General features: G+C 71.2%; 95 protein-coding genes and 5 pseudogenes (1 of these 100 running past the window's edge). 53 read left to right on the top strand and 47 right to left on the bottom strand.

Translation table 11 applies throughout. The features are described 5' to 3' along the window. From B9W62_RS40990 to B9W62_RS35740, 3 genes and pseudogenes are all read right to left on the bottom strand, one after another. Positions 1-124: pseudogene (locus B9W62_RS40990) on the bottom strand (HNH endonuclease); the annotation flags it as partial. Next, positions 114-227: pseudogene (locus B9W62_RS40985) on the bottom strand (IS5/IS1182 family transposase); the annotation flags it as partial. The pseudogenes B9W62_RS40990 and B9W62_RS40985, both read right to left, overlap by 11 nt. A gap of 433 nt (positions 228-660) precedes the next feature. Then, complete coding sequence (locus B9W62_RS35740; RefSeq protein ID WP_179236181.1) at positions 661-1,653, bottom strand: DNA polymerase Y family protein; 993 nt, start codon at positions 1,651-1,653, stop codon at positions 661-663. 120 nt (positions 1,654-1,773) lie between these two features. On the opposite strand from B9W62_RS35740, the gene B9W62_RS35735 reads away from it, so the two are divergent. The 6 genes from B9W62_RS35735 (at position 1,774) to B9W62_RS35710 (ending at position 8,129) form a co-directional block, all read left to right on the top strand. Then, the gene (locus B9W62_RS35735) at positions 1,774-2,070 is read left to right on the top strand and encodes a DUF6233 domain-containing protein (RefSeq protein WP_087811056.1); all 297 of its coding nucleotides are present in this window, start codon (positions 1,774-1,776) and stop codon (positions 2,068-2,070) included. Between the two features lie 174 nt (positions 2,071-2,244). Next, positions 2,245-3,003, top strand: coding sequence for a PIG-L family deacetylase (locus tag B9W62_RS35730; protein WP_087812247.1), 759 nt, complete (start codon positions 2,245-2,247; stop codon positions 3,001-3,003). Positions 3,004-3,885: 882 nt separating this feature from the next. After that, positions 3,886-4,203, top strand: a complete 318-nt coding sequence (locus B9W62_RS35725) for an ATP-dependent DNA ligase (protein ID WP_087812246.1) — start codon at positions 3,886-3,888, stop codon at positions 4,201-4,203. A 127-nt stretch (positions 4,204-4,330) separates the two neighbouring features. Further along, positions 4,331-5,494 (top strand): tyrosine-type recombinase/integrase, encoded by a 1,164-nt coding sequence (locus B9W62_RS35720; RefSeq protein WP_373433724.1) that lies wholly within the window; start codon positions 4,331-4,333, stop codon positions 5,492-5,494. Next, a complete protein-coding gene (locus tag B9W62_RS35715) occupies positions 5,491-5,832 on the top strand; it encodes a helix-turn-helix domain-containing protein (protein ID WP_087811054.1) in 342 nt (113 codons plus the stop codon). The genes B9W62_RS35720 and B9W62_RS35715 overlap by 4 nt, the downstream gene beginning before the upstream one ends. 347 nt (positions 5,833-6,179) lie before the next feature. After that, positions 6,180-8,129 (top strand): hypothetical protein, encoded by a 1,950-nt coding sequence (locus B9W62_RS35710; RefSeq protein WP_143665492.1) that lies wholly within the window; start codon positions 6,180-6,182, stop codon positions 8,127-8,129. Positions 8,130-8,386: 257 nt separating this feature from the next. Here B9W62_RS35710 and B9W62_RS35705 read toward each other — a convergent pair whose 3' ends face one another. Next, the gene (locus tag B9W62_RS35705) at positions 8,387-9,841 is read right to left on the bottom strand and encodes a DHA2 family efflux MFS transporter permease subunit (protein ID WP_087811052.1); all 1,455 of its coding nucleotides are present in this window, start codon (positions 9,839-9,841) and stop codon (positions 8,387-8,389) included. 124 nt (positions 9,842-9,965) lie between these two features. Here B9W62_RS35705 and B9W62_RS35700 point away from each other — a divergent pair, with 124 nt between their 5' ends. The 3 genes from B9W62_RS35700 to B9W62_RS35690 all read left to right on the top strand — a co-directional run bounded on the left by B9W62_RS35700 (position 9,966) and on the right by B9W62_RS35690 (position 12,524). After that, a complete protein-coding gene (locus tag B9W62_RS35700) occupies positions 9,966-10,442 on the top strand; it encodes a winged helix-turn-helix transcriptional regulator (RefSeq protein WP_087811051.1) in 477 nt (158 codons plus the stop codon). Positions 10,443-10,624: 182 nt separating this feature from the next. After that, entirely contained in the window at positions 10,625-11,566 is a 942-nt protein-coding gene (locus B9W62_RS35695) for a DMT family transporter (protein WP_373433723.1), read from the top strand. A gap of 10 nt (positions 11,567-11,576) precedes the next feature. Continuing rightward, positions 11,577-12,524 (top strand): LysR family transcriptional regulator, encoded by a 948-nt coding sequence (locus B9W62_RS35690; RefSeq protein ID WP_087811049.1) that lies wholly within the window; start codon positions 11,577-11,579, stop codon positions 12,522-12,524. A 289-nt stretch (positions 12,525-12,813) separates the two neighbouring features. On the opposite strand, the gene B9W62_RS35685 is transcribed toward B9W62_RS35690, so the two are convergent. From B9W62_RS35685 to B9W62_RS35675, 3 genes are all read right to left on the bottom strand, one after another. Further along, positions 12,814-13,617 (bottom strand): class I SAM-dependent methyltransferase, encoded by an 804-nt coding sequence (locus B9W62_RS35685; protein ID WP_087811048.1) that lies wholly within the window; start codon positions 13,615-13,617, stop codon positions 12,814-12,816. A 102-nt stretch (positions 13,618-13,719) separates the two neighbouring features. Next, a complete protein-coding gene (locus tag B9W62_RS35680; protein ID WP_143665491.1) occupies positions 13,720-14,643 on the bottom strand; it encodes a ketopantoate reductase family protein in 924 nt (307 codons plus the stop codon). 250 nt (positions 14,644-14,893) lie between these two features. Continuing rightward, positions 14,894-15,460: a TetR/AcrR family transcriptional regulator gene (locus B9W62_RS35675; RefSeq protein ID WP_087811046.1), complete on the bottom strand. Its 567-nt coding sequence runs from the start codon at positions 15,458-15,460 to the stop codon at positions 14,894-14,896. 415 nt (positions 15,461-15,875) lie between these two features. On the opposite strand from B9W62_RS35675, the gene B9W62_RS35670 reads away from it, so the two are divergent. The 4 genes from B9W62_RS35670 (at position 15,876) to B9W62_RS35655 (ending at position 19,976) form a co-directional block, all read left to right on the top strand. After that, on the top strand, positions 15,876-16,676 hold the full coding sequence (locus tag B9W62_RS35670) for an SDR family NAD(P)-dependent oxidoreductase (protein WP_087811045.1): 801 nt from the start codon (positions 15,876-15,878) through the stop codon (positions 16,674-16,676). Positions 16,677-17,239: 563 nt separating this feature from the next. Next, positions 17,240-17,884 carry a DUF998 domain-containing protein gene (locus B9W62_RS35665; RefSeq protein ID WP_179235830.1) on the top strand — a complete coding sequence of 215 codons (645 nt, stop codon included), beginning with the start codon at positions 17,240-17,242 and terminating at the stop codon, positions 17,882-17,884. Positions 17,885-18,015: 131 nt separating this feature from the next. Next, positions 18,016-19,287 (top strand): sensor histidine kinase, encoded by a 1,272-nt coding sequence (locus B9W62_RS35660; RefSeq protein ID WP_256976816.1) that lies wholly within the window; start codon positions 18,016-18,018, stop codon positions 19,285-19,287. Next, the gene (locus B9W62_RS35655; RefSeq protein ID WP_087811042.1) at positions 19,284-19,976 is read left to right on the top strand and encodes a response regulator; all 693 of its coding nucleotides are present in this window, start codon (positions 19,284-19,286) and stop codon (positions 19,974-19,976) included. Before B9W62_RS35660 ends, B9W62_RS35655 begins: the two co-directional genes overlap by 4 nt. Before the next feature lie 395 nt (positions 19,977-20,371). Here the strand turns inward: B9W62_RS35655 and B9W62_RS35650 are convergent, their stop codons facing one another. The 3 genes from B9W62_RS35650 to B9W62_RS35640 are packed head-to-tail and all read right to left on the bottom strand — an operon-like array spanning position 20,372 to position 23,352. Further along, positions 20,372-20,794 carry a cupin domain-containing protein gene (locus B9W62_RS35650; protein ID WP_256976693.1) on the bottom strand — a complete coding sequence of 141 codons (423 nt, stop codon included), beginning with the start codon at positions 20,792-20,794 and terminating at the stop codon, positions 20,372-20,374. Beyond that, positions 20,791-21,720: an NAD-dependent epimerase/dehydratase family protein gene (locus tag B9W62_RS35645; protein WP_087811041.1), complete on the bottom strand. Its 930-nt coding sequence runs from the start codon at positions 21,718-21,720 to the stop codon at positions 20,791-20,793. Before B9W62_RS35645 ends, B9W62_RS35650 begins: the two co-directional genes overlap by 4 nt. A 48-nt stretch (positions 21,721-21,768) precedes the next feature. Then, positions 21,769-23,352 carry a succinic semialdehyde dehydrogenase gene (locus B9W62_RS35640; protein WP_087811040.1) on the bottom strand — a complete coding sequence of 528 codons (1,584 nt, stop codon included), beginning with the start codon at positions 23,350-23,352 and terminating at the stop codon, positions 21,769-21,771. 238 nt (positions 23,353-23,590) lie between these two features. On the opposite strand from B9W62_RS35640, the gene B9W62_RS35635 reads away from it, so the two are divergent. From B9W62_RS35635 to B9W62_RS35615, 7 genes and pseudogenes are all read left to right on the top strand, one after another. Beyond that, the gene (locus tag B9W62_RS35635) at positions 23,591-24,262 is read left to right on the top strand and encodes a TetR/AcrR family transcriptional regulator (RefSeq protein WP_218781998.1); all 672 of its coding nucleotides are present in this window, start codon (positions 23,591-23,593) and stop codon (positions 24,260-24,262) included. A gap of 42 nt (positions 24,263-24,304) precedes the next feature. After that, positions 24,305-24,595 (top strand): annotated as a pseudogene (locus B9W62_RS41275) (hypothetical protein); the annotation flags it as partial. An 84-nt stretch (positions 24,596-24,679) separates the two neighbouring features. Continuing rightward, positions 24,680-25,036 carry a hypothetical protein gene (locus B9W62_RS40395; protein WP_179235829.1) on the top strand — a complete coding sequence of 119 codons (357 nt, stop codon included), beginning with the start codon at positions 24,680-24,682 and terminating at the stop codon, positions 25,034-25,036. Between the two features lie 46 nt (positions 25,037-25,082). Next, positions 25,083-25,487 carry a hypothetical protein gene (locus tag B9W62_RS35625; RefSeq protein ID WP_087811038.1) on the top strand — a complete coding sequence of 135 codons (405 nt, stop codon included), beginning with the start codon at positions 25,083-25,085 and terminating at the stop codon, positions 25,485-25,487. Next, complete coding sequence (locus B9W62_RS40390) at positions 25,484-25,624, top strand: hypothetical protein (protein ID WP_179235828.1); 141 nt, start codon at positions 25,484-25,486, stop codon at positions 25,622-25,624. The genes B9W62_RS35625 and B9W62_RS40390 overlap by 4 nt, the downstream gene beginning before the upstream one ends. After that, positions 25,606-25,800 carry a hypothetical protein gene (locus tag B9W62_RS35620; protein WP_087811037.1) on the top strand — a complete coding sequence of 65 codons (195 nt, stop codon included), beginning with the start codon at positions 25,606-25,608 and terminating at the stop codon, positions 25,798-25,800. The genes B9W62_RS40390 and B9W62_RS35620 overlap by 19 nt, the downstream gene beginning before the upstream one ends. 142 nt (positions 25,801-25,942) lie before the next feature. Then, positions 25,943-26,823, top strand: a protein-coding gene (locus B9W62_RS35615; RefSeq protein ID WP_107424233.1) for an IS5 family transposase whose coding sequence is annotated in 2 segments (ribosomal slippage) — positions 25,943-26,303 and positions 26,303-26,823 — 882 coding nt in all. Because the reading frame shifts where the segments join, the coding sequence is not laid out codon by codon here. Positions 26,824-26,838: 15 nt separating this feature from the next. Here the strand turns inward: B9W62_RS35615 and B9W62_RS35610 are convergent. The 6 genes and pseudogenes from B9W62_RS35610 to B9W62_RS40385 all read right to left on the bottom strand — a co-directional run bounded on the left by B9W62_RS35610 (position 26,839) and on the right by B9W62_RS40385 (position 29,481). Continuing rightward, complete coding sequence (locus B9W62_RS35610) at positions 26,839-27,198, bottom strand: Imm7 family immunity protein (protein WP_087811036.1); 360 nt, start codon at positions 27,196-27,198, stop codon at positions 26,839-26,841. A 6-nt stretch (positions 27,199-27,204) separates the two neighbouring features. Then, positions 27,205-27,959: pseudogene (locus B9W62_RS35605) on the bottom strand (transposase family protein). Positions 27,960-28,128: 169 nt separating this feature from the next. Continuing rightward, positions 28,129-28,305, bottom strand: coding sequence for a hypothetical protein (locus tag B9W62_RS35600; protein ID WP_087811035.1), 177 nt, complete (start codon positions 28,303-28,305; stop codon positions 28,129-28,131). Between the two features lie 71 nt (positions 28,306-28,376). Then, positions 28,377-28,946 carry an SSI family serine proteinase inhibitor gene (locus B9W62_RS35595; protein ID WP_087811034.1) on the bottom strand — a complete coding sequence of 190 codons (570 nt, stop codon included), beginning with the start codon at positions 28,944-28,946 and terminating at the stop codon, positions 28,377-28,379. Between the two features lie 112 nt (positions 28,947-29,058). Then, entirely contained in the window at positions 29,059-29,271 is a 213-nt protein-coding gene (locus B9W62_RS40980; RefSeq protein ID WP_087811033.1) for a hypothetical protein, read from the bottom strand. 42 nt (positions 29,272-29,313) lie between these two features. Next, entirely contained in the window at positions 29,314-29,481 is a 168-nt protein-coding gene (locus tag B9W62_RS40385) for a hypothetical protein (RefSeq protein WP_179235827.1), read from the bottom strand. A gap of 101 nt (positions 29,482-29,582) precedes the next feature. On the opposite strand from B9W62_RS40385, the gene B9W62_RS35585 reads away from it, so the two are divergent. Then, positions 29,583-30,260 (top strand): hypothetical protein, encoded by a 678-nt coding sequence (locus tag B9W62_RS35585; RefSeq protein ID WP_087811032.1) that lies wholly within the window; start codon positions 29,583-29,585, stop codon positions 30,258-30,260. A 21-nt stretch (positions 30,261-30,281) separates the two neighbouring features. Here B9W62_RS35585 and uppS read toward each other — a convergent pair whose 3' ends face one another. Beyond that, positions 30,282-31,880, bottom strand: a complete 1,599-nt coding sequence (uppS, locus tag B9W62_RS35580; protein WP_256976692.1) for a polyprenyl diphosphate synthase — start codon at positions 31,878-31,880, stop codon at positions 30,282-30,284. A gap of 506 nt (positions 31,881-32,386) precedes the next feature. On the opposite strand from uppS, the gene B9W62_RS40380 reads away from it, so the two are divergent. Further along, complete coding sequence (locus tag B9W62_RS40380; protein ID WP_179235826.1) at positions 32,387-32,737, top strand: SSI family serine proteinase inhibitor; 351 nt, start codon at positions 32,387-32,389, stop codon at positions 32,735-32,737. A gap of 196 nt (positions 32,738-32,933) precedes the next feature. Here B9W62_RS40380 and B9W62_RS35570 read toward each other — a convergent pair. Beyond that, positions 32,934-33,563, bottom strand: a pseudogene (locus tag B9W62_RS35570) (transposase family protein); the annotation flags it as partial. A gap of 533 nt (positions 33,564-34,096) precedes the next feature. Here B9W62_RS35570 and B9W62_RS35565 point away from each other — a divergent pair. After that, positions 34,097-34,990 carry an alpha/beta fold hydrolase gene (locus B9W62_RS35565; RefSeq protein ID WP_306426478.1) on the top strand — a complete coding sequence of 298 codons (894 nt, stop codon included), beginning with the start codon at positions 34,097-34,099 and terminating at the stop codon, positions 34,988-34,990. Positions 34,991-35,100: 110 nt separating this feature from the next. On the opposite strand, the gene B9W62_RS35560 is transcribed toward B9W62_RS35565, so the two are convergent. After that, positions 35,101-38,865, bottom strand: a complete 3,765-nt coding sequence (locus B9W62_RS35560) for a S8 family serine peptidase (RefSeq protein ID WP_143665490.1) — start codon at positions 38,863-38,865, stop codon at positions 35,101-35,103. Between the two features lie 129 nt (positions 38,866-38,994). Next, positions 38,995-39,978 (bottom strand): helix-turn-helix transcriptional regulator, encoded by a 984-nt coding sequence (locus B9W62_RS35555; protein ID WP_087811028.1) that lies wholly within the window; start codon positions 39,976-39,978, stop codon positions 38,995-38,997. 271 nt (positions 39,979-40,249) lie between these two features. Between B9W62_RS35555 and B9W62_RS35550 the strand changes: the two genes are divergently transcribed. The 7 genes from B9W62_RS35550 (at position 40,250) to B9W62_RS35520 (ending at position 50,197) form a co-directional block, all read left to right on the top strand. After that, positions 40,250-41,863 carry a S8 family serine peptidase gene (locus B9W62_RS35550; protein WP_179235824.1) on the top strand — a complete coding sequence of 538 codons (1,614 nt, stop codon included), beginning with the start codon at positions 40,250-40,252 and terminating at the stop codon, positions 41,861-41,863. A 12-nt stretch (positions 41,864-41,875) separates the two neighbouring features. Next, positions 41,876-43,600 (top strand): carboxypeptidase regulatory-like domain-containing protein, encoded by a 1,725-nt coding sequence (locus tag B9W62_RS35545; protein WP_306426477.1) that lies wholly within the window; start codon positions 41,876-41,878, stop codon positions 43,598-43,600. Positions 43,601-43,842: 242 nt separating this feature from the next. Then, positions 43,843-44,661, top strand: coding sequence for a tyrosine-type recombinase/integrase (locus B9W62_RS35540; protein ID WP_256976691.1), 819 nt, complete (start codon positions 43,843-43,845; stop codon positions 44,659-44,661). 108 nt (positions 44,662-44,769) lie between these two features. Continuing rightward, positions 44,770-47,316 carry a serine/threonine-protein kinase gene (locus tag B9W62_RS35535; protein ID WP_143665489.1) on the top strand — a complete coding sequence of 849 codons (2,547 nt, stop codon included), beginning with the start codon at positions 44,770-44,772 and terminating at the stop codon, positions 47,314-47,316. A gap of 836 nt (positions 47,317-48,152) precedes the next feature. Then, positions 48,153-49,145, top strand: a complete 993-nt coding sequence (gene dhaK / locus B9W62_RS35530; protein WP_087811023.1) for a dihydroxyacetone kinase subunit DhaK — start codon at positions 48,153-48,155, stop codon at positions 49,143-49,145. Between the two features lie 49 nt (positions 49,146-49,194). Further along, on the top strand, positions 49,195-49,794 hold the full coding sequence (gene dhaL, locus B9W62_RS35525; RefSeq protein WP_087811022.1) for a dihydroxyacetone kinase subunit DhaL: 600 nt from the start codon (positions 49,195-49,197) through the stop codon (positions 49,792-49,794). Beyond that, on the top strand, positions 49,787-50,197 hold the full coding sequence (locus B9W62_RS35520) for a PTS-dependent dihydroxyacetone kinase phosphotransferase subunit DhaM (protein ID WP_179235823.1): 411 nt from the start codon (positions 49,787-49,789) through the stop codon (positions 50,195-50,197). Before dhaL ends, B9W62_RS35520 begins: the two co-directional genes overlap by 8 nt. 162 nt (positions 50,198-50,359) lie before the next feature. Here B9W62_RS35520 and B9W62_RS35515 read toward each other — a convergent pair whose 3' ends face one another. Continuing rightward, positions 50,360-51,214: a glycoside hydrolase family 75 protein gene (locus tag B9W62_RS35515; RefSeq protein WP_179235822.1), complete on the bottom strand. Its 855-nt coding sequence runs from the start codon at positions 51,212-51,214 to the stop codon at positions 50,360-50,362. 384 nt (positions 51,215-51,598) lie between these two features. Here B9W62_RS35515 and B9W62_RS35510 point away from each other — a divergent pair, with 384 nt between their 5' ends. Further along, positions 51,599-52,588: a fibronectin type III domain-containing protein gene (locus tag B9W62_RS35510; RefSeq protein ID WP_087811020.1), complete on the top strand. Its 990-nt coding sequence runs from the start codon at positions 51,599-51,601 to the stop codon at positions 52,586-52,588. Positions 52,589-52,760: 172 nt separating this feature from the next. Further along, positions 52,761-53,318: a hypothetical protein gene (locus tag B9W62_RS35505; RefSeq protein ID WP_179235821.1), complete on the top strand. Its 558-nt coding sequence runs from the start codon at positions 52,761-52,763 to the stop codon at positions 53,316-53,318. 19 nt (positions 53,319-53,337) lie between these two features. Here the strand turns inward: B9W62_RS35505 and B9W62_RS35500 are convergent, their stop codons facing one another. From B9W62_RS35500 to B9W62_RS35485, 4 genes are all read right to left on the bottom strand, one after another. Then, positions 53,338-53,889, bottom strand: a complete 552-nt coding sequence (locus B9W62_RS35500) for a PadR family transcriptional regulator (RefSeq protein WP_087811018.1) — start codon at positions 53,887-53,889, stop codon at positions 53,338-53,340. Positions 53,890-54,020: 131 nt separating this feature from the next. After that, positions 54,021-56,036: an NADPH-dependent 2,4-dienoyl-CoA reductase gene (locus B9W62_RS35495; protein WP_087811017.1), complete on the bottom strand. Its 2,016-nt coding sequence runs from the start codon at positions 56,034-56,036 to the stop codon at positions 54,021-54,023. A 124-nt stretch (positions 56,037-56,160) separates the two neighbouring features. After that, positions 56,161-56,532: a hypothetical protein gene (locus B9W62_RS35490; RefSeq protein WP_087811016.1), complete on the bottom strand. Its 372-nt coding sequence runs from the start codon at positions 56,530-56,532 to the stop codon at positions 56,161-56,163. A 114-nt stretch (positions 56,533-56,646) separates the two neighbouring features. After that, entirely contained in the window at positions 56,647-57,543 is an 897-nt protein-coding gene (locus B9W62_RS35485; protein ID WP_087811015.1) for a hypothetical protein, read from the bottom strand. Positions 57,544-57,906: 363 nt separating this feature from the next. Between B9W62_RS35485 and B9W62_RS35480 the strand changes: the two genes are divergently transcribed. After that, complete coding sequence (locus tag B9W62_RS35480) at positions 57,907-59,991, top strand: SpoIIE family protein phosphatase (protein WP_087811014.1); 2,085 nt, start codon at positions 57,907-57,909, stop codon at positions 59,989-59,991. Positions 59,992-60,027: 36 nt separating this feature from the next. Here B9W62_RS35480 and B9W62_RS35475 read toward each other — a convergent pair whose 3' ends face one another. Then, positions 60,028-60,861 (bottom strand): putative protein N(5)-glutamine methyltransferase, encoded by an 834-nt coding sequence (locus B9W62_RS35475; protein WP_087811013.1) that lies wholly within the window; start codon positions 60,859-60,861, stop codon positions 60,028-60,030. A 261-nt stretch (positions 60,862-61,122) separates the two neighbouring features. Here B9W62_RS35475 and B9W62_RS35470 point away from each other — a divergent pair, with 261 nt between their 5' ends. The 6 genes from B9W62_RS35470 to B9W62_RS35445 all read left to right on the top strand — a co-directional run bounded on the left by B9W62_RS35470 (position 61,123) and on the right by B9W62_RS35445 (position 65,806). Further along, entirely contained in the window at positions 61,123-61,644 is a 522-nt protein-coding gene (locus tag B9W62_RS35470; protein WP_087811012.1) for a MarR family winged helix-turn-helix transcriptional regulator, read from the top strand. 77 nt (positions 61,645-61,721) lie between these two features. Beyond that, positions 61,722-62,327 carry a sulfite oxidase-like oxidoreductase gene (locus B9W62_RS35465; protein ID WP_087811011.1) on the top strand — a complete coding sequence of 202 codons (606 nt, stop codon included), beginning with the start codon at positions 61,722-61,724 and terminating at the stop codon, positions 62,325-62,327. A gap of 49 nt (positions 62,328-62,376) precedes the next feature. Continuing rightward, positions 62,377-63,096 carry a ferredoxin reductase gene (locus B9W62_RS35460; protein WP_107424254.1) on the top strand — a complete coding sequence of 240 codons (720 nt, stop codon included), beginning with the start codon at positions 62,377-62,379 and terminating at the stop codon, positions 63,094-63,096. A gap of 151 nt (positions 63,097-63,247) precedes the next feature. After that, the gene (locus B9W62_RS35455) at positions 63,248-63,832 is read left to right on the top strand and encodes an Rv1733c family protein (RefSeq protein WP_087811010.1); all 585 of its coding nucleotides are present in this window, start codon (positions 63,248-63,250) and stop codon (positions 63,830-63,832) included. Positions 63,833-63,951: 119 nt separating this feature from the next. Further along, positions 63,952-64,920: an acetylxylan esterase gene (locus B9W62_RS35450; protein WP_087812242.1), complete on the top strand. Its 969-nt coding sequence runs from the start codon at positions 63,952-63,954 to the stop codon at positions 64,918-64,920. A 124-nt stretch (positions 64,921-65,044) separates the two neighbouring features. Then, on the top strand, positions 65,045-65,806 hold the full coding sequence (locus B9W62_RS35445; protein ID WP_087811009.1) for a GntR family transcriptional regulator: 762 nt from the start codon (positions 65,045-65,047) through the stop codon (positions 65,804-65,806). A gap of 7 nt (positions 65,807-65,813) precedes the next feature. On the opposite strand, the gene B9W62_RS35440 is transcribed toward B9W62_RS35445, so the two are convergent. Both B9W62_RS35440 and B9W62_RS35435 read right to left on the bottom strand, forming a co-directional pair. Beyond that, positions 65,814-66,539 (bottom strand): class I SAM-dependent methyltransferase, encoded by a 726-nt coding sequence (locus B9W62_RS35440; protein ID WP_087811008.1) that lies wholly within the window; start codon positions 66,537-66,539, stop codon positions 65,814-65,816. 4 nt (positions 66,540-66,543) lie between these two features. Then, positions 66,544-67,131: a PadR family transcriptional regulator gene (locus B9W62_RS35435; protein ID WP_087811007.1), complete on the bottom strand. Its 588-nt coding sequence runs from the start codon at positions 67,129-67,131 to the stop codon at positions 66,544-66,546. A 91-nt stretch (positions 67,132-67,222) separates the two neighbouring features. On the opposite strand from B9W62_RS35435, the gene B9W62_RS35430 reads away from it, so the two are divergent. Next, a complete protein-coding gene (locus B9W62_RS35430) occupies positions 67,223-67,651 on the top strand; it encodes a nuclear transport factor 2 family protein (RefSeq protein ID WP_087811006.1) in 429 nt (142 codons plus the stop codon). 2 nt (positions 67,652-67,653) lie between these two features. Here the strand turns inward: B9W62_RS35430 and B9W62_RS35425 are convergent, their stop codons facing one another. Beyond that, a complete protein-coding gene (locus B9W62_RS35425) occupies positions 67,654-68,424 on the bottom strand; it encodes a methyltransferase domain-containing protein (protein WP_087811005.1) in 771 nt (256 codons plus the stop codon). 28 nt (positions 68,425-68,452) lie between these two features. Between B9W62_RS35425 and B9W62_RS35420 the strand changes: the two genes are divergently transcribed. The 3 genes from B9W62_RS35420 (at position 68,453) to B9W62_RS35410 (ending at position 71,638) form a co-directional block, all read left to right on the top strand. Next, positions 68,453-68,884, top strand: a complete 432-nt coding sequence (locus B9W62_RS35420) for a MerR family transcriptional regulator (RefSeq protein WP_087811004.1) — start codon at positions 68,453-68,455, stop codon at positions 68,882-68,884. Positions 68,885-69,191: 307 nt separating this feature from the next. Further along, positions 69,192-70,331: a transcription termination factor Rho gene (gene rho / locus B9W62_RS35415; protein ID WP_256976690.1), complete on the top strand. Its 1,140-nt coding sequence runs from the start codon at positions 69,192-69,194 to the stop codon at positions 70,329-70,331. A 122-nt stretch (positions 70,332-70,453) separates the two neighbouring features. Further along, positions 70,454-71,638, top strand: a complete 1,185-nt coding sequence (locus tag B9W62_RS35410; RefSeq protein WP_179235820.1) for a D-alanyl-D-alanine carboxypeptidase family protein — start codon at positions 70,454-70,456, stop codon at positions 71,636-71,638. A 25-nt stretch (positions 71,639-71,663) separates the two neighbouring features. Here B9W62_RS35410 and B9W62_RS35405 read toward each other — a convergent pair whose 3' ends face one another. Further along, entirely contained in the window at positions 71,664-72,596 is a 933-nt protein-coding gene (locus B9W62_RS35405; RefSeq protein WP_179235819.1) for a glutaminase, read from the bottom strand. 135 nt (positions 72,597-72,731) lie between these two features. On the opposite strand from B9W62_RS35405, the gene B9W62_RS35400 reads away from it, so the two are divergent. Continuing rightward, positions 72,732-73,790, top strand: coding sequence for a fatty acid desaturase family protein (locus tag B9W62_RS35400; RefSeq protein ID WP_179235818.1), 1,059 nt, complete (start codon positions 72,732-72,734; stop codon positions 73,788-73,790). 26 nt (positions 73,791-73,816) lie between these two features. Here the strand turns inward: B9W62_RS35400 and B9W62_RS35395 are convergent, their stop codons facing one another. The 5 genes from B9W62_RS35395 to B9W62_RS35375 form a co-directional block, all read right to left on the bottom strand. Further along, positions 73,817-74,653, bottom strand: a complete 837-nt coding sequence (locus B9W62_RS35395) for an undecaprenyl-diphosphate phosphatase (protein WP_087811002.1) — start codon at positions 74,651-74,653, stop codon at positions 73,817-73,819. Between the two features lie 39 nt (positions 74,654-74,692). After that, positions 74,693-75,067, bottom strand: a complete 375-nt coding sequence (crcB, locus tag B9W62_RS35390; protein WP_087811001.1) for a fluoride efflux transporter CrcB — start codon at positions 75,065-75,067, stop codon at positions 74,693-74,695. After that, on the bottom strand, positions 75,064-75,408 hold the full coding sequence (locus B9W62_RS35385) for a DUF190 domain-containing protein (RefSeq protein ID WP_087811000.1): 345 nt from the start codon (positions 75,406-75,408) through the stop codon (positions 75,064-75,066). Before B9W62_RS35385 ends, crcB (B9W62_RS35390) begins: the two co-directional genes overlap by 4 nt. Next, positions 75,405-75,869, bottom strand: coding sequence for a fluoride efflux transporter CrcB (gene crcB, locus B9W62_RS35380; protein ID WP_087810999.1), 465 nt, complete (start codon positions 75,867-75,869; stop codon positions 75,405-75,407). The genes B9W62_RS35385 and crcB (B9W62_RS35380) overlap by 4 nt, the downstream gene beginning before the upstream one ends. Before the next feature lie 187 nt (positions 75,870-76,056). After that, complete coding sequence (locus B9W62_RS35375; RefSeq protein WP_142198136.1) at positions 76,057-76,344, bottom strand: ArsR family transcriptional regulator; 288 nt, start codon at positions 76,342-76,344, stop codon at positions 76,057-76,059. A 129-nt stretch (positions 76,345-76,473) separates the two neighbouring features. On the opposite strand from B9W62_RS35375, the gene B9W62_RS35370 reads away from it, so the two are divergent. Then, on the top strand, positions 76,474-76,881 hold the full coding sequence (locus B9W62_RS35370; RefSeq protein ID WP_087810997.1) for a MarR family winged helix-turn-helix transcriptional regulator: 408 nt from the start codon (positions 76,474-76,476) through the stop codon (positions 76,879-76,881). Between the two features lie 34 nt (positions 76,882-76,915). On the opposite strand, the gene B9W62_RS35365 is transcribed toward B9W62_RS35370, so the two are convergent. Further along, complete coding sequence (locus tag B9W62_RS35365; protein ID WP_087810996.1) at positions 76,916-77,326, bottom strand: SseB family protein; 411 nt, start codon at positions 77,324-77,326, stop codon at positions 76,916-76,918. 212 nt (positions 77,327-77,538) lie between these two features. Here B9W62_RS35365 and B9W62_RS35360 point away from each other — a divergent pair, with 212 nt between their 5' ends. Then, complete coding sequence (locus B9W62_RS35360) at positions 77,539-78,993, top strand: glyceraldehyde-3-phosphate dehydrogenase (protein WP_087810995.1); 1,455 nt, start codon at positions 77,539-77,541, stop codon at positions 78,991-78,993. Positions 78,994-79,104: 111 nt separating this feature from the next. On the opposite strand, the gene B9W62_RS35355 is transcribed toward B9W62_RS35360, so the two are convergent. The 6 genes from B9W62_RS35355 to B9W62_RS35330 form a co-directional block, all read right to left on the bottom strand. Continuing rightward, entirely contained in the window at positions 79,105-79,860 is a 756-nt protein-coding gene (locus B9W62_RS35355) for an N-acetylmannosamine-6-phosphate 2-epimerase (RefSeq protein ID WP_373433722.1), read from the bottom strand. After that, positions 79,857-80,804, bottom strand: a complete 948-nt coding sequence (locus B9W62_RS35350) for an ROK family protein (protein ID WP_087810994.1) — start codon at positions 80,802-80,804, stop codon at positions 79,857-79,859. The genes B9W62_RS35355 and B9W62_RS35350 overlap by 4 nt, the downstream gene beginning before the upstream one ends. Beyond that, positions 80,801-81,760 carry a dihydrodipicolinate synthase family protein gene (locus B9W62_RS35345; RefSeq protein WP_087810993.1) on the bottom strand — a complete coding sequence of 320 codons (960 nt, stop codon included), beginning with the start codon at positions 81,758-81,760 and terminating at the stop codon, positions 80,801-80,803. Before B9W62_RS35345 ends, B9W62_RS35350 begins: the two co-directional genes overlap by 4 nt. Positions 81,761-81,882: 122 nt before the next feature. Further along, positions 81,883-83,367, bottom strand: a complete 1,485-nt coding sequence (locus tag B9W62_RS35340) for an exo-alpha-sialidase (protein WP_087810992.1) — start codon at positions 83,365-83,367, stop codon at positions 81,883-81,885. Between the two features lie 26 nt (positions 83,368-83,393). Beyond that, a complete protein-coding gene (locus B9W62_RS35335) occupies positions 83,394-84,419 on the bottom strand; it encodes an acetylxylan esterase (protein WP_087810991.1) in 1,026 nt (341 codons plus the stop codon). Between the two features lie 287 nt (positions 84,420-84,706). Next, complete coding sequence (locus tag B9W62_RS35330; protein WP_087810990.1) at positions 84,707-85,459, bottom strand: FadR/GntR family transcriptional regulator; 753 nt, start codon at positions 85,457-85,459, stop codon at positions 84,707-84,709. A 184-nt stretch (positions 85,460-85,643) separates the two neighbouring features. Here B9W62_RS35330 and B9W62_RS35325 point away from each other — a divergent pair, with 184 nt between their 5' ends. From B9W62_RS35325 to B9W62_RS35305, 5 genes are all read left to right on the top strand, one after another. After that, a complete protein-coding gene (locus tag B9W62_RS35325) occupies positions 85,644-87,197 on the top strand; it encodes an ABC transporter substrate-binding protein (RefSeq protein WP_087812237.1) in 1,554 nt (517 codons plus the stop codon). Positions 87,198-87,272: 75 nt separating this feature from the next. Continuing rightward, positions 87,273-88,223, top strand: coding sequence for an ABC transporter permease (locus tag B9W62_RS35320; RefSeq protein ID WP_087810989.1), 951 nt, complete (start codon positions 87,273-87,275; stop codon positions 88,221-88,223). After that, positions 88,223-90,217, top strand: a complete 1,995-nt coding sequence (locus B9W62_RS35315) for a dipeptide/oligopeptide/nickel ABC transporter permease/ATP-binding protein (protein WP_087810988.1) — start codon at positions 88,223-88,225, stop codon at positions 90,215-90,217. Before B9W62_RS35320 ends, B9W62_RS35315 begins: the two co-directional genes overlap by 1 nt. Beyond that, entirely contained in the window at positions 90,214-91,230 is a 1,017-nt protein-coding gene (locus B9W62_RS35310; RefSeq protein WP_087810987.1) for an oligopeptide/dipeptide ABC transporter ATP-binding protein, read from the top strand. The genes B9W62_RS35315 and B9W62_RS35310 overlap by 4 nt, the downstream gene beginning before the upstream one ends. A 96-nt stretch (positions 91,231-91,326) precedes the next feature. Further along, the gene (locus B9W62_RS35305) at positions 91,327-93,609 is read left to right on the top strand and encodes a PI-PLC domain-containing protein (RefSeq protein WP_087810986.1); all 2,283 of its coding nucleotides are present in this window, start codon (positions 91,327-91,329) and stop codon (positions 93,607-93,609) included. Between the two features lie 36 nt (positions 93,610-93,645). Here B9W62_RS35305 and B9W62_RS35300 read toward each other — a convergent pair whose 3' ends face one another. From B9W62_RS35300 to B9W62_RS35285, 4 genes are all read right to left on the bottom strand, one after another. Beyond that, positions 93,646-97,041 (bottom strand): CARDB domain-containing protein, encoded by a 3,396-nt coding sequence (locus B9W62_RS35300; protein ID WP_087810985.1) that lies wholly within the window; start codon positions 97,039-97,041, stop codon positions 93,646-93,648. Between the two features lie 381 nt (positions 97,042-97,422). Next, complete coding sequence (gene argG, locus B9W62_RS35295; RefSeq protein WP_003972108.1) at positions 97,423-98,868, bottom strand: argininosuccinate synthase; 1,446 nt, start codon at positions 98,866-98,868, stop codon at positions 97,423-97,425. Between the two features lie 58 nt (positions 98,869-98,926). Further along, a complete protein-coding gene (locus tag B9W62_RS35290; protein ID WP_087812236.1) occupies positions 98,927-100,366 on the bottom strand; it encodes an NAD-dependent succinate-semialdehyde dehydrogenase in 1,440 nt (479 codons plus the stop codon). 151 nt (positions 100,367-100,517) lie between these two features. Beyond that, positions 100,518-101,783 (bottom strand): aspartate aminotransferase family protein, encoded by a 1,266-nt coding sequence (locus tag B9W62_RS35285; protein WP_087810984.1) that lies wholly within the window; start codon positions 101,781-101,783, stop codon positions 100,518-100,520. Positions 101,784-101,934: 151 nt separating this feature from the next. On the opposite strand from B9W62_RS35285, the gene B9W62_RS35280 reads away from it, so the two are divergent. After that, complete coding sequence (locus B9W62_RS35280) at positions 101,935-103,611, top strand: PucR family transcriptional regulator (RefSeq protein ID WP_256976689.1); 1,677 nt, start codon at positions 101,935-101,937, stop codon at positions 103,609-103,611. Between the two features lie 39 nt (positions 103,612-103,650). After that, on the top strand, positions 103,651-104,223 hold the full coding sequence (locus tag B9W62_RS35275) for a dihydrofolate reductase family protein (protein ID WP_087810981.1): 573 nt from the start codon (positions 103,651-103,653) through the stop codon (positions 104,221-104,223). A 107-nt stretch (positions 104,224-104,330) separates the two neighbouring features. Here the strand turns inward: B9W62_RS35275 and B9W62_RS35270 are convergent, their stop codons facing one another. Beyond that, positions 104,331-105,976: the 3' portion of a beta-xylosidase/alpha-l-arabinosidase gene (locus B9W62_RS35270; protein ID WP_087810980.1), read on the bottom strand. 724 nt of this gene lie beyond the right edge of the window; 1,646 of the gene's 2,370 nt are visible here — the last part of the coding sequence; its start codon lies off the right edge, out of view — the gene reads right to left on this strand; it ends in the stop codon at positions 104,331-104,333.

Genomic DNA, 105,976 nt, shown 5'->3' with positions numbered 1-105,976 from the left:
CCGCTGGCGGCAGCCACTGGGCCGGGTCCTGGTCCGACTTGGACCGGTTCGAGCGGGCCGTGACCGCGACCAGACTGGTCGCGGCGCCGAGGTCGTTGGCGTACGCCTCGCGGCGCTGCGCCGACCGGCTTCCCAGTGATGTCAGCAGGACTGGCCTGCGGGGATGAGTCGGCTGTCGCATTCGGCTTCTTCGACCAGCCGGTGGGGCCCGTGCGGGTCAGACGCTTTTGAGGTCGCGACGCATGCACTCGTGGCGCTGGGCGATTCATCCTTCGGGGCTGTCGGGGCAGACCGGCCCCGGAGTGAACGCCAGCGTTGCTGCCTGGGGCAAATCCGCCTCCGCTGCTGCTGCCCGCAGGTCCGCGGCAATCTCCTCCAGCGTCGCGGGCACCCTTGACCGTCGGCGGACTGCCATCCCGTGCTCCCAGCACAGCCCTGTGTCGGGGAACGGGACGACACGGGCGGTGGCTGAATCCGTGCCGCAGGCGGAACACGGGTGCGGCGGCCAAGCGAGGATCCGGGCGACGACCTCGTGCAGTACCGGCGGTGCCGGCACGGGCTCCAGCCGGGCCGGGGACACGCCGCACCCGGCCAGCAGCTCTGTCGGCTCCACGACGCTCCCTTCATCCATGGCCTCGTACTTCAGCCGCACAGCGGTACTCAGGATGCCCGGCGGGCGACCGCAGCAGGACCGATGACACCGGGACCGAACCGGTCGCGCACCCGGTCCACGGTGGCTTCGGCGACGAGCCGGGCCTCGCGGGCTTGGTCCAGGCTAATCTGCTGGGCCACCCGGTCGGCGTCGACCAGGTCGTCGCCCTTGAGGACCAGCCCGGTGAGCCGGCCGCGCTGCAGCCTGGCGGCGTCGATCAGCCGGTAGGCCATAATCCGCAGGTCCTCGTCGTGCGCGGACGGCTCAGACAGGCGGCGCGACTTCTCCCAGCTGCCACCGCCAGCGAACTGCAGCGTGAGGGACACCGCGCGGGCCGCCTGGCCGCGGCGGCGCAGCAGCCTTCCCAGCTGCACGACCAGGTCCAGCAGGGCGGCGCGGACGTCGGCGCCGTCCAGGACGTGCCGGTCGAACCGCAGGCGGACGGTGGCGGCCGCGGGCAGCGCGCGGGGTACGACGGGGCGGGGGTCGCGGCCGCGGGCCCGGTCGGCGGCGAGCCGTCCGGCCTTCCCGCCCAGCAGGCGCTGGACCGTCTCGGGCGAGACCGCGGCCAGCAGGCCCACCGTGTGGATGCCGTACTCGTGCAGCGCGCCGGCCTGGCGGGGACCGATGCCGTGGAGGGCCTCGACCGGCAGCGGGGCCAGCCAATCGGTCACGTCGTCAGGGACGACGGTCAGGACACCGCCGGGCAGGGGAACCTGCGCAGAGGCCGTCGCCGCCACCGTGATCGAGGGGCCGATACCGACACGAACGTCGACACCGAGCCGGGACAGCGACCGCACGCGCAGCACCTCGCCCAGCCGGTGCGTCTCGGGCCCGTGGTAGCGCAGCGCCCCCTTCAGTTCCACCAGCGCCGCGGTCGGTGGCAGCGCCTGCACTACCGGCGACAGATCCGCCAGCAGCTCCAGCACCTGCCGGTAGACCCCCTCCCGAAGACGGTCGGGGCAGCGCACATGCATCACCGTCGGCACCCTGCCCGCCATCGCCTGGGCATCTCCCACGACCACCACCTCCACCCGCCACATTATCGAACAGAGATTCGAATGCCATGGGTCGAACATGCCGCAAGCGGTGAGGTGGGGGCGGGGGATAGAATCGGAAGCGTGTTCGATGACTTGCCCTCTGACCTGGATCAGCTCCGGACTCTGCGGATCTGGCACGCCCTGTGGGTGCAGCGCGTCGACGCCAAGGCCGCAGCCATCCGGCAGCGGCAGACCGAGGAAGAACACGGACGCCCCAACAGGCCGACGCCTCCCGAGTGGATCGTCGAACTGGGCATCGGTGCGGGGCGCCCGCCTCTCCAGGTCCCCGCCGGCGACTGCCACATGGCCGGCAAACGCCACCGCCCCGTCGACCGCGACGAAGCCCGACGCCTCCTCGCGGAGGGGCTCAAGCCCTGATCCCACTGCTCGCCCGACGTCCAGCTGCACATCCTCGACTTATCCCGCGGCGCGACCTCCGCACACGCGACGCGGAACCCGGTGCGAGTCCGGGAGCCACCCGCACTCCAACAGCAGCCCTCCCACTGCGTGCCGTACGATCAGGCCCTTTCCGCCCTGGAAGGTGGCTTGCTCATGCCCGTGCCGAGCCTGCTCGCCGTGTTCGCCCATCCCGACGACGAGTCCCTGGCAGCGGGTGGAGTGCTCGCCCGCCACGCGGCTGCGGGCGCACGGACCGCAGTGATCACGGCCACGTGGGCCCCGGACACCCTACGGGCTGCGGAGCTGGCCGAAGCACTGCGGATCCTCGGCGCCGGCAAGCCCCGGCTGCTCGGCTACACCGATGCGCGCGTACCGCAATCAGCCCCGGGCTGCCCGCGGTTCTGCGATGCGCCGCTCGACGAAGCCGTACAGCGATTGGTGGCACACATCCGTGAGCTCCGCCCGGACATCATGATCACCCATGACGCCTACGGCGGACTGCCCGGACACCCCGACCACGTCCACACCCACCGCGTGACCATGCTCGCCGCCCAAGCATCCGGGCTGGAACACCTCTACCCGGATGCCGGTCCCCCCTGGCAGCCACGCGCCGTGTACCTGGCCACCCATCCCCACTCGGCCGTACCCGCCCTGAGAGACGTCATCGGTGCACACAAAGCGGTGTACAGCGTTCCGGACGAACAGGTCACCGCAACGGTCGACGTCAGCCCTTGGATGGAGCAGAAGACCGCCGCGGTACCGGCCCACCGCTCCGAAGTGACACGGGGAGCCCTGCCGGGGGTGATCGCCGGCCTTCCACCGGATGCACGACAGCGGCTGTTCGCCACAGAGTGGTACATCCGCCACTCACCCACTACTGCAGCGCCGGCCCAGACGGAACTGACCGCCTGACCACACGGTCTCCTCCACGAGGAAGACACAGCCGCGCCGTTGTGAAACGCACCGAGCGTCGTGGAAGGCAACAAGGGTGACGTGGACCCTGCCCGAGCCAATGCTCACCGCCCCTGTGGCCAGCCCCGACCTGCCGCCCGGCCACGCGGCCGAACCGAAATGGGGCGGTTCTCCAGACGCCTCGGATGTGTCTCAGAAGGTGAAGGAACCCTATAACTCTTCAGTACTGCCGTACAGGAAGCGGCCAATACGGTGAGGCTTCCACCACCAGTGAGAGTCTCCGACCACCCAGCCAGTGCGCAGCATTGGTCAGAATTATGGCGAGTGAAGGTCGCAGAACGGTCAGGGCCGGAGGCTCAGCGCGAAGGACTCTGGAGACACAATGAAGGAATCGACCAGGACTGCTGCGTGTCGCCTGCGGCGCCGCACGTTGCTCAGCTCTCTCGGCGTGACGGCTGCTGCATTCACTCTGGCCGTAAGCACGGCTGGTTCGGCCCATGCAGCGACCTCCACCCTGTATCAAGGCTCCGACTGGGGCCGGGTCAGCACGAGTGGGGACATGAGAGTCTGCGACGAGGAGGCAGATGGTCGCGGGGTGTACATGGTGGTCAGCTGGGAGACTGGCACCGACGACGACCGAACGTTCAGGGACTCGAACGGCTCGGCTTCGGGATGCGCTGGCGGGTATACCACCAGAACGGACATTCTGAACTTCAAGGTGTGTGAAGTCAGGAACAATCTGCCGGACAGCTGTGCTTCCAAGTGGCTGTACTGGTGAGGCGCCGGCCCCTGTTGACGGGGCGGGTAGCTGAACGTCGCAACCACGAAGAAGAGCTGAGCCTTGTCTTCCTTGAGTACGGCAGCACCCGGCGGAAGTCGCCTATGTCTCATGAGACACCGCGCAGTCTGGAGAAGGACGGATTCCGCGCGCAGCTCGCCCGCTACGCCGACGGCCGGGTCCAGCTGCGCTCCCGCAAGGGCACTGACATGACCCCTTCGTTCCCAGGCATCCGGGACGCCGCGCTCGGCCACCTGCCCGACGACACCACGTTTCTCGACGGCGAACTGGTCGTGTGGGAGGCCGGACGCCTGGCCTTCGAGCGCCTCCAACAACGCCTCGCCCGCCGCGGTGCCAGCGCCACGGCGGGCGCCCAGACCTGGCCCGCTCACCTCGTAACTGGAGTACGCGCGGGTTCGTAGTCGATCTCTGCGTGCGATCTCTTACATGTCGACAGGTCCGGGACCCGTGTTCGACGTGTCCCTGAGTCGGAGGAGTTTCCGCAGAAACTCGCAGAATCTGCGAGCGTGGTTCGTAATCTGCGTGTTCGTGGATGAATACCGAACTCGTCGCACCGCGCTGGAGTCAAGGCCGGCGGAGGAGCTCAGCGGCGCCGGGCTGGCCGACGTCTTTCAGCTGCACCGTCGCCGCGGCGAGCGGGACGGCCTGTCGGAGCGTGACTACTTCTTCGACACCCTCGCTGAATACCAGTGGGCACGCGACGCGGCGGGTCTGATGCCGGAAACGGTCGACAAGCTCGTGAAGCCTGTGATCGAGATCTGTGAGTACCTGGATCTGGCCCCGTGGCGGCTACAGCCACGAGACCTCGACCGCTACTTCGCCGGACCGGGCAAGCGGGCCCGCTCCACCGTTCGCACCAAGATCAACCTTATTGACGGGTACTTCGCGTTCCTTGAGCAGCGGTACGCGGGTGAGATCAGCCGTCGTTTCGGTGTAGTCGTGGAGTCGCCGATCGATCCGTTCAACCGGCCGCGCCACCGGGGTGACTTCGGTCTGCGGGTGCCGCCGTCGCAGCAGGCCATGCGAGAGTTCTTCGCTGCGTGGCGGCGTGCTCTGCCACAGGCACGCAAGGAGGCGGTCGCGTGCCGCGACTACGTCATGGCGAAGATCGCCTACTTGTCGGGCGTGCGAGCGGCCGAACTGTGCGGCGTGTGTATGCGCGACGTGCACTGGGAGTCGGGCCAGTGGGGCCGCTTCCTCGTTCATGGCAAGGGGGCACGGGGGTCGGGGCCGCGGCAGCGCGAGGCGTTCCTGTTCGAGCAGGGGCGGGAGCTGCTGTGGTGGTACGTGGAGGAGGTGCGCGGATTGTTCCGGGACGATCCTGAGCATCCATCGGCGCCGCTATTTCCGTCCGAACGCTTGCCCGTGGCTGTCGCGGCTCTGAACATGCCAGTCGCGCCGAAGATGGTCCCCTCGACGTTCAGGCGGGCGCTGCGGACAGCGTCGGTGGCGCATCTCCCGGGCCCGGTGGAGGAGCTGTTCCCTCATCTCCTGCGTCATGCATGCGCGACGCACAACTACGAGCGGGGGATGTCCCTGTGGGAGGTGCAGCGATTGCTGGGGCACTGGTGGGGTACGACCACAGTCCGATACCTCCTGACCGCGCAGGGGGATCCGGAGCAGGCGGCGCGACGGGCTTCGGCCGAACGGGCCGGGCAGCGGCTGGTGGCGGACACGGGGAGCCTTCGGTGAAATGGAATCTGCGCTGGGTGGCGGCGCGGCAGGACATCTGGCGGCCGACGGACTTGCTGGCGGCGTTTCGGCGGGTGGGCTTCAATCCATCGTTGAGCAAGGTGTCCGCATTGTGGGGCGGCACCCCAGTGACCGTGCGGCTCGAGGACCTGGACCTGATCTGCCAGGCGCTGGGATGCACCGTGGCCGATCTCCTGGAAGCCGAGCCGGCCGCGACCGCGGCGGATGAAGGTGAGACCCGGGCGGTCGCAGGTGGTGAAAGGGACCCGGACTCGGTGCGGCCCGTGCGGCCGGTGCCGCGAGGCGATGGCCCGCGGAGCCTGCAGCCTCCGAACTGAGCCGCGCGTTGGAGCGGATGAGGCAGTGCGAGGACTGCCTGGCGGTGGCGCCGGGAAATCCCCGGCGCAGCTGGCGATGCAGAGGATGCCAGCAGTGGGATCACCAGTACTCCCAGCGCGGACTGTGCCCCCGGTGTCGGTACCAGCAGCACCTGGGCCGAGACGGGCTCTGCCGCGGGTGCCAGTTGGCGCAACACGCCGAACGGGCGGCAGGCACCGTGTCCGGCTTTCCGGCTCCGACGCAGCTTCGGCTGCTGATTCCCGGCGCGGCGGACGGAGCCTGGCGCCTTGGCAAGCCTCCCACAGCGCGGCCTGCAGTGCCCCGACGCTGTGTGCTGCCTGCGACGATGCCGGGCCAGCAGGTCCTGTTCCCAGTGCTACGCCGGCTCGGGGCGCCGGAACTGCTCGACCTTGCCGAGAGACACTGGCCGGAGGAGGAGGCGCTGAAGCAGTACACGTTGGTCCTGGCGCGGCAGCGCGGCCTGGGCCGGGCATGGTGCAGCCAGGTAGTGCGGCGGCTACGGCTGGCCCTGGCCGTGCGGGATGCCGAGGGCGAGAAACAGGTCTCCCGCGAGATCCTCGACCAAGGCCGCGGGATGCAGTTCGGCGCGGCTGCCGCACAGAAGGTCCTGGAGCAGGCAGGCCTGTGGCGGGGGCCGACGCAGATGACCGACCAGATGCGTCAGCACAGGATTCGAGTGCCCGTCGGCACCGTGACAGGCTGCGCGCACTGCGGCAGCTGGGGCATCACCACTCGCCTGTGCACCGCGTGCGCGAACTACCGTGCGAAACGGCCGGTAGGCCGGTGCACCCGATGCGGACGCGACGGCCTCCCCTTGCATGTGAAGACGAGCCTGTGCCGGGGCTGTCTGGCATTCGTGCGGAACGTGCCCCAGCCATCCGGTGCCTTCACTCAGCTCACCTTCGCCGGAGCACTTGCCCACCGGGTAATCGGCAAAGGAACACAGCCATACCCGGCACCCGCTCAGGAGTACGACCACGCCGCCTCGCTGTCCGCTTGCGTTCCGGTCGTCCCTGGGCAGACCGCCCTGCTGACGGCCCCGCGTGACTGGAGGGCTGTTCACGCTGTGCCTCACCGCCTTCTGCCCCCGCTCAGCACCGATGCACAGGCACTGGTGGAACAGTTCTCTGCCTGCCTTCCTGTCACAGCTGGCCGTCAGCCGAACCACGTCTACTCCATCCAATTGCTGCACCGCCTCCTGGCCTACACGGGTGTGGAGGAGCCCGTCCCTGAGCGGGACGTGTGCGCGCTCGCGAGGCTGGAGCCGAACGCTTCTCTGCACCGGATCGTGTTCTTCCTGCATGAGCACGGACTGCTCGAACCCGACCACGACCGCAATATGGCCACCAGCCCCTCACTGGCCCGGCTGGACGCCGCTCGCACAGACGCCGGGCATTGCCAGGCCATCGAAGTCAAGCTCCGACAACTTTCTGACGCCATGGCCAACCAGATGCGGACCTGGGTCGCTGTCCGCCGCGGGGAGGGTCGTCGCCCCCACCCACCCGCCGACTACACGCGTATCCGACGCGACCTCAACGTCGTTCTCCCCGTCCTGAATCTCTGGAGCCAGGACGGGCTGGATCTCCGGGAGATCACCACCGCGCACGTGACCTCCGCCCTCGGTGACCGGCAGGGACACCAGGCACGCGGCGTCCATCACGTCCTGCTCAGCGTCTTCCGCGCCCTCAAACAGGAACGCACCGTCTTCACTAACCCGCTCGCCGGGCTCTCCCTCACCACCCCCGTGCGCCTTCCTGAACCACTGCCCAGCGACCGGCTACGTGGCCTGCTGGATCGGGTGGACAGTGCGATGGGGCGACTGGCCGTCGGCCTGGTCGCTGTCCACGCCATCAAGGTCACCGACGTCGCTCAACTGCGCATGAACGCGCCCGACCTTGCCCGCGCAAGTCTCAGAGTCGACTTGCGCGGCCAGTTGCACACGGTCTATCTCGACACGCTGACCCTCCGCCTGCTGGACGAGTGGCTCCAGGAACGGCATGACCAGTGGCCCGCATCGCTCAACCCGCATCTGCTGGTGACAACGCACTCCGCGCACCACCCCGCCCTCCCGCCCGTCAGCTACTGCGCGCTGCGGCGCGCGTTCGACCAAGCCGGAATCACCCCGCGTCAGATGTGGAGCGACCGTGTACTGGACGAGGCCCGACAAACCGCCGACCCGGTACACCTGGTGCACCTATTCGGCATCCACCCCGGCACCGCCGTCCGCTACGTCCACACCGCGCACCCTGACAAGGCGCTGCCCCGCATCCGCTGAGCCGGATGGTGCTGTCCAGCCGTCTGCCGCCCCGCCCTACTTTAGGTGCGGATCTTGGAGAAGCTCGGCGCTTCGGGTCGCCAGCACCCGCCACAGAGCAGCCAAGTTGCGCCCACAACGCCGGCTGACCTTGATGAATTGGGGATGCGCTGGCAGACATCACCGGGCTCCCTTGGGCCTTCTCGTAGCGGCGCGTGGCAGACATTGCGAACCGTCGGCCTCGTGCCGCGTTCGTCGTTGAGGTGGCTGGCGCCGCGTCAGCGCGCGTCGATCGGCGCCGCCTGTGCACCGGCCGGGCCGGCTGCCTCCTGTGGCCTAGCCTGTTCGCGGGCGCTTCGGGTCAACCGCAATCCGATCAGGGTGCAGACCAGGCCGAGAGCGGCGGCCAACACCCAGGCGGCGCGGAAGTGCTGGCGCTGGGCTGGCCCGACCTGCGCGCCGAGGATGGCGACCAGGACGGCGATGCCCACGGTGGCGGACATCTGGCGTACGGAATTGACCAGGGCGGATCCGGTGGCGGAGCGGTGCGGAGGGAGCGAGCTGACGCCTGCGGCCATCAGGGTGCCGAGCGTGAGTCCCACGCCCACACCGCTGAGAATTTGACTGGGCAGCAGATCAACCCAGTAGTTGGGGGTGAGGGACGCGAAGCAGGCCCGCCAGACCATCGCCGCGGCGAACAGCAGGCCACCCACGGTGATCAGCGGCCCGTGGCCGAGGCGCTGCGCGGCACGCGCGGTGAGCAGCGTGACGATCGGGACCAGGGCCGGCCCGGGCACCATGGCAACGCCGGTGCGCAGCGCGCTCCAGTGCCAGACCTCCTGGCACCACAGCACGTTGGACAGCAGCATGATGGCGAAGGCCACACCGAAGACGAAGGTCCCGATGTTCGCGGTGCCGAATCGGGGCAGCCTCAACAGGTGCAACTCGAACAGCGGGTGGCTGTGACGCAGTGAGCGGATGGTGAAGGCGATCGCGGTGGCCAGCGCGACCGCGAACAGCACGAGAGTCCTGGCGCTCAGCCATCCCCAGTCCGGGGCCTGCACGAGAGCTCCGGAGAGGGCTGCCACAGCGACGGTAACGAGCAGCGCGCCGAGCATGTCGGGCAGGCGGCCCTCTTCCCGGCGGGTCGTACGGGGCAGGACGCGAAGGCCGGCCACGACGGTGGCGATGCCAATCGGTACGTTGATCACGAAGACCCAGCGCCAGTCCACCTGGACCAGCAGGCCGCCCGCGACAGGACCCGCGGCAGCGGCAAGACCGCCGACCGCGGCCCAGTTACGGGTGGCGCGCGTACGGCTCTCGGCCGGAACGGTCGCCAGCAGAAGGGCGAGCGAGGTGGGCAGTTGGGCCGCGGCCCCCACCGCTTGCAGAGCCCGTGCCGCCACGAGCGTCCACAGGTCGGGAGCCAGGGCACAGGCGAGCGAGGCGAGGGTGAAGAGGGACACCCCGGCGAGGAACACCGGGCGCTGCCCTATCCGGTCGCCGGTACGGCCCGCGACCACCAGGAGGGCCGCCAAGGCGATGGCGTAGGCGTTGAGTACCCAGGACAGGGAGTTGAGCGTCGCGCCCTGCCCATGGGGCGACGCGAAGGCTGCGCCCATCGCGGGCAGCGCCACGTTGACGATCCACAGATCCAGGTTCGTCATGAAGACCGCTAGCAGGATCACCACCGAGGCGACACGCTGCTTTGAAAACCAAACCTTCCATGTCATGGGGACCAGAGAAGCACGATGTGATTTGATATTCAAACTACGTTCCCCGGCGGGGCGGCGGGAGCCGGGCGAGGCCGACACCCATAGCTTTGAGATTCAAAGCGCGTGATGGATACTGGTCAGGGTGACGACACAACGCATTGACCCCGGAGACGTACCCGGGCGGCCCTGTTCGATCGCCGCCGCCCTGCAGGTGGTGGGCGATCGGTGGGCCCTGCTCGCCATCCGCGAGGTCACGTTCGGTAATCACCGCTTCCGTCAGATCGCCAGGAACACCGGCGCTCCGACCGACCGCCTGTCCGCTCGCCTGAAGGGACTGGTCGCGGCCGGCGTCATGGAGCGACGCCCGCTGCCCGACGAACCTCGCCACGAGGGCTACTACCTCACCGAAGCCGGTCGCGATCTGGTCGGCACCTTGCGCGAACTGCTCCGCTGGGGAGATCGCTGGATTGCGACGTCTCCCCCTCTGCGGCTACGGCACCACGATCACCAGTTCACCCAGCGCGCCGTATGCGATCGCTGCGGCGAATCGGCCGAGCCAGGAGAGGTCCACCTCGAAGTGGCCGCGGACGGCTGGACGCTGGAAGGCCCGGTGGAGTAGGGCCTTACGGACCCCCACCATGGGCCGGACGCAGACATTTCCACAGGTCAGCGCGATGCGTAAGGGAAAGTATGCGGTTCGCCAATTTATACTAAATGGATCTTTTGCCCGCAGGGTGTCACGTTGAAGGGGTGAGAACACGAACTGCGTCCCCCCAGTTTCTTGCTTTGGTTGGCACTGTCGTGCTGTGGGCCAGCGCCTTCCCTGCCATCCGCGTGGGCGTGGACGGACTCGGCGTGGCCGCGTTGTCCTTCCTGCGGCTCGCGGTCGCTGCCGTGGCGCTGCTGGCCATGTCCCCGTTCGCAGGCGTGCGCCTGCCCCGTCGGCGGGATCTCCCGCTGATCGCGTTGTGCGGCTTGACCGGTATGACCGCCTACCAGGTCCTTCTCAACTGGGGAGAGGTGCACGTCGCAGCCGGCACGGCCAGCCTCCTGATCGCGATCGCACCTGTCTTCAGCGTGCTCTTGGCCAGTGCGTTCCTGTCCGAGCCCCTGACCCGGAACGTCGTCGTCGGGAGTCTGATCGCCATCGCAGGCACCGCGGTCGTCACCTTGGCCAAGGGGTTCTCCGGCTTCAGCGCGGCCTCGCTTGTGGTGCTGGCCGCGGCCGTCGTCCAAGGCGTGTACCACTTCGCCAGCAAGCCGCTGCTGAAGCGTTACAGCGGGCTGGAGGTGGCCACCTATGCGATGGCCGCAGGCACCGTCTTCGCCCTGCCCCTCGCTCCCGAGGCCGCGAAGGCAACGGTTGGCGCCCCGGCAGGCGCCCTGTGGTCGGCGGTTTTCCTGGGCCTGCTTCCTTCCGCGCTCGGATTCGTCATCTGGGGGTACGCGGTTGCCCGCCTGCCCATGGCAGCCTCCACCGCGGCCCTGTATCTGGTACCGCCTGTGGCCTTGGTTGTCTCCTTCGTCTGGCTGGGAGAGAAGCCTCTCCCCCTCGAACTGGCCGGAGGAGCGATCAGCGTGGCGGGCGTCGTCCTGATCAACCACCGCACGGCCAAAAAGCCCGGGCCGGCCGCGCCTGCATCAGGATCACTCGCGGCCGACCCCACCCGCGGCGGCGCGATCAAGCCTGCGAGCCGTGAGCCGGTTGCACTCGACGCCCACGCAACACGGCAACGCCACTGAAGAGGTCTCCATGCTTGATGTACGACGGCTGCGCATGCTGCAGCATCTGGCCGCATACGGGACGATCGCCGCCACGGCCGACGCGCTGCACCTGACCGGCCCGGCTGTGTCGCAGCAACTGGCTGTCCTGGAGCGCGAGGCCGGCGTGCCGGTGGTCGAAAAGCGTGGACGCAGGCTGTGTCTGACCCCTGCCGGTGAACTCCTGGTGGCGCACGCGGAGGTGATCCTCGGCGACCTCGCCGCCGCGGAGTCAGATCTGGCCGCCCTGCGGGGCGGGCATCACGGGGTGTTGCGCGTGACTGCCTTCGCTTCTGTCGCGCGCACGCTGCTGCCCCGCGTGTACCAGTTGCTCGCCAGGCCCGTGGGCGAGACAGCGCCCAGGCTCACGCTCCGGCTCGACGAGCAGGAACCCGACCAGGCGCTGGAGGCACTGCAAAAGCACCGGGCCGACGTGGTCGTGGCTCACAGCTATACGGTGCTGCCCCGCAACTTCCCGCAGAACAGTCGCCAGGACGTTCTCATGGAAGATCCTGTGCTGCTGTGCCTGCACCCGGACCGCGCCCGCAGTCTCGGGCTGTCCCCCGGGCAGCCGGCAGACCTCGCCCGGCTCGCTGACGCCCCGTGGCTCACCCCCAGTCCTGATGTTTCCTGTTACGAGATGATCCAGCGGACCTGCGGCACGGCGGGCTTCGTCCCCGACATCCGGGTCCGCAGCAGCGACTTCGCGGTACTGGTGGCTCTTGTCGCCGCGGACGCCGGCGTCGCCCTGGCTCCCCGTCTGGCCATCCCCAAATCTCACGACGGGGTCAGCCTGCATCCCCTGCTCGCGCCGGTCACCCGCACCATCTGCACCGTCGTCCGTTCCGGCAGTACCCGCAATCCTGACGTGCATCTGTTCCGTTCGCTTCTCGAACAGGCAGTTGCCCAGCACGAACCCACCCAGCGGGACCAGATCTGACAGCGTGCTCGAGAACAGGCGCGGTTGGACGGCTTGACCGAGGGTGCTCCGGGCCCTGAGGCCTTCCCCCTGTACAGCCGCAGGACTGCAGAGCATGCCGTTGCAGGCCGGCCGGGCATGAGCGGGCTGGCAACCGGAGTCCCCCGGCGCTGCTGCTGGTCGGTGCCAGCGCAGATCGGAACGTCTGGCTCGGCCAGGCGCCGTGGTCCTTCAGCCTGCACGCCGAGGTGAGTTTCTGTTCCGTCGTGCGTCTTCCGCCTCCGCTCCGTTGCCGGGGCGGGTCGAGGGTTCAGCTCGGCTTGCGGGCCGTCAGCAGGTGGGAGACGAAGGGAACCTTGATTCCTTCGGGAGTCTGGTAGGCGCTGAGGCTGTCGGTGATGGCCTGGGCGATCGCCGAGATCGTGTCGGGGGCCCTGCGCGCGATCTCCGCGCCGAAGGGCAGGGCTGTGAGGTGGGCGGCGGCGAACGCCGGCAGAGCCGGCAGCACAACGTCGGCGGTGATTTCCTCGGCAGCAAGGTGCACGAAGCCCGCAGCCGTCGCCGCCTGGACAAACCGCTGCTTGGACAGGGCGAATGCCACAGGCGAGGCGGAGTCGTCGGTGTGTCCAGGGTCGGCCGCCCGCGCTGCCCGCCCCTGCGCCTCATGGTAGGGAGACCGATCGCGCGGCGCCCACGCCGTGGCGGCAAGCCGCCCGCCCGGGCGCAGCACGCGACCGATCTCGGTCAGTGCAGCGCACAGGTCGGGGAAGAACTGAAGACCCTGCTGGCACACCACCACATCGAACTCCGCGTCGGCGAACGGCATCGCGTCGGCGGGCGCGCGCACCAGAGTGGTCCGCGGGACAAGGCGGCGTGCGGCGACATCGAGCATGGCCTGGTTGACGTCCACTCCGACCACCCGGCCGGATGCTCCGGCCCGCTCGGCCGCGGCATAGGTCAAGTAGCCGGTCCCGCACGCCAGGTCGAGGACCGCGTCGCCTTCGCCGACTTCGCTCGCCAGAGCTGCCACGAACGGTGCCATCAGAGCCAGGGAGTGGGCGTCGTACCTCTCCGCAGCATCCCCGTCCAACTGAAACTGCAGCCCTGGCTTCATTGAAGTTCCTCAGCTCTTCCGTGTGTGCGGTCGTCGATACCGATCGCGCATGGTGAGGTCGGCCGGTGCCAGTCGGGCGCCGCCGTATGTCGCGGCGGCGCGTCAGGCGAGTCCGGCCTCGTGAACACGCAGCCGTACGGCCGCCGCACGCAGCAGCGGTACGGACAAGCCATGCTGGGCCGCGACCCGGCACAGGCCACCGATGATCGGCTCGACCTCGGTGGTTTGGTTGTGGCGGAAGTCGCGGTACAGCGAGGTGGCGAACGCCGAGCCGGGAGAGGTCAGCGTCGAGGTGACCTGGGCGAGCGCGTCGCCCCGGGCGGGATGGCCGGCAGCTTCCAGTACCGAGGCCGTCTCCGCGATGACGTCCCGGATCGCGTCGGTGCCGTCCGTGACGGGGTTGATCTGGCCGACGTCACCGCCGAGCAGCACGGTTGCCGCTCCTCCGGCTGCCATGAACAGCCACTTTTCCCACATGTCCTGTTGGATCGTGGTGGAGGCGACCGTCTCGAAGGGGGCTGGCGCGAACGTCTTGGTGATGGCTTCCACCCGGTCCGAGACCGAGCCCGACAGTTCCCCGACGGTGATCCTTCCGGCGGGCGTGAGCTGCCGTATGGCCCCGTCGGTGTCCAACTGCGTGGCCACCAGGCAGACGCCGCCCAGCAGGTGCCGAGCGCCGAAACGGTCACCGATGGCGTCGAGGTGGTCGATGCCGTTGAGCAGCGGCACGACACTCGTGCCGGGACCCACAGCGGGGGCCATGTCTTCCAGGGCCGCGGCGACCGCGGTGGACTTCACGGCGAGGATTACGACGTCGAACGGCTCGCGCAAGGTCTGCGCGGTGACGGTGGGGACAGGGGTCGTCGTCCTCGTTCCGTCGGCGCCGACGAGGGTGATGCCCTCCGACCGCAGGCGCTCGGCGCGCGCTGCGCGCACCAGAAACGTCACATCCACCCCCGCGCGGGCGAGCAGGGTTCCGAAGTGGCCGCCGACCGCTCCGGCGCCGACGACAAGCACACGCACCATGGTCACTCCCAAGATTCTGAAGATTGTCGAAACTGCTCACTTCCTGGCAAGGAAGCAAGACCGGCTGCCCTCCGCTCACGGGAGAGATAAGCGCCCGGCTGGGGGCTGTACTCCGCGGCCGCCTGGGCGGCGCAGGACCATCGCCGGCCGAGCCTGCACCGACAGCCCGCTGGTAGCGGCCTGTCGGACCGGGTCTGAGGCCCCGGCGTTGCTTCGGCCGCCCGCTGCAGGCGGACGACCAGGGCCTGCCTCAGGCGAGCAGGGGGGCCAGTTCCGCGACCACGTCGTCGAGTGGCTGCAGGCTGCCTTGGAGGCGACACAGGAGCACAGCGCCCTCCACCGCGGAGATTCCGAGCGTGGCCAGCGATGCGGCCCGCTCGGGTGTGCGGCCCGCCCGCACGAACGCTGTCACCAGGAGATCGCTCCAGCGCGCGAAAACACTCCTGACAGCCTCTTTCGCTTCCGGGACGAGATGCTCGTCGTCTACGGCTGCGGCGACGATCGGGCAGCCCGCACGGAAGTCGGAAGCAGTGAGCCTGCTTTTCCAGAAGTCGGCGAACGCGGTCAGCGCCTCCTGCGGACCGGCACCGTCGCTCGCCCGTTCCATCGTCTCCCGCAGGCGCTCCCCGGCCAGTTCGACGGCTGCCGTGAGCAGCTCGTTGCGGCCGCCGGGAAAGTGGTAGTACACGGAACCGCGCGGAGCGCCGCTGTGAGCCAGGACGGCGTCGAGAGTCACCGCTCCGGCACTCTGTCGCTGCAACAGCCCGATCGTGCTGTCGAGCATCAGCTGCCGAGTCGACGGCTTCGCCTTCCCCATCTCACTCACCCTTCAGGAACTCACGATTATGCAATATAGCATAATCCAGATTAGGGTGATGGGCACACGAAGGGGGCCGGGGTCGGCTACTCGGAGGCCGGTCGGCCACCGCTGTCGGACGATCCCCCGGCGGAGCGTGGCCGGACCCGGAGCTTCGAGGCCGATCGGCGCGCCGCCTCTCAGTGGTGCCGCCCAGGGCGGAAGTCAGCTGTCAGTTCATCCCGCCGGTCACTCTTCGTACGAGACCACGCCGCACGGCTCGCTACCGGCCCGACTAGATACCGAAGGTCTGACAGCACCGCCAGGCAGTTCGTCGGCCAGCTGGGCATCCAACGCAGCTGGAGACGAAGGCGATCCACGTGAGTTCGCCGTCGATGATCGCCTCCTCCGTACCGCAGACAATGAGAGGGATTGCATGACCGCCGTCGACTATCAAGGACAGACCACACTCATCACCGGCGCCAGTGCGGGCCTGGGAGCGGAGTTCGCCCGCCAGCTCGCCGCCCGGGGCTCGGACCTGGTACTCGTGGCCCGACGGAAGGACCGGCTGGAAAAGCTGGCGGAGGCGCTCTCCACCGAGCACGGCGTCATGGTGACAGCGATCGCCGCCGATCTCAGCCTGCCGCATGCCGGGCAGACACTCGTCGAGGAGACCGACCGACTCGGTCTGCGCGTCACCAGCCTGATCAACAACGCCGGATTCGGGACCTACGGTGCGTTCCACATGGAAGACGCTGACCGGCTCGGCGACGAGATCACCGTGAACGTGGCCAGTGTTGTCAGCATCAGCCGGGCATACATCAAGCGCCTACGACAGGCTGGCAACGGCATCCTCATCAACGTGGCCAGCAACGCCGCTTACCAGCCCAACCCGCTCCTGGCCGTCTATTGCGCGACCAGGGCATTCGTGCTGAACTTCACCGAGGCTCTGTGGTTTGAGTCGGCCGGCACAGGTCTCAAGGTGCTCGCACTGTCTCCGGGCCCGACGCAAACCGAGTTCTTCGACGTCATCGGCACGACTAATGCCTCGGGCAACACCGTGCTCCAAACGCCCCGGCAGGTCGTTGAGAAGGCCCTGCACACCCTCGACCGACGCAACCCGCCTCCAAGCATCATCAGCGGCCGCCGCAACCACCTCCAGGCTCTGTCGGTTCGCCTGCTCACCCGTCGACGTGCCGTCCTCACCGTCGGGGCGATGATGAAGCCGACGAACTGAACACGCAGGCCGAGCCAGGGAAACCCACACCGACGGCAGGCCCGCAGGACAGATGCTGAAGCCGCGGTACTTGGAGCAGGGCGGGCTCGCTGTCCGCACGGTCTGCGGCCGGAGGTGCCGCCGCGGGTGGAGTACGAATTCACTCCGATCGGGCGCAGCTTATATGAACGTGGCTCCGGCGGAGTGGGCGATCGAGCGTGATCCAGAGATCGAGCGCAGTCAGGGCGACTACCACTCCGGTCAGGCTGATCACGTGTGGCCGGCCGCACGTCCGGGCCGTCTCCACCCAGGGGTGGAGACACGCGCCTTGGGCGGGCGGCACTTCCACCCGCTGTCGACCCGCGGTGCGATGCCGGGCGTGGGCAGGTTGCGCAGGATGGGGTGTGTTCCCACCCGCCACCTGCAGCGATCGCTCGTCTCTTTCACCTGTGTGACGTGATCCTGTAGGGCAGAAGAAGGTGCATCCCATGGCTGTTCCGGACACGTCGTTCACACCTCACGCACGTACCCGCTCGTCCCTAGCGCGTGCCGGGGCGCCCGGCACTGCGGTCACCGGGCGTCGCATGGCAGGCGCGTTCTTGCTGTTCTCGTCCTTCCAGTGGTTCCTCGTGCAGGCTGCCGTGGCCGCGGGTTGGCGGACGCCGTACTCGCTGAGCAGGAACTTCATCAGTGACCTCGGGGCATTGCACTGCGCCCGGTTCCCGTCCGGCACCGGTCCCTACGTCTGCTCACCGGCGCACTCGGTGATGAACGTGTCGATCATCCTGTGGGGCGTGTCCTGGGCCGTAGGGGCGCTTCTGACCGCCGAGCGCGGACACCTGACGGGGAATGTGCTGCTGGCCGTCGGCGGCTTGGGCACCGTCCTGGTCGGCGTGTGGCCCGAGGACACGAACCTGACGGTCCATGCGCTGGGGGCCCTGATCCACACGGTGGTGGGGGGTGCGGGCATGGCCGTCATCGGTCTTCGGCGTCTACGCCGGGGCCACGCCCTGAGCGGGGTGCTGAGCATCCTGGTGTTCGTCGCTGCTGTCGTCGGTATCGCAGCCACCGGCATGGCCGCGGATTCCGGGTCCCTCCTGCACGTCGGTCTGGGAGTCTGGGAGCGCATCGGCATCTGGCCGCAGGCCGCATGGCTGACCGTGGCGGGCGTCGGGACCGCATGGGCGGCCGTTGCGCGCAAGGAAACAGCGGCGGCGAAGGCCGCGTGAACTCCTGGGCTCACCGTTCGCACCTCCGGGCCTGCGCCCCCCACCTGGACGGGCAGGCCCGGCGGTGCGGTGCGCGTCGTCGAGAGCATGGCCCTATGGGCTGTGACCGGACGAGGAAGGGAAGAGCCGTGATGATGAATGTCCCGGCCGCCACCACCCGGCCCCACGAGAGGCTGCGGGAGCGGCGCGGACTGGTGGGCGCGGTGGCCATGCTGATCAGCGTCGCGGTGTCCGTGCCTGCCGCGCACGCCACCTGGGGCAAGCTGATCGTCGGTGTCCTCGGGGTGGTGGCCGTGGTGGGAACCCTTTGGGGTCAGCGCGCCTCCTCGGCACGGCAGGCGGTCGTGGGCTTGTCGCTGACGATCGGCACCGGATTCGCGATCACCGCCCTGGCGCCCGCGGGGCTGGGCGAGGTGCCGATCCTGTTCGGTGTCGCGTTCCTTCCCACCCGGATCGCTCCCGGTCCGGTCCGGGCTGCGGTGATGGCCGTGGTGGCCACCGGGTTCGGCGTGCTGATCATGATGATCACCGGTAGCTGGGCCGGCCTGCTGGCGGGCGCAGCCGCGTGGATCCTGGCCGACCGATTCGTCGAGCACGCCGCGCTGGAGGCCGAACGCAACCGTGCGATAGCGCTCCTCGCGGAGGTGGAGGCGTCGCGCGAGGCGCAGAAAGAGGCGGCAGCCATGGAGGAGCGCACCCGCATCGTCCGGGAAATGCACGATGTGCTGGCGCACAGTTTGGCCGCTCTGTCGATGCAGCTCCAGGCTCTGCGAGCGGTCGCCGCCCGGGAGGGGGTCGGTAAGTCCCTGACAGGGCCTCTTGACCGGGCCGCTGATCTCGCGCGGGACGGCGTGCAGGAGGTGCGGGCAGCGGTGGGAGCGCTGCGCGGTGGCCCGCTGCGCGGTGTGGACGACCTCGCGGCCTTGGTCGAGCACTACCCCGGCACGGTCCGGATGCGGGTCGCCGGCCAGGCGGGCAGGCTGTCGCCGGAGGGGGGCCACGCGGTCTACCGCGCCGTGCAGGAAGCGCTGACGAACGCGGCGCGCTACGCCACGGGGAGTCGCATCGATGTGAACGTGGCCTGGGAGCCGGACCAACTGCGCCTCGCCATCCGCGACTACGGGCTGCCTCCCCGCGGCGTTCCGACGGGAGTGCGGGGAAGCGGCACGGGACTGCGCGGCATGAGTGAACGGATCGAAGCCGTCGGGGGCTCGCTCAGCACCGGCCCCGCGCCGGAGGGGCCGGGCTGGCGGATTGTGCTGCGTGTGCCCGCCGCGGTGCCGACGGGAGGCGGCCCCGCCACGCTCGACGCCGGGGCCGGCGGCGGCCGTGCGGGGGAGACAATGGTGGACGGGCCGGGCACGGACGGCAGGCTGGGCCGCGCGGGGAAGGAGAGGACGTGACCATCCGGGTGGTCGTCGCCGACGACCAGGCCGTCGTGCGCGACGGGGTGGTGCTGCTGCTCGGTTCGGCCGAGGACATCGAAGTCGTCGGGCAGGCGGACAACGGTCTGGACGCGGTCGACCTGGCGGTGCGCACGCGTCCGGATGTCGTGGTAGTAGATCTGCGGATGCCGGGGTTGGACGGCACCGGGGTGACGGAGCGGGTACTGGCCGCGGGGATCGGGGCGCGGGTCCTGGTGCTGACCACCTATGCGGACGACGATGCGGTGCTGCCGGCTCTGCGGGCCGGAGCGGCCGGATATCTCACCAAGGACGCCACGGGCGAGGCCGTGCTGGCCGCCGTGCGGGACGTCGCTGCCCGTCGTACCGCACTGGATCCCGCGGTACAGCGGCGCCTCATCGAACTCGTCACCCAGCAGCTGGACTCCGCCTCACCGCCCGTACGGCGGGCGAACGACGAGCCCGGCGCGTCGGCCGGGCTGACGCGCCGCGAGATCGACGTGCTGCGGCTGGTCGCCGAAGGCCGCAACAACCGTCAGGTGGCCCGTGATCTGGTGATCAGCGAGGCGACGGTCAAGACGCACCTCAACCACCTGCTGGCCAAACTCGCGCTTGAGGACCGCGGTGCGCTGATCGCATGGGCGTGGCGCAATGGCCTGACAAGCCCGCAGGACTACGGCACACATTGAAAACCAAATGGGAGCCGCCCCGTCTCAGCGAGCGGGAGCGGATCCTGAGCGGCTCTTTCTCCTTGGTCCCGGACGGCGGCCAGGCCAGAGACGGGGCCGCCGAACAGGACGGCGTCCGCCATCTCCGCCTGGACGAGGCCCGAGAGGACGTGCGCGGCCCGGCGTCAGGCCGCCGAGTCCGCAGCAAGAACGAAACCGCGAGAAGGATCCGGCGGCGGGGCTGGGCCGAGGCAGTAACAGGGGGAGCTCGAAACCGCCCACTGATCGGCAAACCCGTCACTGTCGCTACGCAGTTGCCCCGCCTCCTAGGGAATTCCGAGGCACACGCTCGCGATCCTGCTGACCTGCTTGAAGCGACAGGTGTCTGACTTCCGCATGCCACGTCACTCCTCTGGTCAGCGGAAACGGGTTAGCTTGTGCTCGACTGTGAGAAACCGCAATTCGGCCGGGCCGTCATTGCACAGGTCATGCAGGAGGTACTCCTCGCCGGGGAAGGCGAAGTGCCGCGTGTCGCCCGCGTGGTAGGAGACTCTCCGGGTGGTGCCGTCGTCCGTGTGCTGGATGCTGACTCCATCGGTCAAGGCCGTCCAGAAGTAATCCAGCACGTGCCGGTGAGCGGCCAGCCGCCCGCCCGGCGGCACGTGGATGTGCCACACCTTCAGTTCATCAGTCTCCGACAGGAGCTCGGAGCCGACCTGGACGTTCATCGCGTTGACCACGAACTCCTGCCGAAGCGCCGGGCTCCAGCTGACGAAGTCCGTAGCGATGATCTCACCGGCCAGCGGTGTGGTGCGCCGGATTGGCCTGGCGCCGCTCACCGCGGCACATCCCCGGTTTGCAGACTTACCTCCCGGTGCCCCCATACCTTCTGGTAGGACCCGTGCACCAGGTCGTCGAGCAGCGAGGGTCCCTGTGGCGTCCAGCCCAGTTCAGCGCGAATCTTGGAAGCGTCCACGCGGGCATTACTGGACAGGCCCAGCGCGTACAGCAGTCCGATCGCCTCGATCATCTCCTCCATCGTGGCCGAGACAGCCGGCTCCAGCCCGAGCACCTGTGCGATGCCCTCAGCGATCTCCCGCATCGTTGCCTCATCAGCGGCGATGTTGTATTCGCCCCCGGCAGGCGCCGATTCCACCGCCAGCACGTAAGCCTGGGCGACGTCGTCAAGGAACACGTTGGGGTAGCGGTTCAGCCCAGATCCCATGTACCGGCTCACGCGATCGCGCATAGCCGCACGCAGGAGTACAGGCAGTTGCTCGCTCCCGCCTCCTCCGTAGATCATGCCGGGCCGCAGCACCACGGTGTGCGTTCCGCTTGCAGCAGCAGCGACGACCCGGCGGTCCAGGCTGAAGCGGTGCTGCACCGGCGGAATCGGCTCAAATGCCGGGTCCTCGGCATGCACCGTATCGCTCGACTCACCACCGGACAGTTCGGTGAACACCGAGGTGCCGCTGGTGCGCACGTAGCGCTTCGCAGTCCCTGCTACGGCTTCCAGCAGGATCTCGGTGGCACTCTCATTATCGGCAGCGGCAGTCTCGATGACCGCGTCGACCTCAGCGACCGCGGCACGCACAGACAGCGGGTCGGTTATGTCGCCCCGCACGGGCCGGAACCCGGCAGCCGCCACGGCCCTCAGGCTGACCTCGGAGCGCGCCATAGCGGAGACGTGGTGGCCGGCGCTCTGCAGACGCTGGGCGACCGCACGCCCGAGGTATCCGGTTGCTGCAGTGACAAGAACTTTCATGACGGCTCCTCGATGATCTTTGGGTAGGTGGGGAAAAGGTCTAGGGGGTCAGCGGATTCGCAGCATCTTCAAGATGCGCAGCAAGGTGGTGAACAGGGCGACCTGACGCGCCCTGCTCATCCCGAAGGGCGGGTCGAAGCCGAGCAGTCGCTGACTGGCGACCGTCTGCGGCTCGGTGTACTTCACCAGCCCGGCGGGGCCGTGACGACGGCCTACACCCGAGGACTTCATGCCGCCCATGGACGCGCCCTGCGAGGCATAGGCAGATGCGTAACCCTCGTTGATGTTGACCGTGCCCGCCTGGATACGTGCGGCCAGCGTGCGTGCCCTTGCCTCACTTCGGCTGTAAACGGCCGCGTTGAGGCCGTAGGGGCTGTCGTTGGCCGCGAGTACGGCTTCGTCGTCCGAGTCGACCCGGTAGACGGAGACGACCGGTCCGAAAGTCTCCTCATCGCGCACGGGGGTGCCTTTGGGGACTCCGGTCAGGATGGTGGGCTCGTAGAACAGCGGACCCAGGTCGGGGCGTACTCGACCCCCGGTCACGACCCGCGCGCCGGCTGCGAGTGCTGCCTCCACATGCTCTTGCACGTGCGCCAGTTGCCGGGAATTGGTGAGCGACCCCATGTCGGTGGCGAAGTCGAAGTCCGGTCGGAGCGTCATGCGCTCCACCCTGGAGGCGAACCGCGCCAGGAAGCCGTCGTAGACATTGGCGTGGACGTAAATGCGCTCGATCCCGACACACATCTGCCCCGAGTTGCCGAGGCAGCCGCGAACTGCAGACTCGACGGTGGCATCCAAGTCGGCGTCGTCCAGCACGACCATCGGGTTCTTGCCACCGAGCTCCAGGGAGCATCCGACCAAACGTTCCGCCGCACGCCCAGCGATGGAGCGCCCTGCCCGGGTTGAACCGGTGAAGCTGACGAAGTCGGCGCCGTCGATCAACGCATCCCCGATCACCGCCGGTTCACCGAGCACGACCTGCCGCAGACCCTTCGGCAGGCCCAGCTCCTCCAGAACCATGCGCGGCCACAGAGTCGACAGTGCCGTCTGGGTGTCCGGCTTGTGCACGACCGCGTTGCCCGCCAGGAGCGCCGGGATCGCGTCCAGCCCCAGTGCCAACGGGTAGTTCCATGGCGTAATGACCGTGACCACGCCTTTAGGGCGGAAGGACTCCAACGCGCGGGTGAACACAGGGAATGCACCTTGCCGACGCCGTGTGCGCAGCACCTTCGGTGCCTGCCGCGCCGCATACAAGGAGGCGGTGGCGGCCTCCATCACCTCGTCGAAGGCGTCGTGCCGGGCCTTGCCCGTCTCCCACTGCAGGAGGTTCAAGATCTCTTCCTGCCGCGAGAGCAGCACGTCATGGAACCGAGCGAAGGGCAGGGCCCGCTGCTTTGGAGTGAGCCGTGCCCATTCGACCTGGGCGACCCGGGCGGCGGCGAACGCCTGGTTCACATCGGCGGCGGTCGACTGAGGAATCTGCGCGAGAGGCGCGCCTGTGAAAGGTGCCCGGGTCGTCGCCGGCTCTGCGGAAGCGCTCACCGCTGCGGTCAGCCGCTCCACGAGGGCGGGGTCCAGGTGGGGTTCCGCGACGTTTTCGGAGCGTGTTCCGGAGCGGCTGGTTGTGGTCATCGAGGTCTCCGTCAACGGAAAGCCCCGCCAGCGCGCCAGGGGCCGGAGCGGAGGGGAGCTGAAGCAAGCGGTCTGAGGACCAGACCGCCAGGGAAAGGCGTGCTTATCAACGTTCCTGTACGTTGTTCCTGTACAGCGTTCATGTACTACAGACATGACACATGTCCAGGGTAGAGTTGTCAACATGTCGCCCATGAGAAGAACTGCGGCCCCCGGGCAAGAGCGCTTGAGTCGGGAGGTGATCGCGGACAGTGCAATCGCACTCGCCGACGTCGAGGGGCTGGAGGCGGTGACCATCCGTAGGCTGGCCAAGCAGCACAATGTCACTCCAACCGCCCTGTACTGGCATTTCAAGGAGAAGGACCAGCTGCTCGACGGCATGGCCGAGCGCCTGTTCGCGAACGTGGAACTCCCGCCCGAGGACTCCTCGCCGTGGGCTCAGCAACTGAGCGCGGTCTTGGCGGCGTTCCTGGCCGCCCTGCGCCCCCACCCCGCCGTCGCCCCTCTGCTGTCATCGCGGGTCCTCGCGTCCCCGGCGGGCCTCGCCCTTACCGAACGCACCCTTTCGCTACTGCGGCTCGGCAACCTGCCAGCGGACCGCACTGCAGAGGTGGGCGGGTATCTGCTCAGTGCCGTCATTGCCCTGGTCACCGCGGAGCCTGGACGTGAGCATCCGAGTGACGAGGAGGCGCGCGAAGATGCCGTTCGAGCCAAGAGAGCGTCGCTCACAGCCTTGTCCCCCCGTCGGTACCCGACGGTGGTTTGGTGTGCGGACCCACTGGCCGACTGCGTGAGCCCTGATGAGTACTACGACTTCAACCTCGACATGCTCGTCGGCGGTGTCACCTCCATGGCACGCCGGCTGGCGCCGAATGAAGCGCGGACAGCCTCGGCTCCCCACGCCGACTGAGGCTTGATTCTCTTGGTTGGCTGATTCTGTCCGCTCGTACATGTGCTTCAGTTACGTAACCCGTTCGCGATACCGCCGGGAACACGGGCCCACGCGCGAGTTTCCCTTTTTGCGGAAACGAGATTCTGCGAACCTGCGCGCTTCCGTCTTCGACCTCATGCGCCAGGGCGGCACCGACCTCCCCCCTGGCCCTACAGCCGGCGCAGAACGGCGCTCGAGGAACTGTTCTCCGAGCACCGGCTGACCGCACCACTCACGCTGTGCCAGTCGACCACCAACCCGGACACCGCCCGCCAATGGCTGACCTGGACATCGGCCGGGCTGGAAGGCCTCTGCTTGGAACCGCTCTGGGCCCCCTACAGGCCGGGCGCCAGAGCGTGGGCCAAGTACAAGGTGCGGGCCACAGAGGACGCCATCGTGAGCGCCGTCACCGGCTCTGTCACCGCGCCGCGCACCCTGCCCCTCGGCCGCTACGACACCGCCGGCCGACTCCGGTACATCGGCCGGACCACCACCCTGCCCCGCACCACCGGCACCGCACTCGCCGAGCTGCTCACCACCCCCGAAGCGAGACACCCTTGGGCAGGCCGGACCTTTTCGGCAAGATGGGGGACGCGCGAGGTGCTCCCCGTCCACCTCATCCGGCCCGACCTCGTCGTAGGGGCCGAGGTCGACGTCGCCCGCGACGCAGCCGGCCGATGGCGGCACCCCGCACGCCTGCACCGCACACGCCCCGACCTCACCCCCGCCGACATCACCCCCCTCGCCCCGTGACCAGCACACCCGGGCAATGTCGGCCGCTCGGATTAGGCTCACCGACATGAGCACCCCCGCCCCCGACACGTTCGATCCGCACGCCTTCCCCGCCGGCCTGCTCGCCGCCCAGCGCCAGGCCGCCGAACTGTACGCCGCCCTCCGCGCCCACCAGGCCACCCTCCCCTGGTCCCGCGAGCCGCACGACGGCTGGCCCGAGGAGACCGAGCGGGGCCGGGAAAACTCCGGCCGGCCCGCCTCCCCCGGCCGGACAGCCGCCGAGGCCAACGAGTTCGACCGTCTCCTCGACGAACTGCCCACGGCCACCGCGCAGGTGCAGTGCCACCCGTGGTGGAAGCGCTGCGAGGCCGAAGGCATCAAGGGCGAGGCCATGGTCGCCGCCCGCCAGGCGCTCAAGCACGCCGAAGGCGCTGTCCCTCTCGGCCGGAGTGACGTAGAAACGGCCGCGTGACCGCCACCTACCAGCGGATCCAGGTCCGCATCGTGCGCGTGGGCCAGGACACCACACACGTCTCCGTCCCGACGTACGCCGACGGACAGATACTCGTGCCGGTGACCACCTTCGACCTATGCCCGCCACCGGCATGACCCGCGCCCAGCTCACCGGCGCCGACCTCACCGCCACAGCAAACGTCACCGCCACGTCCGACGCCGACGTCCACCTGCACGACTGGCAAGCGCCGATCTCCGACACCGAAGCGGACCGGAGTGCCGCACGTGAGGCTGGCCAGCGTCACGTTGCTTGGGGTGCAGACCTCGCGTAACGGCGCGTGATGCGGTCGAGGGCCGTGAGCCTCTCCTACCGGTGCGTCAAACGGCGCTGCCCGATCCACGGAGCGGTCCCGAGGACTAAGGCGTGTCTGGCGGATCATGAGTGTTCCGATGTCCGTGGCCGTGTAGTTGGTCGTGGGTCGTGGTGATCTGACGAACGAGGAGTGGCGCCGTCTGGAGCCTCTTCTGCCCGTGGGCGGGCGGCGCGGTGGGCGGTGGGCCGGCCACCGAAGGGTGATCAACGGGATCTTGTTCCGTGAGCGGACGGGGATCCCGTGGCGAGACCTGCCGGAGAGGTTCGGCAGGTGGAAGACGGTCTACGAACGGCACCGACGCTGGTCCGCCGACGGTACTTGGGAGCGGATACTCCAGGCCGTCCAGGCCGAAGCCGATGCCGAGGACCGGATCGACTGGAGCATGGTGGGCGTCGACTCGACGTCCTGCCGCGCCCACCAGCACGCCGCCGGCGCCCGCAGGAAGGCTCCGCGGACACCGAAAAAAGATCAACCCCTCGGCAGCACCGCCCCGACGAGGGGCTCGGAAGGTCCCGGGGCGGACTGACGAGCAAGATTCACCTCGCGAGCGACGGCGGCCGCAGACCGCTCGCTCTGCTGGTCACTCCCGGCCAGTGGGGCGACGCACCACAGATGATCCCGGTCCTCGAGCGCATCCGCGTGCGCCGCACCGGAGAAGGAAGGCCGCGCACCACCCCGGGCCGACTCAGCGCAGACAAGGCGTATTCGTCCCGCCGTAACCGCCGTTGCCTGCGCAGGCGCAGGACCAAGCACACCATTCCCGAGCCGAGGGACCAGAGAGCCAACCGTCGGCGTCGTGGGAGCAGAGGCGGCCGACCTGTCGGCTTCGACAAGGAGCGGTACAAGCGCCGCAACGAGGTCGAGCGGACGATCAGCCGCCTGAAGAGCTTCCGTGCCGTCGCGACTCGCTTCGACAAACGGGCCTACGTCTTCCACGGCACCGTCACGGTGGCCGCGATCCGGCTCTGGCTCCGAGCCTGATCCCCCGAGGACGCCTCAACCCGTAAAGGGGTCTTCCACCGTCGGGATGTATGGAGACAGCAATGCCTCCCTGTGCTGCGTGACCGTGCCTCGAACGAGCCTCAGCACCCGTATCTCGTTCTCGCGATCCGGTTCCTCGTCATCGTCAAAGTGGAGGAGGCCGTAGGAACCGGGGGCGACCATGGCCACATGCTCAAACAGTTCGACAACGTTAGGAGATGAGCGGTGATTGGAAGAGCCGCCGAGGTGGATGAACGGCTCACCGTTCATCCACCTGAGGTCAAGCAAGTACGGGCTGTCCATCTGGGCGATGTGACGGCGAAGCTCATCGACGATCTGCCGCAACCGAGTCTCATCGCCGTCATTGAGCTCTATCCAACCTCACGTTGATGCGTGGTGGAGGACGAGGACGGCCTTCACGATGTTGGTGATGCGGTTGGTGCTGCAGCGGAGTTTCCGCAGGAGCCGCCAGCCCTTGAGGGAGGCCATGGCCTGCTCACCGACACAGCGGATCTTGGCGTGGGTGGCGTTGTGGCGACGCTCCCATCGTTTGAGCCTGCGGCCACGGAACGGGACGCGGACGGGTCTGCCGGCGCCTTGATACGCCTTGTCCGCCCAGCATTTGAGGCCCGCTGCGGCGAGGGCGTCGATGATCCCGTGCTGCCGGGCGGCGGTCAGATCGTGGGTCGAGCCGGGCAAGGCCGGTGAGGCCCACAGCAGACGGCCGAACGGATCGGTGAGAACCTGGACGTTCATGCCGTGGCGTTTATTTTTCCCGGAGTAGTACGGGGTGTCGGCGGCGATACGGTCGATGGGCAGCAGCGTGCCGTCGAGGATGACGAACGCCTTCGTCCGGAGGTCTTCATCGCCTCGGTCAGGGCCAGGGCGAGGGCGGCCAGGACCTCGATGGCCTCACGTATGTAGCGGTAGACGGTGGCGATCCCGATGCCGAAACCGGCCGCGAGCTGGGCGTATGTGTCACCACATCGCAGGTGGGCCAGGGCGAGCAGGGCCTGCCGTGCCACGGGAAGCCGTCGCCACCGGGTCCCGATGTCCCGACGTTTGGCTGTCAGTTGTCCGGCCAGGAACCGCAAGGTGCGGTTGGACAAGTCGATCGAGGACGGGTAGACAAGCACGCGAAGCTCCTAGGGGACATGGGTGATCTTGGTCGAGAACCCGTCTACCAGGAGCTTCGTCGTTGTGCACGACTGCTCAACTCGCGGTCAGCGCCGCCAGTTTGGAAGAGGCTCATTGGCCCAGGCCAGGCAATGAGCGCAGAGGTGGGCACCCGGGCCACCACCTCGGTCAATTATCGTTGAATTCCTCACCCAACCTCTGCGCGATATAATCTGCAGCCCTGTCTTCGTTTTTATCGCACGCGAAGTAGGCCTCAACGCAAAGAGCTTCTGGGTACCCCATGCTATGAAGCCTCCCAATGGCTTCACGATCTTCGACATCAAGGCGAATGGCCTTATCGTTCACGGCAGTCTCCTGGAGTTCGGTTACAGTGCGCGCGACGAGGAATTCGGTTAACCGCCGCCGTCGAGGCCGGATCAGCCCTTGTGTTCGCCCTTCAGATCCGCGGCGACGACCTGGTTGACATGGCCCGTCTCGCGAATCTCATCGCACACATTCGTGAATGACTTGCTGAAACTCGTCTTGCTGTCGTTCCAGACACCACGTCCCATGAAGAAGGCCTCTTCATCACTCGGGGCCTTATCTTCTTCCGTGCACTGGTAATCAGGGAGACCAGGCAGCTTGTTGAGGTCACCGCCTGCCGCCGCGATCTCATCGCACGCAAGCTGAGGGGACGGGTGCGCGCCGAGCCCATCGAGTGACTCGCTGCTCGCCGGGTCGTCGCCGCAGCGCAGCTTGATGGACGTCATGCCCACCCCGCCCTTCCCGTCCAGGGTCCTTTGGATGATGAACTCCTTGTCGCCCAGTCCCGCGAAGGGGTCGTCTGCCTCGTCCGTGGCCTCGTCCGTAGCGGGGGGTTGCGGATCGTTGGCGGTCGCCGCAAGGGCTTCGTCTTCGGGGACAGCCGAGGCGACGCCCATCGAGGTCGGGACTGCCAGGAGAACGGCGGAGCAGGCAAGAAGGGCTTCACGGCGCAGAGTGAACAAGGGTGATCCTCACGTGGGGGGCGGATTCGCCACCCACTGAACACAGTCGCGCGCAGGTGCGTGGCGCCGACACGCGATTCGGCCGCTTGACGCCAGCCTCACGAGTGACGAGTCAGGCCGCCTCATAGTGGTGTGCACGCCCACCCCGCCACTTCACCCACGATGGATCATCGAGCAACCCCTCGGCATCCTCCAACCCCACCCTGCGCAGGAACTCGACCACGTCCCCATCGGAGTGGGCGAGGCCGAGGCTCTGTCCGCGCGCGGCGACGCGTCCGCCGCCCGTACCGAGCGGCGGATGCACGAGTACCGGAGCGCTCGCCATACCTCCAAGGTCCGGTGAGGACCACGAGATCGCAGGTCGGGCTCAGCGGGCCCGCATCACCGTCAATGGCGCGCGCCGCGTGGTCTCCGCCGCCTCGACGAGAGGCCCGCCCGCGATCGTCACGCACTCCTCGTCGTCGTTCGTCACCGCCCGCGGCCCCGGCCCGGCCTCGGCGATGCTGCGCGCCAGGTTGGCGGCCGCGCACCGCACCCTGCTTTCGAGTGATTCCCGGGCGCGCCCGTCTGCCGGGCCCCGGGTCGTCCGTTGATCTTTGTGGGCCGTGACCCTGCGGCCCGAGAGAGGACGGTTCAATGAGCGCGAAACGACGATCGGTGGTGGGAGCGGGCCTGTCCCTGCCCCTGCTGGCCTCGTTCACCAGTGCGGCGCCCGACGCCGCGGCATCCGAGACCGGAGTGGCGGATGCGGCCGGTGCCGGGAGGCTGGGCACGGTCTCGGACGGCTGGGTCGAGGTCCGCTGGACCCCGCAGGGCCAGGCGGTGCTGGATCGCGAAGAGGTGGTGGTGAAGCCGGTGGCCCCGGCCCGGCTGGTCAAAAACGCCCACGGCACCGCGATCCGGTTCCCGCTGCGGCCCAGTGAGGGCGATCCCTCCCTGGCCGACCTGCAGCGGGCCAGCGGTGCCGGACGGCTGGACGGCGGGGTCGTCTTCCGTACCCCCCGGGCCAGCTTCCACGTGGAGGATCTGGAGGGCTTCCTCCACAACGGGGAGGTGTCGGGCACGTACGTGGCCAACGGTGCCGAGATCCGGCACGCCCCGGTGTTCCGGCCCGGCCTGGCCGAAGGCCGGCTGACGACACAGAGCGTGGCGCCGGGCAAGCCGATGAGGGTCAAGGTCGCCGAAGTGCCGCTGCGGCCCACGCAGGAACTGCTGGACCGGTTCACGCACACCTTCGGCAAACCCTCCTTCACCCTGGACACGGTGCTGGCACACGTCACCGCAGAGGGCCTGTACACCCCGCCCAAGGGCTGACGGGGCGCCGGTCCGGACCGTTCATCCGTTCCGGGCCGGCTCCAGGTTGCCGGCCTGAGCAGGCAGCTCGGCGTCCCCGCCGAAACGGCGCTCGCGGCCCGCGTAGCTGTCCACGGCATCCCGCAGCCGGGCCAGGTCGAAGTCGGGCCAGGGCGCAGGGTCGAACACGAGCTCCGCGTAGGCGAGATGCCAGGGCAGGAAGTTGCTGATGCGCTGTTCGCAGGTGCGGACCAGCAGGTCGACGTCGGGCATCTCCGGCACATACAGATTCCGGGCCACCTCGGCCATTCCGATCTGCTCGGGGCGGATCGTTCCCGCCACGGCCTCGGCGGCCAGCGCGCGGGCGGCGGCGGCCAGTTCCTCCCGGCCGCCGTAGTCGAGGCAGATGGTGAGGGTGAGCTTGTCATTGTTCGCCGTCATGCTCTCCAGCAGCTCGAGCGAGGACGCGAGCGATTCCTTGAGCCGGTCCCGGCGCCCGCTCCAGCGCACCTTCACACCCAGCTCGTGCAGCGTCTGCGCACCCCGGGCGAACCAGTCGGCAAATGCATCGAACAGGGCCGCCACTTCGCCCTGCGAGCGATACCAGTTCTCCGTGGAGAACATGTACACGGTCACATGCCGGATGCCCGTCCGCTGCGCCGCATTGACCAGTCTCAACACCGCGCGGATACCCGCACGGTGCCCCTGGTCCACAGGAAGACCGCGTGCCTCGGCCCAGCGCCGATTGCCGTCCGCGATCACCGCGATGTGGCCGGGTGTCGGCCCCGCGCCCGGCCGGGCTGCACGGCGGGACATCTGGCCGTCCCCCGTCACCAACGACTCCAGCCCCTGTGTCAGCACCCGGGATCGCAGCAGCGTCACCTCGTCAAAGTGCATCTGCGCGCCGAGCAGCAACGTATGCACGAAGATCTGGTATTGGGCTCCCACGGCCGAGGGGGCCAGGACAGTCTCCTCAAGCAGCCCACGCCAGTGCGCAAGCTGCGCGTCCACGAACGCATTCAATGCCTCCTCCCGCTCACCGCGTCGAAGGTCATCGACGTCCAACCCCAGTCCGCGCAGGTCCTGCCGGGGCAGGTAGCAGCGGCCGGCCGCGAGATCATCCGGCAGATCCTCGAACAGATCCGCCACCTGGCACGCCTCGCCCAGGACCGACATCAGCCGGAACGCCTCCGGCCCACGCGGCTCCAACAAGGGCACCCACAGCTCCGCCAGAGCCCCCGAACACCCCCGCAGATAGCGCCGCTGGTCCCCGAAGGTCTCGAACACCGGAGCAGCCGCACAATCGGCGCGCGCCGAGTCGAGGTGCTCCTCGATCAGCGCCTCATCCAGACCCCACCTGCGCACCGTGTCCACCAGGGCCCTGCGCAGCGGATGCGAGCTGTGCCCGGCGCGCAGATCGGCCAGAGTGTCGGCCGACCACTGCGCGAGCCGCTCCTCACGGCCCTCCAGCGGACCCTCATCGATGATCCGGTCCGTGTAGGCAGACCAACTGGCAATCGCGTACAAGGACCGCCTCGTCTCCACGGGCAGCGTCTCCGCCGCCGCCCACAACTCCACGGCGAACTGCCGGGCCTCGGCCTCACACACCTCGTACGCAGCACGCAACTCGGGCGACTCCACGCCACCACCGCACCCAGCCATTGCCAGACCACCCCTGTCACTCGCCACAGTCATCACCAGCACTAACGACCCACAGGCGCTCCAGTCGCGAACCACCCACCGCCGGCCCAGCTGACCTGACCGCCCGACGCGCACACCCCCACGACACCATCCTCCTCACCGCGCACCCTGGCCTCGCCAACCCCGCTGCGAGTGGATCTCTGCCGGCCGCGGCCCGCCGCCGCGGCCCACCCGTGATGGCCCGCGGCGGAGGCGGTGCACGGGACCAAGATCCCGCCGAGGAGGGTCGCCGGATGGGCCTGGGCGAGGAACGGCCCTTCAAGGCCCGCCTCGTTCACCCTGCAGGCTGTAAGCGGCCACGAGAACGCCGGTCTGAGTGCGTGTCGGCACCACGCATCGGAACACGTGGTGTTCCGATGCGTGGTGCCCTTCCGCCGACCAAGGATCGTTCCATGCTTCGACGTGCCGCACTCCTTGCTTGCTCCGCTGCCCTGAAGTCTGCGCCAATGACCGCATCCGTCTCGGCTGCCCCACTCGACACTCCCCCGCAGGAATGGATTGACCTCGCTGATGCGGAATACCCGAATCTACAGGAAGGGGACTTCATCCTTTTTCCGGACCGCGGGTGGAAATTCACCAAACTGTCCTGCGGCCAGCGCCCGGCGACCTCCGATTACCACGTGAGGCCGCAGGTCGCCTGTGACGAAATCGCCGCGGCGGATGGTGACTTCAACAAGCTTCCTGGAAGCCAGGAAGAATGCGAGAAGTTCAACTCTCCCTTGAGTGAGCCGTTCATCCTTGAGACCTACGGAAAATGGCACGCACGCACGGTGGCATGGAGGAAGGAATTCGACTAAACGTGCGATGCCATCCGTGACACAGGGCATGTCTTCCCCTCCCTCCACGACGAGGACCATAGGGAATCGGACGCTCCGGAGTAGAAGGCTCGCCCGGACCTCAGGCAAGGCGTCGCTTCTGCGGCCAGCCGGCACAGTGAGTCCTCTCCCAGCTGGCGGATTAACTCCCAGACAGGGGCGCCGTTTGCTGTCAACGGCGTAGCTGGCGGCGAGACCTCGAACGACGGCGCTGCCACCGTTTGAGGCGGCGCCCCTTGAACGGGACTCGGACGACGCGGGCCGCCCCTCGATACGCCTTATCGGCCCGGCATTTGAGGTCCGCCCTGACGAGGGCGTCGATGATGCTTTGTTCGCGGGCCGCCGTCAGGTCGTGCATCGCACTGGGCAGCGCGGGCGAAGCGCACAGCAGCCGACCGAACGGATCGGCCAACACCTGGATGTTCATGCCGTGATGCCGCTTCGTGCCGGAGTAGTAGGGCCGGTCGGCGGAGATCCGGTCGACCGGCAGCACGGTGCCGACGAGGATCACGTACGGCTTCGTACGGACCGTAGCCATTGCTCCGCCGAGAGTCGGCGCGAGCACGGCCAGCACGTCGATCGCTACGCGTATGTAGCGGTACACGGTGGCGAGCCCGATCCCGAACCCGGCCGCGAGCTGGGTATAGGTGTCACCGCACCGCAGGTGCGCCAGGGTGAGCAGGGCTTGGCGGCCAGCAGATAGGCGCCGCCACCGCGTACCGATCTCCTGTCTGCGGGACGCGAGTTGCCCAGCCAGATTCCGCAGGCTGCGGGTGGACAGATCGATCCCCGACGGATAGTCAAGCAAGCAAAGCTCCTGGTGGGACACGATGAATCTTGGTCGAAACACCGTCTACCAGGAGCTTCTTCATGTCGCGGGACCGTCCAACTACCGGACATCACGAGCAGGTTGGATGAGGCTCACTGGTGCATTCCAAGCCGGGTGAAATCCGGCCACCGATTGGGACCTGTCGGCCTCGCCAGGGACACGCCTATCGACTGGGGCCTGCCGACGGTCTGGCTCTCCTTGTCCGGGGCACCAGTCATGCTCCGGTGGGTCCTCTGAGCAGGCCGAGGGCTCGTGGGTGGGCGTTTGCCCCTGCTTCCCGATTGATGGAGGCATCGTGGAGGTTTGAGTCCGAGCCCAGCAAAGGCGCCCACGGTTCGGGCAGTAGGCAGCCAGCTCTTCACCCGATCGGCTCGGTCCGAGTGCCGTCGTCATGGGTGACACGGAGGGTCGAACCGATCGATCGTTGCCTCACAGGAAGAGTGCGCATGAATCACATACGGTCTGCTCGAAAGGCTCTCCCCCTCGCCTTCCTCCTACCCGCTTCGGCGCTGATGGCCGCCAGCCCGTCCGCAGCGTCTCAGAAGGGTGGCGACCTCCCACACAATTCGAAACCCACCGTCGTCCTGGTGCATGGCGCCTGGGCTGACGCGTCTGGTTGGGGCGAAGTCACCAAGAGCCTCCAGGCTCGGGGCTATCCCGTGGTCGCCACCGCGAACCCACTGCGTAGTCTCTCCGGTGATGCCGCCTACCTGGCTGCCCGGCTGAAGACGATCAAGGGTCCGGTCGTGCTTGTCGGGCACTCGTACGGTGGCGCAGTCATCACCAACGCCGCGGCCGGTAATCCGAACGTCAAGTCGCTCGTCTACATCGCCGGGTTCGCGCCGGACAAGGGTGAGTCCCTGGAGCAGATACTTGGACGGTATCCCGGCAGTCAGCTCACCGACGACCCCGAGGCGCCAGTTCCGACGTCTCTGGACGCTGTCCCGTACGGGAGCGGCAGCGGCGAGGTAGATCTGTACATCAAGCCGAACAAGTTCAGCAGCGTGTTCCTGAGCGATCGCCTCGAAGCAAGCGAAGCCAACGTTCTGGCCGCCTCGCAACGGCCCACTACCCCCGTGACCGTGGGGGAACCGAGCGGGCAGGCCGCGTGGAAGTCCGTTCCGTCGTGGTTCCTCGTCGCGACTGAGGACCGAACCATCGGAACCGACAATCTCCGGTTCATGGCCGAACGAGCTGGCTCGACCACCGTCGAGGTCGACGCCCCACACGCTGTCCTCGAGACAAATCCGGAGGACGTCACTGGACTGATCCTGCAGGCTGCGGACGGCTCACGTCCTAGTCTTGCGAAGACCGGCTCGAGGGACCACACCGCGTGGCTCGCCGGCGCTGCAGTACTCATGACCGCAGGCGGCGTGCTCGTGACGGTGCGAGCACGCCGATCCTGAGACACGGCCGATCTCCTCTTCGGTGAGGGAAGCCTCGCGGCCAACTCCAGCGCTGACCGCGAGGCTGTGGTCGCCGGGGAGGGAGCTTGGTACCTACCCCCTCCCGCGGCTCAGTGGGCTATGCCCGCAGCCCTCACCACGGTCTGCGTGACGGTGTTGCCGCGGCTGTCACTGGCGTGTACCCGCAGCGTGACGTACCGCGCCGACTTCGGCGCGCCGAGTTCGACGCTCACCTTGCCGTTGCCCCGGCCGCTGACGCGGGCCGTGGTCCAGGTATCGCCGTCGTCGTAGGACACCTCCACCTTCCGCGTGTGCAGTGCGGCGCGCGGGCCGCCCGCGAGGTGCAGGGGTGTGACCAGCAGCGTGGCGTCCCGCTCCGCCCTGCCCGCCTCGTCTGTCGGAAGGGCGTAGTCCACCTGCACCAGCGGCAGTTGGGCCGTCCCACCGGCGCCGGGTGTGGCCGAGGCGAACGTCCACTCGGTGCGGGTGGCGGTCGAGTAGGGGAACTCGGCGGTGGCCTGACGGGACGCGGTGTGCACCAGTCGGTAGGTGCCCTTGGCGGCGGGTACGGTCGCGGTCACACCGGCGGAACCGGTGGCCAGCAGCTTGCCGTCGCGGTACAGCTCCGCCTGCTCAATGGGTTCGGGGCTGCCGAAACCCACGTAGTTGGCGTGATCGCCGCCGGAGTCGCCCCAGGCCGGGACGGCGACGTCGATTCGGTCGCCGGTGCGGGTGGGCGGCTGGATGCCGCTGTTGATGCGCGGCCGTGTCACGGGGCCGAACCAGTGCGCCTCGGTGGTCCGTCCCGCGGGGTAGCGGACCGGGTCGGAGGAGCTGAAGACGATCGGGTACAGCAGTGCGTCCTCGGACCATGCGAACGCGGAGCCGGTGGTGAGGTAGTCGGTCCGGTGGGTGCCTGCGGTGCTCAGGCGGCTGGTGGCGACGTTGTACGTCGTCCACGGGTGGATGTCGTAGCGGTTCTCGTACACCTCCCGGCCGTCGGGGTTGCGGTAGTGGGTCTCGACGCGGGCGAGCTGCCGTTCCTTCGGTGCGTAGGTCAGATCGGCGGGGATGGCACCCTTCCAGGTGCGGACCAGGTCGTACAGGTAGTCGGTGTCGGGGTGGGAGACGGCGCGCAGCGGCACGCTGCCCGACCCGCTCGCGTCGACGCGGGCGATCAGTTTCTCGCCCTCGGTGCGGGACAGGCCGGCGACCTCGATGGTCGACCTGATGATGGGCAGGCGCAGCCGCCCGTCGAGGTCGTGGACGAACAGCAGCAGCTTCACGCCCGCCGCCTGCGCGGCCCGGATCTTGCCGTCCGCGGTGTCCTCGTCGCCGGAGTCCCAGCGGACGACGGCGGCCTTGCCTGCGGCATCGACGCCCTCGTAGTCGTCCGCCAGACCGTCGCCGGGGTGGATGAGGTCCAGGTCGTAGGCGCCGTCGGGAAGTTTCGCCGAGCCGGGCAGTATCCAGAGGTCGTCGAACTCCTGCGCGCCGGCGGTCACCGTCAGCAGCGGCTGCTGGTTGCGCCAGCGGGCCGTCAGGTACTGCTCGCCGTATCCGGCCGACGCCGTCGGGGCCGTCCACATGCTGTCGTATCCGTCGCCGATCTGGGCGCTGTCGGTGACTGTGGAGCCGTCGTCGAACCGGCGGTGGTAGTCCAGGCGGCGGGCGAGGTTCTCCGTCTTCTTCGGAGTCACCGCGCTGATCTGCCGCAGCTTCCTGCCGTCGAACGTCAGGTCGGTGTCACCGGTGATGTCGACCTGCGGGAGGACCATGCGCGCATACCCGGCCGAGGACGCGCCGTGCGTGCCCTCGACGCGGAAGTCCGCGTAGACGGTGTAGCGGCCGGAGGGCAGGAGTTCGTCGGAGGCACCGTAACCGTAGAGGTAGGTGCCTGCGTACTCGTCGCCCTCGCGGAAGAAGGTGAGGACGCCGTCGGTGGGTTCGCCCGAACGGCCAGTGATGGTGGTGCGGACGTGAGCGAGGCGCTGGCGGGTGCTGACGCCGAGCAGGGTGCGGGTACGCACGGTACCGTCGGCGGTCGCGGTCAGCCGGCCGGTCCAGCGGCGAGCTTCGCCGGCCTTGTCGGCGTCGGTGCGGAGGGTGACGCTCGCCGTGCCGTGAGCCGGGATCTCCAGCCGGTCCTGGGCGAGGGTGAAGACGCCGGCGGGGACGCCGGGTGCGTCCACGGCCAGGTCGACGGTGACGGGCCGGTCGGCGGTGTTGGACCAGGTGACCGCGGACTCGACGGTGCCCTGGTCCGTGCTGGGGGACTGGATGCCCGCGTCCGCCTTGCCGGTGGCGGTGAGGGTCCCGGTGGCCGCCGCGGCGGCGTCGACGCGGCCGTTGCCGCCGTCGTCGGCGCTGATGTCGGGCGTCGCCTTCGCGGTACTGACCAGGGCGTCCTTAATGCGGCTGCCGGTCCAGTCGGGGTGCGCGGCGGCGACGAGGGCGGCCGCGCCGGCCACGTGCGGGGTCGCCATGGACGTACCGCTGAGAGTGACGTAGGAGCCGGAGCCCGCGTCGTCGTACTGGGACCTGGCGGCCAGGATGCCGACGCCCGGCGCGGTGATCTCCGGCTTGAGGGCGTCGTCGCCGTAGCGCGGGCCGCGGCTGGAGAAGTCGGCGATGGCGTCGGCGGAGTCGACCGCGCCGACGGTCAGGGCCGCGTCGGCGGTGCCCGGCGACCGCACGGTCTGGGCGTCGGGGCCGTCGTTGCCGGCCGCGATGGTGAACAGCGCGCCGGTCTCCTCGCTGAGCGCGTCCACGGCCCGGGCGAGCACGGTCTGGCCGTCGGCGTACTCGCTGCTGCCGAGGCTCATGCTGACTACCCGGGCGTCCGCGTCCCGTGCGGCCCATTCCATGCCGGCCACGATCCAGGAGTCGTAACCCGAGCCCGCGTCGCTGAGCACCTTTCCGACGTGCAGGTCGACACCGGGCGCGACGCCCTTCTCCTTGCCGTCGGAGGCGGCACCGCTGCCCGCGATGGTGGAGGCGACGTGCGTGCCGTGGCCGTTGCGGTCGGTGACGTCCTCGCCGGGGACGAAGCTGTCGCTGTCCTCGACGGCGTCCTTCAGATCGGGGTGGTCCGGGTCGTAGCCGGTGTCGAGGACGGCCACGTCGACGCCCTCGCCGGTGTTGCCGCCGGACCAGACGTCGGGGGCGCCGATGCGTGCGACCGAGTCGCTCAGCACAGCCTCGGCCCTGCCGTCGAGCCACACCTTGGCGACGCCGCCCTTGAAGGCCGGTGCCGCGTCCCGCGCGCTGCCCGCCGGGCCGGTCAGCGCCGACCACAGGGCGCCGGTGTCCTCGCGGTCGGTCGCCAGCGCGACGCCGTTGACGCTGGTGAGCGGGCGCACCCCGGTGATGTCACCCGGCATCGCCTCGGCCCGCCCGCGCAGGGTGGCCGCGCCGGCCTCCTGGCCGCCGTAGGTGACGATGAGCGGGAGCCGCCCGAGGCGGGCGTCGTCGTAGCCGTCCGCCACGAGCCGGGTCACGTTGAACAGCCGCTGGTCGAGGGCGCCGGCCGCGAGGTAGCTGCGGGCGGAGTCGGGATAGACGTAGGTGTCGCCGCCCACGGTCATCACCCGGGCGCCGACGGGCCGGCCGTCGGGGCCTTCCACGGTGATGGTGCCGGGGCCGTCGCCGGCGGCGGGAGTGATCGTGACTTTGTCGCCGGTCAGCAGGGTCACGACGGACTCGGCGGGCCCGGCTGCGGGATGGGCAACGATGTCAGAAGGTGCGGTGGCTGCCGCGCCGCTGGGGGACGAGGTGTCCGCGGAAGCGGTCAGGTGCGGGGTCGCCGCGGTGACCAGGAGGGTGGCCGCGAGCACGAGCAGGCGCCGCCGTCTTCCGGATGACTGGTGTGTCAACGGGATTCCCTTGACTCGGATGGTCCTTACAGGCCGACGGGAATGTAAGTCCTGCACCACGATCTTGGGAAGACCCGGCGGTGGCCGTAGCGAGCATGCAACTACGGCGCAACACAGCCGATTTGAGGATCAGATCCAGCCGCGACGGGTGGCCTCCATGGCCAACTGGAACCGCGTCTGCGCGCCGAAGCGCCGCAGCAGTTTGGTGATGTGCCGCTGCACGGTGCGTTCACTCCAGCCCAGGGCCCGGCCCGCCGACTTGTCGGTGGCTCCCGAGGCGAGCAGCGTCAGCAGCTTCTCCTCGTCCGGCGACAGCCGCTCGGCCGGGTCCGGGCCTGCGGGCGGCTTCGACGGCCGTATCTGCACACTCCGTTCCCACACCGCCTCGAACAGGGCGACCAGCGCGTCGAGCAGGGGTGAGGGGTGGATGACGTACGAGGCGGTCACGGTGTCGTCGCCAGGGCGCAACAGGGGAAGCATGGCGATGCGGTCGTCGGAAATGGCCAGCTTGGTCGGCAGCCCGGTGGCGATGCGGGCCTGCTCCCCCAGGCGTATCCCCGTCGTCACGTCCTCCAGCCATCCCGGCAGTTCAAGCACCGAACTGTCGTACAGAACGCGGTACTTGACGCCTCGGGCGAGGAGTTCCAACTCGACGGGGTTGGGTTCGGAGTGGCCGGCCGCGGCCGCGTAGGGCGGGCAGTCGAAGCCGCGTACCTGGGTGCGGGTGGCGCGCTGCATCTGCGTCCAGTTGCGGTTGACCTCCTCGCGGCCCGAGATGACCTCGACCAGTTCACCGGGGTGTGCGAACCGACTGCCCGCCCGGTACAGGGACATCAGGGCCGAGACATGGGAACGTACACCGTTCAACGCCCGTTCACGTTCGCGGAGTACGGCTTCCAGGGCGCTGTCGGGCGGTACGGCGACGTAGGTGATGGGCCGTCCGGGCACGGTCGAGGCGAGCCCGAGACCGACCAGTGACCGCAGGGCGCGGCCTGCCGCCGCGAGGGTGAGGTTGCAGTCGGCCGCGAGTTCCGCGGCCGTGGCCTGGGTCCTGCGGATCAGGGCGTCGTACACGGCTTCGTCGCGCTCGTCCAGGCCGATCGGTTCCAGCACGGTCCGCCACCTCGCTCCTGTCGTCGATACCTGTCATTTTCCTGCCGGCTGACGGGAAGTCGCCACCGGTTGATCTTGTCAGGAGTTCGCGACGGATGTCAGCGTTCGAAGAGCTACGTGATCGGCCCCAACCCCCCTGGCGCGGAATCCGCGTCGCAGAAGGAGTGCCCCCATGCCGCTCCCGGCCCGTCCGCCGCGCGGGCAACACCGGTACAGATCGCTGTTGTCCGTCCTCGGCATATGTGCCACCGCGCTGACCGCCGCTCCTGCGATGGCGCAGGACACCCCTTCCGGCCCGTCCGTCCCGGCGGCCGCCCGAGCGAAGATCGACCCCGCTGTGCTGAAGCGGATGGACGTCGCCGAAGCACGCGGTGACGGACGCGTCGAGGCGGCCGTCGTCCTGCGCCAAGGCGCCGCGAGCCCCGCACCGGGCGACAGCGCGGCCGAGGTCCGCCGTGAACTCACGCGTGACACCGAGACCGGCCAGGCCCCCGTCGTGGATCTCGTCGAGGCCCGGGGCGACCGGGTGCTCAACACGTTCTGGCTCAAGAACATGGTCCTGGTGAGCGCCTCGCCGGACACCCTGCGCGAACTGGCGGCGCTGGCCCCGGTCGAGCGGGTCATCCCCAACTTCACCCTGAAGGCGCCGCCCGGCGAGGCCGTGGACAAGAGTGCCGACGCCGTCGCCCGCGCCACCGCCCAGCAGACCACCTGGGGCCTGGCCAAGATCGGCGCCGACAAGGTGCACAGCGACCAGAAGATCACCGGCGAGGGTGTCCGGGTGGCCGTCCTCGACACCGGCATCGACGCCGCCCATCCCGACCTCGCGGGCAAGCTGGCCACTGCCGACCCCTCCGACCCCGCCCACCCCGGCGGCTGGATCGAGTTCGACGCCGACGGCAAGCCGGTGCCCGGATCGGTGCCGCACGACAGCAGCTACCACGGCACCCACGTGGCCGGCACCATCGCCGGCGGTGACACCTCCGGCACGCAGATCGGCACGGCGCCCGACGCCGAGCTGATGGGCGGACTGGTCATCCCCGGCGGCAACGGCAGCCTCGCGCAGGTCATCGCCGGCATGCAGTGGGCGATCGCCCCGTACGCCGCCGACGGCACCCCCGCCGGGGAGCCCGCGGACGTGGTCAGCATGTCGCTCGGCTCCGACGGCTACGCCGACGAACTCGTCGAGCCGGCCCGCAACATCCTGCGCGCCGGAATCTTCCCGTCCTTCGCGATCGGCAACGCGTGCCTCCAGGGCTCGGCGAGCCCCGGAAACGTCTACGAGTCGGTCTCCGTCGGCGCGACCGACGCCGACGACAACGTTGCCGACTTCTCCTGCGGTGAGGTCGTCAACAAGACCAACTGGAGTGCCCCGCCCGCCGAGTGGCCCGACACGTACGTCGTGCCCGACGTCTCCGCCCCCGGTGTCGACATCCTGTCGGCGCTCCCCGACGGCGGCTACGGCACGCTCGACGGCACCTCGATGGCCACACCGCACGTGTCCGGGACCGTCGCCCTCATGCTCCAGGCACAGCCGGACCTGACGGTCGACGAGGCGCTGTCCATCCTCACCGGCACCTCCCAGTCCGACGACCGGTATGGCGAGCGCCCCAACCCCCGCTACGGGTACGGCCGCATCGACGCCTACGCGGCGGTGCGCGAGGCGTCCCTGCGCAGCGGGGTGCGGGGCACGGTCACCGACGAACGCAGCGGGAAGCCGCTGGCGGGCGTCACGGTCGCGCGCACGGACACGGGCCGCGCGGTGACCACGGACGCGGCGGGCCGCTTCTCGATCCGGCTCGCGCCCGGCACCCACGACCTGGCGCTGTCCCGCTTCGGGTACGTGGACACCGTGACCCGGCAGCGAGTGCGCGCCGACCGCTAGACCGACGTCCGCCTGGAGCTGGCGCGGACCCGGTGGGGGACGGTCACTGGGACGGTGACGTACGAACCGACCGGCTCGACCGTGCCGGGGGCGACCGTCAGCGTGCTGGACGTTCCGGACGAGCTGACGGCGGTGACCGACCGGCACGGCCGCTACACCGTCCACGACGTGCCCGTCGGCGCCTACGAGGTCAGGGCGGTCGCACCCGGCATCTCCCGGTCCAGGCCGCTGGCCGTGACGGTGGACGGCCGCTCCGGTGCCCGGCACGCCGACCTGTCGCTGCCCCGTCCTTCTGCCACCGAGCGCGTTTCCCTCACGGACCGGGGCGACCAGGTCAACAGTGACGCGTGGTGGCCCGACGTGAGCAACGACGGTCAGATCGTCGCCTTCGCCAGTCCGGCCTCCAACCTCGTGGCCGGGGACACCAACGGCACGTTCGACATCTTCGTGACCGACCGGGGAAAGCAGACCACGCAGCGCGTGTCGGTGGCCTCGGACGGCACCCAGGGGGACGACTTCTCCCTGAGCCCGACGCTCAGCGCCGACGGCCGGTACGTCGGTTTCAACAGCGCCGCCACCGGCCTCGTGCCCGGGGACACCAACCGGCTGACCGACGCCTTCGTGCACGACCGGACGTCCGGTGTCACGGAGAGGGTGTCGGTGGCCTCGGACGGGACAGCGGGCAACGGCCTGTCGTCGGCCCCCTCGCTCAGCGCCGACGGCCGCTACGCCGTGTTCAACAGCGACGCCGACAACCTGGTGGCCGGCGACACCAACGGTGCCACCGACGTGTTCCTGCGCGACCGGCAGGCCGGCACGACCGTCCGCGTCTCCCGGGCGGCCGACGGCACACCGGCCGACGGCGGCTCCCGTGAGCAGTCGATCAGCGCCGACGGCCGGTACATGGCGTTCCAGAGCACGGCGGGCAATCTCGTACCGGGCGACACGGACGGCACCACCGACGTCTTCGTGTACGACCGCGTGGCGGACACCACGACCCTGGTAGACGGCCCCGACGGGTCGAACACCGGGCCGCGGATCAGCGATGACGGTGCAGTGGTCGCCTTCGACAACGGCTGGCAGCTCTACGTGCACGACTTGCGGACCGGGAAGAGCGAACAGGTCTCCGTCACCGGCGGCGGCGAACCGGCCGACGGGTGGGCCTACGCGCCCTCACTCAGCGCGGACGGCACCAAGGTCGCCTTCTACAGCGACGCGGCCAACCTCTCCCCCGGCGACGCGAACGGCAGGTCGGACGTGTTCGTGCGCGACCGGAAGGCCGGCACCACGACCCGGGTGTCGGGCGGCCTGGAGGACAGCGAGGCGGACGGCGCCTCCGACCTTCCCACCCTCAGCGGTGACGGCCGGTACGTCGTGTTCCAGAGCACCTCGTCCAACCTCGTCGGGGACGACACCAACCGTCACGCGGACGTCTTCGTCCACGACCTGGTCGCCGGCCCCGAGGCCCACTTCGCGCTGAGCGACCTGACGGTGACCCCGTCCCGGGCGCGCCCCGGCGCACCGGTGCGGGTGACGGCGCGGGTGAAGAACGTGGGCGAGGCGAAGGGCACCTATTCCGCCGTTCTGCTGGTGGCGGGCGAGACCGAGCAACGGCTGGCCGTGACGGTCCGCCCCGGTGAGGAGGCACGGGTACGGTTCACCGTGCGCCGCGAGACGGCCGGGTCCTACTCCGTCGGGATCGGCCCGCTGACGGGAGGCTTCGTCGTGCGGCACTGAGCGCCGCAGTCGCCCCGTGGGTCATTTGACGGATTCCCAGGCAACCGCGATCGACGACTCTTGCCGTGTCAGCAGCTGCCGCCCCCGACAACCGGTCGGGGGCGGCACCGCCAGGAACCGACAGGAGTAGTCATGAGCAACGATCAGAAGGTCGCGATCATCACCGGTGCGTCGCAGGGCATCGGCGCCGAGCTAACGTGCGGGAGTTGATGTCGCGGCCGCACCGTCGGGGTGCGAACGTGGTGGCGATCGACTCGGGGTCGGGACTGGCCAACGCCACCATCCAGCAGCGCCTGGTGCCGGTCCGCTTGTTCTACGACTTCCTCATGGAGGAGGGCCTGCGCGAGTCGAACCCGGTCGGCCGCGGACGCTACACCCCTGGGCGCCAGCAGGGCGGGCAGCAGCGCGGACTGGTGCCGCGGCTCACGAAGCTGCCATGGATCCCCAGCGAACAGCAGTGGTTGGGAGTCCTACAGGTCGCGCGAGAGGAGTCGGTCCGCAACCGGGTGATGCTGGCCCTAGCCTACGATGCCGCGCCGCGGCGAGAGGAACTGTGCTCGCTGCGTACCGACGACCTCGATCCGGCTCACCGGACGCTGCGGGTGCGGGCGGAGACGACGAAGAACCGGCTGGAGCGGGTGGTGCCGTACTCGGCGTCGACCGGCGTGCTGATGTCGGCCTACCTCGCCCACCGGGCCACAATCAGCCGGGCCAGGGGGCCGCTGTTCCTGTCGGAGTCCCGGCGCAACTGCGGACAACCGCTGACCCTGTGGACCTGGTCGAAGGTGGTCCGCAGGATCGCCCTGGCGGCCGGTGTCCCGCGGTTCTCGACCCACACCACCCGGCACCTGTGTCTGACCGATCTGGCCCGGATGGGCTGGGAGCTGCACGCGATCGCATCCTCCGCCGGCCACCGCAACACCGACTCCACGCTTCAGTACATCCATCTGTCCGGCCGGGACCTGGCCGAGAAGCTCGCCCGCGGCATGGAGCACATCCATGCGTGGCGAATAGAGGCGCTCACCTCCCTGAACGGCACGGCAACGGAAGCGGCACGGTGATCACATCTCGCCTGGCTCTGCCAGCTGAGAACGGGCCCGAACGCTGGTCCTGGCCGATCATCCCACTACGACACGGCTGTCGAGGTCCGACCCTCCGAGGCGGTGGCAGTGAGCGAACTCGGGGTGCGGAATCTGCGCCGGCTCAAGGACCACGATTCGTCCGCTGCCGGCTGGCGGGTGATCCAGCGTCTGATGGTCCCGCTGGAGGCGGTCAACGCCGCTCTGGACTCGCCACCTACCCCGCACCGTCGACGCGCGATGCTCGACGTGATCGCTTTGCTGCTGACGCGCTGCGCGGAGACTGGCCGAACCTTTTGGGGATGGACCTCGCAGGAGTGGATCCATCTGCTCGGCCGCAACCAGACCGAGTTCCACGAGCACGCCCCGGGCTGGGTCAACGACGAGGTCCGCCCCTATCTCGCCGCGCACGCATACCTGCTGGGCTCCTTCAACGAATTCCACCGGCTCGGCAGCTTCCAGCGACTCACACTGTCCTGGCGGGTCTTCGGACGCGGCCTGGTGACCAGCGAGATCGCCCGCATCCGCGCCGTCCTCGCTTCCTGGGGCTATCAACTGGGGCGGGACGACGACACGCTCCTGCCGATGGTCGTCTGCCAGCTGCTTCTCCTCAATCGGAGCCCGCACCTGGAGGATCTCGACACCTCGCTGTTCGAACGGGTCCGGCGCGAGAAGATGCTGGCCGGCTCCCAGCGCTACACCCTGCACGCCACACAGCGGGCGGTTGCCGAACTCGGATTCTGTGATCCTCCGCAGCCCATCACCGGCCGCCAGTCGCCACGGGCGACGGGCGGCGCGAAGACGTGGGAACAATGGGTCGATCGCTGGCACGCCACCTCTACGCTCACCCCCGGCGTCCGCGGCGCCATGCGCTCCGCCCTCCTCAGGGTGGGCCGGTGGATAGCCGCGGAACAGCCCGACACTGCTGACCCGACACTCTGGACGCGGCAGACCTGCGCGACCTGGATCGCCGCCGTGGACCGGATGAGGGTCGGCCACTACGTTCAGCGGACGGCCGGCCTGGGAGACCGTCTCGGCAAGCCGCTCGAAGCCGCGACCAAGGCCGCGCAGATCACCGCGCTGCGGACGCTTTTCAGGGACTGCCAGGAATGGGAGTGGCTGCCGCGTGGCTTCGACCCACTGCGCGCGCTGGCGATCCCTCGCAGCATCACGGCCCTCCTCGGCCCCGACCCGCGGGTGATCGCCGATGAGGTCTGGGCGAAGCTTCTGTGGGCGGGCTTGAACCTGGAAGCTGCAGATCTTCCGCAGTCCCAGGCCGGCCAGTTCTACCCCTTCGAACTGGTCCGAGCGGTCACACTGACCTGGTTGTTCTCCGGACAACGCAGCAACGAGATCGCCCGGTTGAGGGTGGGCTGCATCCGTTGGCAGCACGAGGGCAGCCCCATCACTGGTGACTCCCACCGAGCAGTACTGACCGTTGGGGAGCGACCGGTCAAGCAGGAGGAGCGAGTAGTGAATACTTCATCGCTGATCGGTGGGCGTTACAGGCGAAGGGGTGAGCCCACCAGTGGCGCTATGGGAGATGTGTGGATTGCCGAGGACACGAAACTGGACCGCATCGTGGCCATGAAGTTCCTCGCCCACCGCCGCCTCATGCAACAGGGTGCCCCCACGGATTTTGCCGAGTCGACCGCGAGAATGTTCCAGCGGGAAGCCCGTGCCATGGCTCGGATAAATAGTTCACGCGTCGCCCACCTCTACGACAGCGACGAACACGAGGGCGACGTCTACATCGTCATGGAGTATGTCGAGGGAGAATCGCTCGCCGAGCACCTCAGGACCGGGCCTAAGCTTCCGCTTGAGCGCACCGTGCGCTGGACACGCCAGATCTGCGAAGGCCTCGGCGCTGCACACGATGTCAAGGTCATCCATCGCGACATTAAACCCGACAACATCATGATCACCCGCAAGGGAGACGTGAAGCTTGTCGACTTCGGGCTGGCCTATTTAGCCGGTATCACCCAGACGCACACCGTTGCTGGCACCCCCCTATATAAGGCACCCGAGCGGTGGCATGGCGATACCGGAAGCGAACGCAGCGACCTGTACTCCGTCGGCTGCGTCCTGTTCGAGATGCTGACGGGGCACCCGCCCTTCGGCAGCCCTCACGACGACCCGATGACCGTGGGCCGGATGCACCAGGACGATACACCGGCGTTTCCGAGCGACCACCGCCCTGGCATTCCCGCCCAGTTCGACAGCCTCGTCCGGATTCTCTTGGCGAAGGACCCAGCCGACCGTCCCAAGAACGCCCGCACGGCTGAACGTGCAGTGATCGAACTGTCGCATCTTTTGGACGCAACAGACGACACCGTCGAACGCTCCGAAGTACCCGACACGCCCGGCAGTAGCACCAGCCTCTCCCAGCACATCGAGGCACTGGACTTGCGTATCTTCGAACTGGAAATCCTTCACGACCGCGGCGATCAACCTCTGATCGAAGCGCGCACCGAACACGCGGAACTCACCGGCCAGTCAGGTGACACCCGCGGAGCAGCAGCCCTGTACGACCGACTCGCCCGTGACTGCCAGGAGTTGTTCGGCCCCTACGATGTTCGTACGCTAGACGCTTTCGAAGGTCTCGCCCGGTGGAACGGCGCAGTGCGAGCGAACTGAAGAGCAGGATGTGGATCTTGGCGCCGGGTTCGCCCTGGTGGAGCGAATTCGACCATACGACCTGCCCCCTTCGCTCTGCCGTGGTTTTCAAGGAGCCACATCGAGCGCCTAGCGATTCGATTTGCCGGAAAACATGGCTTCTGTGATAAGAAACGAAGCGGCAATGCGCTGGTTTCCTGATGAGAACTCCTGAAGTGATCGGCCGAAGCATGCAAGCTCAAGCCTTCGCTATCAGACCTGCGCCCCCGCGAGAGTGCTCCCGACGCAGCCACCCACGACGCCGGTCCGCCGAGTCGTGCGCTCCTGACCGCCTGTGAGATGCGGACGCGTGTGGGACCGGGCGCCTGACCGGCGGACGGCGGTGACGGCTCCACTCCACGCGCGGCATGAAGGGTGAAGGGTCTGCTGACGCCACCGCGTCGGCGTTTGCGCCCTCTCCCTCGTTGCGCGGCAAGGTCTCCGGAACAAGGATCGCGCGAGCATGTGCTCGATGAGGGCGAGCGGCAGCCGCTTGAGCCGGGAGCCGGCGCACGACAGATCCCGTGCTTTGGCCCATCTGCCAGATCGGTACTCCCTGGCCTCTACAGACCTCGTCTCGCGTGACCTTCGCGGTCGCAAGGTCGATACTGCCCCTGGAGGACTCACGCAGGTCTGCAGTCGGCTTGCTGCGAAGACCTGACGACACGTCACCAAAGTCAGCATTGAGTCAGCATCAGTACCGCCAGAACCCGCATACGACCGGCACGGACCGCCAAGATCACGAATCATCCACTCCTACTCTGACCAGCGAAGACACAGCCCAGAAGCCCATCTGCTAACCTGCCTAGGAGATACCCTTGAGGATGCTCATCAACGTCCCCGAGACCGTCGTCGCGGACGCGTTGCGCGGTATGGCGGCCGCTCATCCCGAGTTGACCGTGGACGTCGAGAACCGGGTGATCGTGCGGCGGGACGCACCCGTGGCCGGGCAGGTCGCCCTGGTGTCGGGCGGTGGTTCCGGGCACGAGCCGCTGCACGGCGGGTTCGTGGGGCCCGGGATGCTGTCGGCCGCCTGTCCGGGTGAGGTGTTCACCTCGCCGGTGCCGGACCAGATGGTGCGGGCGGCGGCGGCCGTGGACAGCGGGGCCGGGGTGCTCTTCGTCGTCAAGAACTACACCGGTGACGTGCTCAACTTCGACATGGCCGCCGAACTGGCCGAGGACGAGGGCATCCAGGTGGCGAAGGTGCTGGTCAACGATGACGTGGCGGTGACGGACAGTCTGTACACGGCCGGCCGCCGCGGCACGGGGGCGACGCTGTTCGTCGAGAAGATCGCCGGGGCGGCGGCGCGGGAGGGCCGGCCGCTGGAGCAGGTGGAGGCGATCGCCCGCCGGGTGAACGACAGCTCGCGCAGTTTCGGAGTGGCGCTCAGCGCGGTCACCACCCCGGCCAAGGGCAGCCCCACCTTCGACCTCCCCTCCGGTGAGCTGGAGCTGGGCATCGGCATCCACGGGGAGCCCGGCCGGGAGCGGCGGCCGATGATGACCTCGGGCGAGATCGCCGAGGCAGCGGTGGACGCCGTACTGACCGACCTCGGTCCGCGCAACCCCGTCCTGGTCCTGGTCAACGGCATGGGTGCCACGCCGCTCCTCGAGCTGTACGGCTTCAACGCCGAGGTGCAGCGCGTACTGGGCGAGCGGGGCGTCGCCGTCGCCCGCACCCTCGTCGGCAACTACGTCACCTCCCTCGACATGGCCGGCGCCTCGGTCACCCTGTGCGAGATCGACGAGGAGCTGCTGGGGCTGTGGGACGCGCCGGTCAGCACCCCGGGCCTGCGATGGGGCATGTGACGGCGGGTAGGGGAAGAATCGCGACGTACCTACCAGGCAAGGAGAACCTGTGCTCGACGCCGACTTCTTCCGCCGTTGGATGACGGCGGCCACCGCGCTGGTCGACCGCGAGGCGGAACGGCTCACCGCCCTCGACTCACCCATCGGCGACGCCGACCACGGCAGCAATCTCCAGCGCGGGTTCCGGGCCGTGGCCGCCACGCTGGAGAAGGAGGCGCCCGACACGCCCGGCGCCGTTCTGGTCCTCGCCGGCAAGCAGCTCATCTCCACGGTGGGCGGCGCCTCGGGGCCCCTGTACGGGACGCTGCTGCGCCGTACCGGCAAGGCGCTCGGGGACTCCGCGCAGGTGAGCGCGGAGCAGTTGGCCGAGGCGTTGCGGGCGGGCGTGGACGCCGTCCGGACGCTGGGCGGTGCCGCCCCGGGGGACAAGACGATGGTGGACGCCCTGGTGCCCGCCGTGGACGCCCTGGGCGACTCCTTCACCGCTGCCGGTACGGCGGCCGCCGAAGGGGCCGAGGCGACCGTTCCCCTACAGGCCCGCAAGGGCAGGGCGAGCTATCTGGGCGAGCGCAGCATCGGACACCAGGACCCGGGGGCGACCTCGGCCGCGCTGCTCTTCGAGGCGCTGAAGGAGACCGCCGGTGAGTGACGACAAGCTGGTGGGGATCGTGCTGGTGTCCCACAGCGCCGAGGTCGCCGCGTCGGTGGCGGAGCTGGCGAAGGCCCTGTCGGGCGGTGCCGGGGCGGTGGCCGTGGCACCGGCGGGCGGTACCGCGTCCGGGGAGTTCGGGACCAGTTCGGAACTGGTCGCGGCCGCCGCCGCGTCCGTGGACCGGGGTGCGGGCGTCGCCGTCCTCACCGACCTGGGCAGTGCGGTGCTCACCGTGAAGGCGCTGCTCGCCGAGGGCGACGAACTGCCGGAGAACACCCGTCTGGTGGACGCGCCCTTCGTCGAGGGCGCGGTGGCGGCGGTCGTCACGGCCTCGACGGGCGCCGACCTCGCGGCCGTGGAGGCGGCGGCCGCGGAGGCGTACTCCTACCGGAAGGTCTGACCGGGCGGTCGACGGGGCGCGATGGCGGGACGCGGTGGCTGGCGTGGTGGCGGGACGCGGTGGCGGGCCGGACGCGAGGCGGCCCTGCCCCGTCGGCTCAGTAGCCCGGCCTGCCCCGTCGCCGGCCGACTCAGCCGCCGGCCGGCTCAGTGCCCGGCCGGCTCAGTGCCCGGCCACGAACCGCCGCGCCAGCCGCTCCCCCGCCTTCTCGGCCGCGGCGGCGTCCTCGATGGGTTCGACCTCGCTGCCCTTGAAGACGATGTAGGTGACGTCGGAGGCCACGCCGCCGCCCGCGGGATCCGCCGGGATGTCGAGGGCGCGTGCGGCGGCGTAGGAGGCCTCGCCGATCAGGTCGCTCGGGCCGACGTCGCCGACGACCGCGTACCGTACCCGGTCCCCGTGGACGAGGGCCGCCAGCGATCCGCCGCGGACGTCGTCCTCGCGGTGGTCCCAGGTGTCGCTGGGTCCGGGCACGACGACATAGGGCAGGCGTTCGGCGTCCAGCGGGCGGCCGTCGGACTCCGTGAAGGCGGTGGCGGGGCTGAAGTGCGGGTCGGTGCGGGCATTGCACTTGTCCCCGGGCCGTCCGTCGCAGTCGACGTCCAGGTCGGCCTTCCAGTAGACGGCGTCCCGTGTGCCGCACACCGGGATGTCCGCCGGTGCTCCCGCGTCGCTGCGGTAGCGCCCGCGCGAGACCGGGTCGCAGTCGCGCACGCCGGCCAGTAGATCGGCGGCGCGGACGGGCTCCTCGTCGCCGCCCCGCTGCGGACGGGCCCCGGGCCGGGAGTCCGGCCCGACGTGCGAGGGGGGTGCGGACGGCCCGGCCGGAACGTGCGGAACGGGGCCGATACGGACTCGGGACCGGTCCGCGCGCAGGGCCCCGGCGCGGTCCGGGGCACCTGGCAGCAGGAGCCGCGCCGACGGGTCGGGACGCGGCGGGGGCGGAGCGTCGGGGAACGTCGTGGGGGCGAGCAGGGCGGCGCTGGCCGCGACCAGTGTCAGCGACTGGACACGCACGATGTGGCCTCTCCTCGGGGACATGGACGGACACTCGGCCCCATCTGTCCCCGAATCGCTCACGCGCCCACCTTTTGCAGGGCCAGACGGTGCACACCCGCCGCGCGCTCCGTGCCTCGGCGGGGTGCGACCGGGGGCGGGCGGGCGGAACCTGTTCCGGCTCCGGCCCGCCCGGCCGCCCGCGACGGCGCGGGATGGCGACGACAGCGGTCCACGCGCCATCGGCTGGAACTTCCCGGTGATGTCCGGGAGTTCGGCCGTGAGGTGACTCAGCATACGTAACCCTCCCGAGTGACCGTCACCCACGACCCTCTTGATGTGATCGCGTCACAGGCGTCATATTGGTCCGGACCTTTACGATCGGCGCCACCGGGAGGCAGAGCCGTGCGCGAGGTACCCGTCCTTCCCCTCCCGCGCCGATGCGCCCTGCTCTGCGGGGCGCTGCTCCTGCTCACGTCCTGCGGCTGGGGCTCGGCCCAGGACAGGGACGGGGACGGCGGAGGGCTGCCCGCGGTGCCCATGGGCGTCACTGCCGAGGCCGGCAGCGCGACGACCGTGCACGTGATGTGGAACGCGGTCGACGACGTGCGGACGTACGAGGTGTATCGCGGCGGCACCCTGGTGAAGGCGGTGCCGGCGGCCGAGCGGATGGTGGACGTCACCCGGCTGCGCCCGTCGACGTCGTACGTCTTCACCGTGCGGGCCCGGGACGCCGACGGGCGGCTCGGGCCGCGCAGCCGGGAGGTGCGGGCGACCACTCCGGCCGAGGTGGCCGACGACTCCGCTCCGACCCGCCCGGGGAACGTTCACGGCCGGGCGGCGGGCAGCCGGGCGGTCCAGCTCACCTGGTCGGCCGCGAAGGACGACCGCGGCGTGGTGTCGTACGACGTCTACCAGGGCGACGCGAAGGTGCACAGCGTCGGCGGCGGTCAGACGGCGGCCGTGGTGACGGGACTGCGCGCGGGCACCCGCTACGCGTTCACCGTGCGGGCGCGGGACGCCGCCGACAACGTCTCCCCCGCGGGCGCCGTCGTCCGGCTCACCACCCCCGGCACCGACGACGGGCACGCGACCGCTCCCACGCAGCTGCGCGCATCCTCCCACCGGGCCGACGGGGCCTACTATCTCGACCTGTCCTGGGTCCCGCCGCGCACCGGGACGCCGGTGACCGAGTACCAGATCCAGCTGGACGGCCGTGCGGCGACCTCGCTGGTCTACGGCGCCGACGCGCCGCGCGACCGCGCCGAGTACAGCTTCTACGCCGGGCGCGAGGCCGGGGTCACGCACCGGGTGCGAATCCGGGCGAGGCTGGCCGACGGGACCTGGGGCGGCTTCTCGGCGGAGCGGAAGGTGACCACGGGCGCGGGCCGGTGACCTGGCGCCCGGTCGGCCCCTGACCTGCCCGGGCGAACGCGTCACCTGGCCGGTCGCGCTCCGCATGCGGGGGCGGCCGGTGCCCTGTTGGCTGCCAGCGGGGGCACGGGTGATCCCGATCCCGGCGGCGCAAGGGATGTACCGCCGACCGTGCCGCCGGAGGGCAGTCCACATGCGCATCTCATCGCCACTTCTCCGCTCCGGCGCCACCGTGGCGGCCGCCGCCGTGCTGCCCGCCGCCCTGGCCGCCGGACCGGCCGCGGCGGGGCCGGGGATCTCCGTGAGCACCACCGGGACCACGGTGTCGGTCACAACCACGGCCTGTGCCCAGCTCAACGGCAGTTGGGGCACCGCCTCGCTGCTGACCAGCAGTCAGCGGGACTTCGCCCAGGGGCGTCAGGTGGCGCTGTCCGGCAGCGGTTCGAACCAGTCCGCGGCCTGGTCGGGAATCTCGCCGGGCACCTACACGGTGATCGTCATGTGCTCGAACAACAGCACCGCGGGCACCCAGACGGTGATCGTCTCCTCGGCCCCCTCCCCGTCGCCCTCGCCGAGCCGGTCCGCCACCCCGTCCCCGTCCGCGTCGCCGGGCGGTGTCATGGGCGGCCTCGGCGGTGCCGTCCAGGACTACGGCACCGCCACCCTGGCGGCGGGCGGCGCGCTGGTGGGAGCGGGGGTCATCGCCGCGGCCTGGTTCGTGCGCCGTCGCGCGAAGCCGTACCGGTTCTGAGCGGCGCCCGCGAAAGCCGTCAGGCCGGTTCGTCGCCGGGCAGTTCGGCGAACTGGGCCAGGGCGTGCCCGAGCCACTGGGTCCAGAACGTCTCCAGGTCGATGCCGGCCCGCAGCACCAGGTGCCGCAGCCGGTCCTCGGCGCTGTCCCGGCCGGGCGGGAAGTCCCGCTCCTCGATCTCCTCGTACTCGGCCAACTGCCGCTGGTGCAGCTCCAGATGGCGCCGCAGGTCCGCCTCGACACCGGCGGTGCCGACCACGGCGGCGGCGCGCAGCCGCAGCAGCATGGTGTCGCGCAGGGGCTTGGGGTCCTGCGGGGTCGCGGTCCAGCGGGAGAGTTCGGCGCGGCCGGCGGGCAGGACCTCGTAGGACTTCTTCTGCCCGCGGGCCGGCTGCTGGTCGGGCAGGGCGCGGATCAGGCCCTGTGTCTCCAGTTTTCCCAGCTCGCGGTAGATCTGCTGGTGCGTCGCCGACCAGAAGTAGCCGATCGACCTGTCGAACCGGCGGGTCAGCTCCAGCCCCGAGGACGGCTTTTCGACCAGGGCGGTGAGGATCGCGTGCGGGAGTGACATGGCCTCATCCTAGGGACGGCCCGCCCCGCCGCCCGGCCGTCGAGCGCCCACCGCCCGGTCTCCGTCCGCCCACCGCCCGGCCCCGTCCGCCCGCCGCCCGGTCTCCGTCCCCCGCCGCCCGCGCCGCTCCCCTACAGCGCCGCCGCCAGCTCGGTGCCCTGCTTGACGGCGCGCTTGGCGTCCAGTTCGGCGGCCACGTCGGCGCCGCCGATGAGGTGCGCGCTGCGCCCGGCGGCGATCAGGTCGTCGTAGAGGCCCCGGCTCGGCTCCTGGCCCGTGCACAGGACGACCGTGTCGACCTTCAGCACGGTGGACTCGTCGCCGACGGTGAGGTGCAGTCCGGCGTCGTCGATCCGGTCGTAGCGCACACCGGGGACCATGGTGACGCCGCGGTGCTTCAGTTCGGTGCGGTGGATCCAGCCGGTGGTCTTGCCGAGTCCGGCGCCGACCTTGGTGGTCTTGCGCTGGAGCAGGTGGACGGTGCGCGGCGGCGCGGGGCGTTCGGGCGCGGCGAGGCCGCCGGGCGCACGGTAGTCGGTGTCGACGCCCCAGAGGCGGAAGTACGTCTCCGGGTCCTCGTGGGCCTTGTCGCCGCCGTCGGTGAGGTACTCGGCGACGTCGAAGCCGATGCCGCCCGCGCCGAGGATCGCGACGCGCTCGCCGACGGGGGCGCCGTCGCGCAGGACGTCGAGGTAGCCGACGACGGACGGGTGGTCGACGCCGGGGATGTCGGGGGTGCGCGGGGTGACGCCGGTGGCGACGACGACCTCGTCGTGGCCGGTGAGGTCGTCCACGCCGACGCGGGTGTTCAGGCGCACGTCGACGCCGTGTTCCGCGAGCTGGGTACGGAAGTAGCGCAGCGTCTCGTCGAACTCCTGCTTGCCGGGGACCTTGCGGGCGACGTTGAGCTGCCCGCCGATCTCGCTCGCGGCGTCGTACAGGGTGACCTCGTGGCCGCGTTCGGCGGCGCTCACCGCGCAGGCGAGGCCGGCCGGTCCGGCGCCGACGACGGCCACGCGCTTGCGCCGCCGGGTCGGGGCCAGGACCAGCTCGGTCTCGTGGCAGGCGCGCGGGTTGACCAGGCAGGAGGTGATCTGGCCGCTGAACGTGTGGTCCAGGCAGGCCTGGTTGCAGCCGATGCAGGTGTTGATGGCCTCGGGACGGCCGGCGGCGGCCTTGGCGACGAAGTCGGGGTCGGCGAGCATCGGGCGGGCCATCGAGACCATGTCGGCGGTGCCCTCGGCGAGCAGCGCCTCGGCCACCTCGGGGGTGTTGATGCGGTTGGTGGTGACGAGCGGGACGGACACCTCGCCCATCAGCCGCTTGGTCACCCAGGTGTAGGCGCCGCGCGGCACGGAGGTGGCGATGGTGGGGATGCGGGCCTCGTGCCAGCCGATGCCGGTGTTGATGATCGTGGCTCCGGCGGCCTCGACGGCCTGGGCGAGGGTGATCACCTCGTCCAGGGTGGAGCCGCCGGGCACCAGGTCGAGCATGGACAGGCGGTAGACCACGATGAAGTCCTCGCCGACCGCCTCGCGCACCCGGCGGACGATCTCGACGGGGAAGCGCATCCGGTTCTCGTACGGGCCGCCCCAGCGGTCGGTGCGGTGGTTGGTGCGCGCGGCGATGAACTCGTTGATCAGGTAGCCCTCGGAGCCCATGATCTCGACGCCGTCGTATCCGGCCCCGCGGGCGAGGCGGGCGGTGCGCACGTAGTCGTCGATGGTGCGCTCGATCTCGGCGTCGGTCAGCTCGCGCGGCACGTGCGGGCTGATCGGGGCCTGGAGTGCGCTGGGGGCGACCAGGTCGGCGTGGTAGGCGTAGCGGCCGAAGTGCAGGATTTGCAGGGCGATGCGGCCGCCCTCGCGGTGCACGGCGTCGGTGACGACACGGTGCTGTTCCGCCTCCGCCCCGCAGGTGAGCTTGGCGCCGCCCTCGTACGGGCGGCCCTCGTCGTTGGGGGCGATGCCGCCGGTGACGATCAGGCCCACTCCGCCGCGGGCCCGGGCGGCGTAGAAGGCGGCCATGCGCTCGAACCCGCGCTCGGCCTCTTCCAGGCCCACGTGCATGGAGCCCATCAGGACCCGGTTGGGGAGCGTGGTGAAGCCCAGGTCGAGCGGGCTCAGCAGGTGCGGGTATCGGCTCATCGGGCCCTCCGTGCGCGGTGACGTGCCTCTGTTGTAGAGGACAGCCACCCCATTGTGCAACTAGTTGCACAATGGGGTGGCGCACACCTCACCGCACACCTCACCGCCCACGGAGGGACCCTGGTCAGCGACTCTCGAGCCGCACGTGCAGCTCGCGCTCCTGGTCCCCGGAGGCCTGGCTCAGGTCGTGCACGGTGAACAGGGAGTCCAGGGTGGTGCGGAGCCGCTCGATGGCCCAGTAGCCGCCCTGCGCGTCGGCCTCGACGGACGCCCCGAGCCGGGCGGGGCCGCACTCGCCTCCCTGCTCGTCGGCCACGTCGAAGGTGCCGAGCCACACGGTCGGGCGCACCTCGTCGTACTCCCGGGTCACGTCGCCCGTGTGCCGGTCGGAGGAGAAGCAGGCGCACAGGGTGTCGAACACGGTCCGGGCGTCCTCCTTGCTGCATCCGCTCAGCTCCACCGAGACGGACTCGGGATGCAGTCGCTCACCGTCCATCGTGATCGCTCCCTCTCGTGGTCGTGGCCGAAACCGCTCTCGCCGATACCACCAGAAAAGCACCACCGGAGGCCCGGCGCGAAGGGGGACCGGGGCCGGGGCCGGGCCGAGGGGTCAGCCCCGGGTGAACCGGTACGTCTTGCTGTCGGTGAGCACGCAGAAGCCGGGGGACACGACGATCACGCGCAGGGTGCCGGTGCGCCGGTCGTAGTCGATGCCCTCCGCCTCGAAGTCGCCGGAGCAGGCGCTGCGCAGGGGCAGCTGCCGCAGCGCGGTGACGTGTCCGGTGACGTCGGCGGTGCCGTTGGGCGCCGCCGACAGGTCGATCCGCAGCAGCGGCTTGGTGATGCCGAAGAGTGTGCCCTCCGGGTCGTCGGAGGAACACAGCAGCGTGGTGGCGTCCAGGAAGTCGCAACCCTGGACGTCGCGCACGGCGTGGTCCAGGTGGACGGTGGCCGCCTGCGGGAGGTTCGCCGACGGCGAGGTGGCGGGGTTGACGCCGGGGGTCGGGAAGACCAGCAGCCGGTTCATGGTGCCCCACTCGCCCGCCAGCATCCACTGGCCGTCCGGCGAGAGGGCGGACCACGAGTTGTTCAGCGCCTCGCCGGGGCTCAGCGTGTGCACGTACTCCGACCAGCTCCCGTCCGGCGCCTGTACGCGGAACATCTTCGTGTTCCCGTCGTCGCGCTGGTACGGCTCGACGTAGTGGCCGTCGTAGGAGGCGTCGGGGTCGCCGACGTGGTTCCAGCCTCGGGTGCTGAGGCCGAGCGGGATGGTGCCTATGCCGGTGTAGCGGTTGGGGCTGCCGGCCGGGACCTCCACCGAGGCCAGGCCCTGGCTCTCGGTCAGCGGGTCGGCGCGGTCGGAGCCCACCTCGGTCCAGGTGTCGGCGGCGCGGGCCGTGGGGGCCGGGGTGGCCGCCGTCGCCGGACCCGCGAGGCAGAGGGCGAGGGTGAGGACGGCGAGACCGGTCAGGGCGGCGTGACAACGTTGCCGGGCACGCAGGGGCATGGGGGCTCCTCGGTGGGGGTGGCCGGGCGGCGCGGGCGGGGGCGGGACACTCGGCGCACAGTCTGGACCCGTCCACCGAGTCATGTACAGACCAACTCCGGACGCGCTCGGTACGACGTCCCGGTCACGGTCCCGGTCACGGTCCCTGCCCTGGTCCCGGTCCCGGTCCCGCCGGGCAGGCTCCGCACGAAGGTCCGGGTCCCGCCCGCACCCGCCCCGTGCGGCGCTCCCCGGCCCGCGGGGAGATGCTGGGAGGAGACGGCGGAGCCCTGACGGACCGGCCTTCCGCGCGGTGGAACGCGGTAGAACAAGGGGATCGGCCTCGAAGGCGTGGCGCGTCGAACGGCGAAGGCGGGGCGTGGGATGAGTGCAGCGGGGTCTGCCGGGTTCGAGGGCGAGCCGTCGCCGCGCGGCCCGGTGCGGCCCAGTGGGCTGCTCGACCTGCTGAACGTGGCCTCGATCGTGCTGGACACCGAGGGCCGGATCGTCCTGTGGAGCCCGCAGGCCGAGGAGCTGTTCGGCTACGCGGCGCCGGAGGCGCTGGGGCAGTACGCCGCCCGCATCATGGTCCACGAACGCCATCTCGACCTGGTCGTGAAGCTGTTCGAGGACGTCATGAAGACCGGCCGGAGCTGGGCCGGCGCGTTCCCCGTGCGGCACCGGGACGGCAGCACCCGGCTGGTGGAGTTCCGCAACATGCGCCTGCTGGACGACCGCGGGGACGTCTACGCCCTCGGGCTCGCGGCCGACCAGTCGATGGTCCGCCGGCTGGAGCGGGACGTGGCCCTGTCCAGCCGGGTGATCATGCAGTCCCCGATCGGTCTGGCCGTCCTGGACACCGACTTGCGCTACGTCTCCGTCAACCCGGCCCTGGAGCGGCTCAACGGCATCCCCGCCGAGGAGCACCTCGGCCGGACGATCCGTGAGCTGCTGCCGCAGGTGGACGCCGATCCGCTGGAGGCGTCGGCACGGGAGGTGCTGGAGACCGGACGGCCGGTGGTCGACCTGCCCGCGACCGGACGGACCCCCGCCGACCCGGACGAGGACCACGCCTGGTCGGTGTCGCTGTACCGGCTGGAGGACGCCCTGGGTGCCGTGCTGGGCGTGGCCGTCTCGGTGGTGGACGTCACCGAGCAGTACCGGACGAGCGCCGAGGCGGAGGCCGCGCGGCGCCGGCTGGCCGCCGTGGCGGACGCCTCCGCCCGGATCGGCACCACGCTGCGCCTGGACCGCACCGCGTACGAACTGGCCGACGTGGCCGTGCCCGGACTCGCCGACGTCGCCGCCGTGGACCTGCTGGACGCCGTGGTCGAGGGCCGGCGCAGCACGCTGGGGCCGGCCGAACCGGCGGTGCTCAGGGCGCTGGCCGTGCGCGCCGCCGACGACGCCCGGGAAGCGCTGGGGGCGGCCGACCCGCCCGGCCGGGTCGCCCGGTACGGGCCGGACCGCCTGGTCACCGAGTGCATGCGCACCGGCCGGCCGGTGATGGTGGCCCGGGTGACGCGGGAGGACCTGGGGCGCGTCGCCCGTTCGCCGGAGGCGGCCGAGCTGCTGCGCCGGGCGGGCGTCCACTCGTACCTGGCCGTGCCGTTGATCGCGCGGGGCGAGGTGCTCGGCGCCCTGGACCTGAAACGGATCGCCAATCCCCTGCCGTTCGACGAGGACGACCTGCTGCTGGCCCGGGAGCTGGCCGCGCGGGCGGCGCTGCAAATCGACAACGCCCGCTGGTACCAGAACGCCCGCGACACGGCCCTCACCCTCCAGCGCAGCCTGCTGCCTAGCCATCCGCCGGTGACCGGCGGCCTCGAGGTCGCCTCCCGCTACCAGCCGGCCGGGGGCACGAGCGAGGTCGGCGGCGACTGGTTCGACGTGATCGAGCTGACGGGCGGCAGGACCGCGCTCGTGGTGGGCGACGTGATGGGCAGCGGCATCGCGGCGGCCGCCTCCATGGGGCGGCTGCGCACCGCGACGAACACCCTGGCCGCCCTCGAGCTGGATCCCGCGCAGCTGCTCGGGCATCTGGAGCGGACCACGGCGGGTCTCGACCAGGCCATCGCCACCTGCCTGTACGCCGTCCACGACCCGCACCGGCGACGGTGTCTGATCGCCAACGCGGGGCACCTGCCCCCGGTCCGTCTGCGGGCGGGCCGGCCGCCCGAGCTGCTCGACCTGCCCACCGGAGTGCCGCTCGGGGTGGGCGGCGTCGCCTTCTCCACCACCGAGGTCGGCCTGGAGCCGGGCGACCGGCTGGTCTTCTACACCGACGGCCTGGTCGAGACGCGCAGGCATCCGCTCGATCAGCGGCTGGACGCGCTCCTCGCGCTGCTGGAGGGCCCGGACCGCCCGCTGGAGGAGGTCTGCGACCTGCTGCTGCGCACCCTGCACGAGCCGGAGAACTCCGACGACGTGGCCCTGCTGATCGCCCGGGCCACACCGCCGGTGCGCTAACACCGGCGGTGGCGCGGGCGGCACGGAGCGGTGACGTCAGTCCCGGACGCCGATCACCACGTGGGCGTACAGCTCCTCGCAGACCGCGAGGCGGGTCGTCAGGCCGGCCCGGGTGAAGGCGTCGACGGCGCCGGGCGCCTGGCGTTCGCTCGTCTCGACCAGCAGGCAGCCGCCCGGGGCGAGCCAGCCGGGTGCCTCGGCCGCGACCCTGCGCAGCACGTCGAGGCCGTCGGTGCCGCCGTCGAGGGCGACCAGCGGTTCGTGGTCGCGGGCCTCGGCGGGGAGCAGGGCGACCTCACCGGTGGGGACGTACGGCACGTTGGCCGCGAGGATGTCCACCCGGCCGCGCAGCGCGGCGGGCAGCGCGTCGAAGAGGTCACCGGCGTACACCCGGCCGCCCGCGTCCGCCAGGTTGCCGCGGGCGCAGCGCACCGCGGCCGGATCGACGTCGGCGGCGTGCACCTCGGGACGGTCCAGGGCGGCCGCCAGGGCCGCGCCGACGGCCCCGGACCCACAGCACAGGTCCACGACGACGTTCGCGTGCGGCGCGTGGGCCAGGGCCTCGGTCACCAGGAATTCGGTCCGGCGGCGGGGCACGAAGACACCGGGGGCGACCGCGATGCGCAGGCCGCGGAACCCGGCCCAGCCCAGGACGAGTTCGAGGGGCAGGCCGGTGACGCGGCGGTCGACGAGCGCGGTGAGTTCGGCGGCGCTGCCGGCGGCGGTCAGCAGCAGCGCGGCCTCGTCCTCGGCGAAGACGCAGCCGGCGGCTCGCAGCGCGGCCACGACGGCGTCCGTCGTCGGGAGGGACGCGGAGAACAGGTCAGGGGAGGGCGCGGGGGTGGGTGAAGCGGGGAAGGTGGGAGGCATGGAAGCCGAGAGCCTTTCGGGAACCGAAGGGCGCTCTCCCGGTCACTCGTCTCCGGTGACCGCACTGGCGTGAGGTGAGAGCACCCGGGCCGACACAGCGGTAATCGGTCTCACCTCCCAGTCGTCCGGCGGCCGGGGCGGTCCGCGGCCGACGGTCACCCTACCCCAGTGATCAGACGCCGACGGCCCCCACACATAGTTGACTTGTGCAACCTCTTCTCCGGAGTTGTACTGTGCAACCAGCAATGCGGAGGAGGAACCGTGACGGCTGCCGAGACACCGGACGAGACGACCGCCGTTCCCGGCGGCTGCCCCGCGGACGCGGCCGTGGAGACCATCCAGCGCGAGATGACGGTCTTCGCCCGCCGGGCCCGCGCCTCCGCGGGACGCATGCACCCGGAGCTGTCGCTGGTGTCGTACACGCTGCTCGGCCACCTGGAGGAGCGGGACGGCCGCCGGGCCACGGATCTGGCCGCGCACTACGCGCTGGACAAGTCCACCGTCAGCCGCCAGGTGTCCGCGCTGGAGCGCGCCGAGCTGATCGAGCGGCGCGTCGATCCGGACGACCACCGCGTGCAGGTCCTGCACCTGACGGAGTCCGGACGGCAGGCCCTGGACCGGGTCACCGAGCGCCGGCGGACCGCCTTCCGGGAGCGGCTCGGCGACTGGGCGGAGGAGGACCTGCTCCGCTTCGCCGGGTATCTGGAGCGGTACAACGCGTGGCCGGGCGCGCCCCTGGACGGGGAGCAGGACCGGGCGGCGCCGGGGGCCACGTACGGTTGACGGGTACGCACTGACCGGTACGCACGATGACGCCGGCCGCGGGCAGCCCGCCCCGGCGGCCCGAAAGGCTCCACCGCATGAACACCACCCGAGGCTTCACCGGGCGCCCGCGCGCCGCCCGGCCCGGCCTGCCGCCCGGCCAGTACGACGCGGGCGACGACTGGCCCGTGCTGTCCGCCGAGGTCACGCCCGACATCGCGCCCGCCGACTGGACCTTCCGCGTCGGCGGTCTGGTGGCCGAGCCCCGCACCTGGGACCTGGCCCGGGCCCGCCTGCTGCCGGCGTCCGGGTACGCGGGCGACATCCACTGCGTCACCGGCTGGTCGAAGTTCGGGGTGCGCTTCGGCGGCGTGTCGCTGGACGCCTTCCTGGACGCGGCGGGCCCCCTGCCGTCGGCCACGCACGCGGTCGCCCACGCGCACACCGGCTACACCGCGAACCTGCCGCTCGCGGACCTGACCGGCGGGCGCGCGTGGATCGTGTGGGAGTACGACGGCGAGCCGCTCGCCCCCGAGCACGGCGGCCCGGCACGCCTGATAGTGCCGCACCTGTACTTCTGGAAGAGCGTGAAGTGGGTGGCGGGGCTGGAGCTCCTCGACCACGACGAGCCGGGCTTCTGGGAGCAGAACGGCTACCACGCCCGCGGCAATCCCTGGGAGGAGCAGCGGTACTCCGGTGACTGAGACAGCCACGCACACGGCGGGTGCCTTCACTCCCCCGGCGCGGTTCGCCGTGCCCGGGCGCATCGAGGTGAACGGCCGGGTGGCCGGGACGTGGCAGACGGCCACGCTCACCGAGATCCGCCCCGAGACGCCCTGGGCGTCGACCTTCCGCTTCGCCGTGCCCGGCTGGGCGGGCCACCTGCCCGGCCAGCACCTGATGCTGCGGCTCACCGCCGCGGACGGCTACCGGGCCCAGCGCCACTACTCGCTGGCGTCCGCCCAGGACGAGTCCGGGCACATCGAGCTGACCCTGGACCGGGTGCCCGACGGGGAGGTGTCCGGCTGGTTCCACACCGAGGCGCGGCCCGGCGACGAGATCGAGGTGCGCGGCCCGCTCAGCGGCTTCTTCGCCTGGCCCGGCGACCGGCCCGCCCTGCTGCTCGGCGCCGGATCCGGCGTCGTACCGCTGATGTCGATGGTGCGGCACCACCGGGCGCGGGGGCTCACCGTGCCGCTGCGGCTCCTGGTGTCCGCGCGCGGTCCCGAGGAACTGATCTACGCCCGTGAGTTCGGCGCGGAGACGACGCCCGTGTTCACCCGCACCGCGCCGGCCGGGACGCCGGTGGGCCGGCTGGCCTCCGCCCACCTGGCGCCGCTCCTGGCCGAGCAGCCCGCCGGTGGCTGGGAGGCCTACGTGTGCGGGTCCAACGCGTTCGCGGAGCACGCGTCGCGGCTGCTGGTGGCCGCCGGGCAGCCGGTGGACCGGATCCGGATCGAGCGCTTCGGCTGATCCCGCCCGGTGCGTGAGCGAGGCCCGCGGGACTGGGTACCAGTCCAGTGCGGGCACTCGCACACGTGGCGCGACACGAAGGCGCGGCGGCCCCCGCGCTCGACGGCCGTCCGTCCGCCCCTCCGGTCGCGGTGATCGCGGGGAGGTCGACATGCGAACCCGGGTACGCGGCCGGCGCCGGCGGCACAATCCGCTGCGGCGCCGGTCGGACGTCGTCGAGGCGTGGACCAAGGTGGTCGTCGCCCTCCTGCTGTTCGTCGCGGCGCCGGTGCTGGGTGCCGCCACCGCGTGGTGGGGCTACGGACAGGCGCAGGCGATCGTCGCCGAGCAGCGGGCGGAGCGGCACCACGTCCGCGCCACGGTGGAGGACCGGTCCCCCGCTGCCCTGTCGACGGGACAGCTCGGCGGACAGCACTCGTACCGTGCCACCGTCCACTGGAAGGCGGCGGACGGCACGGAGAAGAGCACCACGGCGCGGGTGCCGGCCGGCGCCCGGCAGGGTGACAGCGTCGACGTGTGGCTGGACTCGCGCGGCCGGAGCGTGCCCCCGCCGTCGGACGGGGCCGAGATCTGGCAGCACAGCGCGACCGTCGGCTCGTTCACCACCATCGGGACGGTGGTCACGGTGCTCCTCGCGCACCGTGCCGTGCGCGCGGTGGCACTGCGCCGGCGGATGGCGGAGTGGGACCGCGACTGGGCGCTCACCGAGCCGCGGTGGACCCACCGCCGGGCCTGACGGGCACCCCCGTCCGCACGGTTGCCGAGGACGGCCGGACCTGGCGTCCGCTCAAGGCGCTCACGTACCGTGTGATCATCAGTGCGGTCTGCCGCGTCTCCCCGCAAAGGCGGTCATCGATGGCCCTGTTCGACCTTCCGCTCGACGAACTCCACGCCTACCGCAGCACGTCGGCCGAGCCCGAGGACTTCGACGCGTTCTGGAGCAAGACGCTCGCCGAGGCCAGGGAGCACGATCTGGGCGCCCGCTTCGAACCGGTCGACACGGGGCTGTCCACGGTGCGGGTGCTCGACGTGACGTTCGCCGGGTTCGGCGGCCATCCGGTGAAGGGCTGGCTGATCCTGCCGGCCGCGGCGGCCGAGCCGTTGCCGCTGGTCGTGGAGTTCGTCGGGTACGGCGGCGGGCGCGGGCTGCCGCACGAGCACCTGCTGTGGGCGTCCACCGGCCGGGCCCACTTCGTGATGGACACCCGGGGCCAGGGCAGTGCCTGGGGCGGCGGTGGCGGTACCCCGGACCCGGTCGGCGGCACGCCCGCGTACCCGGGGTTCATGACCCGCGGCCTGGACGCTCCGGAGAACTACTACTACCGGCGGGTCTTCACCGACGCCGTGCGCGCGGTCGAGGCGGCCCGCTCCCACCCGCTGACCGACCCGTCGCGCACGGTGGCGCTGGGCGGAAGCCAGGGCGGCGGCATCACGATAGCGGTGGGCGGGCTGGTGCCGGACCTGGTCGCCGTCGCGCCGGACGTGCCGTTCCTGTGCGACTTCCCGCGCGCCGTCACGCTCACCGACCGGCACCCCTACCGGGAGGTCGGCCTGTACCTGAAGACGCACCGCGGCCGGACCGGGGACGCGCTGCGCACGCTGTCCTACTTCGACGGCGTGCACTTCGCGGCGCGGGGCCGGGCGCCGGCCCTGTTCTCGGCGGCCCTGGAGGACCAGACCTGCCCGCCGTCGACCGTTTTCGCCGCGTTCAACGCCTGGTCGCACGAGGACCGGACGATCGAGGTGTACGACTTCAACGATCACGAGGGCGGCGGCCCGTACCAGGAGGCCGCCAAGGTGCGCTGGCTGAGCCGCTACGCCTGAGGTTCGTGGGTGGTGTTTCGGCCGAACCGGCGGACCGGTCTTCCCTGCTGGTTTAGACCAATGGTAATCATGGTGGCGCACCGAGCCCGCACGGCTACCGTACGTCATCAACAGGAGGCGCGGCATGGCCCGCACCACCCCGCACGACCGGCTTTTCGCCGACCCGTCCCCCGCCGAGGCCCGGCCGCCCCTGTACCGGCGGGTGGCGGACCAACTGCTCGGCGAGTTGCGTGAGGGGACCGTCCCGCCGGGGGAACGGCTGCCCGGCGAGCGCCGGCTGGCGGAGCACTTCGGCGTCAGCCGCGAGACCGTACGGCAGGCCCTGGACGTCCTGCGCAGGGACGGTCTGCTCAGCACCGACCGGCGGGGCACCCACGTCGCCCTGCCGGGTCAGCCCGCCGGGAGTCCGGCACCGCTGGTCTTCCCGGTCGGCGCCCGGGCGGCTCAGCCGCGCACCGGCGACCGTGCCAGCGTGGTCTGGGGGACGCCGCCGCCGGAGCACGCCGCGGCGCTGGGGCTGGTGCCGGGCAGGCCGACCCTGATGCACCACTACACGTCGGCGGCGGCCGGGGGCAACGGCAGGCGCACGGCGGTGACATCGTTTTCCGCCGTGGCGCTCGCCGAGGTCGAGGAGCTGGCCCGGTATCGCGACCGCGCCGACGGGGTCGCCCGCGCGCAGCTGCGCCGGGCCTACGACTGGATGCGCCGGGCGGGCCTGACGCTGCATCACCGGGACACCATCACGCTCCAGCCCGACACCGCGTCGGTCCGGGTGGTGCGGCGGGTGCACGACCAGTACGCGCGGCCGCTGGAGATCACCGACCTCCTGGTGGACACCCGGCAGGACGCCCTGGTCTACGAGTTCACCCTGCCGGCGGCCGGCTGACCCGGCGCTACGTCGGGCGCCGGGCCACGACCAGCCGGACCCGCGGGCTGCCGTCGGGGCGGCGGCCGAACTCGGGCAGGGCGTGCAGGTCCGTCCGGAAGCCGGCCCGTGACAGCTCGCGGCCGACGTGCCCGAGGCGGAACGTCCGGTAGTACATGACGAACGGCGGCCGCCACAGCGCGTTGCGCACCCGCATCGCCGCGTCGAAGCCGAGCAGGGTCCAGTACCCCGGGGAGCCGGGGCGGGGCGGGGCGACGACGGGGAAGGCGAAGCAGCCGTCCGGCCGCAGCACGGAGCGCACCTGGCCGAACAGGCCCGGCAGTTCGCGGGGCAGGAAGTGTCCGAACGCCCCGAAGCTCACCACGAGGTCGAAGACGGGGCCGAACGGCAGCGCGCGGGCGTCGGCGCGCACCCAGGAGACCGCCGGGCCCCGTGGCAGGGTGCGCCGGCGCGCGACCTCCAGCATGCCCGTGCTGAAGTCCACGCCGGTGACGCCCCGTTGGCACACCCGGGCCAGCACGTCGACGCCCGCGCCGGTGCCGCAGCACAGGTCGAGTCCGGCGGCGAAGGGTCCCAGCGGCTCCAGCGCGCGGGCCGCGGCGTCCAGCACCCGGTCCGGCGTCCGGTACGGGGTGTGGTCGAACTTCGGGGCGAGCAGGTCGTAGCCGCGCTCGACCGACGACAGTGCCTGGACGGCGAGTTCGCGCAGGGTGGGGCCTTCGGGGCTGAACATCCGGTCAGCCTAGGGGCTGTCCGGCGGGCCCCGCGGGAGCGCGGCGCCCGTCGAGCACGGTGAGCACGCGCTCGCACCAGCGGGCGTTCTCCCGCTCGAAGGTGATCCCGGCGGCCAGGGTGAGGTAGGGCCCGACGCGGTCGGCCTCCCGCAGGTGCTCCTCCTCGGTACGGCCGTCCAGCAGGCGTTCCCGCACCCGTTCGTAGCGGGCGAGTTTGCCCAGCGCCCACACCCTGCGCTCCTCGACCAGGGCGCGGACCGCCGCCGGGTCGACGCCGTCCATGGCCTGCATCTTGATCAGGAACTCGTCCCGGACGGCGGTGGGCCGCCGGGTCGGCTCGGCGGCGAACACGCCGAGCTGCTCCCGGCCCGCCTCGGTGAGCGAGAACAGCCGCTTGGTGGGCCTGCGTTCCTGCTGCACGGTCCGGGCCTCGATGAGTCCGTCGCCCGCGAGGCGCTCCAGCTCCCGGTAGAGCTGCTGCGGCGTGGCGGGCCAGAAGTTGGCGAGCGACACGTCGAAGATCTTGGACAGCTCGTAGCCCGAGGCCTCGCCCTCCAGCAGGGCGGCCAGGACGGCGTACTTGAGAGACATGTCGACACGCTAGCAAGCGCGCGGCGCAACCACTACTCTACTCCACACCTATTCAAATAGTTCAGTAATAGCTCAGTATGAAGGAGTGGCGATGCGGGAATTCCGCGCGGCGGTCGAGGCACACGACATGGACGCCGTCGAAGCACTGCTGGCCGACGACGTGGTGTTCTCCAGCCCGGTCGTCTTCAAGCCCTACCGGGGCAGGGCGGTCACGGCGGCGATCCTGCGCGCGGTCGAGCGCGTCTTCGAGGACTTCCGCTACGAACGCGTCATCGGCGAGGCGGACGGCCGCGACCACGCGCTGGTCTTCGCGGCGCGGGTGGGCGACCGCGAGATCAGCGGCTGCGACTTCCTGCACCTGGACGCGTCCGGCCGCATCGCCGAACTCACGGTGATGGTGCGTCCGCTCTCGGGCGCCCAGGCCCTTCAGGCGGCCATGGCCGCGCAGTTCGAGCGGATCGCCGAGGAGGCGCGGGCGACGCAGCGGACGCAGGAAGCCGGGGCGCGTCCGGCCGGCTGAGTTCATGCGCCGGCGGAGGCCACGAAGAACGGAACGGCGACGAGGAAGCGGCCCGCCTCGGCGCGTCGGCGCTGCTCGGCGAGCCACTCGTCCGCCCGGTCCCGGTCCACGGCGCCGCCGGCGCAGGCCGACTCGGCGAGCCGCACGAGCAGCGACAGCATCGCGGGGTCGGTGAACACACTGGTGTGCGCCTCGACCGTGACGTCCTCGAAGCCGCCGGCCAGGAGCAGACCGCGGTACTGGCGGCCGGCGCGGGGCGTGTGCAGAAGGTCGGCGCGGGCCTGCACGATCGTGCGGGTGAGTGCCGGGTCGTCCGAGTCGATCATGATGGCGTCCCAGTCCTGACCGAGCAGGACGATCCTGCCGCCCGGGCGGAGGACCCGGCGCGCCTCCGTCACCGCGCGCGCCGGCTCCCGAAGCACGTGGAAGACCTTGTCCGCGCGGTAGCCGCGCACGCTTGCGTCGGCGAAGGGCAGCTCCTCCGCCCCGGCCCGGCGGAACTCGGCCTGCGGCCACCGCTGCCGGGCCGCCGTCAGCATCCCCGGACCGGGGTCCACGCCCACCGCGTGGACGCCGCGTTCGGCCAGCTCGGCGACGGCTCGTCCGGCGCCGCAACCCACGTCCACGACGGTCGAGCCCGGGACGAGGGAGAGCAGTTCGTAGGAGCGGGCCCGCAGCCGCGCGGCGCCCGGCATCCGGTCCGCGGAGTCGAGGACGGCCAGCAGGGCTTCGGTGTCCCGGTGATCCGGCACCGCTTTGCGATTCATGGACATGGGTCCGATGCTGCGACTTAATGTCGGCATGAAGTCAAGCGACGACGGTGCCGACAGCCTGGGCATCGGCGCCCTGGCGGCGCGTTTCGGCCTGGCCACGCACGTGCTGCGGCACTGGGAGACGATGGGCCTGCTGCGCCCCGGACGGGACGCGGGCGGGCGCCGCCGCTACGGGGCGGACGACCTCACCCGGGTGGCGACGATCCTCCTCCTGAAGGAGGCCGGCCTTTCTCTGACCACCATCGGGAGCCTGACCACCCGTGCCGGCCGCGCCGCCCGGCACGCACTCCTGCGTCCCGCCGCCGAAGAGCTCCAGTCGACGATCGCGGCGGCCCAGGCCTCGCTGGAGCTCATCGAGGGCGGCCTGAACTGCACGTTCGAGGACGTCACCCAGTGCCCGAACTACCGGCGGCGCATCACCGAGCGGGTCGGCCCCGGAGCCCGGCCGGAGAACCGGTGACCGCAAGCTTCCCCGCCGACGCGGGACGCGGGACCGTGCGGTGAAATCGTGGTAGTGTGCGTGGAGCACTTGTGTACGCCCCTTTGATCGGGGCGCCGGTGCCCGTTCCCCTTCGGTTCGCGGATCCGCCCGTCCTGGCGTGACCGGTGCGTCCGCTTCTCAGCACAACCTCGTGAGCAGGGGCTCAGTCCCCGCCGTGTCCGAGGTGCTGTTCCCGCCGTCCGGAGGCGTGTCGTCCGACCCCTCGCACGGCTTCTCCCCTTCCTTGCGCATGTCCCATGCCCGTGTCCTCGAAAGGACCGACCACATGACCACCACACTCGAACACCCCCCTGTGCAGCAGTCCCCGATCCAGGTCGCGAGCGGTGTCCTCGACATCGAAGCGGGCGGGAAGGGGCGCCTGCGGGGCAGGAGCCTGCAACCCGAGCCCGCCGACCCCGCCCTCTCCCCCGCACTGATCCGCCGGCACGGGCTGCGCAAGGGCGACCTCGTCGAGGGGGTGTGCGGCGAGCGGCGCACCCTGACCGACGTCGTCCGCATCAACGGCCGTACGCCCGACCGGCGGAGCAAGCGGCGGCACTTCGCCGACCTGACCCCGCTGCACCCCTACGAGCGGCTCCGGCTCGAGCACCCGGCGGCCGGGCTCGCCGGACGCGTCACCGATCTGGTCGCCCCGCTCGGCAAGGGCCAGCGCGGCCTGATCGTGGCACCGCCGAAGACCGGCAAGACGGTCCTCCTCCAGCAGCTCGCCGCCGCCGTGGCGGGCAACCACCCCGAGTCCCGGCTGATGGTGGTGCTGCTCGACGAACGCCCCGAGGAGGTCACCGACATGCGGCGCTCGGTGCGGGGCGAGGTGTACTCCTCGACCTTCGACCAGAGCGCCAAGCAGCACATCGCGCTCGCCGAGCTGGTGATCGAGCGGGCCAAGCGGCTCGTCGAGGACGGGGAGGACGTCGTCATCCTCCTCGACTCCCTCACCCGGCTGTGCAGGGCGCACAACAACGCCGCCTCCTCCGGCGGCCGCACGCTCAGCGGCGGCGTCGACGCCGGGGCGCTGCTCGGACCCAAGCGGTTCTTCGGCGCGGCCCGCAAGGCCGAGGAGGGCGGCTCCCTCACCATCCTCGCCACCGCCCTGGTGGAGACCGGCTCGCGTGCCGACGACTTCTACTTCGAGGAGCTCAAGAGCACCGGCAACATGGAACTGCGGCTGAGCCGGGAGCCGGCCTCACGCCGGGTCTTCCCGGCCGTCGAACTGGTCGGCTCGGGCACCCGGCGCGAGGAGCTCCTCCTCACCGCCGCGGAGACGACCGCCGTGCGCGGGCTGCGCCGGGCCCTGGGGACCCGGGACGGGCAGTCCGGCCTGGAGACCCTGCTGGAGCGGCTGCGCCGGACGCCGGACAACGCCACGTTCCTGCGGCAGGTCCAGCCGACGCTACCCGCCGACTGACCCGCACCCGGGCCGTGCCGTCACCCCCGCCCGCCGGCCTCGGCTACGGCATCCGGGTGTTTGCGCGGCGGATCCGGCCCGGTCAGGGAGGCGGTGCGGGGGGCCATTCCTACGTTTGCGGTATGACTATCGGATTCTCACCCCGGGTATCCCGGGCGGCTCGATCCTCCTGCATGCTCTGTGTGGCAGGGCTGCTGACGCTCGTGCCGGCCGCCGCGGCCGCCCGTGCGGAGCGGCCGGACCCCGGCCCGCCCGGTGGTGCCGCGGCGGCCGGGCCGTCGCCGCTGCACCGCTCCGGCACCCAGGTCCGGCCGCACCCCGGAGCACCCCCGGTTCCCGATGTCTCCGCCCTGTCCTGGGTCGTGGCCGACGCCGGCACCGGCGACGTGCTGGCGGCGAACGACGCGCACCGCGAACTGCCGCCGGCCAGCACCCTCAAGACCCTGTTCGCCCTCACGGTGCTGCCCGCCCTGCCCAGCGGCATCCGCCACGAGGTCGGCCCCGAGGACCTGTCCGGCATCGGTCCGGGCAGCAGCCTGGTCGGTGTCGTCGAGGGCCAGACGTACCGCGTCTCCGACCTCTGGAACGGCGTCTTCCTCAACTCCGGGAACGACGCCGTGCACGTCCTCGCCTCGCTCACCGGCGGCTGGAGCGCCACGGCGGCCCGGATGCAGGCCGAGGCCCGGGCGCTCGGCGCGCTCGACACCCACGTCCGCTCGCCGGACGGGTACGACGCCCCGGGCCAGGTCTCGTCGGCGTACGACCTGGCCGTCTTCGGCCGGGAGGGGCTGCGGCGCCCCGACTTCGCCCGGTACTGCGCCAAGGTCGACGCGCTCTTCCCCGGCCGCGACGGCGGCTCGTACGGGATCATGAACACCAACCGGCTGCTCACCGGGGCCGACGGCGTGGAGCCGTACCCCGGGCTGATCGGGGTCAAGAACGGCTACACCAGCAACGCCGGAAACACGCTCATCGCCGCCGCCCGCCGCGACGGACGGACCCTGGTCGTCACGGTGATGAACCCTCAGGAGGGCGGCGGCCACGCCGTCTACGAGGAGGCCCGTTCGCTGCTCGACTGGGGCTTCGAGGCGGACGGGGAGGTCGATCCGGTGGGCTCGCTGGTCCCCGAGCGTGCCCGGCCCCGGCAGGGACCGCAGGCGACGCCCGCCGCGGTGGCCGCGGCGAAGCCGGCCGAGGACGAACCGGGCTGGCCGGAGACGGGCGCGATCCTGGGCGTCGCGGGGCTCGGCGCGGGCGTCATGGCACTCGCCCTGCGGCTCAGGTTCGTGCGGGACGACGGAAGTTGAGCGGTGACGGGAGTGTCGCGCACGTTCAGAACACCGACAGCCCGGTCAGTGTGGTGAAGCGGTCCAGGGCCGCCACCCCGGCCACCGAGTTGCCCCGCTCGTCCAGGCCGGGGCTCCACACGCACAGCGTGCAGTGCCCGGGCACGACCGCGATGATGCCGCCGCCGACGCCGCTCTTGCCCGGCAGCCCCACCCGGTGCGCGAAGTCGCCGGCCGCGTCGTAGGTGCCGCAGGTCAGCATCACCGCGTTGATCTGCTTGGCCCGGCTGCGGCTGAGCAGCCGGGTGCCGTCGGCGCGGATCCCGTGCCGGGCCAGGAACCCGGTCGCCAGGGCGAGGTCGGCGCAGGACGCGGTGACGGAGCACTGGCGGAAGTACTGGTCGAGGAGGACCGGCACGGGGTTGTCGATGTTCCCGTACGACGCCATGAAGTGCGCCAGCGCGGCGTTCCGGTCGCCGTACGCGGCCTCGGAGGCGGCGACCTCCTCGTCGTGGGCGAGGTCCGGGTTGCCGCTCTCCGCGCGCAGGAAGGCGAGCAGTTCACCCGCGGCGTCGCCGGTACGGGTGTGCAGGCGGTCGGTGACGACGAGGGCGCCCGCGTTGATGAACGGGTTGCGCGGGATGCCGTTCTCGTACTCCAGCTGCACCAGGGAGTTGAACGGGTTGCCGGAGGGCTCGCGGCCCACGTGCTCCCACAGGGCGTCGCCCTCCCTGGCCAGGTCGAGGGCGAGGGTGAACACCTTGGTGAGGGACTGCGCGGAGAACGGCTCCCGCCAGTCGCCCACCCCGTACACCGTGCCGTCCAGCTCGGCGACGGCCATGCCGAAGCGGCGCGGGTCGCGGGCGGCGAGGGCGGGGATGTAGTCGGCGGTCCGGCCGCTGCCCGGGGTCCGCTCGATCTCCTCCGCGATGCGCTCCAGGACCGGCCGGAAGGTCGTCGGTGTGCTCATGATCGCCATTCTCCCCCGGGGACGTTCCGGGCGGCGGGGAGCAGGCGGCGGGTGGACCCCCGTACCGGGGTGGTGCTGGCCTCACCCCCGTTTCGGGGGCGGACGCCATTCTGCGGGCGGCACGCCTTTCACATACTCACGTACATGGTCGAATCAACGGTGCTCGTCGAGAGCCAGCCCACGCCCGCCCGGGAGAAGGAACGCGAGAAGGGGAGCGACTTCTCCGAACTCTCCCGGCGCATAGCCGACGCGGGTCTGCTCCGGCGCCGCCCCCTGTACTACACGGTCCGTTTCGGTGCCGTGGCCCTGGCGCTCGCCGGCGGGGTGGCCGCCTTCGTCTCCCTGGGGGACAGCTGGAGCCAGCTGCTCGTCGCGGTCGCGCTCGCCGTCGTCTTCGGCCAGCTGGGGCTGGCGGCCCACGACCTCGCCCACCGGCAGGTCTTCTCGCGCCGGCGTCCCAGTGAGGCGGGCGGCCTGCTGGTGGCCAACCTGCTGCTCGGCATGAGCTACGGCTGGTGGATGAACAAGCACACCCGCCACCACGCCAACCCCAACCACGAGGAGAAGGACCCGGACGTCTCCCCGGACATCCTGGTGTGGTCACGCGGTCAGGCCAGCAGGGCGACCGGGCTCCCGCGGTTCGTCGGCAGGCACCAGGCGGCGCTGTTCTTCCCGCTGCTGACGCTGGAGGGCCTCAACCTGAGCTTCAACAGCTTCAAGGCGCTGCGCAGCCGGGCCGTGAAGCGGCCGGTGCTGGAGGGCACGCTGCTGGTGGCCCATTTCGCGCTGTACTTCGGCGGCCTGTTCACGGTCCTCTCCCCCGGCAAGGCGCTGGTCTTCCTCGCCGTGCACCAGGGTCTGTTCGGCATCTACCTGGGCTCGGTCTTCGCGCCCAACCACAAGGGCATGCCGATGATCGAGGAGGGCATGCGGCTGGACTTCCTGCGCCGTCAGGTCCTGACCTCCCGCAACGTGCGGGGCGGCGTGCTCGTCGACGCCTTCATGGGCGGCCTCAACTACCAGATCGAGCACCACCTCTTCCCCAGCATGCCGACCCCTGCCCTCGGCCGGGCCCAGGCCGTCACCGAGGCGTACTGCGCCGAGCTGGGCGTGCCGTACCACCAGACGGGACTGCTGGCCTCGCATCGTGAGGCGCTGCGGCACATGAGGAGCGTCGGGGAGCCGCTGCGCGCGGCCCGCTGACCGGTCGGACGTCCGGCGCCCGGTGCTCAGCTGTGCAGCACGCCCGTGCCGAGCAGCCCGAACAGCAGGACGCCGACCGCGATCCGGTAGATGACGAACGCGTTGAAGGAGTGCTTGGCGACGAACTTCAGCAGCCAGGCGATGGAGGCGTAGGCCACCACGAAGGAGACGAGGGTGCCGACCGCCAGCGGCGCGGCACCCGCTCCGGTGCCCAGAGCGTCCTTCAGCTCGTACAGGCCCGCTCCGGTCAGCGCCGGGATGCCGAGGAAGAAGGACAGCCGGGTGGCGGCGACCCGGTCGAGGTCGAGCATCAGGGCAGTGGACATGGTGGCGCCGGAGCGGGAGAAGCCCGGGAAGAGCAGGGCGAGGATCTGGGAGCCGCCCACCAGCATCGCGTCCTTGAAGGACGTGTCGTCCTCGCCCCGCTTGTGCCGGCCGGTGCGGTCGGCCCACCACATCACGCCGCTGCCGACGATCAGCGAGCCGGCGACCACCCACAGCGAGGCGAGCGGGCCCTTGATCAGGGGCTTGGCGGCCAGGCCGACGAGGACGATGGGGATGGTGGCGTAGATGACCCACCAGGCGAACTTGTAGTCGTGGTGGTAGCGCTCCTCCCGGTCACGCAGCCCGCGCGCCCAGGCGGAGACGATCCGCGCGATGTCCTTGGAGAAATAGACGAGCACGGCGGCGATCGCGCCGACCTGGATGACGGCGGAGAAGCCGATGACGGCGTCGTCGTCGACCGGGATGCCCATCAGCCCCTCGACGATCTTGAGGTGTCCGGTGGAGGAGACGGGCAGGAACTCGGTCACCCCCTCGACGGCTCCGAGGACGACGGCCTGACCGATGCTGATGGCGCTCATGGCATCCAGTTCCTACTACACCAGGCTGTGTGCCCGCGGTCAGCTCCAGAGCGCGTCGGCCAGAGTCACCCCCGCGAACGCCGCCGCGAGGCCGGCCGCCACGCTCCCCAGCACGTTCACGGCGGCGTGCAGCCGGGCGCCTGTCCCGGTCAGCCGGAGCGTCTCGTAGGAGAAGGTCGAGTAGGTCGTGAGGGCGCCGCACAACCCGGTCCCCAGCAGCAGCCGCAGCTCGGAGCCGGCCGCTCCGGCCAGGGCGGCACCGGTCAGCAGGCCGAGGATCAGGCTGCCGGCCACGTTCACCGTGAAGGTGCCCCAGGGGAAGACCGAGTCGTGCCGGGACTGCACCGCGCGGTCGGTGAGGTAGCGCAGCGGGGCGCCGACCATGCCGCCCGCGACGACCAGCAGCCAGTTCACGACGGCCTCCTGCCCTCGTACCGGACGACCTCGCAGGGGTCGAGGGTGACCAGGCCCTCGGTGACGAGTTCGTCGAGCTGCGGCAGGAAGTCCCGGACGCGTTCCTCGGTGTCGACGACGACCACGGCCACCGGCAGGTCCTCGCTCAGGGAGAGCAGCCTGGTGGTGTGGACGATCGAGGAGGCGCCGAAGCCCTCGACGCCGCGGAAGACGCTGGCGCCCGCGAGGCCGGCCGCGTGGGCGCGGTGCACGATCTCCGAGTAGAGGGGGCGGTGGTGCCAGGTGTCGTTCTCGCCGACGTAGACGGTCAGGCGCAGGGCGCCGCCGGTCAGCCTCGTCATGACTGCCTCCGCTTCAGGAGCCGGCGGGCCGCCCACGCTGCCAGCCACACCGCCGTGAGTGCCGCGAGCGGTGTCGCGGCGAGGTAGGCCAGGGCGGTGCGGACCTGGCCGTCGGCGAACAGGGACCGGGTGTCGACCGCGTAGGTGGAGAACGTGGTGAAGCCGCCGAGCACGCCGGTGCCGAAGAAGGGCCGGACCAGGCGGTGGGCCGCCCAGATCTCGGTGATGACCACCATGAACACGCCGATCACGGCACAGCCGGCGACATTGACCCCGAACGTCGTCCAGGGGAAGCTCCCGCTCTGCGTCGGCCACCACAGGGAGGCGGCGTAGCGGGCGGCGGCGCCGGTGCCGCCGCCTAGGGCCACGACCGCGACGACCGGTGCCTGGGTGCGCCACTCGGACCGCCTCGGGGCCGAGGCCCGGATCCCGCCGGGACGCCCGGTCTTCGGGACTGTCATGGTCGTACGTCTCCTACTCGCCGGGCAGGGGTGTCCCCTGCGCTAGTCAAGTAGGGACCGTTGGCGGCGCCCGCGCCGCGGTTCGGGTACGGCGGGCCCCACCGCCGTGCCGCGCCCCTGCGGGCCGCGGCTGCTGCTCAGCCTAACGCCGGGGCGGCGCCCGGGGCACCCGGGAGGGCGCGTGCGTCTACCAGCCCTTCTCGAACATCCGCGCCACCTCGGCGATCCGCACCTCGTCGCGCCGGTAGTACGTGCGGCGGCGGATCCTCTCGGCCCGGAGCAGGCCGAGTGCGGCGAGGAGGCCCAGGTGGGTCTCGGCCACGCGGCGGGGCACGCCGAGCTTCGCTGCGACGTGGCCCGCGTGGACACCGTGCTCGGCGGGGTCGACGCGACGCCGCGACGGGAAGTGCGCGGCCGGGTCCTTCAGCCACTCCAGGATGTCGAGACGCGTGCCGTGCACGGGGGTCCTGAGCATCTCGGCCTCCCTGCGCGCGGGCCCGCCCCTGCCGTGTCCCTCCACCTTCCCGCAGCCGGGGCCCCGTTGTCCGGCGACCGGGCCATTTGCACATTCAACCAATATCGGTTCCGGTGCTACCGTTCACCCATGGGAGCCAGGACGGCCGGCGCGCGGCTCGAGGAACGGTGGCGGGACATCCTGTCGGTGCACGCGCGCACGATGTGCGAGATCGACCGGGCACTGCATCCGCACGGTCTGGGAGCGAGCGACTTCGAGGTGCTCGACCTCCTCGTGACCGAGGGGCCCGAGGACGGCGACCGGTGCCGGGTGCAGAATCTGGTCGGCCGGGTCCACCTGAGCCAGAGCGCGCTGTCCCGGCTCATCGCCCGGCTGGAGAAGGACGGGCTGGTGCAGCGCTCCATGTGCGCGGAGGACCGGCGCGGCGTGTACGTCACGCTGACCCCGAGGGGCCGGGACCTGCACGCCGAGATACTGCCGCTGCAACGGGCCGCGCTGGCCCGCACGCTCGGCGACGACGAGGGCCCCCGCCCCTGACGGGCAGCGGAGGCCCTCGCCGCCGGTCTCGCTCCTAGGGGCGGGCGAGCAGGGTGCGCACGCCGTCCGACGTGAGGGTGAGGCGGTGCTCCGAGCCGGCGTCGATGGACAGCGACAGGTCGTCGGCCGGCCACTGCGCGGCGAGGGCGCCCAGCGGCACCATGCGGTAACGGGAGACGTACGGCAGCAGGTCGGCCATCTCCAGCTCCGAGGTGAACACGGGCACCACCTGGCTGCCGCCCTGCTGCTCCAGTACCGGCAGCGCCAGCATGCCGGGGTCGGCGGCGTCCTGGTCGTTCGCGTCGTCGGGCACCGGCACGAGGACGTCGCTGCTCGCGAGGGTGTCGAGCGCCGCCGTGTTGTCGGCGGTCTCGGTGGACTCGGCGAGCGTGTCCAGCGCCCGCTGGGCGGGCGTCACGGGGTGGTCGTTCGCGGGTGTCTCCATGGCAGATTCCCTGGTAGCGGCGGTGTTGCGGCCCGCGCGGATGATCGGCGCGGACACGGGTCCAGCCTCGCGTACCCGGTCGCCCACGGCGCAACCCTGTTCGAGACGCCCACCCGATTCCGTACTCATCTGATCAGCCCGGGGCCCACTTGATCGATCAGCAACGCGGTGGGGTTAGCATATGAGCGCCGCCTAGCTCGAAAGATAGAGACGTGACTGCCAACGACGACTCGTTCACCAACTGGAAGCACCGCGAAGAGACCGCGGAATCGATGATCCCGATGATCGGGAGGCTGCACCGGGAGCAGGACGTCACGATCCTGCTGCACAGCCGTTCCCTGGTGAACAAGTCGGTGGTCAGCATCCTCAAGACCCACCGCTTCGCCCGCCAGATCGCCGGGGCGGAGCTCTCGGTCACCGAGACGATGCCCTTCCTGCGCGCGCTCACCACCCTCGACCTCGGGCCCTCGCAGATCGACCTCGGCATGCTCGCCGCGACCTACCGGAGCGACGACCGGGGTCTGTCGGTCGAGGAGTTCACCGCCGAGGCCGTCGCCGGGGCCACCGGCGCCAACAAGATCGACCGGCGTGAGGGGCGCGACGTCGTCCTGTACGGCTTCGGCCGCATCGGCCGGCTCGTCGCCCGCCTCCTCATCGAGAAGGCCGGCTCCGGCAACGGGCTCAGGCTGCGGGCCATCGTCGTCCGCGGCGGCGGGGAGCGGGCCGCCGAGGACATCGTCAAGCGTGCCTCGCTGCTGCGCCGCGACTCCGTGCACGGCCAGTTCCAGGGCACGATCACCGTCGACGAGGAGAACAGCACGATCCTCGCCAACGGCAACGCGATCAAGGTGATCTACGCGGACGACCCGGCGCAGGTCGACTACACGGCGTACGGCATCAAGGACGCCATCCTCATCGACAACACCGGCAAGTGGCGCGACCGCGAGGGGCTGTCGAAGCACCTGCGTCCGGGCATCGACAAGGTGGTGCTGACCGCGCCGGGCAAGGGCGACGTCCCGAACATCGTCCACGGCGTCAACCACGACACCGTCAAGCCGGACGAGCGGATCCTGTCCTGCGCGTCCTGCACCACCAACGCGATCGTCCCGCCGCTGAAGGCGATGGAGGACGAGTACGGCGTGCTGCGCGGTCACGTGGAGACGGTGCACTCCTTCACCAACGACCAGAACCTGCTGGACAATTACCACAAGTCGGAACGCCGCGGCCGCAGCGCGCCGCTGAACATGGTCATCACGGAGACCGGCGCCGCCTCCGCCGTCGCCAAGGCGCTGCCCGACCTGAAGGCGCGGATCACCGGCAGCTCGATCCGGGTGCCCGTGCCGGACGTGTCGATCGCGATCCTCAACCTCCAGCTGGCCCGGGAGGCGAGCCGGGAAGAGGTCCTGGAGTACCTGCGCGAGGTGTCGCTGACCTCGCCGCTCAAGCGCCAGATCGACTTCATCGGCGCCCCCGACGCCGTCTCCAGCGACTTCATCGGCTCGCGCCACGCCTCGATCGTGGACGCCGGCGCGCTGAAGGTCGAGGGCGACAACGCGATCCTCTACCTCTGGTACGACAACGAGTTCGGCTACTCCTGCCAGGTCGTCCGCGTCGTGCAGCACGTCTCCGGCGTGGAGTACCCGACGTACCCGGCTCCGGCGGTCTGATCCGGTCCACCCGGTCCATCCGTTCCACCCGGTCCATCCGTTCCACCCGGTCCATCCGTTCCACCCGGTCCATCCGTTCCACCCGGTCCATCCGGGCAGGTCCCGGTCGGGTCAGGTCCCCGGTCGGGTCCGGTCCGGTCCGGGGGCCAGGGCGTCCGCGAAGAGCCGGGTCAGCGCGGTCGGTGCCGTGATGGCGGTGCCGACGACGACGCCGTGCGCCCCCGCCGCGAGGGCCCGGGCGGCCTGCTCGGGGGTCGCGATGCGGCCCTCGGCGATCACCGGGGTGTCGAGCGCGCCGGCGAGGTCGGTCACGAGCGCCAGGTCGGGGGCGCTCTGCACCGGGGAGCCCGGCACGTAGCCGGACAGGGTGGTGCCGATGAGGTCGGCGCCCTGTGCTGCGGCCGCGCGGCCCTCCCCCAGGGTCGACACGTCGGCCATCACCTGGGCTCCCGCCGCGTGCACGGCCTCGACGAGTTCGGCGAAGGTGCTGCCGTCGGGCCGCGGTCGCGCGGTGGCGTCGGCGGCCACGACGGCGGCCCCGGCCTCCACCAGGGCCAGCGCGTGGCGCACGGTGGGAGTGATGAAGACGCCGCTGTCGCCGTCCTTCCACAGGCCGATCACCGGCAGGTCGACGGCCGCGACGGTGGCCGCGACGACCTCCGGATCGTTGACCCGCACGGCCGCCGCGCCGCCGGAGCGCGCCGCCAGGGTCATGCGGACCAGGGTGTCGGTGTGGCGCATCGGGTCGCCGGGAGGTGCCTGGCAGGACACGATCAGGCGGCCCTTCAGCCGGTCGGCCAGGGACACGGGCTCGGACAGGGTCGGGGTCGAACTCGGGGTCGGGGTCGGGGTCGGGGTCGGGGTCATGACGGTGCTCCGGTGGTGTGCGGGTGGTGCAGGGGCAGGGTGCGGGGCAGCGCGGCCGCCCCGAGGACCGCGGCGTCGGCGCCGCCGCGCGGTGGCCGCGGGCGCAGTCCGCGCAGCGGGGGCATGAGTTCGGCGGCGAAGGCCGCGCACAGGGCGTCCCAGTAGAGGGCGCCGATGCGGGGCACGCCGCCCGCGACGACGACGCGGTGCGGGCCGAGGGCGTTGGCGAGGCCGCCGAGGGCCCGGCCGGTGGCGCGGGCGCCGAGCGTGATGGCCGCCGCGGCGTGCGGGTCTCCCCGGGCGGCGCGTTCGGCGACGGTCTGGAGGCGGTCCGCCGGCCGGCCGCCGAGCCGGACGCTGTGGGCGGTGATGGCGGGGCCGGCCGCGACGGCCTCCAGGTGACCGGTGGCCCCGCAGGTGCAGGGCAGTCCGTCGGCCTCGGGGCTGGGCAGGTGCCCGAGGTGCCCGGCGATTCCGGCGGCGCCGTGCAGCATGCGTCCCGCCGCGGCGACGGCGCCGCCCACTCCGGTGCCGACGGCGGCGTAGAGGAGGGTAGCGTCGTCGTCCGGGCCGTCCAGTTCCGTGGTGGCGGCGGCGCGTACGTCGTTGTCGCAGGCCACGGGGAGGCCGGTACGGGTGGCGAGACCGGCGGCGAGGGCGGTGCCGGCCCAGCCGCTGAGGGTGTCGGTGGCGCTGGTGACGGTCCCGGTGACGGGGTCGATCACGCCGGCCGCGGCGACGCCGATCGCGGTGGTGCCGTGGACCCGTACCGCACGGGCGGCGACCGCCAGGGCGTCCAGCACCGCCTCGGCACCCTCCGTCGCCGGGGTGGGCACGGTGTGCCGGGCCAGCACCGTTCCGTCGGGCGCGACCAGGGCGGCGGCGATCTTCGTACCGCCCAGGTCGAGGCCGATCACCGGGGTGCCGGAGTGCCGCGCGGTCATCGGACCGGCAGCAGGCCGGCGCCGCGCAGGTGCCGCTCGACGTGGGCGACGGAGTCCTCGCCCAGCTGGATCTGCGGGGCGGCGGTGGTGCCGCGGGTGAACACCCCGAGCAGCCGCAGCGCGTGCTTGAAGGCGCCGATGGCCGAGGAGTTGCGGCCCATCTCGCTCTCCGGGCCCGCGTCGACCAGGCCGAACAGCTCGACCAGCCGCTCCTGTTCCTTGACGGCGCGGTCCAGGTCGCCGCCGCGCACGGCGTCGTAGAGGCGGACGTATCCGGCCGGGTCCACGTTGCCCAGTCCCGGCACCACTCCGTCGGCACCGGCCAGCAGGGCGGCGTCCACGGTCAGTTCGGAGCCGGTGAGGATGCTGAAGGAGGGGGCGGGGCCGTCGGCGCGGCCGTGGCGTCCGCCGAGTTCGACGACGAGTCTGCGCAGGCCGCCCTCGTCGCCGCTGCTGTCCTTGAGCCCGGCGAGCGTGCCGTCCTCGGCGAGTTCGCGCACCAGGGCGGCGGAGAGCTTGCTGTGCACGGAGACGGGGAGGTCGTAGGCGTACAGGGGCAGGTCGACGGCCGAGCGGACCGCCCGGAAGTGGGCGGCGATCTCGCGCGGGTGGGTGCGGGCGTAGAACGGGGCGGTGGCGACCAGGGCGTCGGCGCCGGCCGCGCGGGCGGTCTCGGCGTGGACGAGGACCCGGGGGGTGGTCATGTCGATGACACCGGCGAGGACGGGGACACGGCCGGCGGCCGCCTCGACGACCGTGTCCAGGACGAGGGCCCGCTGCCGGTCGGTGAGGAAGGCGGCCTCGCTGCTGGAGCCCAGGGCGAACAGCCCGTGCACTCCCCCGCCGACGAGGTGCTCGACGAGCCGGGCGAGCGAGGCGGTGTCGACTTGACCCGACGCGTCCAGAGGAGTGCAGACGGGCGGCACGACGCCGCTCAGGGGCTGGGACGAGGACATGGTGTTTCTCCTGGGCTGTGCGGGTGGTGGTACGGGTGGAACGGGTGGAACGGGCCGCCGCGCGCCGGGCGTCGGGGTCCCGGCGCCCGGCGGCCCGCGGCCGGCTACGGCTACGGCTACGGCTACGGCTGGGTGACGGTGAACGTCTTGTCGCCGTAGGAGTGCTGGCGGCCGCGGACCTCGTAGGTCGCGGTGGCCCGCACGTCGCCCGCGGTGGCGTGCGCGGGGACCGTGACGGGGATCTTCGTGTTCGCGCCCTGACCGGGGTCGAGCGCGGGCACGGTGGCCTCCGGTGCGCTCCAGCCGTCCGGCAGGTCGAGCGAGACCGTGCCGGCAGGCAGGGCCACGTCGTTCTGGCTGACGACGCGGACGGTGACGGTGGTGGTCCGCCCCGCGGGCAGGGAGGCCGGCGAGGTGACGGTGACCGGCGCGCACACTCCGCCGAGCCACTGGAGGTCGAAGGAGGAGTAGGTGATGTGGTCGACGTTGCCCCGCTCCCACAGCAGGCCCATGCGCGGGTTGGGTCCCGTGCCGTCGCCGAGCGGGGTGAGCGTCGAGTAGGCGGCGGCGCCGGACTCGACGGTCCTGCGCACCGGCCAGGTCTGCCCGTTGTCGCAGGAGAGGCGGACAGTGAGGTTGCTGCGGCTGTCGGTCGTCGCGGTGTTGCTGAACATCAGCCACGAGGCCCTCGGGTGCGAGGCGTCCACGTTCGGCGCGAAGCGGGTGACGGAGCCGTTGTTGGCCGGGTCCGGCAGCTCGGTGTCCGGCTGGAAGGGGCTGTAGGTCACACCGCCGTCGGTGGAGTGGGCGACCGTGCGGTACGGCTTGGAACGGTTGTTGAGCATGACGCGGCCGTCGGACAGCTCGACGGTCTTGTTCTCGTCGCCGCCGGGGCCGACGGGGGTGCCCGTCCTCCAGGTGGCGCCGTGGTCGTCGCTGTAGGCGCTCACCGCGTAGTTGGCACCGTCCTTGCGGATGGCGTACTGCTGGATCAGCCGGCCCCCGTGGGGGCCGTGGCGCAGTTGGATGCCCTCGCCGGAGGCGGCGAACAGGCCGGCCCAGGAGGGGTCCTTGATGTCGGCGGTGATCCGCTCGTGCTTCCAGGTGAGGCCGTCGTCGTCGGAGTAGCTGTAGTCGGCCTGGAGGACGTCCGGGTCGCTCTCGTCGTTGCCGGTGGCGGAGCCGAAGAAGCCCTGGTTCACGGAGGCCGCGTAGAAGACGAAGACGCGGCCGGTCTCGCGGTCGACGAGAAGGCTGGGGTCGCCGTAGCCCTTGGGCGCGGCATCCTTGCGGACCACCTGCTGGGCCTGCCAGGTGGCGCCGCCGTCGGTGCTGCGCCTGAGGACGACGCCGATGTTGCCGGGCAGGTCGCCGAGGGTGGGGCGGGCGTCGTAGGCGGCGAGCAGCGTCCCCTCGGTGGTCCGGGTCAGCGCGGGGATGCGGTAGTAGGGGGAGCCGGTGCCCGCGGTGGCGAGGTCCTGCGAGGTGAGGGTTCCGGCGGCCGCGGCGGCCCGGTGGGGGGAGTCGGCGCCGTGGGCGGCGGGGACGGTGGTGCCCAGGACGGCCAGGGCGGCGGTGCCGACGGCCAGGGTGACTCTTCGCTGCATGAACGGGCCTCTTCTCGGGTGAGGGGTCAGGCGAGTGGGGCATCGTGCAGGGCGGAGCGAGCGGTGGGGGCCGCATCGGGGCGGGGCGCGGAGAACAGCTCGCGCACCCAGCCGAGTTGGGCGCGGCGGTGGTCGCCGCCGCCGCCCTCGTGGCCGTTGAACTCGTAGACGCGCAGGTCCTTGGGGCCGCCGTAGCGGTGGTAGGCCGCGAAGCTCGTGGAGGGCGGGCAGACGTCGTCCATCATCGCGATGGAGAAGAGCGACGGGGCCGTGGCGCGGGCGGCCAGCAGCGCGGCGTCGACGTAGGAGAGGGTGGTGAAGACGGCCTCGGTGCGGTCGCGGTGCAGGCGGAGGTACTCGGCGACCTCGGTGTAGGGCGGCCGGGTCGCGATCGTCGCGCCGCGCCGGATGTCGCACAGGAAGGGGACGTCGGGCATCACCCCGGCCAGCCCCGGCAGGAGTCCGGCCACCGCGAGGGCGATGCCGCCGCCCTGGCTGACGCCGGTGACGACGACCCTGCCCGGGTCGACGGCGGGATGGGCGCGGGCGGCCTCCACGAAGCGCACGGCGTCGGTGAACACCCGCCGGTAGTAGTGGTCGTGGGGGCTTTCGACGCCGCGGGTCAGGAAGCCGGGGACGGTGCCGTTCAGGGCGGCGGTGTCGGGGGTGTCGCCGCCGGCGGTGGACCAGCCCTGGCCACGGGTGTCCATGACGAGGTGCGCGTAACCGGCGTTGGCCCAGAGCACCTGCTCGTGCGGCAGACCGCGCCCGCGCCCGTAGCCGAGGAACTCCACCACGCAGCCGAGCGGACCGCTCGTCCGGGCGGGCAGGTGCAGCCAGCCCCGGACGGGCTCACCGGCGAATCCCGGCACCGTGACGTCATGCGTCGTCACCTCGGTCAGTCCGGTCTCCACCGGCGTGAAGCCGGATGCGCCGCCGGCGTCCCGCGCCTCGCGGAGGGTCCGCTCCCAGAAGGCGTCGAGGTCGGCGGGCTCGTCGAGGTCGGGCCGCAGTGCCAGGCACTGGGCGAGGGTGAGGTCCGTCAGCGGCATGGAGGGGCCCCGGTGGGTGAGGCGTGCGCGCGGCGCAGCGCGGGAAACGGGAGGGACCGGCCGGACCGGGCCCGACGAGGAGAGTGGAATCCTCGATCAGCAGACGTCTGATGTCTGCTGATCGAGGACACTAGAGACCCCGGCGACGACCGTCAAGTGCCGCATCCCTCGGATCGCACGCCGGGCAGGCGGGTGCCGCATCCCTCGGACCGCACGCCGGGCCGGCGGGCGCCGCGCATGACGAAGGCGCCCCCGGCGGGGGCGCCTTCGTCATGCGTACGGGCCGGTCAGCGCCGGGCGCGGGCCTCCTCGATACGCAGGCGCACCGGCGCGTAGTGCTCGGCGAGGGCCGCCGCGAACTCGGCCGGGTCACGGTCGCGCACGGCGTCCACGATGCGCTGGTGATTGCTGATGGTCGCCGCCTCGTGTTCCCGGGTGAAGACGTCGAGGTGCGGCGCGACGATGACGTAGACGTCCCAGAAGGCCGCGGAGAGCTGGCCGATGAGGTCGTTGCCGAGCGGGGCGAGCAGCAGGGTGTGGAAGGCCCGGTCCGCCTCGACGAACCCGTGCCCCTCCCCCGCTCCGGCCCTGCGCATCTCGTCGACGTGCGCCTCCAGCCGGTCGATCTGCTCCTCGTCCAGGGAGGAGACGAGCCGTTCGGCCATGCCCCGCTCGAACAGCTCGCGGACCTCGATGAGGTCGCTCATCACCTGGAAGTCGTCGTCGGGGCTGAGCAGGCCGCGGAAGGTCAGGCTCTCCACCAGTGCGGACAGGCTCAGCCTGCCGACGTAGGTGCCGTGCCCGTGCCGCACCTCGACGATGTCGAGCGCGGTGAGGATCCTGATCGCCTCCCGCACGCTGGAGCGGCTCGCCCCCAGCGCCTCGCACAGGGCGGGCTCGGTCGGCAAGGGATCTCCCGGGCGCAGTTCGTTGCGCAGGATGTAGGCCTTGATGCCGTCCACGACCTCCTGCCGCAACGGTTGTCGTGCCGTCTTGGGCTCCGGCACCGTCTGCCGAATCGCCCTTTGCCCCACCGCCACCTCTTGACCCCTCTCACTTGCCCGGCTACGTTCCCACGTTATCAAGCATCAGACATCAGACGTCTGATGCACTGTCGGTGAGGCGCCGACCACCCTCGCCTCCTCCTCTTGCTCGACTCTCATCTCCCGCCTGGAGGACTCCTTGTCCGCGCGCAGTGCAGCCGGCGTCGATCGCCGCACCTTCATGAGATACACCAGTGCCATCGGTGTGGCGACCGCGGTCACCACGGGCCTGACGGCCTGCGGCGGCCCGGCCTCCAGCGGAGACGGCACCGGCGGCCCGGGCAGTGGCGGCGACAGCATCGAGGCCGGGCTTTCCTACCCGCTGTCCACCGGCTTCGACCCGATGATCACCTCGGGCGCGACCCCGTACGCCGCGAACATGCACATCTTCGAGGGACTGGTCGACCTCGACCCCGCCACGCTCGTGGCGCGCCCCGCGCTGGCGACCGACCTGCCCAAGAAGATCAACGCGACCACCTACCGGGCCACCCTGCGCGAGGGCGCGACCTTCCACGACGGCTCGGCGGTCACCGCGGACGACGTGGTGTTCAGCTTCGAGCGGGTCCTGGACGAGGCGAACGCCTCGCTGATGGCGCAGTTCGTCCCGTTCGTCGACCGGGTCACGGCCGTCGACGGGTCGACGGTGGAGTTCAAGCTGAAGTACGCCTTCGCGCTCTTCCCGTCCCGCATCTCCGTGGTGCGGATCGTGCCGAAGAAGATCGCGGGCGCGGACGCCAAGTCCTTCGACGCCAGGCCCGTCGGCACCGGCCCGTACAAGTTCGTCTCGGCGGTCCGCGAGGACAAGATCGTCATGGAGGCGTACGACAAGTACAACGGCCCGCACCCGGCCAAGGCCAAGAAGATGGTCTGGCGGCTGATGTCCGACCCGTCCGCCCGGGTCAGTGCGCTCAAGTCGGGCCGCGTGCAGGCCATCGAGGACGTGCCCTACATCGACGTCAAGGGGTTCACCGGCCAGGACAAGGTGGAGTCGGTCCAGTCCTTCGGGCTGCTCTTCCTGATGTTCAACTGCGCCGACGAGCGTTTCAAGGACAAGCGGGTCCGGCAGGCCCTGCACTACGCCCTGGACACCGAGAAGATCATCTCCACCGCGCTGCTCGGCAACGCCGAGGCCGCCACCGGGTACGTACCGGCCACGCACCCGGACTACCACAAGGCCGCCACCGTCTACGGGCACGACCCGGCCAGGGCCAGGAAGCTGCTCGCCGAGGCGGGCGCGGGCAAGCTCTCCTTCACGCTGATGCTGACCGACAACGGCTGGGTCAAGGACATCGCGCCGCTGATCAAGGAGAGCTGGGCGGCGGTCGGCGTCGACGCCCGGCTCGACATCCAGCAGTCCCCCGCCCAGTACGCCAAGATCGACCAGGGCGACTTCGACGCGCTGGCCGCACCGGGCGACCCGTCCGTCTTCGGCAACGACGCCGACCTGCTGCTGCGCTGGTTCTACTACGGCTTCTGGCCGGAGAAGCGTTACGGCTGGCAGGGCAGCGCGGCCTACAAGCGGACCAGGTCGCTGCTCGACAAGGCCGCCGCGGAGGCCGACGAAGCCGGGCGCAGGCGACTGTGGGGCCAGGTGACCGACCTGGTCGCCGACGAGGCCGCGCTGTACCCGATCCTGCACCGCAAGCTGCCCACCGCCTGGCGGGAGGGAGCGTTGACCGGGTTCGAGCCGCTGCCCACCACCGGGCTGTCCTTCATCGACGTCGGCCGGGGCTGACCCCGCACGCCCACGCCTGCGGCCCGCCGCGCCAACCCGGGCGGCGGCCCCGCCCCAATCGCTAGGAACCTCACGATGGTTGCATTCCTCCGGCTCGCGCTGCGCCGCGTCGCGATGATGCCGGTGATGGTCCTCGGCATCGCGCTGCTGGTCTTCGTGGTCCTCCAGTTCTCGCCGACCGACCCCGCGTACAACGCGCTGGGCGAGTCGGCGAGCCCCGAGGCGCGAGCGGCGTTCGCCGAGGCCAACGGACTCGACGACCCGCTGCCCGTGCGCTACTTCGCCTTCCTGGGCGACCTGCTGCACGGGGACCTCGGCGTCACCATGTCACCCAGCCAGCCCGTCACCGACCGGATCTCCACCGCCTTCCCGCTCACGCTTCAGCTGACGCTGCTCGGCCTCGCGCTCGCCGTCGTGCTGGCGCTGGTCTTCGGCGTCCTCAGCGCGGTCTACCGCGACCGCTGGCCGGACCAGGTCTTCCGGGTGCTGTCGATGGCCGGCATCGCCCTGCCCTCGTTCTGGATCGGGGTGCTGCTCATCCAGCAGTTCGCGCTGAACACGCCGCTCTTCCCGACCGGCGGCTACGTCAATCCGGCCGACTCCTTCGCCGGCTGGCTGAAGAGCATGACGCTGCCCGCGGTCTCCCTCGCCCTGCCGGTCGCCTCGTCGCTGGCCCGCCTCATCCGCACCTCGATGGTCGCCGAACTCGACCGCGACTACGTGCGCACCGCCAGGGGCAGCGGCCTGCCGCCGTCGCTGATCATCCGCTCGGTGCTGCGCAACGCGCTGGTCACCCCGCTGACCGTACTCGGCGTCAAGATCGGCTACATGCTCAGCGGCGCCGTCGTCATCGAGGCGATCTTCGACCTGCCCGGCATGGGCAAGCTGATCCTCGAGGGTGTCAACGGAGGCGACGTGGGACTGGTCCAGGGCACCGTGCTCACCATCGCGATCGCCTTCCTCGTGGTCAACGTCGTCGTCGACCTGCTCTACCTGCTCGTCAACCCGCGCATCAGGACGGTGTGATGTTCGCTCCACGCTCCCTCGCCGGGCACCTCGCCCGGCCCGGCACCCGCCTGCGCCGGCTGCCCCTGCCCTCCCGGATCGCCCTCGGGGTCCTCCTCGTGGTGGTGCTCGGCGCGGTCTTCGCACCGCTGCTCACCCAGGACCCGCTCGCCACCGGCATCCCGGCCCGAGCGCCGGGCGCAGACCACTGGTTCGGCACCGACCGGGCCGGCCGCGACGTGTTCGCACGGGTCGTGCACGGCGCCCGCTACTCCCTCGTCATCGGTCTCGGCGCGACCCTGCTCGCCCTGGTCCTCGGTTCCCTCCTGGGCGCACTGGCGGCCACCTCGCGCAAGCTCGCCGACGAGTCGGTGATGCGCACGCTCGACGTCGTCATGTCCTTCCCGCCGATCGCGCTGGCCGCCGTGCTCGTCGCGGTCTTCGGGCCCAGCGTCCCGGTCATCATCTTCACCATCGCGTTCGTCTACTCGCCCTCACTGGCCCGCGTGGTGCGGGCAGGCGTGCTGGAGCAGTACGGCGAGGACTACGTCGCCGCCGAACGGGTCGTCGGCGCCCGCCGCCGCTACATCGTGGCGAGGCACGTCGCGATCAACTGCGCGGCACCGGTGCTGGTGTTCGCGACGGTCATGGTGGCCGACTCCATCATCTTCGAGGCGAGCCTGTCCTTCATCGGCGCCGGTGTGCAGGACCCCGACCCGAGCTGGGGCAGCGTACTGGCCTACGGCCGGCAGATCCTGCTGTCGGGCGGCTGGTGGGCGACCCTCTTCCCCGGCCTGTGCGTACTGGTGACGGTGCTCGCGCTGAACGTGCTCTCCGAGGGCATGACGGACGCCGCCGCCTCCCCGGACACCTCCCGCACCGGCGGCACCGCCTTGGACGACAACGCCGCCGCACCCGCGCCGGCGGCCGAGGAGGCCGAGGTGAGCGCCGCACTCGCCGAGCTGGCGGCCCGGCTGGGGGCCATGGAGCCCGCCGTGCCGCCGCTCGCCGAGGACGCGGCCGACCTGCTCGTCGTACGGGACCTGTCCATCCGCTTCCCGGACCGCTACGGCGACACCCGCGTCGTGGACGGCATCTCCTTCACCGTCCGGGAGGGCGAGACCCTCGGTCTGGTCGGCGAGTCGGGCTGCGGCAAGTCCGTCACCAGCCTCGCGGTCATGGGCCTGCTGGCCCGCAACGCCGAGGCCCGGGGTGAGATCCGCTACCGCGGCCGCGACCTGCTGAAGCTGACGCCGAAGGAACGCCGGGCGCTGATGGGCCCGGAGATCGCGATGGTCTACCAGGACGCCATGTCGTCCCTGAACCCGTCCGTGCTGATCGGCACCCAGCTCAAGTGGCTCACCTCCCGCGGCGGCACCCGCACCCCCGCCGAGCTGCTCGAACTGGTCGGCCTCTCCCCCGAGCGCACCCTGCGCAGCTACCCGCACGAGCTGTCCGGCGGGCAGCGCCAGCGCGTGCTGATCGCGATGGCGCTGTCCCGCGACCCGCGGCTGCTCATCGCCGACGAGCCGACCACCGCCCTCGACGTCACCGTGCAGGCCCAGGTCGTCGAGCTGCTGGTCCGGCTCCGCGACGAACTCGGCTTCGCCATGGTCCTGGTCTCCCACGACCTCGCCCTGGTCGGCGACCTCGCCCACCGGGTCGCGGTCATGTACGCCGGTCAGGTCGCCGAGGCCGGTGACACCCGCGCGCTGCTGACCGACCCGGCGCACCACTACAGCCGGGGGCTGCTGGGCTCGGTCGTGTCGCTGGAGTCGGGTGCCGAGCGGCTGCACCAGATCCGCGGCGTCGTACCGGCCCCGAGGGCGTTCGGTCCCGGCTGCCGGTTCGCGTCCCGCTGCGCCGCCGCCACCGACCTGTGCGCCACCGCGGTGCCGCCCGCCACCGACCGGGAAGCCGGCCTGGACCACCACGTCGCCTGCCACCACCCGGCGCCGGCGAACCGGCCTTCCTCCGCGAACGGGTCGGCGAAGTCGCTGGAGGGCGCCCGATGACCACCACCGAGGACAGCACCGTGGACCCACTCGTCCGGCTCGACCGCATCCACGTACGGCACCGGGCCCGCAGCGGCGGCGTCCTGCGCCGGGACGCCGTGCACGCCCTCACCGACACCTCGCTGGAGGTCCGGCGCGGCGAGATCCTCGGCCTGGTCGGCGAGTCGGGCTGCGGCAAGTCCACCCTGGCCCGCGTGGTCACGGGGCTGCAACGCCCCACCGAGGGGCACGTGTACTTCCGGGGCCGGGACCTGTGGACGATGGGTGCCGCCGAGCGCCGTACCGGGTTCGGCGCCGCCGTGGGCGTGGTCTTCCAGGACCCCTCGACCGCGCTCAACCCGCGGCTGCCGGTCCGCCGGATCCTGCGCGACCCGCTGGACGTGCACCGCCGCGGCAGCCGGGCCGAGCGCGAGGAACGCGTCGAGGAGCTGCTGGACCTGGTCGGGCTGCCCGGGCACACGCTGGACGCGCTGCCGGGTCAGCTGTCCGGCGGTCAGCGCCAGCGGGTGGCCATCGCCCGCGCCCTGGCCCTGGAGCCGGAGCTGATCGTCGCCGACGAGCCCACCAGCGCCCTGGACGTGTCGGTGCGTGCCCAGATCCTCAACCTGCTGGTGGACCTGCGCGCCCGGCTCGGCCTCGGCATGGTGTTCATCTCCCACGACGTCCAGACGGTGCGGTATCTCGCGGACCGCATCGCGGTGCTGTACCTGGGCCGCGTGGTCGAGGAGGGCGGGGCCGCCGAGGTCTCCGGCGCCTCCCGGCACCCGTACACCGAGGCGCTGCTGTCCGCGACGCCGAGCCTGCTGGAGCGGCCCGAGCGGATCGTGCTGCACGGCCCGGTGCCCTCGGCCACCCACCCGCCGTCCGGCTGCCCGTTCCGCACCCGCTGCTGGAAGGCGGACGACGCCTGCGCCACCGCCTTCCCGGCGGCGGAGGGACCCGGCGGGCACCGGTGGCACTGCGTCCATCCTCAGGGCGGCGAGGCACCGGCGGGAGTGCCGAGCGGCGACTGACGGGTATCGGCGGGGCCGGGCCGGGGCATGCGTGTGATGGCACTCCCGGTCCGGGCGCCGTGCGGCACGGCGGCCGGCTGATACGAGAATGGTTCCATGAACGCACAGGTCCGGCGCCCGCCCTGGGTCGAGGTGCTGGTCTGGTGCGTGGCGGTACTGAGCCTGACCGTGCTGGCCGCGGCGGCCGTCGTCCGCAGTACGGTGCTCGACCCCGGGTTCTACGGCCAGGTGCTGGAGGACGAGCGCGCCTACCAGCGCTTCTACGACGAGGTGCTGGTGGACCCGGGCAGCACGCCCTTCACCAGCGACCTGCTGGAGCGGCTCCCCGTCCCGCAGTCGACCATCACCTCGAACCTGAAGGTGGTGATCCCGCCGGAGACGCTGCGGACGATGGGCGAGGGCCAGATCGCGGACATGGTCCACTACCTGGAGGGCGACAGCGACCGGCTGCGGATCACGGTCGACCTGGAGCCCGTCGTCGCGAACGTCGAACGGCTCAGCCAGGCGTACTTCGGTGATGCCGTCGCCGCGCTCCAGAAGCGGTCCGAACCCGACTTCCAGGCCTTCGTACAGCATCTGAGCGAGCTGGTGGCGCGGGTGGTGGCCGGTGAGGCGCCGCTGGAGGAGCTGCCGACGCTGCCGCTGTCGCACAGCCAGGCGGTCGCCGCCACGGACGCGTTGATGCGGCTGGTCCCGGACGGCGCGGGGCACGAGGGCGTCCGATCGACCGTGCGGACGGCGCTGGACCGGGGCGACGTGGCCTCGGCCCTGGCCGCGATCGCCCCGGTCGCGCTGACCGACCAGGTCCGGGACGCCGCCGAGGAGCTGCTGCGGGAGGCGAGACAGGGCACCTGGGTGGTGACCGTCGACGTCGAGCCCGGGACCGAGGCGCTGGCCCCGCTGGACCGCGCCCGGAACGTGACCCGGCTCTTCCAGGACGTGGTGGAACCGGCGGCGGCCGTGCTGTGCGCCGCCGCGCTCACCCTGCTGTGGTTCCTGACGCCCTCGCCCGCCAAGCGCCGGCTGATGCCGCTGGGCTGGGTACCGGCGGCGGCCGCGTCGCTCCTGGCGTTCACCGTGCTCCTGCTGCGGCTCACATGGGGCGACACGCTGTTCGGCACCCCGACGTCGTGGCCGCCGGCGGCGTCGGGGCTGCTCGCCGACGTCCAGGCGGCCGCGCTCGACCGGCTGCTGACCACCGCCGTCGTCGTCGCGGTGATCCTGCTCGCCGCGGGCGCCCTGCTGATCACCGTCGGCTGGGTCTGGCAGACCCGGCCCAGCGTGCCGGTCCTCACCGATCCGCGGCACGTTCCGGCGCTGACCTTCACCGTCACCGCCGTCGCCCTCGTCGGGACGATGCTGGCGCCGGTGGCGATCAGCGGTTCCTCCCCGCGGATCTGCCAGGGCAGCGCCGAGCTGTGCGACGCCCGTTACGACGAGATCGCCCAGCTCGCGTCGCACAACGCGATGGCGACGACGGCGGACCGGTTCATCGGCCCCCTGCAAGACCCGGACATCGTCGGTCAGCTGGGCGCGGGGTCGCGGGTCCTGCTCCTCGACACCCACCGCTGGGAGCGCCCCGAGGAGGTGGCGGAGCGGTTGAGCACCTCGGACTTCTCCCCCGCCGAGCGCCGTCGGCTGACCACGATCCTGGAGCAGGTCAACCCGCCCCACCCGGGCCTGTGGCTGTGTCACTCGGTGTGCGGCGCCGGGGCCCTGGAACTGGAGCCGACGCTGCGGCAGATCGGCGAGTGGCTGCGCGACAACCCCACGGAAATCGTCACGCTGATCCTCCAGGACGGGGTGGACGCGGTGACCACCCAGGACGCCTTCGCCAGGGCCGGTCTCTCGGACCTGCTGTACGAGCCGGACCGGGACCCGGACCGCCCGTGGCCGAAGCTCAAGGACATGATCGACAGCGGCCGGCGGCTGGTCGTCTTCGCCGAGAAGGCGGACGGGCCCGCGCCCTGGTACCGGAACCTCTACCGGTACGGCATGGAGACGCCGTTCGCCTTCCGCAGCCCGGACGAGATGTCCTGCCTGCCCAACCGGGGCGGCTCGGACAAGCGGCTGTTCCTGCTGAACCACTTCGTCACGGCGGGCGGCGGGCTGCGGCTCGACGCCGGGGTCGTCAACTCCCGGCAGCGGGTGCTGGAGCGGGCGCACACCTGTGAGCGGCAGCGCGGCAGACCGGTCAACTTCATCGCGGTGGACTACGCGACGATCGGCGACGCGCTGGGCGCGGTGAACGAACTCAACGCCGAACGCCTGGCGGACGACGCCCGCGTCCCCGTCGAGCGCACTCCGGGCCGGCTCCCGGGCGCGGCGGAAGCCCGGCGGCGCGGTGGTGCTCCGCGCCGCCGGGCGGTCTCCCGCTGACCGGCCGCTCCTATCGGCCGGTCCCGGCCGGACCGCCTACTGGTTGATCTTGAACTGGGAACCGGGTTCGACCCTTATGTCCTCCTTGGCCGAGTTGGTGATCGTGACGTCGGTCAGGGTCGCGCTGCCGCGGGCGCCGCCCATCGCGAGGATGCCGGAGCCGTTGTTCGACTTGTCGATGCGGACGTTCTGGATCTTCACGTCCGGCATCGCACCGCCTCCCGTCTTGAACTGGATGCCGTCGTAGGTCGAGTCGAGGATCTCGGTGTCCCGGATGGTCACGCCCGGGATGTCCTGGCCCTGCGCGAAGAGGGTGATGGCGCCGAACTCCTGCGCCTCGCCCCAGAACGCGCCGCCCGTGCGGTGCAGGGCGTTGCCCGCGATGAGGGTCTGCCCGGAGAAGGGCAGCGGGTCGTGGTCGGTGGCGAGCATGATGCCGGGGTAGTTCATCGTGTCGGTGACGACGTTGTTCTCGATGGTGTTGCCGTAACCGCCGTACACCGCGATGCCGTTGGCCCGCCACGGCAGCTGGATCGTGTTGTTGCGGAAGTGGTTGTCGTGGCCGACGTCCACGGACGTGTCCTTGACGTACTTGTTGGCCCAGACCGCGAGCGAGTCGTCGCCGGTGGTGCGGAAGGAGGAGTTGTAGACGGTGGAGTTGCGGGTGCCGTTGGAGAAGTTGATGCCGTCCGCGTAGGTGTCGCGGATGCGCATGCCGGTGAACTCCAGGCCGTCGGCGGGGCCCCACAGCTCGGGGATGTTCGAGTAGTCGCGGCCGACCCAGACACCGACGTTGGCGTGCTCGATCCACACGTTGCTGATCTTGGTGTCCTTGCCGAAGCGGCCGTTGAGCCCGACGCCGCCCTCCGCGTTGCCGTCGCCGCCGCGGATGGTGCCCGAGCCGAAGATGGCGAGGTCGGAGATCTGCGTGTTGCCGTCGATGTCGAAGCCGAAGTTGCCCTCGTGCGGGTGGTTGATGCCGCCGGCCTCCTGCGGCGGGGTGAGGGTGTAGAGCTGGGAGTGCCACATGCCGGCCCCGCGGACGGTGACGTTGCTGATGCCGACCTGGTTGTACTGGCCGCGGTTCTGCGGGTCGTCGGTGAGGATCTTCTGTTCCTGGCGCCACTGCCCGGCGGGGATCCACACGCAGTCGATCCGGCCGTTCTGGTCGTCGGTGACGGCGCGCTGGATGGCGTCGGTGTCGTCGAGTCCGTCGCCGGGGACGGCCCCGTACTCGGTGATGGAGGTGCACTCGGCGGGCTTGGCCTTGGCGGGCGCGACCTGCTCCAGGTCGATCAGGTCGATGACGTAGAAGGCGGCCGAGTCGCCGGAGTCGCGCTGGAGGCGGAACTCGGTGCCCTGCGGGAAGGTCCGGTCGAGGAGTGCGTGGGACTCGTCGAAGAGGCGCCGGGCGTCGCCGCCGGGCCGGTTCGTGAGCCCCTCCGGGTCGTCGGTGCTGCCGTAGAGCCAGCTGTGCTTGGACGACAGGTTGAGCTTCTGCACGAACCGGCCGTCGGCGTAGAGGCTGAGGGTGGCCTCGGCTCCGCCGCCGCCGGGGGCGTCGGGGATGGAGTTGCGCACCACGATGGAGTTGGTGGGCGTGGTGGAGGTGAACTCGACGTACTCGCCGGTGGAGTCGAGCCGGACGGACTCGCGGCCCGAGGACTCGGTGCCGAAGTTGGTGTGCCCGAAGGTCCGCTTGGCGTCGGTGCTGAGCAGGGTGCCGTCGTAACGGCCGTCCTCCGCCTCGTACTCGGTGTACGGCACGGCGGCGCCGCGCCCGACGACGAGGGACTTGGCGAGCACGTTGTTGTTCTCGTTGGTCTCGGCGACCCGGGCGGTGGCGTCGGCGGTGGCGGTCAGGGTGACCCCGCCGCTCGTCGCCTTCCAGACGCCGCTGACCGGCACGTTCACCGTGGCGCCCGCAGCGACCTGCCCGGTGGTGCCGTCCAGGGTGGTGGAGCCGGCCTGGATCCGGGTCACCGTGCCCGCCTCCACGGCACTGGTGCCGCGGTTGTGCACGGCGACGGTGAAGGAGACCTCGGCACCCACCGCCGGGTTGGCCGGGTTGGTGGTGATGGAGCGCACCTCGAGGTCGGGTCCGGGTGCCCGGTCGACGACGAGGCGGTCGGCGGCGGAGCGGCTGTTGTTGGTGTCGTCCAGTTCGGCGACGGTGTCCTTCGGGTCGGCCACGGCGGCGACCGCGTAGCTGCCGGCCGCGTGGGTGCCGGTGGCGACGGCGACCTCGGTGGACTCACCGGGGTCGAGCGCGGGCACCGCGGCGCTGCCGGCCGCCTGCCCCTCGACGGTGACCTCGGTGGTGGTCGCGGCCGAGGGGGCGGTGCCGGCGTTGCGGACCGTGGCGTTGACGGTGACCTCGTCGCGCTCGCTGGGCGCGGCGGGCGACCAGTCGAGGCCGGTGACGGTGAGGTCGGGCGCGGGTGCGGCGGTGCCGAGGACCTGGAACTCGGCGACCTGGCCGCCGGATGCGCCGGTGTTGGAGAAGAACCGGAGCCGTACGTCGGAGACCCGGCCGCTGACCGGGATGGTCACCGCGTTGTCCTGGCCCGGGCTGAAGGCGTAGTCGGCGCGGTCGCGCAGCGAGGTGAAGTCGCTCTCGCCCTGGGCGCGTCCGAACACCTGGATGCTCTGGGTGCGGGCGGACCACACCGGGTCCGGGTTGAGCTTGACGACCACGCCGCTGACGTCCGCGTCGGCGCCGAGCTTGACGGTGAGGTCGGCCGGGTTGCCGGCCGCCTCCCAGTACGTGGAGGTGGAGTCGTCGGTGGCGTTGGCGGCGACGTAGTTCTGGGTCGTCGAGGTGGCCTCGGCCGGCTTGTTGCGGGCGAGGTTGGTGCCGGTGGGCGGCGGACCGGTGTCGACGTCGTCGCCGTACACCTCCAACTCGGCCAGTTGTGCGGCGTTCCAGCCGGTGTTGCCGGTGATGTCGACGCGGACGTAGCGGGCCTCGGAGGGGGTGTCGAGGTCGATGGCGACGGTTCCGGCCTGCGCCGGGCCGAACGCCCGGCCGTCCGAGGCGTCGAGGCTGCGGAAGGTGGAGCCGTCGGTGCTGCCCCGCAGGGAGAGGGTCTGGGTCCGGCTCTCCCAGCCGGCGGGCAGCTTGAGCACCACCCGGTCGACGTCGCGGGCCGTGCCGAGGTCGACCTGAAGCCACTGCGGGAAGGCACCGGCCGGTCCCTCCCAGTAGGTGGCCTGCTGTCCGTCGGTGGCGTTGCCGGCCGGGTAGGCGCCGTGCGAGCCGCCCGCCCTGGCGGGGCGGCCGAGGGCCAGGTTGACGTCGGCGGCGGCCGTCGCCGTCGCCGGCGCCGCCTGCGCGGTGGCGGCGAGGGGCAGTGGCAGCAGCCCGACCGTCATCAGCCCGGCGACGGCGGCGCCCGTGAGCGTCCGTCGGCCGAGAGATCTCCGTCTCATGAGGTCCTCTTGTTCCGTGGGGAGTCGGGGAGGGCGCGACGGTCCGGCAGTTGGGGGGAAGCACCGACTCTGCGCGCCAATTGAGCAGGACAGTCGATTCTTTGCGGAAAGTGCGTCATCAGGTTTCTAGCGCGTCATGTATTTGTCAACGGTCGCGACTGAGGCCGGAGTTGGCACGTAAACCGCTTGCGTCGCTTGCGGCAGCCTTGCGTAGCACTTGAACTGCCAATAGAACTCTTGAGTGAACAGAGTGGGTCGCTGGAAGCTTGCAAAGCACGCAAGTCGTGCACGACGGAGAGAAACAGAAGGGCCGGCCCGACACCCTGAGGTGTCGGGCCGGCCCTTGCCGGTGCGGGGTCCCCTCGGACGGGGGACGAGGGGTCAGTCCGTGCCGGACTCCATCGCGGCGCGGTCCAGCAGCTCGTCGTCGGCGGAGACCTCGCCGCGGGAGGCGATGGCCTGCGCGCCGCCCTCCGGCATGGCGCCGATCAGCCCGGTCGCGGCGGCCTGGGCGGCGCCGATGGCGGGGTTGGCGGTGCCGATGAGGCCGAGCCCGGCGTACTGCTCCAGCTTGGCGCGGGAGTCGGCGATGTCCAGGTTGCGCATGGTCAGCTGGCCGATCCGGTCCACCGGGCCGAACGCGGAGTCCTCGGTGCGCTCCATGGACAGCTTGTCCGGGTGGTAGCTGAAGGCCGGACCCGTGGTGTCGAGGATCGAGTAGTCCTCGCCGCGCCGCAGCCTGAGGGTGACCTCGCCGGTGACGGCCGAGCCGACCCAGCGCTGGAGCGACTCGCGGATCATCAGCGACTGCGGGTCCAGCCAGCGGCCCTCGTACATCAGCCGGCCCAGGCGCCGCCCCTCGGTGTGGTACTGGGCGAGGGTGTCCTCGTTGTGGATGGCGTTGACCAGGCGCTCGTAGGCGGCGTGCAGGAGGGCCATGCCGGGGGCCTCGTAGATGCCGCGGCTCTTGGCCTCGATGATCCGGTTCTCGATCTGGTCGGACATGCCCATGCCGTGCCGGCCGCCGACGGCGTTGGCCTCCATGACCAGATCGACGGCGGAGGCGAACTCCTTGCCGTTGATCGTCACCGGGCGGCCCTGGTCGAAGCCGATGGTCACGTCCTCGGGCGCGATCTCGACCGACGGGTCCCAGAACCGCACGCCCATGATGGGCTCCACGGTCTCCACGCCGGTGTCGAGGTGCTCCAGCGTCTTGGCCTCGTGGGTGGCGCCCCAGATGTTGGCGTCGGTGGAGTAGGCCTTCTCCGTGGAGTCCCGGTAGGGCAGGTCGTGGGCGACCAGCCACTCCGACATCTCCTTGCGCCCGCCGAGCTCCGTCACGAAGTCCGCGTCCAGCCACGGCTTGTAGATCCTGAGCTGCGGGTTGGCGAGCAGGCCGTACCGGTAGAACCGCTCGATGTCGTTGCCCTTGAACGTGGAGCCGTCGCCCCAGATCTGGACGTCGTCCTCGAGCATCGCCCGCACGAGGAGGGTGCCCGTGACGGCGCGGCCCAGCGGCGTGGTGTTGAAGTACGCGCGCCCGCCCGAGCGGATGTGGAACGCCCCGCAGGTGAGCGCGGCCAGCCCCTCCTCGACCAGCGCCGCACGGCAGTCGACCAGGCGCGCGACCTCGGCGCCGTACGTCTTCGCGCGGTCGGGCACCGAGGCGATGTCGGGCTCGTCGTACTGGCCGATGTCGGCGGTGTACGTGCAGGGGACGGCGCCCTTGTCACGCATCCACGCGACCGCGACCGAAGTGTCGAGGCCGCCCGAGAAGGCGATACCGACGCGCTCGCCGGTGGGGAGGGAGGTGAGGACCTTGGACATAGGAAGAGTATGCATCATTACGCATGACCATGCAAAGCCTCGTCCCGCGTCGGCTGCGTCACCCCGTCGGCAGCGCCACGTACTGGTACTCCAGGAACTCCTCGATCCCGACCCGGCCGCCCTCCCGGCCCAGGCCGGACTGCTTGACGCCGCCGAAGGGCGCGGCGGGGCTGGAGACCAGGCCGGTGTTGAGGCCGACCATGCCCACCTCCAGGCGCTCGCTGACCCGCAGGGCGCGGTCCAGGCCCTCGGTGAAGACGTAGCCGACGAGTCCCCAGGGGGTGTCGTTGGCGCGGCGGACCACCTCGTCCTCGTCGTCGAAGGTGAGGATCGCCGCGACGGGACCGAAGATCTCCGTGCCCATCAGCCGGCTGTCCGGCGCGACGTCGGTGAGCACCGTGGGCGGGTAGAACCAGCCGGGGCCCGCGGGCGTGTGGCCCCCGGTCAGCACCCGGGCGCCGCGCCCCACCGCGTCGGCGACCAGGTCCTCGACCTTGGCCCGCCCGGCGGCGTCGATGAGCGGGCCGACGTCCACGCCGTCCTCGGTGCCGGGGCCCACGACGAGCGTCGCCATCCGCCGGGCAAGCCGGTCGGCGAACTCCCGGGCCACCGAGCCGTGCACGAAGAAGCGGTTGGCGGCGGTGCAGGCCTCGCCCATGTTCCGCATCTTGGCGACCATCGCCCCGTCCACGGCGTTCTCCAGGTCCGCGTCGTCGAAGACGACGAACGGCGCGTTGCCGCCCAGCTCCATCGAGGTCCGCACGACGGTGTCCGCGCACTGCGCCAGGAGCAGCCGCCCCACGGCCGTCGAACCGGTGAAGGACAGCTTGCGGATGCGCCCGCCGCGCAGGAGCGGTTCGCACACCTCCCCCGCCCTGGAGGTGGGGACGACGTTCAGCACCCCGTCCGGCAGTCCCGCCTCCTTGAGGATCTCGGCCAGCGCCAGGCTGGAGAGCGGGGTCTGCGGGGCCGGTTTGAGCACCATCGTGCAGCCGGCCGCGATCGCCGGGCCGATCTTGCGGGTACCCATGGCGAGCGGGAAGTTCCACGGGGTGATGAGCAGGCAGGGGCCGACCGGGCGCCGGGAGAGCAGCATGCGGTGGCGGCCGTCGGGCAGGATCCCGTGCCCGCCGTCGATCCGGACGGCCTCCTCGGAGAACCAGCGGAAGAACTCCGCGGCGTAGGCGACCTCGCCCTTCGCCTCGGCCAGCGGCTTGCCCATCTCGGAGGTCATCAGGCGGGCCAGTTCGTCCGTGCGCTCCAGGACGATCTCGTGGGCGCGGCGCAGGATCTCGCTGCGCACCCTCGGTGCCGTCCGGGCCCACTCCTGCTGCGCCTGTACCGCCGCCTCCTCGGCGAGCCGGGCGTCCTTGGGACCCGCGTCGGCGACGTGGGCGAGGATCTCGCCGGTCGCGGGGTCGTCCACGGGCATCACGGCGCCGTCCGCGGCGTCCACCCAGGCACCGCCGAGGAACAGCTGCGTGGGGGTGTCGGGGATGTCGGTCATGGGGTCCCTCCTGATCGCCGGTGCGTCGTGCCTGCGGGGCGGGTCGTGCCTGCGGGACGGGTCCTGCGTACGGGGCGGGCCCTGCGTACGGGGCGGGTCCTGCGTGCGGGGTGGCTCGTGCGGTGGTGCGTGGCGGCCGTCGTCATCGCGCCGCGCCCGACGTCCCGGCCTCGACGGCGGCGGCCCAGGCCCGGAGCCCCTCGTCCACGCCCGCCTCGTCGATCACCAGGGCCGGGATCATCCGGACCACCTGGTTCCAGGCCCCGCAGAGCAGCAGGAGCAGCCCTTCGTCGACGGCGGCCCGCTGCACCCGGGCGGCGGTCTCGGGGTCCGGCTCGCCGTCCCCGGTGACGAACTCGCTGGCCAGCATCAGCCCCATGCCCCGAACGTCGCCGATGGCCGGGGTCCGGGCCGCCACCGCCTCCAGGCCGTGGCGCAGCCGGGCGCCCATCGCCTCGGCGTTCTCGACGAGCTTCTCGTCGCGTACGACGTCCAGCGTGGCGCAGGCCGCCGCGCACGCGACCGCGTTGGCGCCGTAGGTCCCGCCCTGCGAGCCCGCCCAGGCCTTGCGCATCAGCTCCTCCGGGGCGGCGATGCCGGACAGCGGGAAGCCGCTGGCCAGTCCCTTGGCGGTGACCAGGATGTCGGGGGTGACGCCGAAGTGCTCGTGGCCCCAGAACCGGCCGGTGCGGCCCACACCGGTCTGCACCTCGTCGAGGATCAGCAGGAAGCCGTGCCGGTCGGCGCGCTCGCGCAGGCCCTGGACGAAGGCGCGGTTCGCGGGGACGTAGCCGCCCTCGCCGAGGACCGGTTCGACGATCACGGCGGCGGTGTCGGCGGGCGGGGAGATCGTCTGGAGGGTGTAGTCCAGCTCCTTGAGCGCGAAGCGGGTGGCGGTCTCCTCGTCCCAGCCGTAGCGGAAGGCCGTCGGGAAGGGGGTGACGACGACGCCGCTCATCAGCGGCGAGAATCCGGACCGGAAGCGCGTGCCGGAGGTGGTCATGGAGGCGGCGGCCACCGTGCGGCCGTGGAAGCCGCCGTGGCAGACCAGCACGTTGGGCCGTCCGGTGGCCTGGCGGGCCAGGCGCAGCGCGGCCTCGACCGCCTCGCTGCCCGAGTTGGTGAAGAACAGGCTGTCCAGGCCCTCGGGCAGCACCTCGCCGAGCTTGTCGACCAGGCGCCGCAGCGGCGGGTGCATGACGGTCGTGTACTGGCCGTGGACCAGGGTGGCGACCTGCTCCTGGGCGGCGGCCACGACCCTGGGGTGGCAGTGGCCGGTGCTGGTGACACCGATCCCGGCGGTGAAGTCCAGATAGCGGCGGCCGTCCTCGCCGTCGAGGTGGACGCCCTCGCCCCGGACCGCCACCACGGGGGTGGCCTGGCGAAGGTGCGGCGACAGTGCGGTCATGCTCGTCTCCCGGCCTGATCGTCGGTCTCCTGCGGTCCCGGGAGCCTTCCCGCCCCGGCGGGCGCGGCAACGCGTGATCTGTCCGGCCGGGGCAGCGTGTCCGGACGATGTGTCAGGCGTTCGGCGTAACGTGGGTACACAGGGAGGCACCGTGAGCGAGCACCGGCAGCCGGGCCCGGCGGGCCGGTCGCCCACCGTGGCCGACGTGCTGGCCCTGCCGGTGCTGGCCGGTGGCGGACCACGGGTGGTGACCGGTGAGGAGCACCTCGACCGCCCGGTGCGCTGGGTCCACGTCACCGAGCTGACGGACCCCGCCTCCTTCCTCAAGGGCGGCGAACTGGTCCTCACCACCGGCATGCCCCTGCCCGACGACCCCGCCGGTGTCCGCCGCTACGTCGACGAATTGGCCGCCGTCGGTGCCGCCGCCCTGGTCATCGAGCTGGTACGCCGCTATCACCGGCCGCCCGAGGCTCTGGTCCGGGCCTGCCGAGCACGCGGGCTGCCGCTCGTCACGCTCGCCCGGGACGTCAACTTCCTGGAGGTCACCCAGGTCGTCCACACCCTGATCGTCGGCCGGCAGGCGGACGCGATCCGCCGGACCCAGCGCGTCCACGAGGCGTTCACCGCGCTCACCCTGCGCGGTGCGGGGCCCGAGGAGGTGCTGCGCGCCGCGGCGGAGATGAGCGGCCGTACGGTCGTGCTGGAGAACCTGGTCCACCTGGCGCTGGTCTGCGAGCCCTCCGGGGCCCCGGTCCACGCCGCGCTCGCGGACTGGGAACGGCGCTCACGCACCACGCCGGCCACCGATCGCGCCGGGACGGCCGGTCCCGAGGGCTGGCTCACGGCGCCGGTGGAGTACCGGGGCGAGCGGTGGGGCCGGCTGGTCATGCTCCCCGCCGGGCTCCCCGGCCGGGCCTTCGGACCGGAGGACGCCACGGTGCTGGAGCGGACCGCGATGGCGCTCACCATCGCCCGTCTCACGCACGCCACGCCCTGGGAGCGCACCGCCCACCGCAACGTCCTGCGCGACCTGGTCGAGCAGCGGCACCGCTCCCCCGGCGACGCGCGGGCCCGGGTCACGGCCCTGGGGCTGCCCGCGGAGCACGCCCGGTTCGTCGCCGTCCTCGCGGACCTGCCGTCCGAGCGGGACACCGGGGCGGTCGAGACCCGGCTCTCCGAAGAGCTGACGGCGACGGGAGCGCGGGCCCTCGTCGGGCTCCTCTCCCCCGCCCGCCTGGGCGTACTGCTGGCGCTGCGCCCGTCCCCGCCCTGGCGCGAGGCGGTCGAGCAGGTGAGCCGCACCGCTCTGGACGCGGCCCCGGGCGCGACGGTGAGCGCGGGCGCGCCGGCCGGGGACCTCGCCGACGTGGCGCGCTCGTTCCGCGAGGCGGCCCGGGTGGCCGAGGCCACCGAACCCGGGCGGCCCCTCCCGGCCGGCCGTTCCTTCCACGAGCGGTCCGACATCGGGCTGCGCGGCCTGCTGTACGCCCTGCGCGACGACCTCCGCGTCCAGGAGTACGCGGAACGGCGGTTGGGCCCGCTGCTCGACCACGACGCCCGGCACGGCACCGACCTGGTGGCGACCCTGCGCGGCTATCTGGACGCCGCGGGCAACAAGACGGTGGCCGCCCGTTCGGCGGGCCTGTCCCGGGAGACGGTCTACCAACGGCTGCGTACCATCGAGCGGCTGCTCGGTGGTGACCTCGAGTCCGGCGAGGAGCGCACCGAGCTGCACGTGGCCCTGCACGCCCTCGACGCGCTGCGGGCATCCCCGGGCACCCGCTCCGGAGGGAGGACCGATGAGTTTTTCCCCGGCCCCGGGTCGTAGGGGTACACCGACCGGACACGAAACGTTGAGGAACCCCGCATGCGTACTCTGATCAGCACCGCCTTCGTCTCCCTCGACGGTGTCGTGGAGGCCCCGGGCGGCGAGCCCGGCTACCGGAACTCCGGGTGGACCGTCGAGCTCGTGGACTTCCTCCCCGAGGCGTACGAGATCAAGGGCCGGGAGCAGGGCGAAGCCGCGGCACTGCTCCTCGGCCGGGTCAGCTACGAGGCGTTCAGCCCGGTGTGGCCGGACATGGAGGAGTTCCCCGAGTACCGCAAGATGCCGAAGTACGTCGTCTCCACCACCCTCACCGAGGACGACCTGGTGACGAACTGGGGCGAGACGACGATCCTGCGCTCGCTCGACGAGGTCGCCGCGCTGAAGGAGACCGAGGGCGGCCCGATCATCGTGCACGGCAGTGCCGCCCTGAACCGGAGCCTGTCGGACGCCGGCCTGATCGACCGCTACCACCTGCTGGTCTTCCCGCTCCTCCTCGGTGCGGGCAAGCGGCTGTTCAGCGACACGGACAAGGACGCCCAGAGGCTGAGGCTCGTCGAGCACGAGGCCTACGCCAACGGCATCCAGAAGAACGTCTTCGACGTGGTGCGCTGAGCCGCGCGGTGAGCGGTGGCGCCGGGAACACGGACCCGGCACCACCGCTCACGTCCTGGGCCGGCGGCTCAGACGCCCTCGACGGCCTCCTGCGCCTCCTGCACTTCCTAAGCCTCCTGCGTGAACACCGCGTGCAGCCGCCGGGTGTGGTCGACCGGCCGTTCCGGTCCGGTGAGCGCGACCGTCGCAGTCAGCCGCGGCTCGGTGCTGGAGGAGGCGAACCGCAGCTCCAGGTTGCCCGGTTCGACGACACGGCGGCCGTCGCGGCCGGTGAAGGAGGCGAGGTCGGCGGGCACCTCGACGCACACCCTGCGGGCCTCACCGGGGGCCAGCGGCACCCGCGCGTAGCCGACGAGGCGTTGCACCGGCTGGACGACGGAGGCGACCGGGTCGTGCAGGTACAGCTGCACCACCTCGGTGCCGTGCCGTTCGCCGGTGTTGCGGACGGTGAGTTCCAGCGAGAACGCACCGTCGGTCGGCGCCTCCTTGGTGTGCGCCACGAGGTCGCTCCAGGCGAACGTGGTGTACGTGAGCCCGTGCCCGAACCCGAAGGCCGGTGTCGGGTCGATGCTGGACACCTCGCTGGCCTGGGCGAGCCGCGCCCCCAGGTAGGTGGTCGGCTGGGCACCCGCACGGCTGGGCACGCTGACGGGCAGCCTTCCCGAGGGGCTGGTGCGCCCGCTGAGGACACCGGCGATCGCGGCGGTGCCCTCTTCGCCGGGGAAGAACGACTGCACGATCGCGGCGGACTCGGCCACGGCGCGGCCCAGCGCGTAGGGCCGTCCGGCGAGCAGCACGGTGACCACCGGGGTGCCGGAGTCGAGCAGCGCGTCGAGGAGTTGCTGCTGGGCGCCGGGCAGCGTGAGGGACTCGGCGTCGCAGCCCTCGCCGCTGGTGCCGCGACCGAACAGGCCCGCCCGGTCGCCGAGGACGGCGACGACGACGTCCGCCCCGCGGGCCGCGTCCGCCGCCGCGCCGATGCCGGACAGGTCGCCGTCGTCGACGCCGGTGCCGCGGGCGACGGTGATGTCCGCCTCGGGGAACTCGGCGGTCAGGGTGTCGTAGAGGGTGGGCAGGTCGATGCCGACCGGGACCTCCGGGTGCTGCACCCCGACGTGGCGCGGGAAGGAGTAGCAGCCGAGCACCGCGGTCGCCTCGGTGGCGTTGGGGCCGACCAGGGCGATGCGGCGGGGCCGGGCGAGCGGCAGGGTGCCGTCGTTGCTGAGCAGCACGACGGCCTTCTCGGCGATCTCGCGGGCCAGTTCCCGGTTCTCGGACCGGTCCAGGTCGATGCTGCCGCGCAGCGCCTCCGGGTCCGCGAGGTCCACTCCGTCGAGCGCGGGCGGGACGGGGTTCCAGTCCGCGTCGAGCAGTCCGAGCTCCGCCTTCTGCCCTAGGACGCGGCGCAGCGCCCTGTCGATGAGCGCCTCGGGGACCCGGCCCCCGGTGACCGCCTCGACGAGCGGGGCGCCGAACGTCTTGACCGTGGGCAGCTCGACGTCGACGCCCGCTCCGAGCGCGGCGCCCGCGGCGTCGGCCCAGTCGGCGGCGATGCCGTGCAGGGTCTTGAGGAAGGCGATGCCGAAGTAGTCGGCGACGACGGTTCCCCCGAAGCCCCAGGTGTCGCGGAGCAGTCCGGTCAGCAGTGTCTCGTCGGCCGCGGCCGGCACGCCGTCGATGTCGGTGTAGGCGTGCATCACGGAGCGGGTGCCGCCCTCGCGGACGGCCATCTCGAACGGCGGCAGCAGCACGT

The organism is Streptomyces sp. CS113 (genome assembly GCF_002188365.1).
In the GTDB taxonomy this organism is placed as follows: Bacteria; Actinomycetota; Actinomycetes; order Streptomycetales; family Streptomycetaceae; genus Streptomyces; species Streptomyces tendae.
This window is presented reverse-complemented; position numbering and strand designations above follow the sequence as displayed.

Excerpts from the sequence above, each read along its gene's own strand:
- B9W62_RS35740 (WP_179236181.1), bottom strand. The coding sequence starts at position 1,653 with ATGGCGGGCAGGGTGCCGACGGTGATGCATGTGCGCTGCCCCGACCGT.
- B9W62_RS35730 (WP_087812247.1), top strand. The coding sequence starts at position 2,245 with ATGCCCGTGCCGAGCCTGCTCGCCGTGTTCGCCCATCCCGACGACGAG.
- B9W62_RS35725 (WP_087812246.1), top strand. The coding sequence starts at position 3,886 with ATGTCTCATGAGACACCGCGCAGTCTGGAGAAGGACGGATTCCGCGCG.
- B9W62_RS35710 (WP_143665492.1), top strand. The coding sequence starts at position 6,180 with ATGCCGGGCCAGCAGGTCCTGTTCCCAGTGCTACGCCGGCTCGGGGCG.
- B9W62_RS35705 (WP_087811052.1), bottom strand. The coding sequence starts at position 9,841 with ATGACATGGAAGGTTTGGTTTTCAAAGCAGCGTGTCGCCTCGGTGGTG.
- B9W62_RS35690 (WP_087811049.1), top strand. The coding sequence starts at position 11,577 with ATGCTTGATGTACGACGGCTGCGCATGCTGCAGCATCTGGCCGCATAC.
- B9W62_RS35685 (WP_087811048.1), bottom strand. The coding sequence starts at position 13,617 with ATGAAGCCAGGGCTGCAGTTTCAGTTGGACGGGGATGCTGCGGAGAGG.
- B9W62_RS35680 (WP_143665491.1), bottom strand. The coding sequence starts at position 14,643 with ATGGTGCGTGTGCTTGTCGTCGGCGCCGGAGCGGTCGGCGGCCACTTC.
- B9W62_RS35675 (WP_087811046.1), bottom strand. The coding sequence starts at position 15,460 with ATGGGGAAGGCGAAGCCGTCGACTCGGCAGCTGATGCTCGACAGCACG.
- B9W62_RS35670 (WP_087811045.1), top strand. The coding sequence starts at position 15,876 with ATGACCGCCGTCGACTATCAAGGACAGACCACACTCATCACCGGCGCC.
- B9W62_RS35665 (WP_179235830.1), top strand. The coding sequence starts at position 17,240 with ATGGCAGGCGCGTTCTTGCTGTTCTCGTCCTTCCAGTGGTTCCTCGTG.
- B9W62_RS35660 (WP_256976816.1), top strand. The coding sequence starts at position 18,016 with ATGATGAATGTCCCGGCCGCCACCACCCGGCCCCACGAGAGGCTGCGG.
- B9W62_RS35645 (WP_087811041.1), bottom strand. The coding sequence starts at position 21,720 with ATGAAAGTTCTTGTCACTGCAGCAACCGGATACCTCGGGCGTGCGGTC.
- B9W62_RS35640 (WP_087811040.1), bottom strand. The coding sequence starts at position 23,352 with ATGACCACAACCAGCCGCTCCGGAACACGCTCCGAAAACGTCGCGGAA.
- B9W62_RS35625 (WP_087811038.1), top strand. The coding sequence starts at position 25,083 with ATGAGCACCCCCGCCCCCGACACGTTCGATCCGCACGCCTTCCCCGCC.
- B9W62_RS35620 (WP_087811037.1), top strand. The coding sequence starts at position 25,606 with ATGCCCGCCACCGGCATGACCCGCGCCCAGCTCACCGGCGCCGACCTC.
- B9W62_RS40980 (WP_087811033.1), bottom strand. The coding sequence starts at position 29,271 with ATGGCGAGCGCTCCGGTACTCGTGCATCCGCCGCTCGGTACGGGCGGC.
- B9W62_RS35585 (WP_087811032.1), top strand. The coding sequence starts at position 29,583 with ATGAGCGCGAAACGACGATCGGTGGTGGGAGCGGGCCTGTCCCTGCCC.
- B9W62_RS40380 (WP_179235826.1), top strand. The coding sequence starts at position 32,387 with ATGACCGCATCCGTCTCGGCTGCCCCACTCGACACTCCCCCGCAGGAA.
- B9W62_RS35565 (WP_306426478.1), top strand. The coding sequence starts at position 34,097 with ATGGCCGCCAGCCCGTCCGCAGCGTCTCAGAAGGGTGGCGACCTCCCA.
- B9W62_RS35550 (WP_179235824.1), top strand. The coding sequence starts at position 40,250 with ATGGCGCAGGACACCCCTTCCGGCCCGTCCGTCCCGGCGGCCGCCCGA.
- B9W62_RS35505 (WP_179235821.1), top strand. The coding sequence starts at position 52,761 with ATGCGCATCTCATCGCCACTTCTCCGCTCCGGCGCCACCGTGGCGGCC.
- B9W62_RS35500 (WP_087811018.1), bottom strand. The coding sequence starts at position 53,889 with ATGTCACTCCCGCACGCGATCCTCACCGCCCTGGTCGAAAAGCCGTCC.
- B9W62_RS35495 (WP_087811017.1), bottom strand. The coding sequence starts at position 56,036 with ATGAGCCGATACCCGCACCTGCTGAGCCCGCTCGACCTGGGCTTCACC.
- B9W62_RS35490 (WP_087811016.1), bottom strand. The coding sequence starts at position 56,532 with ATGGACGGTGAGCGACTGCATCCCGAGTCCGTCTCGGTGGAGCTGAGC.
- B9W62_RS35485 (WP_087811015.1), bottom strand. The coding sequence starts at position 57,543 with ATGCCCCTGCGTGCCCGGCAACGTTGTCACGCCGCCCTGACCGGTCTC.
- B9W62_RS35480 (WP_087811014.1), top strand. The coding sequence starts at position 57,907 with ATGAGTGCAGCGGGGTCTGCCGGGTTCGAGGGCGAGCCGTCGCCGCGC.
- B9W62_RS35475 (WP_087811013.1), bottom strand. The coding sequence starts at position 60,861 with ATGCCTCCCACCTTCCCCGCTTCACCCACCCCCGCGCCCTCCCCTGAC.
- B9W62_RS35465 (WP_087811011.1), top strand. The coding sequence starts at position 61,722 with ATGAACACCACCCGAGGCTTCACCGGGCGCCCGCGCGCCGCCCGGCCC.
- B9W62_RS35455 (WP_087811010.1), top strand. The coding sequence starts at position 63,248 with ATGCGAACCCGGGTACGCGGCCGGCGCCGGCGGCACAATCCGCTGCGG.
- B9W62_RS35450 (WP_087812242.1), top strand. The coding sequence starts at position 63,952 with ATGGCCCTGTTCGACCTTCCGCTCGACGAACTCCACGCCTACCGCAGC.
- B9W62_RS35445 (WP_087811009.1), top strand. The coding sequence starts at position 65,045 with ATGGCCCGCACCACCCCGCACGACCGGCTTTTCGCCGACCCGTCCCCC.
- B9W62_RS35440 (WP_087811008.1), bottom strand. The coding sequence starts at position 66,539 with ATGTTCAGCCCCGAAGGCCCCACCCTGCGCGAACTCGCCGTCCAGGCA.
- B9W62_RS35435 (WP_087811007.1), bottom strand. The coding sequence starts at position 67,131 with ATGTCTCTCAAGTACGCCGTCCTGGCCGCCCTGCTGGAGGGCGAGGCC.
- B9W62_RS35430 (WP_087811006.1), top strand. The coding sequence starts at position 67,223 with ATGCGGGAATTCCGCGCGGCGGTCGAGGCACACGACATGGACGCCGTC.
- B9W62_RS35425 (WP_087811005.1), bottom strand. The coding sequence starts at position 68,424 with ATGTCCATGAATCGCAAAGCGGTGCCGGATCACCGGGACACCGAAGCC.
- B9W62_RS35420 (WP_087811004.1), top strand. The coding sequence starts at position 68,453 with ATGAAGTCAAGCGACGACGGTGCCGACAGCCTGGGCATCGGCGCCCTG.
- rho (WP_256976690.1), top strand. The coding sequence starts at position 69,192 with ATGACCACCACACTCGAACACCCCCCTGTGCAGCAGTCCCCGATCCAG.
- B9W62_RS35410 (WP_179235820.1), top strand. The coding sequence starts at position 70,454 with ATGACTATCGGATTCTCACCCCGGGTATCCCGGGCGGCTCGATCCTCC.
- B9W62_RS35405 (WP_179235819.1), bottom strand. The coding sequence starts at position 72,596 with ATGGCGATCATGAGCACACCGACGACCTTCCGGCCGGTCCTGGAGCGC.
- B9W62_RS35400 (WP_179235818.1), top strand. The coding sequence starts at position 72,732 with ATGGTCGAATCAACGGTGCTCGTCGAGAGCCAGCCCACGCCCGCCCGG.
- B9W62_RS35395 (WP_087811002.1), bottom strand. The coding sequence starts at position 74,653 with ATGAGCGCCATCAGCATCGGTCAGGCCGTCGTCCTCGGAGCCGTCGAG.
- B9W62_RS35385 (WP_087811000.1), bottom strand. The coding sequence starts at position 75,408 with ATGACGAGGCTGACCGGCGGCGCCCTGCGCCTGACCGTCTACGTCGGC.
- crcB (WP_087810999.1), bottom strand. The coding sequence starts at position 75,869 with ATGACAGTCCCGAAGACCGGGCGTCCCGGCGGGATCCGGGCCTCGGCC.
- B9W62_RS35375 (WP_142198136.1), bottom strand. The coding sequence starts at position 76,344 with ATGCTCAGGACCCCCGTGCACGGCACGCGTCTCGACATCCTGGAGTGG.
- B9W62_RS35370 (WP_087810997.1), top strand. The coding sequence starts at position 76,474 with ATGGGAGCCAGGACGGCCGGCGCGCGGCTCGAGGAACGGTGGCGGGAC.
- B9W62_RS35365 (WP_087810996.1), bottom strand. The coding sequence starts at position 77,326 with ATGGAGACACCCGCGAACGACCACCCCGTGACGCCCGCCCAGCGGGCG.
- B9W62_RS35355 (WP_373433722.1), bottom strand. The coding sequence starts at position 79,860 with ATGACCCCGACCCCGACCCCGACCCCGACCCCGAGTTCGACCCCGACC.
- B9W62_RS35350 (WP_087810994.1), bottom strand. The coding sequence starts at position 80,804 with ATGACCGCGCGGCACTCCGGCACCCCGGTGATCGGCCTCGACCTGGGC.
- B9W62_RS35345 (WP_087810993.1), bottom strand. The coding sequence starts at position 81,760 with ATGTCCTCGTCCCAGCCCCTGAGCGGCGTCGTGCCGCCCGTCTGCACT.
- B9W62_RS35340 (WP_087810992.1), bottom strand. The coding sequence starts at position 83,367 with ATGCAGCGAAGAGTCACCCTGGCCGTCGGCACCGCCGCCCTGGCCGTC.
- B9W62_RS35335 (WP_087810991.1), bottom strand. The coding sequence starts at position 84,419 with ATGCCGCTGACGGACCTCACCCTCGCCCAGTGCCTGGCACTGCGGCCC.
- B9W62_RS35325 (WP_087812237.1), top strand. The coding sequence starts at position 85,644 with ATGAGATACACCAGTGCCATCGGTGTGGCGACCGCGGTCACCACGGGC.
- B9W62_RS35320 (WP_087810989.1), top strand. The coding sequence starts at position 87,273 with ATGGTTGCATTCCTCCGGCTCGCGCTGCGCCGCGTCGCGATGATGCCG.
- B9W62_RS35315 (WP_087810988.1), top strand. The coding sequence starts at position 88,223 with ATGTTCGCTCCACGCTCCCTCGCCGGGCACCTCGCCCGGCCCGGCACC.
- B9W62_RS35310 (WP_087810987.1), top strand. The coding sequence starts at position 90,214 with ATGACCACCACCGAGGACAGCACCGTGGACCCACTCGTCCGGCTCGAC.
- B9W62_RS35305 (WP_087810986.1), top strand. The coding sequence starts at position 91,327 with ATGAACGCACAGGTCCGGCGCCCGCCCTGGGTCGAGGTGCTGGTCTGG.
- B9W62_RS35300 (WP_087810985.1), bottom strand. The coding sequence starts at position 97,041 with ATGAGACGGAGATCTCTCGGCCGACGGACGCTCACGGGCGCCGCCGTC.
- argG (WP_003972108.1), bottom strand. The coding sequence starts at position 98,868 with ATGTCCAAGGTCCTCACCTCCCTCCCCACCGGCGAGCGCGTCGGTATC.
- B9W62_RS35285 (WP_087810984.1), bottom strand. The coding sequence starts at position 101,783 with ATGACCGCACTGTCGCCGCACCTTCGCCAGGCCACCCCCGTGGTGGCG.
- B9W62_RS35275 (WP_087810981.1), top strand. The coding sequence starts at position 103,651 with ATGCGTACTCTGATCAGCACCGCCTTCGTCTCCCTCGACGGTGTCGTG.